Annotated in this window: 115 protein-coding genes, 2 tRNA genes and 3 pseudogenes (2 of these 120 running past the window's edge); 69 read left to right on the forward strand and 51 right to left on the reverse strand. The window is 69.0% G+C overall.

The features are described 5' to 3' along the window. From ABQ271_RS04355 to ABQ271_RS04380, 6 genes are all read right to left on the reverse strand, one after another. Nucleotides 1-45, reverse strand: partial view of a glycoside hydrolase family 3 N-terminal domain-containing protein gene (locus tag ABQ271_RS04355; RefSeq protein ID WP_349310299.1) — the 5' portion only. 2199 nt of this gene lie to the left of the window's left edge; the window shows 45 of its 2244 coding nt (coding positions 1-45); the start codon lies at nt 43-45; its stop codon lies beyond the left edge, outside the window. Next, nucleotides 42-1055 (reverse strand): ABC transporter permease, encoded by a 1014-nt coding sequence (locus ABQ271_RS04360; protein ID WP_349310300.1) that lies wholly within the window; start codon nt 1053-1055, stop codon nt 42-44. Before ABQ271_RS04360 ends, ABQ271_RS04355 begins: the two co-directional genes overlap by 4 nt. A 2-nt stretch (nt 1056-1057) precedes the next feature. Continuing rightward, on the reverse strand, nt 1058-2137 hold the full coding sequence (locus tag ABQ271_RS04365) for an ABC transporter permease (RefSeq protein ID WP_349310301.1): 1080 nt from the start codon (nt 2135-2137) through the stop codon (nt 1058-1060). Next, entirely contained in the window at nt 2134-2943 is an 810-nt protein-coding gene (locus tag ABQ271_RS04370; RefSeq protein ID WP_349310302.1) for an ATP-binding cassette domain-containing protein, read from the reverse strand. Before ABQ271_RS04370 ends, ABQ271_RS04365 begins: the two co-directional genes overlap by 4 nt. Next, complete coding sequence (locus ABQ271_RS04375) at nt 2940-3764, reverse strand: ABC transporter ATP-binding protein (protein ID WP_349310303.1); 825 nt, start codon at nt 3762-3764, stop codon at nt 2940-2942. Before ABQ271_RS04375 ends, ABQ271_RS04370 begins: the two co-directional genes overlap by 4 nt. 87 nt (nt 3765-3851) lie before the next feature. Next, nucleotides 3852-5513 carry an ABC transporter substrate-binding protein gene (locus ABQ271_RS04380; protein WP_349310304.1) on the reverse strand — a complete coding sequence of 554 codons (1662 nt, stop codon included), beginning with the start codon at nt 5511-5513 and terminating at the stop codon, nt 3852-3854. 180 nt (nt 5514-5693) lie between these two features. On the opposite strand from ABQ271_RS04380, the gene ABQ271_RS04385 reads away from it, so the two are divergent. The 3 genes from ABQ271_RS04385 to ABQ271_RS04395 all read left to right on the forward strand — a co-directional run bounded on the left by ABQ271_RS04385 (nt 5694) and on the right by ABQ271_RS04395 (nt 8098). Continuing rightward, a complete protein-coding gene (locus ABQ271_RS04385; RefSeq protein WP_349310305.1) occupies nt 5694-6335 on the forward strand; it encodes a TetR/AcrR family transcriptional regulator in 642 nt (213 codons plus the stop codon). Nucleotides 6336-6426: 91 nt separating this feature from the next. Beyond that, the gene (locus ABQ271_RS04390) at nt 6427-6843 is read left to right on the forward strand and encodes a YciI family protein (protein ID WP_349310306.1); all 417 of its coding nucleotides are present in this window, start codon (nt 6427-6429) and stop codon (nt 6841-6843) included. 4 nt (nt 6844-6847) lie between these two features. Further along, complete coding sequence (locus ABQ271_RS04395) at nt 6848-8098, forward strand: sigma-70 family RNA polymerase sigma factor (protein ID WP_349310307.1); 1251 nt, start codon at nt 6848-6850, stop codon at nt 8096-8098. 266 nt (nt 8099-8364) lie between these two features. On the opposite strand, the gene ABQ271_RS04400 is transcribed toward ABQ271_RS04395, so the two are convergent. Next, on the reverse strand, nt 8365-9690 hold the full coding sequence (locus tag ABQ271_RS04400) for a DUF222 domain-containing protein (RefSeq protein ID WP_349310308.1): 1326 nt from the start codon (nt 9688-9690) through the stop codon (nt 8365-8367). A 357-nt stretch (nt 9691-10047) separates the two neighbouring features. Here ABQ271_RS04400 and ABQ271_RS04405 point away from each other — a divergent pair, with 357 nt between their 5' ends. Next, complete coding sequence (locus ABQ271_RS04405) at nt 10048-11229, forward strand: NAD(P)/FAD-dependent oxidoreductase (RefSeq protein WP_349310309.1); 1182 nt, start codon at nt 10048-10050, stop codon at nt 11227-11229. A 46-nt stretch (nt 11230-11275) separates the two neighbouring features. Beyond that, the gene (locus tag ABQ271_RS04410) at nt 11276-12232 is read left to right on the forward strand and encodes an alpha/beta fold hydrolase (protein ID WP_349310310.1); all 957 of its coding nucleotides are present in this window, start codon (nt 11276-11278) and stop codon (nt 12230-12232) included. Here the strand turns inward: ABQ271_RS04410 and ABQ271_RS04415 are convergent. After that, entirely contained in the window at nt 12216-12461 is a 246-nt protein-coding gene (locus tag ABQ271_RS04415; RefSeq protein ID WP_349310845.1) for an ATP-binding protein, read from the reverse strand. The genes ABQ271_RS04410 and ABQ271_RS04415 overlap by 17 nt on opposite strands. After that, a pseudogene (locus ABQ271_RS04420) lies at nt 12392-12712 on the reverse strand (ATP-binding protein); the annotation flags it as partial. The gene ABQ271_RS04415 and the pseudogene ABQ271_RS04420, both read right to left, overlap by 70 nt. A 9-nt stretch (nt 12713-12721) precedes the next feature. On the opposite strand from ABQ271_RS04420, the gene ABQ271_RS04425 reads away from it, so the two are divergent. Continuing rightward, nucleotides 12722-12853, forward strand: coding sequence for a hypothetical protein (locus ABQ271_RS04425; RefSeq protein ID WP_349310311.1), 132 nt, complete (start codon nt 12722-12724; stop codon nt 12851-12853). 75 nt (nt 12854-12928) lie between these two features. On the opposite strand, the pseudogene ABQ271_RS04430 reads toward ABQ271_RS04425, so the two are convergent. Continuing rightward, nucleotides 12929-13240, reverse strand: a pseudogene (locus ABQ271_RS04430) (PAS domain-containing protein); the annotation flags it as partial. 145 nt (nt 13241-13385) lie between these two features. Here ABQ271_RS04430 and ABQ271_RS04435 point away from each other — a divergent pair. Genes ABQ271_RS04435 through ABQ271_RS04450 form a run of 4 tightly spaced genes read left to right on the forward strand, consistent with a single transcriptional unit; the run spans nt 13386 to nt 16979 of the window. After that, nucleotides 13386-14309 (forward strand): ABC transporter ATP-binding protein, encoded by a 924-nt coding sequence (locus ABQ271_RS04435; protein WP_349310312.1) that lies wholly within the window; start codon nt 13386-13388, stop codon nt 14307-14309. Then, complete coding sequence (locus tag ABQ271_RS04440) at nt 14306-15139, forward strand: ABC transporter permease (RefSeq protein WP_349310313.1); 834 nt, start codon at nt 14306-14308, stop codon at nt 15137-15139. Before ABQ271_RS04435 ends, ABQ271_RS04440 begins: the two co-directional genes overlap by 4 nt. A 23-nt stretch (nt 15140-15162) precedes the next feature. Then, complete coding sequence (locus ABQ271_RS04445; protein ID WP_349310314.1) at nt 15163-16356, forward strand: sensor histidine kinase; 1194 nt, start codon at nt 15163-15165, stop codon at nt 16354-16356. Continuing rightward, the gene (locus ABQ271_RS04450) at nt 16353-16979 is read left to right on the forward strand and encodes a response regulator transcription factor (protein ID WP_349310315.1); all 627 of its coding nucleotides are present in this window, start codon (nt 16353-16355) and stop codon (nt 16977-16979) included. Before ABQ271_RS04445 ends, ABQ271_RS04450 begins: the two co-directional genes overlap by 4 nt. Nucleotides 16980-16987: 8 nt before the next feature. Here ABQ271_RS04450 and ABQ271_RS04455 read toward each other — a convergent pair whose 3' ends face one another. Next, a complete protein-coding gene (locus ABQ271_RS04455) occupies nt 16988-18037 on the reverse strand; it encodes a hypothetical protein (RefSeq protein WP_349310316.1) in 1050 nt (349 codons plus the stop codon). A 62-nt stretch (nt 18038-18099) separates the two neighbouring features. Further along, nucleotides 18100-19110, reverse strand: a complete 1011-nt coding sequence (locus ABQ271_RS04460) for an endonuclease/exonuclease/phosphatase family protein (protein ID WP_349310317.1) — start codon at nt 19108-19110, stop codon at nt 18100-18102. Between the two features lie 97 nt (nt 19111-19207). On the opposite strand from ABQ271_RS04460, the gene ABQ271_RS04465 reads away from it, so the two are divergent. From ABQ271_RS04465 to ABQ271_RS04480, 4 genes are all read left to right on the forward strand, one after another. Beyond that, complete coding sequence (locus tag ABQ271_RS04465; RefSeq protein ID WP_349310318.1) at nt 19208-20035, forward strand: MerR family transcriptional regulator; 828 nt, start codon at nt 19208-19210, stop codon at nt 20033-20035. 150 nt (nt 20036-20185) lie between these two features. Then, nucleotides 20186-21742 (forward strand): molybdopterin-dependent oxidoreductase, encoded by a 1557-nt coding sequence (locus ABQ271_RS04470; RefSeq protein WP_349310319.1) that lies wholly within the window; start codon nt 20186-20188, stop codon nt 21740-21742. Between the two features lie 29 nt (nt 21743-21771). Beyond that, nucleotides 21772-22260, forward strand: a complete 489-nt coding sequence (locus ABQ271_RS04475; RefSeq protein ID WP_349310320.1) for a MogA/MoaB family molybdenum cofactor biosynthesis protein — start codon at nt 21772-21774, stop codon at nt 22258-22260. Then, complete coding sequence (locus ABQ271_RS04480; RefSeq protein ID WP_349310321.1) at nt 22257-22685, forward strand: molybdenum cofactor biosynthesis protein MoaE; 429 nt, start codon at nt 22257-22259, stop codon at nt 22683-22685. Before ABQ271_RS04475 ends, ABQ271_RS04480 begins: the two co-directional genes overlap by 4 nt. Nucleotides 22686-22700: 15 nt before the next feature. Here ABQ271_RS04480 and ABQ271_RS04485 read toward each other — a convergent pair whose 3' ends face one another. The 4 genes from ABQ271_RS04485 to ABQ271_RS04500 are packed head-to-tail and all read right to left on the reverse strand — an operon-like array spanning nt 22701 to nt 25421. Continuing rightward, the gene (locus ABQ271_RS04485) at nt 22701-22934 is read right to left on the reverse strand and encodes a MoaD/ThiS family protein (RefSeq protein WP_349310322.1); all 234 of its coding nucleotides are present in this window, start codon (nt 22932-22934) and stop codon (nt 22701-22703) included. After that, nucleotides 22931-23416: a cyclic pyranopterin monophosphate synthase MoaC gene (moaC, locus tag ABQ271_RS04490; protein ID WP_349310323.1), complete on the reverse strand. Its 486-nt coding sequence runs from the start codon at nt 23414-23416 to the stop codon at nt 22931-22933. Before moaC ends, ABQ271_RS04485 begins: the two co-directional genes overlap by 4 nt. Continuing rightward, nucleotides 23413-24645, reverse strand: coding sequence for a gephyrin-like molybdotransferase Glp (gene glp / locus ABQ271_RS04495; protein ID WP_349310324.1), 1233 nt, complete (start codon nt 24643-24645; stop codon nt 23413-23415). Before glp ends, moaC begins: the two co-directional genes overlap by 4 nt. Then, nucleotides 24642-25421 (reverse strand): HesA/MoeB/ThiF family protein, encoded by a 780-nt coding sequence (locus tag ABQ271_RS04500; protein WP_349310325.1) that lies wholly within the window; start codon nt 25419-25421, stop codon nt 24642-24644. The genes glp and ABQ271_RS04500 overlap by 4 nt, the downstream gene beginning before the upstream one ends. A gap of 125 nt (nt 25422-25546) precedes the next feature. Between ABQ271_RS04500 and ABQ271_RS04505 the strand changes: the two genes are divergently transcribed. The 5 genes from ABQ271_RS04505 (at nt 25547) to moaA (ending at nt 29685) form a co-directional block, all read left to right on the forward strand. Beyond that, entirely contained in the window at nt 25547-25939 is a 393-nt protein-coding gene (locus ABQ271_RS04505) for a TOBE domain-containing protein (RefSeq protein WP_349310326.1), read from the forward strand. Between the two features lies 1 nt (nt 25940). After that, a complete protein-coding gene (gene modA / locus ABQ271_RS04510) occupies nt 25941-26690 on the forward strand; it encodes a molybdate ABC transporter substrate-binding protein (protein ID WP_349310327.1) in 750 nt (249 codons plus the stop codon). After that, a complete protein-coding gene (gene modB, locus ABQ271_RS04515) occupies nt 26687-27475 on the forward strand; it encodes a molybdate ABC transporter permease subunit (RefSeq protein ID WP_349310328.1) in 789 nt (262 codons plus the stop codon). Before modA ends, modB begins: the two co-directional genes overlap by 4 nt. After that, nucleotides 27472-28521 carry an ABC transporter ATP-binding protein gene (locus tag ABQ271_RS04520; RefSeq protein ID WP_349310329.1) on the forward strand — a complete coding sequence of 350 codons (1050 nt, stop codon included), beginning with the start codon at nt 27472-27474 and terminating at the stop codon, nt 28519-28521. The genes modB and ABQ271_RS04520 overlap by 4 nt, the downstream gene beginning before the upstream one ends. Nucleotides 28522-28596: 75 nt before the next feature. Then, entirely contained in the window at nt 28597-29685 is a 1089-nt protein-coding gene (moaA, locus tag ABQ271_RS04525) for a GTP 3',8-cyclase MoaA (protein ID WP_349310846.1), read from the forward strand. A 242-nt stretch (nt 29686-29927) separates the two neighbouring features. On the opposite strand, the gene ABQ271_RS04530 is transcribed toward moaA, so the two are convergent. The 4 genes from ABQ271_RS04530 to ABQ271_RS04545 all read right to left on the reverse strand — a co-directional run bounded on the left by ABQ271_RS04530 (nt 29928) and on the right by ABQ271_RS04545 (nt 31896). After that, nucleotides 29928-30521 carry a 1-acyl-sn-glycerol-3-phosphate acyltransferase gene (locus ABQ271_RS04530; RefSeq protein WP_349310330.1) on the reverse strand — a complete coding sequence of 198 codons (594 nt, stop codon included), beginning with the start codon at nt 30519-30521 and terminating at the stop codon, nt 29928-29930. A gap of 304 nt (nt 30522-30825) precedes the next feature. Next, nucleotides 30826-30898: transfer RNA gene (locus ABQ271_RS04535), tRNA-Lys, on the reverse strand. A 39-nt stretch (nt 30899-30937) separates the two neighbouring features. Beyond that, on the reverse strand, nt 30938-31099 hold the full coding sequence (locus tag ABQ271_RS04540; RefSeq protein WP_349310331.1) for a hypothetical protein: 162 nt from the start codon (nt 31097-31099) through the stop codon (nt 30938-30940). Between the two features lie 119 nt (nt 31100-31218). Then, nucleotides 31219-31896 (reverse strand): fasciclin domain-containing protein, encoded by a 678-nt coding sequence (locus ABQ271_RS04545; RefSeq protein WP_349310332.1) that lies wholly within the window; start codon nt 31894-31896, stop codon nt 31219-31221. Nucleotides 31897-32125: 229 nt separating this feature from the next. Here ABQ271_RS04545 and sigK point away from each other — a divergent pair, with 229 nt between their 5' ends. The 4 genes from sigK to ABQ271_RS04565 all read left to right on the forward strand — a co-directional run bounded on the left by sigK (nt 32126) and on the right by ABQ271_RS04565 (nt 35395). Continuing rightward, the gene (sigK, locus tag ABQ271_RS04550) at nt 32126-32713 is read left to right on the forward strand and encodes an ECF RNA polymerase sigma factor SigK (RefSeq protein ID WP_349310333.1); all 588 of its coding nucleotides are present in this window, start codon (nt 32126-32128) and stop codon (nt 32711-32713) included. Continuing rightward, nucleotides 32710-33492: an anti-sigma factor gene (locus ABQ271_RS04555; protein WP_349310334.1), complete on the forward strand. Its 783-nt coding sequence runs from the start codon at nt 32710-32712 to the stop codon at nt 33490-33492. Before sigK ends, ABQ271_RS04555 begins: the two co-directional genes overlap by 4 nt. Before the next feature lie 71 nt (nt 33493-33563). Next, nucleotides 33564-34202 carry a DNA-directed RNA polymerase subunit beta gene (locus tag ABQ271_RS04560; protein WP_349310335.1) on the forward strand — a complete coding sequence of 213 codons (639 nt, stop codon included), beginning with the start codon at nt 33564-33566 and terminating at the stop codon, nt 34200-34202. Nucleotides 34203-34510: 308 nt separating this feature from the next. Next, complete coding sequence (locus ABQ271_RS04565; protein ID WP_349310336.1) at nt 34511-35395, forward strand: aminodeoxychorismate lyase; 885 nt, start codon at nt 34511-34513, stop codon at nt 35393-35395. Nucleotides 35396-35566: 171 nt separating this feature from the next. Here the strand turns inward: ABQ271_RS04565 and ABQ271_RS04570 are convergent, their stop codons facing one another. The 8 genes from ABQ271_RS04570 to ABQ271_RS04605 form a co-directional block, all read right to left on the reverse strand. Then, nucleotides 35567-36376, reverse strand: a complete 810-nt coding sequence (locus ABQ271_RS04570; protein ID WP_349310337.1) for a DUF559 domain-containing protein — start codon at nt 36374-36376, stop codon at nt 35567-35569. A 248-nt stretch (nt 36377-36624) separates the two neighbouring features. Then, nucleotides 36625-37404: a phosphate ABC transporter ATP-binding protein PstB gene (gene pstB, locus ABQ271_RS04575; RefSeq protein WP_091352209.1), complete on the reverse strand. Its 780-nt coding sequence runs from the start codon at nt 37402-37404 to the stop codon at nt 36625-36627. A gap of 29 nt (nt 37405-37433) precedes the next feature. After that, the gene (gene pstA / locus ABQ271_RS04580) at nt 37434-38525 is read right to left on the reverse strand and encodes a phosphate ABC transporter permease PstA (RefSeq protein WP_349310338.1); all 1092 of its coding nucleotides are present in this window, start codon (nt 38523-38525) and stop codon (nt 37434-37436) included. Next, the gene (gene pstC, locus ABQ271_RS04585; protein WP_349310339.1) at nt 38525-39487 is read right to left on the reverse strand and encodes a phosphate ABC transporter permease subunit PstC; all 963 of its coding nucleotides are present in this window, start codon (nt 39485-39487) and stop codon (nt 38525-38527) included. The genes pstA and pstC overlap by 1 nt, the downstream gene beginning before the upstream one ends. 77 nt (nt 39488-39564) lie before the next feature. Next, a complete protein-coding gene (locus ABQ271_RS04590) occupies nt 39565-40680 on the reverse strand; it encodes a phosphate ABC transporter substrate-binding protein PstS (protein WP_349310340.1) in 1116 nt (371 codons plus the stop codon). Nucleotides 40681-40815: 135 nt separating this feature from the next. After that, nucleotides 40816-41754 carry an NUDIX domain-containing protein gene (locus ABQ271_RS04595; protein ID WP_349310341.1) on the reverse strand — a complete coding sequence of 313 codons (939 nt, stop codon included), beginning with the start codon at nt 41752-41754 and terminating at the stop codon, nt 40816-40818. Continuing rightward, nucleotides 41751-43919: an RNA degradosome polyphosphate kinase gene (locus ABQ271_RS04600; RefSeq protein ID WP_349310342.1), complete on the reverse strand. Its 2169-nt coding sequence runs from the start codon at nt 43917-43919 to the stop codon at nt 41751-41753. The genes ABQ271_RS04595 and ABQ271_RS04600 overlap by 4 nt, the downstream gene beginning before the upstream one ends. Before the next feature lie 67 nt (nt 43920-43986). Further along, on the reverse strand, nt 43987-44673 hold the full coding sequence (locus ABQ271_RS04605) for a response regulator transcription factor (protein ID WP_349310343.1): 687 nt from the start codon (nt 44671-44673) through the stop codon (nt 43987-43989). 109 nt (nt 44674-44782) lie between these two features. On the opposite strand from ABQ271_RS04605, the gene ABQ271_RS04610 reads away from it, so the two are divergent. The 4 genes from ABQ271_RS04610 to ABQ271_RS04625 all read left to right on the forward strand — a co-directional run bounded on the left by ABQ271_RS04610 (nt 44783) and on the right by ABQ271_RS04625 (nt 48026). Then, nucleotides 44783-45073 (forward strand): hypothetical protein, encoded by a 291-nt coding sequence (locus ABQ271_RS04610; protein WP_349310344.1) that lies wholly within the window; start codon nt 44783-44785, stop codon nt 45071-45073. A 171-nt stretch (nt 45074-45244) separates the two neighbouring features. Then, complete coding sequence (locus tag ABQ271_RS04615; RefSeq protein WP_349310345.1) at nt 45245-45850, forward strand: FABP family protein; 606 nt, start codon at nt 45245-45247, stop codon at nt 45848-45850. 2 nt (nt 45851-45852) lie between these two features. Next, nucleotides 45853-46929: a glycine cleavage T C-terminal barrel domain-containing protein gene (locus tag ABQ271_RS04620; RefSeq protein WP_349310346.1), complete on the forward strand. Its 1077-nt coding sequence runs from the start codon at nt 45853-45855 to the stop codon at nt 46927-46929. Between the two features lie 2 nt (nt 46930-46931). Further along, nucleotides 46932-48026 carry an FUSC family protein gene (locus tag ABQ271_RS04625; protein ID WP_349310347.1) on the forward strand — a complete coding sequence of 365 codons (1095 nt, stop codon included), beginning with the start codon at nt 46932-46934 and terminating at the stop codon, nt 48024-48026. A gap of 15 nt (nt 48027-48041) precedes the next feature. On the opposite strand, the gene ABQ271_RS04630 is transcribed toward ABQ271_RS04625, so the two are convergent. After that, nucleotides 48042-48866, reverse strand: coding sequence for a class I SAM-dependent methyltransferase (locus tag ABQ271_RS04630; RefSeq protein ID WP_349310348.1), 825 nt, complete (start codon nt 48864-48866; stop codon nt 48042-48044). A 41-nt stretch (nt 48867-48907) separates the two neighbouring features. Here ABQ271_RS04630 and ABQ271_RS04635 point away from each other — a divergent pair, with 41 nt between their 5' ends. Further along, nucleotides 48908-49657 (forward strand): phosphoglyceromutase, encoded by a 750-nt coding sequence (locus ABQ271_RS04635; RefSeq protein WP_349310349.1) that lies wholly within the window; start codon nt 48908-48910, stop codon nt 49655-49657. Between the two features lie 78 nt (nt 49658-49735). Here the strand turns inward: ABQ271_RS04635 and phoU are convergent, their stop codons facing one another. After that, nucleotides 49736-50407 carry a phosphate signaling complex protein PhoU gene (gene phoU / locus ABQ271_RS04640; protein ID WP_349310350.1) on the reverse strand — a complete coding sequence of 224 codons (672 nt, stop codon included), beginning with the start codon at nt 50405-50407 and terminating at the stop codon, nt 49736-49738. A 176-nt stretch (nt 50408-50583) separates the two neighbouring features. Here phoU and ABQ271_RS04645 point away from each other — a divergent pair, with 176 nt between their 5' ends. After that, a complete protein-coding gene (locus ABQ271_RS04645; RefSeq protein ID WP_349310351.1) occupies nt 50584-51774 on the forward strand; it encodes an ATP-binding protein in 1191 nt (396 codons plus the stop codon). Beyond that, the gene (locus ABQ271_RS04650) at nt 51771-52454 is read left to right on the forward strand and encodes a response regulator transcription factor (protein WP_349310352.1); all 684 of its coding nucleotides are present in this window, start codon (nt 51771-51773) and stop codon (nt 52452-52454) included. The genes ABQ271_RS04645 and ABQ271_RS04650 overlap by 4 nt, the downstream gene beginning before the upstream one ends. Before the next feature lie 66 nt (nt 52455-52520). On the opposite strand, the gene ABQ271_RS04655 is transcribed toward ABQ271_RS04650, so the two are convergent. Continuing rightward, nucleotides 52521-53006: a DNA modification methylase gene (locus ABQ271_RS04655; protein WP_349310353.1), complete on the reverse strand. Its 486-nt coding sequence runs from the start codon at nt 53004-53006 to the stop codon at nt 52521-52523. Between the two features lie 135 nt (nt 53007-53141). Between ABQ271_RS04655 and ABQ271_RS04660 the strand changes: the two genes are divergently transcribed. The 3 genes from ABQ271_RS04660 to ispD all read left to right on the forward strand — a co-directional run bounded on the left by ABQ271_RS04660 (nt 53142) and on the right by ispD (nt 56169). Beyond that, complete coding sequence (locus tag ABQ271_RS04660; RefSeq protein ID WP_065571227.1) at nt 53142-53624, forward strand: CarD family transcriptional regulator; 483 nt, start codon at nt 53142-53144, stop codon at nt 53622-53624. A gap of 95 nt (nt 53625-53719) precedes the next feature. Next, a complete protein-coding gene (locus tag ABQ271_RS04665) occupies nt 53720-54997 on the forward strand; it encodes an acyltransferase (protein WP_349310354.1) in 1278 nt (425 codons plus the stop codon). After that, the gene (ispD, locus tag ABQ271_RS04670) at nt 54994-56169 is read left to right on the forward strand and encodes a 2-C-methyl-D-erythritol 4-phosphate cytidylyltransferase (protein WP_349310355.1); all 1176 of its coding nucleotides are present in this window, start codon (nt 54994-54996) and stop codon (nt 56167-56169) included. Before ABQ271_RS04665 ends, ispD begins: the two co-directional genes overlap by 4 nt. Nucleotides 56170-56178: 9 nt before the next feature. Here the strand turns inward: ispD and ABQ271_RS04675 are convergent, their stop codons facing one another. Continuing rightward, nucleotides 56179-56649 (reverse strand): GNAT family N-acetyltransferase, encoded by a 471-nt coding sequence (locus ABQ271_RS04675; protein WP_349310356.1) that lies wholly within the window; start codon nt 56647-56649, stop codon nt 56179-56181. A 1-nt stretch (nt 56650) separates the two neighbouring features. Further along, complete coding sequence (locus ABQ271_RS04680; RefSeq protein ID WP_349310357.1) at nt 56651-57577, reverse strand: DMT family transporter; 927 nt, start codon at nt 57575-57577, stop codon at nt 56651-56653. A 58-nt stretch (nt 57578-57635) separates the two neighbouring features. On the opposite strand from ABQ271_RS04680, the gene cysS reads away from it, so the two are divergent. From cysS to ABQ271_RS04695, 3 genes are all read left to right on the forward strand, one after another. Then, nucleotides 57636-59042, forward strand: a complete 1407-nt coding sequence (gene cysS / locus ABQ271_RS04685) for a cysteine--tRNA ligase (RefSeq protein ID WP_349310358.1) — start codon at nt 57636-57638, stop codon at nt 59040-59042. Beyond that, nucleotides 59035-60021, forward strand: a complete 987-nt coding sequence (gene rlmB / locus ABQ271_RS04690) for a 23S rRNA (guanosine(2251)-2'-O)-methyltransferase RlmB (protein WP_349310359.1) — start codon at nt 59035-59037, stop codon at nt 60019-60021. The genes cysS and rlmB overlap by 8 nt, the downstream gene beginning before the upstream one ends. Before the next feature lie 78 nt (nt 60022-60099). Then, nucleotides 60100-60738 carry an NAD(P)H-binding protein gene (locus ABQ271_RS04695; protein ID WP_349310360.1) on the forward strand — a complete coding sequence of 213 codons (639 nt, stop codon included), beginning with the start codon at nt 60100-60102 and terminating at the stop codon, nt 60736-60738. Between the two features lie 9 nt (nt 60739-60747). On the opposite strand, the gene ABQ271_RS04700 is transcribed toward ABQ271_RS04695, so the two are convergent. Both ABQ271_RS04700 and ugpC read right to left on the reverse strand, forming a co-directional pair. Next, complete coding sequence (locus ABQ271_RS04700) at nt 60748-62055, reverse strand: DUF4032 domain-containing protein (protein ID WP_349310361.1); 1308 nt, start codon at nt 62053-62055, stop codon at nt 60748-60750. A gap of 79 nt (nt 62056-62134) precedes the next feature. Then, nucleotides 62135-63238 (reverse strand): sn-glycerol-3-phosphate ABC transporter ATP-binding protein UgpC, encoded by a 1104-nt coding sequence (gene ugpC / locus ABQ271_RS04705; protein WP_349310362.1) that lies wholly within the window; start codon nt 63236-63238, stop codon nt 62135-62137. A 228-nt stretch (nt 63239-63466) separates the two neighbouring features. On the opposite strand from ugpC, the gene ABQ271_RS04710 reads away from it, so the two are divergent. After that, complete coding sequence (locus tag ABQ271_RS04710; protein WP_349310363.1) at nt 63467-64435, forward strand: thioredoxin domain-containing protein; 969 nt, start codon at nt 63467-63469, stop codon at nt 64433-64435. 30 nt (nt 64436-64465) lie between these two features. Further along, nucleotides 64466-64541: transfer RNA gene (locus ABQ271_RS04715), tRNA-Thr, on the forward strand. A 396-nt stretch (nt 64542-64937) separates the two neighbouring features. Here the strand turns inward: ABQ271_RS04715 and ABQ271_RS04720 are convergent. The 4 genes from ABQ271_RS04720 to ABQ271_RS04735 all read right to left on the reverse strand — a co-directional run bounded on the left by ABQ271_RS04720 (nt 64938) and on the right by ABQ271_RS04735 (nt 70566). Continuing rightward, a complete protein-coding gene (locus ABQ271_RS04720; protein WP_349310364.1) occupies nt 64938-66221 on the reverse strand; it encodes a hemolysin family protein in 1284 nt (427 codons plus the stop codon). A 62-nt stretch (nt 66222-66283) separates the two neighbouring features. Further along, entirely contained in the window at nt 66284-67315 is a 1032-nt protein-coding gene (locus ABQ271_RS04725) for a TerC family protein (protein WP_349310365.1), read from the reverse strand. A 195-nt stretch (nt 67316-67510) separates the two neighbouring features. Continuing rightward, nucleotides 67511-68413 (reverse strand): hypothetical protein, encoded by a 903-nt coding sequence (locus ABQ271_RS04730; protein WP_349310366.1) that lies wholly within the window; start codon nt 68411-68413, stop codon nt 67511-67513. Between the two features lie 38 nt (nt 68414-68451). Then, entirely contained in the window at nt 68452-70566 is a 2115-nt protein-coding gene (locus tag ABQ271_RS04735; RefSeq protein ID WP_349310367.1) for a S9 family peptidase, read from the reverse strand. Nucleotides 70567-70736: 170 nt separating this feature from the next. On the opposite strand from ABQ271_RS04735, the gene ABQ271_RS04740 reads away from it, so the two are divergent. The 7 genes from ABQ271_RS04740 to ABQ271_RS04770 all read left to right on the forward strand — a co-directional run bounded on the left by ABQ271_RS04740 (nt 70737) and on the right by ABQ271_RS04770 (nt 76721). Then, complete coding sequence (locus tag ABQ271_RS04740; RefSeq protein WP_349310368.1) at nt 70737-71987, forward strand: inorganic phosphate transporter; 1251 nt, start codon at nt 70737-70739, stop codon at nt 71985-71987. Beyond that, nucleotides 71984-72319 carry a peptidase gene (locus tag ABQ271_RS04745; RefSeq protein ID WP_349310369.1) on the forward strand — a complete coding sequence of 112 codons (336 nt, stop codon included), beginning with the start codon at nt 71984-71986 and terminating at the stop codon, nt 72317-72319. Before ABQ271_RS04740 ends, ABQ271_RS04745 begins: the two co-directional genes overlap by 4 nt. A 36-nt stretch (nt 72320-72355) precedes the next feature. After that, nucleotides 72356-73258, forward strand: coding sequence for a phosphodiesterase (locus ABQ271_RS04750; protein ID WP_349310370.1), 903 nt, complete (start codon nt 72356-72358; stop codon nt 73256-73258). 45 nt (nt 73259-73303) lie between these two features. Then, nucleotides 73304-73693 (forward strand): MerR family transcriptional regulator, encoded by a 390-nt coding sequence (locus tag ABQ271_RS04755; protein ID WP_349310371.1) that lies wholly within the window; start codon nt 73304-73306, stop codon nt 73691-73693. Further along, a complete protein-coding gene (locus ABQ271_RS04760; protein WP_349310372.1) occupies nt 73690-74670 on the forward strand; it encodes an aldo/keto reductase in 981 nt (326 codons plus the stop codon). Before ABQ271_RS04755 ends, ABQ271_RS04760 begins: the two co-directional genes overlap by 4 nt. Before the next feature lie 66 nt (nt 74671-74736). Then, nucleotides 74737-76194, forward strand: coding sequence for an aspartate ammonia-lyase (locus ABQ271_RS04765; RefSeq protein WP_349310373.1), 1458 nt, complete (start codon nt 74737-74739; stop codon nt 76192-76194). Between the two features lie 80 nt (nt 76195-76274). Continuing rightward, nucleotides 76275-76721 (forward strand): DUF4190 domain-containing protein, encoded by a 447-nt coding sequence (locus tag ABQ271_RS04770; protein WP_349310374.1) that lies wholly within the window; start codon nt 76275-76277, stop codon nt 76719-76721. A 67-nt stretch (nt 76722-76788) separates the two neighbouring features. Here the strand turns inward: ABQ271_RS04770 and ABQ271_RS04775 are convergent, their stop codons facing one another. Beyond that, nucleotides 76789-77652 carry a fumarylacetoacetate hydrolase family protein gene (locus ABQ271_RS04775; protein WP_349310375.1) on the reverse strand — a complete coding sequence of 288 codons (864 nt, stop codon included), beginning with the start codon at nt 77650-77652 and terminating at the stop codon, nt 76789-76791. A 63-nt stretch (nt 77653-77715) separates the two neighbouring features. On the opposite strand from ABQ271_RS04775, the gene ABQ271_RS04780 reads away from it, so the two are divergent. The 5 genes from ABQ271_RS04780 to rpsO all read left to right on the forward strand — a co-directional run bounded on the left by ABQ271_RS04780 (nt 77716) and on the right by rpsO (nt 82047). Further along, nucleotides 77716-78873, forward strand: coding sequence for a PrsW family intramembrane metalloprotease (locus ABQ271_RS04780; RefSeq protein ID WP_349310376.1), 1158 nt, complete (start codon nt 77716-77718; stop codon nt 78871-78873). A gap of 233 nt (nt 78874-79106) precedes the next feature. Then, nucleotides 79107-79670 carry a YceI family protein gene (locus ABQ271_RS04785; protein WP_349310377.1) on the forward strand — a complete coding sequence of 188 codons (564 nt, stop codon included), beginning with the start codon at nt 79107-79109 and terminating at the stop codon, nt 79668-79670. A gap of 41 nt (nt 79671-79711) precedes the next feature. Then, entirely contained in the window at nt 79712-80080 is a 369-nt protein-coding gene (locus tag ABQ271_RS04790) for an FKBP-type peptidyl-prolyl cis-trans isomerase (protein WP_091352309.1), read from the forward strand. 96 nt (nt 80081-80176) lie between these two features. Next, nucleotides 80177-81652: a M15 family metallopeptidase gene (locus ABQ271_RS04795; RefSeq protein ID WP_349310378.1), complete on the forward strand. Its 1476-nt coding sequence runs from the start codon at nt 80177-80179 to the stop codon at nt 81650-81652. Between the two features lie 125 nt (nt 81653-81777). Continuing rightward, nucleotides 81778-82047: a 30S ribosomal protein S15 gene (rpsO, locus tag ABQ271_RS04800; RefSeq protein ID WP_018187174.1), complete on the forward strand. Its 270-nt coding sequence runs from the start codon at nt 81778-81780 to the stop codon at nt 82045-82047. Nucleotides 82048-82137: 90 nt separating this feature from the next. Here the strand turns inward: rpsO and ABQ271_RS04805 are convergent, their stop codons facing one another. Then, entirely contained in the window at nt 82138-83148 is a 1011-nt protein-coding gene (locus ABQ271_RS04805; protein ID WP_349310379.1) for a 2-oxoglutarate and iron-dependent oxygenase domain-containing protein, read from the reverse strand. 59 nt (nt 83149-83207) lie between these two features. Then, entirely contained in the window at nt 83208-83717 is a 510-nt protein-coding gene (locus tag ABQ271_RS04810) for an Lrp/AsnC family transcriptional regulator (RefSeq protein WP_349310380.1), read from the reverse strand. A 120-nt stretch (nt 83718-83837) separates the two neighbouring features. Between ABQ271_RS04810 and ald the strand changes: the two genes are divergently transcribed. Beyond that, nucleotides 83838-84935 carry an alanine dehydrogenase gene (ald, locus tag ABQ271_RS04815; RefSeq protein WP_349310847.1) on the forward strand — a complete coding sequence of 366 codons (1098 nt, stop codon included), beginning with the start codon at nt 83838-83840 and terminating at the stop codon, nt 84933-84935. A 1-nt stretch (nt 84936) separates the two neighbouring features. On the opposite strand, the gene ABQ271_RS04820 is transcribed toward ald, so the two are convergent. Next, nucleotides 84937-86064: an acyltransferase family protein gene (locus tag ABQ271_RS04820; protein WP_349310381.1), complete on the reverse strand. Its 1128-nt coding sequence runs from the start codon at nt 86062-86064 to the stop codon at nt 84937-84939. A 142-nt stretch (nt 86065-86206) separates the two neighbouring features. Here ABQ271_RS04820 and ABQ271_RS04825 point away from each other — a divergent pair, with 142 nt between their 5' ends. Continuing rightward, complete coding sequence (locus ABQ271_RS04825; protein WP_349310848.1) at nt 86207-87403, forward strand: LLM class flavin-dependent oxidoreductase; 1197 nt, start codon at nt 86207-86209, stop codon at nt 87401-87403. Beyond that, the gene (locus ABQ271_RS04830) at nt 87400-88044 is read left to right on the forward strand and encodes an FMN reductase (protein ID WP_349310382.1); all 645 of its coding nucleotides are present in this window, start codon (nt 87400-87402) and stop codon (nt 88042-88044) included. Before ABQ271_RS04825 ends, ABQ271_RS04830 begins: the two co-directional genes overlap by 4 nt. A gap of 5 nt (nt 88045-88049) precedes the next feature. Here the strand turns inward: ABQ271_RS04830 and ABQ271_RS04835 are convergent, their stop codons facing one another. Continuing rightward, nucleotides 88050-88646: a VTT domain-containing protein gene (locus ABQ271_RS04835; RefSeq protein WP_349310383.1), complete on the reverse strand. Its 597-nt coding sequence runs from the start codon at nt 88644-88646 to the stop codon at nt 88050-88052. A gap of 151 nt (nt 88647-88797) precedes the next feature. On the opposite strand from ABQ271_RS04835, the gene ABQ271_RS04840 reads away from it, so the two are divergent. Next, nucleotides 88798-90756, forward strand: a complete 1959-nt coding sequence (locus ABQ271_RS04840) for a GDSL-type esterase/lipase family protein (protein ID WP_349310384.1) — start codon at nt 88798-88800, stop codon at nt 90754-90756. A 7-nt stretch (nt 90757-90763) separates the two neighbouring features. On the opposite strand, the gene ABQ271_RS04845 is transcribed toward ABQ271_RS04840, so the two are convergent. Both ABQ271_RS04845 and ABQ271_RS04850 read right to left on the reverse strand, forming a co-directional pair. Further along, on the reverse strand, nt 90764-91444 hold the full coding sequence (locus ABQ271_RS04845) for a response regulator (protein WP_349310385.1): 681 nt from the start codon (nt 91442-91444) through the stop codon (nt 90764-90766). Then, nucleotides 91441-92706 (reverse strand): ATP-binding protein, encoded by a 1266-nt coding sequence (locus ABQ271_RS04850; protein ID WP_349310386.1) that lies wholly within the window; start codon nt 92704-92706, stop codon nt 91441-91443. The genes ABQ271_RS04845 and ABQ271_RS04850 overlap by 4 nt, the downstream gene beginning before the upstream one ends. Before the next feature lie 126 nt (nt 92707-92832). On the opposite strand from ABQ271_RS04850, the gene ABQ271_RS04855 reads away from it, so the two are divergent. Then, complete coding sequence (locus tag ABQ271_RS04855) at nt 92833-94272, forward strand: cation:dicarboxylate symporter family transporter (RefSeq protein ID WP_349310387.1); 1440 nt, start codon at nt 92833-92835, stop codon at nt 94270-94272. Nucleotides 94273-94337: 65 nt separating this feature from the next. On the opposite strand, the gene ABQ271_RS04860 is transcribed toward ABQ271_RS04855, so the two are convergent. Further along, nucleotides 94338-94520, reverse strand: a complete 183-nt coding sequence (locus tag ABQ271_RS04860; RefSeq protein WP_018187186.1) for a DUF5302 domain-containing protein — start codon at nt 94518-94520, stop codon at nt 94338-94340. 296 nt (nt 94521-94816) lie between these two features. Here ABQ271_RS04860 and ABQ271_RS04865 point away from each other — a divergent pair, with 296 nt between their 5' ends. The 6 genes from ABQ271_RS04865 (at nt 94817) to ABQ271_RS04890 (ending at nt 101074) form a co-directional block, all read left to right on the forward strand. Further along, complete coding sequence (locus ABQ271_RS04865; RefSeq protein ID WP_349310388.1) at nt 94817-97081, forward strand: polyribonucleotide nucleotidyltransferase; 2265 nt, start codon at nt 94817-94819, stop codon at nt 97079-97081. A gap of 215 nt (nt 97082-97296) precedes the next feature. Next, entirely contained in the window at nt 97297-98316 is a 1020-nt protein-coding gene (locus tag ABQ271_RS04870) for an aldo/keto reductase (protein ID WP_349310389.1), read from the forward strand. A 67-nt stretch (nt 98317-98383) separates the two neighbouring features. Continuing rightward, nucleotides 98384-98983 (forward strand): histidine phosphatase family protein, encoded by a 600-nt coding sequence (locus ABQ271_RS04875; protein ID WP_349310390.1) that lies wholly within the window; start codon nt 98384-98386, stop codon nt 98981-98983. 1 nt (nt 98984) lies between these two features. Beyond that, nucleotides 98985-99806 (forward strand): TSUP family transporter, encoded by an 822-nt coding sequence (locus tag ABQ271_RS04880; RefSeq protein WP_349310391.1) that lies wholly within the window; start codon nt 98985-98987, stop codon nt 99804-99806. A gap of 9 nt (nt 99807-99815) precedes the next feature. Then, nucleotides 99816-100628, forward strand: coding sequence for a 4-hydroxy-tetrahydrodipicolinate reductase (dapB, locus tag ABQ271_RS04885; RefSeq protein WP_349310392.1), 813 nt, complete (start codon nt 99816-99818; stop codon nt 100626-100628). Then, the gene (locus ABQ271_RS04890) at nt 100625-101074 is read left to right on the forward strand and encodes a tetratricopeptide repeat protein (RefSeq protein ID WP_349310393.1); all 450 of its coding nucleotides are present in this window, start codon (nt 100625-100627) and stop codon (nt 101072-101074) included. The genes dapB and ABQ271_RS04890 overlap by 4 nt, the downstream gene beginning before the upstream one ends. 15 nt (nt 101075-101089) lie before the next feature. On the opposite strand, the gene ABQ271_RS04895 is transcribed toward ABQ271_RS04890, so the two are convergent. The 4 genes from ABQ271_RS04895 to ABQ271_RS04910 all read right to left on the reverse strand — a co-directional run bounded on the left by ABQ271_RS04895 (nt 101090) and on the right by ABQ271_RS04910 (nt 103489). After that, entirely contained in the window at nt 101090-101980 is an 891-nt protein-coding gene (locus ABQ271_RS04895; protein WP_349310394.1) for a TIGR01777 family oxidoreductase, read from the reverse strand. Then, entirely contained in the window at nt 101973-102398 is a 426-nt protein-coding gene (locus ABQ271_RS04900) for an OsmC family peroxiredoxin (protein ID WP_349310395.1), read from the reverse strand. The genes ABQ271_RS04895 and ABQ271_RS04900 overlap by 8 nt, the downstream gene beginning before the upstream one ends. 94 nt (nt 102399-102492) lie before the next feature. Then, on the reverse strand, nt 102493-103059 hold the full coding sequence (locus ABQ271_RS04905; RefSeq protein ID WP_349310396.1) for a DUF4395 domain-containing protein: 567 nt from the start codon (nt 103057-103059) through the stop codon (nt 102493-102495). Further along, entirely contained in the window at nt 103052-103489 is a 438-nt protein-coding gene (locus ABQ271_RS04910; protein WP_349310397.1) for a thioredoxin family protein, read from the reverse strand. The genes ABQ271_RS04905 and ABQ271_RS04910 overlap by 8 nt, the downstream gene beginning before the upstream one ends. 82 nt (nt 103490-103571) lie before the next feature. Between ABQ271_RS04910 and thyX the strand changes: the two genes are divergently transcribed. The 8 genes and pseudogenes from thyX to ABQ271_RS04950 form a co-directional block, all read left to right on the forward strand. Further along, the gene (thyX, locus tag ABQ271_RS04915; RefSeq protein WP_349310398.1) at nt 103572-104315 is read left to right on the forward strand and encodes an FAD-dependent thymidylate synthase; all 744 of its coding nucleotides are present in this window, start codon (nt 103572-103574) and stop codon (nt 104313-104315) included. Nucleotides 104316-104342: 27 nt separating this feature from the next. Then, nucleotides 104343-105095, forward strand: a complete 753-nt coding sequence (locus ABQ271_RS04920) for an SDR family NAD(P)-dependent oxidoreductase (protein ID WP_349310399.1) — start codon at nt 104343-104345, stop codon at nt 105093-105095. A 221-nt stretch (nt 105096-105316) separates the two neighbouring features. Then, nucleotides 105317-105460, forward strand: a pseudogene (locus ABQ271_RS04925) (type IV toxin-antitoxin system AbiEi family antitoxin domain-containing protein); the annotation flags it as partial. Nucleotides 105461-105634: 174 nt separating this feature from the next. Further along, nucleotides 105635-106150 (forward strand): DUF559 domain-containing protein, encoded by a 516-nt coding sequence (locus tag ABQ271_RS04930; RefSeq protein ID WP_349310849.1) that lies wholly within the window; start codon nt 105635-105637, stop codon nt 106148-106150. Nucleotides 106151-106285: 135 nt separating this feature from the next. Continuing rightward, nucleotides 106286-107263: a 4-hydroxy-tetrahydrodipicolinate synthase gene (gene dapA, locus ABQ271_RS04935; protein WP_036313684.1), complete on the forward strand. Its 978-nt coding sequence runs from the start codon at nt 106286-106288 to the stop codon at nt 107261-107263. Then, nucleotides 107260-108936, forward strand: a complete 1677-nt coding sequence (locus ABQ271_RS04940) for a ribonuclease J (RefSeq protein WP_349310400.1) — start codon at nt 107260-107262, stop codon at nt 108934-108936. The genes dapA and ABQ271_RS04940 overlap by 4 nt, the downstream gene beginning before the upstream one ends. 21 nt (nt 108937-108957) lie before the next feature. Beyond that, nucleotides 108958-109449, forward strand: a complete 492-nt coding sequence (locus tag ABQ271_RS04945) for a GNAT family N-acetyltransferase (protein ID WP_349310401.1) — start codon at nt 108958-108960, stop codon at nt 109447-109449. Between the two features lie 70 nt (nt 109450-109519). Further along, a protein-coding gene (locus ABQ271_RS04950) for a DNA translocase FtsK (protein WP_349310402.1) crosses the window boundary here: on the forward strand, nt 109520-110584 show its 5' portion. It continues 1656 nt past the right edge of the window; 1065 of the gene's 2721 nt are visible here — the first part of the coding sequence; the start codon lies at nt 109520-109522; its stop codon lies off the right edge, out of view.

Consider the following 110584-nt stretch of genomic DNA (forward strand, 5'->3'; position numbering starts at 1 on the left):
GAGCGACGCGTCGAGGTAGGCGTCGGCGATGTCGACACTCGTCATTCGCGGGCCTCCCGGCGAGTGGTGGGGACCTCGACGGTACGGACGGCGGTGACGGCGTCGTTGACGTTCAGGCCCTTCTTCTTCATCGCGCGGGCGCGCTCGCCGGCGGAACGCAGGCGCGGGTTGACGTACTCGTCGATGCCGAAGTTGATGAGCGACAGCGCCACCCCGATGGCGGCGATGCAGAGCCCCGGGGGCAGGTACCACCACCACTGGTTCTGGCGGAACGCGCCCTGCGCGCTCGCCCAGTTGAGGATCGTGCCCCAGTTGTACGTGTTCACCGGGATGACGCCGATGTACGACAGCGTCGTGAGGCCGAGGATGGCGGCGGTCACCGTGCCGACGAAGCTCGCCGCGATGAGCGCCATGAGGTTCGGCAGCATCTCGACGGTGATGATGCGGCGGAGCGGCTCGCCGTTCGCGCGGGCGGCCTGGATGAAGTCGCGGTTGCGCAGCGACATGGTCTGCGCACGGAGGACGCGCGCGCCCCAGGCCCAGCCGGTGATGCCGAGGACGGCGGCGATGAGGATGAGCGGCGGCTCCTCGAACATCGACGCGACGATGATGATGAGCGGCAACCCCGGGATGACGAGGAACACGTTCGTCAGCGCCGAGAGGCCCTCGCTCTTCCACCCGCGGACGTAGCCGGAGACGACCCCGACGACGATGGCGATGAAGGTCGCGAGGATCGCGGCGAGGAAGCCGACGACGATGACGCCGCGTGTGCCGAAGATGACCTGGCTGAGGACGTCCTCACCGATATGGGTGGTGCCGAGCCAGTGCTCGGCGGACGGCGGTTGGAACCGCGCCGTGTTGTCGACCTGAGTGGGCGAGAACGGTGCGAGCACGTCGGCGAAGATCGCGATGAGGACGAAGAAGCCGAGGATGACGAGGCCCGTGATGGACTTGGCGTTGCGGAACATCGCGAACGCCGATCCGAGGCGGGCCCAGAACGTGTTCGGCGTCGGGTCCTCGGTGCTGGCCATGCGGATCGTGGCGGTGGTGGTCATGTTCAGGCCTCCGTCTGGCGGGTGCGCGGGTCGAGGAACGCGTAAGCGATGTCGGCGAGGATGTTCGCCACCAGCACCGACAGCGTGATGACCAGGAAGACGCCCTGCATGAGCGCGTAGTCCTTGCCGTTGGTGGCATCCAGCAGCAGCTTTCCGACGCCGGGGTAGCTGAAGACCATCTCCATGACGATCGTTCCGCCGACGATGAAGCCGATCGACAGTGCGAAGCTCTGGATCTGGGGGAGGACCGCGTTGCGGGCGGCGTAGCGCCACAGCACGCGCGAGTTCGGCATGCCTTTGGCCTGCGCGACCGTGATGTAGTCCTCGTCGAGGACCGTGAGCATCATGTTGCGCATGCCGAGCATCCAGCCGCCGAGGGAGGCGATGATGATCGTCACTGCGGGGAGCGTCCCGTGGTGGATCACCTGCCCGATGAACTCGGGGGTGAGCTCGGGCGAGTAGCCGACGCCGTACGCCTTGCCGATCGGGAACCACTTGAGGTTGACCGAGAAGAGGGCGATGGCGAGCAGCCCCAGCCAGAAGTACGGGATGGTGCTGAGGAAGGTCGTGATCGGGATCATGACCTCGGAGCGGCTGCCGCGGCGCCACCCGATGACGGCGCCTCCGATCGTGCCGATGAGGAACGAGATGATCGTGGCGAAACCGACGAGTCCCACCGTCCACGGGAGGGCCTGGCTGATGACCTCGCCGACGGGGCGGAGGCCGTGCAGGAGCGAGACGCCGAGGTCGCCGCGGAGCATGAGGGCCCAATAGTCGATGTACTGCTGCCACATCGACTTGTCGGTGTCGATGCCGAGCAGGGCGCGGAGCGCGTCGGCCGCCTCGGGCGTGACGTTGCGGTTGCGGGCCAGGTACTGGTCGACCGCGTCGCCCTTCATGAGGCGGGGCAGGAAGAAGTTGATCGTGATCGCGGCCCACAGCGTGAAGAGGTAGAACAGGGCGCGGCTGCCGAGGAAGCGCCACGGGATGCGGGAGCGTCCTTTGACGGCGGTGGTCGCGGTCGTGCCGACCTCGAGCGCGTCGGGCGTCTCGACGGGCAGTTGGGGTTCGACGGCGGTCATCGGGCACCTCCGGGCAGTCCCGGAGCCGACGCGAAGTGGCTCTCGGGATCGGGGGACGCAGCGCGGAGCTCCTGCGTGTAGGGGTTCTGGGGACGCAGGATCACGTCGTCGGCGGTGCCGCTCTCGACGACCTTGCCCTGGTTGAGCACGAGGATCTCGTCGCTGAAGTGCCGCGCGGTCGCGAGGTCGTGGGTGATGTAGAGCACCCCGAGTCCCTCTTCGCGCTGCAGGTCGGCGAGGAGGTTGAGGACGCCCATGCGGATCGACACGTCGAGCATCGACACCGGTTCGTCGGCGACGAGCAGGCGGGGGCGGGATGCCAGGGCTCGGGCGATCGCGACGCGTTGCCGCTGCCCGCCGGAGAGTTCGTGAGGGCGGCGGTCGATGACCGTGTCGGGCTCGAGCCGCACACGCTCGAGCAGCCGGCGCACCTCGCCTTCGACATCCTTCTTCGGGACCACGTTGTCGAGGCGCAGCGGCCGTTCGACGTGGTGACGGATGGAGTGGTACGGGTTCAGCGACGCGAACGGGTCCTGGAACACCATCCGGAGCTGCTGCCGGTAGTCGCGCAGGCCCTTGCCGCGGCGGGGGATGGGCTTCCCGTCGAGACGGACCTCGCCGCTCGTGGGTGTCTCGAGCTGGGTGAGGATCTTGGCGATCGTGGACTTGCCGCTGCCGGACTGGCCGACGAGGCCGATCGTCTGACCGGACGAGAGGGTGAACGAGACGTCGTCGAGGGCCTTCATCTGGCCGGCTCCGCGGACGTGGTACACCTTCGTGACGCTGTCGAACTCGAGTGTGGTCATCGGACGACGACCCCCCTTTCACCGGTCAGCCGCGGGAACGAGGACAACAGCGTGCGCGTGTACTCGTGCTGCGGGGCGGTCCAGATGCGCTCGGCGGTGTCGATCTCGACGATCTCGCCCTTGCGCATGATGGCGATGCGGTCGCTGATCTCCAGAAGCAGCGGCAGGTCGTGGGTGATGAAGATGACGGAGAAGCCGAACTCGTGTCGCAACTGCGAGATCTGCTTGAGGATCTCGCGCTGGACGAGGACGTCGAGCGCGGTGGTGGGCTCGTCCATGATCATCAGCTGCGGTCGGAGGGCGAGCGCCATGGCGATCATGACGCGCTGGCGCATCCCGCCGGAGAGTTCGTGCGGGTACGAACGGCTGCGGGCGGCACCGACCTTGACGATCTCGAGCAGCTCCTTCACCGCGTCGCGGCGCGCGGCCCGGCTCATGTCGGGGCGGTGCACCTCGAAAACGTCGGCGAGCTGCGAGCCGATCGTGGCGACCGGGTTGAGGGCGTTCATCGCTCCCTGGAAGACCATCGAGATCTTGTCCCAGCGGAAACGGCGCATCTCTTCCGGATCGAGCGAGTTGACGTCGATGTCCTCGCCGGAGACATCGCGGAAGGTGACGGAACCGCTGGAGATGACGGCGGGCGCCTTCAACAGGCGCTGCACACCGTAGGCGAGAGTGGTCTTTCCGCATCCGCTTTCGCCGGCGAGGCCGAGGATCTCGCCGCGGCGCAGTTCGAGGCTGACGTGGGTGACGGCTTCGACCGGGGGGTCGACGTCGTAGACGACCGAGAAGTCGTCGACGGACAGTAACGAATCGCGCATCAGTGCGTGCTCGCTTTCGTGGAGATGAGCAGGAGTGGCGGGACGGATGCCGCGGGCCATGCGGCATCCGTCCCACCGTCGGTCGGATTACTCTTTGGGCTTCAGCTTCGTCAGGATCTGAACGACGCCGACCTGCGTCGGGTCACCCGCGGCGTACTGGTCGTCCTCCGAGGGCCAGCCGACGTAGTTGCGCGTGTTGAACTCGCCGAGGAGCGGGTGAGCACCCAGCGGGATGGCGGGGACGTTCTCGACGAACGCCTTCTGCAGGACGGCGCCGGCCTCGGCGCGCTCCGCATCGGATGCCGCGTTGGCGTACGTGTTCAGCGCCTCGGTGACTGTCGGGTCGTCGAAACGCCCGAAGTTGAAGGACGCCTTGTCGTCGACGATCCACTTGGGGTCCATGGTCGACGTGTACAGGCCGTACGCGTTGCCGGTGTCCTCGAGCCAGTGGATGATCGCGTCGAAGTTGCCTTCCTGCTTGCTGGCGTCCCAGCCGCCGAAGTCGGGCTGGTCGACGTTCACCTTGATGCCGAGCGCCTTCTCGAGCTCCTCGGACATGAGGGCCTGCTCGGTGTTCCAGTCGCTCCAGCCGGCGGGGACCGAGACCGAGAACTCGACGGCCTCACCGTCGGGGTCGGTCAGCGCGCCGCTCTTCCAGGTGTAGCCGGCGTCGGTCAGGACCTCCTTGGCTTTGTCGACGTCGACCGAGTAGTTGTCGTCCTTGTACTCGTCGATGATCTCGCTCTCGAGCACGGAGCTGAGGCCGGTCTTGTTCCAGATCGCCTCGCTCGCACCCTCGCGGGCGATGTCGACGTAGGCCTGCCGGTCGATCGTCCACGCGAGCGCTTCGCGGAGGGCGGGGTCGTTGAAGGGCTTCTTCTGCAGGTTCATGAAGAGCGTGCCGGCACCCGGGGTGGGCGAGACCAGGAACACGTTGTCCGGGTCGGCGGCGAGGTAGCTCTCCTCGACCTGCGGGATGAAGGCCTGCGCCCAGTCGGCGTCGCCCGAGACGAGCGCGGTGGTGAGAGCGGCGTTGTCACCGTAGGAGACGTAGTTCAGCTGCGGGACGGCGAGGTCGCCACCCCAGTAGTCGGGGTTCGCCTTGAGGGAGACGGACTCGGTCGACCAGTTGGACATGACGTACGGGCCGGTGCCGACGAGCTTGCCCTCATCGGTGAGGGGGTCGGTGTTCGGGTCCTCGATGTCCTTCCAGATGTGCTCCGGGACGATCGGGGTGTGCAGGACGCGGCCCTGCGAGGTGAACTTCGAGCTCGAGAAGGTCAGCACGACCGTGTCGCCGTCGGCCTTGACGTCGGTGACGCCGAGAGCGCCGGTGTCGGTCAGCTTGCCGCTGAGGTACTGGGTGAAGGTGAAAACGACGTCGTCGGCGGTGAAGTCCTCACCGTCGCTCCACTTCACGCCGCTGCGAGGCGTGACGGTGAGCTGCGTGTAATCGGCGTTCCATTGCACCTTCTCGGCGAGCCACGGGGTCGTCTTGAGGTCGCCGGTCGGGTTGACGAGGGCGAGGGGCTCGAAGATGACCTTGGCGTAGCCGTAGCGCTGGCCGGCCGAGTCTCCGAGGTAGGGGTTGTGGGATTCGGTGGTGATCGCGCCGTCGGGCTTCGCGATCGTCAGGGCGGCCCCGGAGCCGTTGCTTCCGGATTCGTCGTTTCCTCCGCCGGCGGCGCAGCCGGTGAGGATGAGTGCCGCGGTGAGACCGGCGGCGGCGAGGGAGGTTTTCAGCCTCATTGCTTCTCCTTCATGTGTGGTCCCGGCGCCGCGAAAAGACCTCCGAAGGAGTGCCACTCGGCGCTGAGTGTGATTGCATGGGAAAACTTACAATCAAGTAAGTAAGTTCACAACCTCCAATGATGCGGGCTGCGGGGATCTGCGTAATATCTGACCTGCATCTGGGGAAGAAGGCGGATCATGGTCGACAGTCGACACCAGACGAAGTCGCGTCCTGCGACGCTCGTCCGTCGCCGCGAGATACTCGACGCGGCGCAGGAGATCTTCGGGTCCAAGGGGTTCGCGAACGGGACTCTGCAAGACATCGCCGAGCAGGTCGGGATGACGCATGCCGGCATCCTGCATCACTTCGGTTCGAAGGATCAGCTGCTGCTCGAAGTGCTCGAGCACCGCGACCAGACGGACGTCGTCGACCTCGATGGGGGACGCATCCCCGGTGGGATGGAACTGTTCCGTCACCTCGTCCACACGGCGATCGTGAATATGCAGCGCGCGGGGATCGTGCAGGCCTACGCGGTGCTGTCGGCGGAGTCCGTCACCGACGACCACCCCGGCCGGGCCTACTTCGAGCACCGCTACACCGTGCTCCGCAAGGACCTCCGCGAAGCGTTCGAGCGGGTGTGCGAGGAGCGGAAGATCACAGACCCCGGATCGATCGCGCACGGCTCCGCGGCGATCCTCGCCGTGATGGACGGGCTGCAGGTGCAGTGGCTGCTCGATCCGTCCGCGGTGGACCTCGGCCGGGCGTCCGAGTTCGCGATCGAGGCGATCGTCGCGGCCGTCGTGGAGCCGCGCGGGTCGGTGCTCGCGGAACCCGCCTGAGATCTTCTCCGCCGATGTCGATTCCACGCGGGCCCGTTCGACGCGATAGTGAGTGGGACGAGAAACGTCCCCCGGAACTGAGGAGACACCCATGAAGCACATGCTGATCATGCGGAGCACGCCGGCTGCGACCGAGACTTTCGCCGAGACGGACTTCGAGGCCGTCATCAACGCGATGGGCGCCTACAACGAGTCGATGATCAACGCCGGCGTGCTGGTCGGCGGCGACGGTCTCGCCCCCGAGCCCGGGTACGTCGTCGACTTCGACGGTGAGACGCCGGTCGTCAGCGACGGCCCGTACGGCGAGATCCACGAACTGTTCAACGGGTTCTGGATCGTGCAGACGGCGACCGCCGAAGAAGCGCTCGAGTGGGCGAAGCGTGCCCCGCTCACACGCGGCAGCAAGCTCGAAGTCCGCCGCGTGACCGACGAGAGCGACTTCGCGGACTTCGCCGACAACGAGTACATCGAGAAGGAGAAGGGCTGGCGCGCGGACCAGGCCCAGTGACCCGATGGGTGACGTCCGGCGCGAGATCGAGGCCGTCTGGCGCATCGAGGGCCCGCGGATCGTGGCATCCCTCGCCAAGGTCACGAGGGACCTCGGGCTCGCGGAGGACGTCGCTCAGGAAGCACTCGTCGAGGCACTGTCGACCTGGCCGCGGGACGGCGTGCCGCGCAATGCGGGCGCCTGGCTGACCACGGTCGCGAAGCGTCGTGTGATCGACGCGTGGCGTCGGCGGACGAATCTCGACGAACGGTACGCGGGAATCGCTCACGATCTGCCCGAGGTGAGGGATGCCGAGTGGGAACCGATCGACGACGACGTGCTCCGGCTCGTGTTCACTGCGTGCCACCCCGCGTTGTCGCGCGAGTCGCAGATCGCACTGACGCTGCGGGTCGTCGCGGGACTCACGACGGAGGAGATCGCGCGGATGCTGCTGGCCACCGTGCCGGCCGTTCAGGCGCGCATCACCCGGGCGAAGAAGACGCTGGCGGCTGCCGGCATCCCGTTCGAGACGCCGGACCCGGCGGAGTGGAAGGACCGGCTCGGCGCGGTGCTGAGCGTCGTCTACATGGTCTTCACCGAGGGGTATGCCGCGACGGCAGGTGATCGGTGGGTGCGACCCGATCTGGCGGATGAGGCGATCCGGCTGGGGCGCGTCGTCGCGAGTCTGCTGCCGCGGGAGCCCGAGGCGTTGGCTCTGGTTGCGCTCATGGACTTCCAGCGCTCGCGGTTCGCGGCGCGTGAGACTGCGGCGGGTGCGCCCGTGCTGCTCGGTGACCAGGATCGCTCGCGCTGGGACCATGGTCAGATCGCCCGCGCGTCGGGGGCGTTGCGTCGAGCGGATGCCGCGGCCGCCGCGCGCGGCGTGGGCCGGGGACCGTACGCGCTGCAGGCGGCGATCGCGCAGTGTCATGCGGTGGCGCCGAGCCTGGCGGAGACCGACTGGGAGCGGATCGTCGTGCTGTACGAGGTGCTGGGGCGTGTGGCGCCGAGCCCGATGGTGGAGCTGAACCGGGCTGCGGCGGTGTCGATGGCGGTCGGTCCGGCGGAGGCGCTGGTGATCGTCGATGACCTGGAGCGGTCGGGGGCGCTGAGCGGATCGCACGTCATCCCGAGTGTGCGGGGCGAGTTGCTTGCGCGCCTGGGGTGCGACGCCGAAGCGCGGGCGGAATTGCTGCGGGCGGCAGGGTTGACCGCGAACGCTGTGCAGCAGGGTGTGCTGCATGCGAAGGCTGCGGCGCTCGGAAGCGCGGGGTAGCTGGGCGTCGGGCTCTCCGCTCTCGGCGCGTTCCGGGTGCCCGGATCATGTGTGGTTTTCCGCGCTGTGCTGTGGGCCGTGCCAGGCCAGGTCACGGCGTGCCGGTGCCGTGTCAGGTCATGCCGTGCCGTGCCGTGCCGTGCCAGGGTCACGCCGTGCCGGCTCATGTCGTGCCGGGCCGAACCGGACCCGCCGGCCGGTCCCTGTCTCGCGCCGTCCCGTGTCCCGGCAGGACGTGCCGCCGTCGTGCGCACGCACAGTCCTCCCTAGAACGGTGCGGATTCTCCGGGAACCGGTGGTGCGGCAGGGGCGAACGCGACGGCCGGGGTCGGTGCGTCTTCGCGGTAGGTTCTGCCGAGGGGTGAAGTCCATTCGAGGACACCACCCTGGAGTTGTCGGACTCTCCACCTCGTGAATTGCTTCATCGAGTGGTGTCGTTGGCACAGGTGGGCGAGGTTCGAGAGTTCGGTGGCGCCGCCGAGGGCGTGGTCGTGGGTGTGGTCGATCTCGCAGCGGATCGCGGCGACGCGGCATCCGGGGAACCGGCAGTGCTGATCGCGTGCTTGTAGGAACCGCCGCATCCCGGACGGGACACGGTACGAGTCGGTTGCGACGGTGACGCCTGTGGTCGGGTCGTGGAACAGGCGCTCCCAGATCCCGGTGCCGCCGGCAAGGGTGCGCGCGGTGGCGGGGTCGATGGGGGAGCGGCCGCCGAGGTCGCACGGCCCGTCATCGTCGCCGGTCAGCGTCGCTGCGGGCACGAGCACCTGCACCCGCGCACGGATCGCGCCGAGCGGCCCCGCGGACGTGTCTCGCGTGTCGTCGAGCGCCGGGGTTGCGGCGAGGAGCAGGTCGGCGAACACGTCGGCCCGCACCTGGTCGGTCGTCCGCGCATCAGTCGCGACGACGTTCGTGTCGTCGCCCACCGCACGTTCCTCGCGGGTGTCGACGATCGCCCGTGCCTGCTGCGTCAGCCGGTCGTGAATCCCTTCCGCGATGACGGTCGGCAGGGTCGCGATGAGATCCGACATCCCGTCCCGGCCCGGAACTAGCCTCACGCACCGTCCTGCAGCGGCTTCTTCGTGTCGTTCGGCGAAGGATCGCGGGTGCATTCGGAGGGCGAGGATCTCCAACTCACCGCGCACCCGATTGGGGGTGTCCTGCTCGCATCGTTCGATCGCGATCGCTTCGAACTCAGCCCACATCTCTGCAGGCAGTGTCGTCCCGGCATCCACGATCGCCCGTACGTGTTCCCGCACGATCCGCCCCGCTTCCCACGCCACCACCGCGGCGGGGAATCCTTCGATGATCGTTCGCGCCTCGCCGATCCGGCGTTGCACGGTCCGATCCGTCGCCCGGAGAACCCCGCCGACCTCCGCGGCGATCGATCGAAGGGCCATGTCGTGGAGCCGTACTTTCGCGTTCCTCGGTGCGGTCTGTTCCTCGGCGAGCCGACCCGCCGCGGCCAGCACTCGAAGCTCGCGGACCTGCACCCGGGCCATCTCGACCGCGACGTCGCCGACATCCGCGACGATGCCCGCGAGAGCGGCGAGATAGTCCTCGCCACCCGGGGTTTCCGCCGCATCCGTCATACCTGCACTCTTGCAGCAACCTCCGACATTCAGACCCCGAAAATCACCGAGACCACCCGTTATGAACAACCCCGAGATGAGAAACCGCTCATCTCCCGAATCGGCTCATCACCGTGGCATCCAGCCCGCGCGTACGAGCACCTCACGGCGAATTCTGCCACCGTGGGCCCGTCCGTCGCGACGCGCACCAGCGGGATGCCCCGCCAGTGCCCGCGCCGCACCTGGCCGATGAAGATCACGTCCGTCCGCACCCGGCCTTCCTGCCGGACTAACCCGCGCCACCGCATCCCGCAACCCCGCCCCGCATTCACGGAGGTCCGCATACCGTGGCCGGCAACCAATCGAGCGGAGTGTGTGATGCGGACGTACGACTATCTGATCGTCGGTGGCGGAATGGTGGCGGATGCGGCGGCCCGCGGCATCCGGGAACTGGATCCCGACGGCACCATCGGCATCCTCAGCGCGGACGTCGACCCGCCGTACACTCGGCCGGCGCTGACGAAGAAGCTCTGGACCGATCCCGACTTCACGTGGGACCAGGTGCCGCTCGGTACTGAAGAGGCAACCGGAGCGGAGATCCGCCTCGAGACCTACGTCAGCGCGATCGACCGCGAGGCGAAGACGGTCACGATCGCGGAAGGGAACGAGCTCGCCTACCGGCGACTGCTCCTCGCGACGGGGTCGAAGCCGCGCGAGGTTCCGGTGCCGGAGGACGACCGCATCCTCTTCTTCCGCTCCGCCGAGGACTACCGGCAGTTGCGCGACCTCGCCGCGAACGGCGGCCGGGCGGTTGTGATCGGCGGTGGGTACATCGGCGCCGAGATCGCCGCAGCGCTCGTGCAGAACGGCGTCGAGACCGAGCTCGTCTTCCCGTCCGAGGTGCTGGGCGACGGCACGTTCCCGCCTGAGCTGGCGAAGCGATACGACCAGCTGTTCCGAGACGGCGGTGTCGAGCTCGTTCCCGGTGCTCGGGTCGAAGAGGTGCGCACCGAGGGCAACCGCCTCCACGTCGTGCTCGAGGGCGGCGAAGAGCGTCCGGCCGACATCGTCGTGCTGGGTCTCGGCGTCGATCCGGTCACCGACCTGGCCGAGCAGGCCGGTCTGCAGGTGGATGACGGCGTTCTCGTCGACGAGAACCTCGTCACGAGCGATGACGCGATCTGGGCAGCGGGCGACATCGCGTCGTACCCCGACCCGATTCTCGGCCGCTCGCGCGTCGAGCACGTCGACAACGCGAACGAGATGGGCGCGGCGGTCGGCCGTTCGATGGCGGGGGAGCGGCTGCCGTACTCGCACACCCCGTACTTCTACTCCGCCGTCTTCGGCGTCCGGTGGGAGGCCGTCGGGACGCTCGACCCCGAGAAGGACCCGCTCGTCGTCGACCTCGACGAGGACCGCACGGTCGTCTACTACCGCGATGAGTCGGGTGCCCCGGTCGGCGTCCTGCTCTGGAACGTCGAGGATGCTCGCGATCTCGCCCGCGCGGTGCTCGTCGACGGCGAGACGGATGCCGAGGCCCTCCGCACGCGCATCGGCTGAATCGTGGGCCGGGCATCCGATGTCCGGCCGGCGACGAACAACAGTCATGTCGCCCCTTCCTCGCGTCGCGGCGCGTGACCGCTCCCGGCTCGACACCAGCGGGCGCGCGCTCGGGCTTCGACGCGAGGTCGTGGCGACGCCCGAGGGCGAGATCGTCGTCCATGCCTCCGAGCCCGAGAGCGGTGTGGCCGTCGTTCTCCTGCACGGGGCTGCGGGATCGTGGACGACGTGGACGCCGCTCCTCTGGGCGGCGCGACGGGCCGGTCGTCCGCTCCGCGACGTCGTCGCCGTCGACCTGCCCGGATGGGGTGAAAGCCCCCTGCCCGCGTCCGGCCTGGACATCCCACGGCTCAGCGCGGCAGTCGTCGGCGCCCTGCGGTCGCGGGGTTACGACCGGTGGATGCTCGTCGGGCACTCGCTGGGCGGCGCGCTCGCGCTCGACATCGCCGCGCGCTTTCCGGACGAGACCGGGTCCGTCTTCCTCGTCTCGCCGTCAGGTCCCGCCGTCCTCGACGCCGTCCGCCGCCCGATCCGCGGCGGCCTCAGGCTGCCGGGCTTCGCCGGGATGCTGCTCGCGATGCGCGTCCTCGCGATGCTGGGGTCGGCATCTGCTCCGCTCCTGCGCTGGCTCGACCGCGTCGGGATGCTGCGCGGCCTCAGCTCTCCGCTGTTCGCTCGTCCCGCCGAGGTCGACGACTCGGTGCTGAGCGCGCTGGCGGAGGAGATTCGGCCGCTGTCCTTCGTCGCGGCGGCCCGCGCGGCTGCGGCCTACGACGAGTCGGCGTGGCGCGGCCTCCGCTGTCCGGTTCGTTCGGTGCGAGGCGCGCGCGACGTTTTCGTCGGAGCGGATGACGGCTCGTTCTTGGCGTCGACCATTCCCGACTTTCGCGAGACCGTGCTGGATGCCGCGGGCCACTTCGCCGCCATCGAGCAGTCCGACGCCGTGGCGGCGATGCTGCGGGAGCTCGTGGCGGCAGCCGCCCCGCTCACTCCGCCGCGCTGAGCTGAAGCGTGATGGTGATCGTCGTCCCGACGCCCACCTCGCTGTCGATGTCGAGGGTTCCGCCGAGCCCGGCGATCGCCGTGGCCGCGCTGGCGAGCCCGAGCCCGTGCCGCCGTCGTCGGCGTCGGCGAGCCGACCGCGCTCGCCGGAACGCGTGATCGTCTGGACATCGTCGGGGTGGATGCCTCGCCCGCTGTCGCGGACCGACACCGCCACGCGGTCGTCTGATCGGATGACGTCGACGTGGATCTCGTCGTCTGAGTAGCGGGCGGCGTTCTCGAGCACGTTGGCGAATGCTCGACGGAGCGCGAGGACGTCACCGCGAACCTCGGCCGCGTCGATCCGGTCGAAGCGGATCCGCTCTTCCGCGCCCGCACGGAGCACGACGCTGGCGGCGCCCCGGACCACGAGCGACACGTCGAACATGCGTCCTTCCTCGTCGGCACCAAGGAGTGCGTCCGCCATCAGCGCGCCCGCCATCGCCACCAGGTGTTCGCCGGTCTCCTGAGCGAGGCGGAGGTATCGGTGGTCCCCGCCGATCTCCTCCTCGAGCAGTTCGAGGTACCCGCGGAGCGCGGTCACGGGCGAGATGAGGTCGTGGGCGAAGGTTCGCTGCAGTGAAACCTGCTCGTCGGTGGCGTGCCTCTCCGCGCTCAGGTCGCGCACGATCTTCACGAACCCGCGGATGCCGCTCTCGTCGTGGATGGCTGTGATCGTCACGTGGGCCCAGAACTCGGAACCGTCCTTGCGGACACGCCAGCCGCGGTCCTCCGTGCTGCCGTGGGTCCTCGCCTCCCCGAGGAGGGCCTCGGGGAGGCCGCGAACGACGTCAGCGGGGCGATAGAACCGCGAGAAATGCTCCCCGATGATCTCCTCGGGGGAGTAGCCCTTGAGCGCCTCGGCTCCGGCGTTCCAGCCCCGCACGACGCCGTCGGCGTCCAGCTTCACGATCGCGAAAAGGGTGACCTGCTCATCCCACGCAGCGAGAGCGTCAGCTCGTGTACTCATGGTCCCCCATCGGTGGAGCAACGGTCATCTGTCGTCAGCCTGGAAGCATCAGAGACGAGACATGGACATGACCGTGACGATTGTCACGGTCATGTCGTGACGTATCGCAGCGGAGCGAAGACACGAACGGCGAGACAGTGAATCCATGAACACGACAGGCGACTCCGACGGCGCGGTCATCGAGCTGCGCAACCTGCACAAGCGCTTCGGCGCGGTCACGGCGGTCGACGGCGTCGACCTCACGATCCATCGCGGCGAGGTCGTCGCGCTCCTCGGGCCGAATGGTGCCGGTAAGACCACGACGGTCGACCTCGCGCTCGGACTCGCGACCCCCACCTCCGGCGACACTCGGCTCTTCGGCGACGACCCGCGCCGCGCGGTCGTCGACGGGCGCGTCGGCGCGATGCTGCAGGGCGGCGCCCTCCTCCCCGATATGACAGTCAGGGACGTCGTCTCTCTCGTCGGCGCCGCCCACCGCACTCCAATGCCGGTCGACGAAGCGCTCCGCCGCGCACGCTGCCTCGAGATCGCCGGCCGCCGGGTCGCGAAGCTGTCGGGCGGTGAGCTGCAGCGGGCGCGCTTCGCGGTCGCCGTGATCTCGGATCCGGAACTGCTCGTGCTCGACGAGCCCACGGCGGCGATGGATGTCGAGGCGAGGCACACCTTCTGGTCGTCGATGCGCGAGTTCACCGACACCGGTCGCACGGTCGTCTTCGCGACCCATTACCTCGATGAAGCCGACACGTTCGCCGATCGCATCGTCATCCTCCGCGCGGGTCGCGTCGTCGCCGACGGCACGCCTGCCCAGATCAAGGCGATCAGCTCCACCCGAACGGTTCGCTTCGCCGGGGCGAGCCCGGCGGATCACGATGCGCTGCGCGCGCTGCCCGGCGTCGTCGCTCTCGAGGCTCGGCATGACACCGTGACGCTTCGCACCGACCGCAGCGACGACACCCTGCGTGCTCTTCTCGCGTCGTTCCCGCAGGCTCACGACCTCCAGGTGGTCGCCTCCACTATGGACGACGCCTTCCTCGCCCTCACCTCGGCTCCTCAGGAGGTCTCCGCATGACCAGCACGACCGTCGCCTCGGCGGCATCCGTTCCCTCCGTCGTCCGTCCCGCCGTCGGCACCGCTGTTCGCGGACGGATTCCGATCCGCTACGTGGCGCTCGAGACGAAGCGTCTGCTTCGCAACGTGCGGGCGATGGTGTTCACGTTCGCCATCCCCGTGATCATGCTCCTCGTCTTCGGTGCGGCTTACGGCTCGTACCAGGACCCGACGACGGGACTGCAGTTCCTCACCGTGACCACGCTGCAGATGGCGGCCTACGGCGCGATGATGGCGTCGCTCAGCCAGGCGTTCGTCATCGTGACGGAACGATCGATCGGGTGGAACCGTCAGCTTCGCGTGACGCCGTTGTCCGGCTCGGCGTTCATGGTGTCGAAGGTCATCGCGGCCATGGCGTTCGCTGCGTTCTCGATCGGCATCACGGTTGCCGTGTCGGTGGCCTTCCTGCACGCGAACCTCGATGCAGGCCACTGGTTTGCGGCGGCCTTGGGAATCTGGTGCGGTGTCGTTCCGTTCGCCCTGATCGCGATCCTCGTTGGGCAGTTCGCGAAGCCCGCGTTCGCGCAGCCGCTCTTCATGGTGATCTTCATGGGCCTCGCCATCCTCGGCGGGCTGTGGGTGCCGCTGTCGATCATGCCGAGTTGGATGAGAATCGTCGCGCAGTTCCTGCCGTCGTACTGGCTGAACCGTATCGGTCAGGTGGGGGCGGGCGCCACGGGCGCCACGGGCGCAACCGGCCTGATCGAGCCCGCCCTCGTCCTCGCAGGCTGGACGGTCGTCCTCGCGGCGGTCATCGTTTGGCGCTACCGCCGCGACGCGGCGCGACAGTGACGAGTGGGCCTACGCTCGTCGACGTGACCGATTCCCGTACCCGACCCGTCGCCGCGCGCGCCGGGTCGGGCACGTCCCGGTCGGTTCCCTGGGCGGTCGCTCCCGGTGCGACCGACGACGTCATCCGTGTGCGGCGGCGCCGCTGGTACGGCGGTGCGATTTTCGCGCTGCTGTGGCAAGTGCTCGAGATCGCCGCCGTGTGGAGCGATGGCCGCTCGTTTGATGCCCACGTCTGGTCGACCGTCGCGCTGTTCGTGCTGTACGCCGTGTATCTCGTCGTGCCGGAGCTGATGTGGCGCCGGACGCTCAGGCGGCGACTGGTCGTGCTCGGCGGTGTGGCGCTGCTCGCGGGGCTCATGCTGTTCATCGTCGGACCACTCGCGGTGTGGTCCTGGATTCTCGTCGTCACCCTCGCGGGTTTCGTCGCACAGAGGCGGTGGATCGCCGTCGCGTCGGTCGCCGTGATCGTCGGCGCCCAGTTCCTCGTCGCCGCGGTCTCCGGCTGGGAGCATGCGGTGCAACACGGCCTGCTGTTCGCTCCCGTGGTCACGCTCTCGGTCGGCGCGTCGATGCTCTTCTTCGGTCGGCAGCGTGAGGCGGAGGATCGACTGGGCGTCGCGCACGACGAACTCACCCGCCTCGCCGTGGTGGAGGAGCGTGCCCGGTTCTCGCGCGACCTGCACGACGTGCTCGGGCATTCCCTGACCGTCGTCGCGATCAAGTCCGAACTCGCCTCGCGCCTCGTGGACCTCGATCCGGAACGTGCGAAGGCAGAGATGCGCGAGGTCGAGCAGCTCTCCCGTGATGCGCTTCAGGGCCTGCGTCAGGCGGTCAGCGGGTATCGCGAGGCGGATCTCGACGCGGAGCTCGTCGCGGCGCGCGCTGCACTCGCGGCGGCCGGGATCGACGCCGACCTGCCCGTCGACGGTGCCGCCCCCGCGAGCGACGTGCGGAGTCTCTTCGCGTGGGTCGTGCGCGAGGGCACCACGAACGTGATCCGGCACGCCTCCGCCACGAGGGTGCGCATCACCCTCCATCGCACCGCCGTGACGATCGAGGATGACGGCACCGGTGTGAGCGCGTCCGGCGCTGCTGTGGCGGGCAACGGGCTCCGCGGGCTGCGTGAGCGCGCCGACGCGCTCGGTGCGACCGTCACCACGGGGACCAGCGACCTCGGCGGTTTCCTGCTGCGGGTCGAGAGGGGCGGCAGACGATGACCGACTCGATTCGGGTGCTCCTCGCCGACGATCAAGCCCTCGTCCGCGGCGCGCTTGCGTCGCTGTTGTCCCTCGAACCCGACATCGAGGTCGTCGCCCAGGTGGCGCGGGGCGACGAGGTCGTCGAGGTCGCGAGAGTCACGCGAGCCACGGTCGCGCTCCTCGACGTCGAGATGCCCGGCGCGGACGGTCTCACCGCTGCCGCCGCGCTCGCGCGGGAGGTGCCGACGTGCCGCTCGCTGATCGTGACCACCTTCGGGCGTCCGGGCTACCTGCGTCGCGCGCTCGAGTCCGGTGCCGCCGGGTTCCTTGTCAAGGACACTCCGGCGGAGCAGCTCGCCGACGCCGTGCGCCGGGTCGCCGGGGGGTTCCGTGTCGTCGATCCGGTGCTCGCGGCGGAATCCCTCGCCGCTGGCCCGTCGCCGCTCACGCCGCGTGAGACGGACGTCCTCATCGCGTTCCGCACGAGCCCGACCGTCGCCGGTGTCGCCGCGGCTCTGCACCTGTCCGAGGGGACTGTGCGCAACCACCTGTCGGCCGCGATCGGCAAGACGGCCGCCCGCAACGCCACCGAAGCGCTGAGGGTCGCGGCCGACAACGGCTGGCTGCTCGGCACGGCGTGATGCGTCTGTCAGAACTCGTGGACCTCGCGTTCGCCCGTCGGCGGCAGCGGCGAGTGCGTGTCGAGGTCCTCCATCAGGTGGATCGCCGCGTACGGATGCATCAGGATGCGGCCGGCTTCGTCGAACACGCGCAGGGTCCGTCGCAGGCGGCCGCTCGGGAGGATCGGATGCCGGAAGGTCACCTCCACTCGGGTGTCCGGCCATTCGCCGACGACGTCGATGCGCGGCTCCGTGAGCCCGATGCTGAGGGGCACGGTGACGCCGTCCGTCCCTCGCCAGTAGTGCGCGAGGTCGCCGAACTCGTCGACGAGCGCCGCGACGGCGGCATCCCGTCGATCCGCGGGCAGATCTATGCGCTCCCACGGGATGCCGACCGAGGGTTCCTCGCGGTAGCGGGGTCGCATCCCCGTGAGCTCGTCGAGCAGCGCTTCGTCGGTGAGGTCTGTCGCCGCGGTGGCCGGCGAAAGGTGATCGGGCAGAGCGCCGACGGGGAGTGATGCGGTCGCGTAGCGGTACGAGTAGGCCGTCCCCGCGCCGTCTGTGTCGGCGTCCGGCGCGCCTCGCGAGAAGGTGAGGAGAGGGACGGAACCGGATTCGTGGACGAACAGGATGCGTCGGTCGACCGTGAGCGAGATGCTCGTGCCGTCGTGGTTGACGACCACGACCCGGGTGTCGGCCAGCCACGCGTCGCGGTCGTCGGGGCCCGGGTCGTGCTCCGTGCGAAACCACAGCCCGTGCCGGGTCGCGCCGAGCGAATCCATCACCCTCGGAAGTCGGATTCGACGAGCAGTCCCGTCGGGGCCGACGTGGACCGCTGCCACGGGGGCGGACGAGTCGCCGTCGTCTGCGTCCTGCGGCTGGTACACGACCCACACACCGTCGGGCGCGGCATGGACGATCGCGTCCGCGCTGATGACGCCGATGTCGAGGTCAGCCCACGAGGCGACACGGTCGGCCTGGCCGGGATGACGGACGACGGCTGTCGGCTGCCGGGGGCTGACGAGGATCTCGGCGTCACCGATCGTCGTGACGCGCCAGGCGCTTGCGGGGGTGGACACGAGCCGATTCTGCCCCAGCATCCGATGTCACCGGTGTGAGGTGAGCCGGACGGCATGACCGGTCAGGGCGATTCCACGGATGCTGAGGGTTGCTTCTCCAGGTCGGCGACGATCGGTCGGTGGTCGGACACGATTCCCGGGATGTCGAGCGTGGCGACTCGGGCGGCATCCCACTCAGCCGTGGCGAGCACGTTGTCGATCGCGGCTCCGAACAGCGGCGGGACCGACGACGGCCAGGACGGCGCGAAAGTCCCGACAGCGCGGCACTGCCCGAGCGTGCCGTTGGGCATGTTGGCGGGGACGGAGTTGAAGTCGCCGAGGGCGATCGTGTTCGTCGAGTCGCAGCTGTCGGCCGCCCAGTCGAGTGCGGCGTTCCGGTCCGCGTCGTCGCCCCGCACGGAGAGGCGGCTGAGGTGTACCGCGACGATTCTCGGAGCATCACCGGCATCCTCGGGTTCCATGACGTAGCCCGAGGTGCGTCCGGACTCGTCCGCGGAGACCACGCGGTAGGCGGGCAGGGTGTCGGCGACGAAGACCGTCACCGCGATGCCGCGCACTCCGTAGCTGGTGTACCCCGCCGGAACGTCGCCCGGCTGCAGGTTGCCGTCGTAGAGCTCGCCGAACACGACGACGTCGGGCTGCATCCGCTCGATGAGCTGGTTGCGGGATGCCGCATCTTCCGCGCCCTGCACGACGTTCCATCCGAGGACTCGGAGCTGACCTTCCTCGCGCTCGGCGACGGCGTCGGGCTTCAGCGGCACGGGCATCGTGAACGCGGTCACGAGGAACGCGACGAGGAGTGCACCGGTGACGCCTCCGACGCTGAACAGGACGATCCGAGAGCGCATCCGGGAGGCCAGGGCGAGGACACCGAGCCCGAGGGAGGCCGCGAGCAGGCCCGCGAACACGACGCCCGGGAACGCGAGCGCCCCGCTGAACAGACCCCACCGCGCCCACAGCCCGAGGTGCAGACCGGCGAGGTAAACGAGGGTGATGACGGCGAGCGCTGCCGCGAGCCCGAGGACCAACCGTCGCGGCCCGGCCCCTCGGACAGGTTGGTCGTCGGTGTTCATGTGATGCGCCCCCACGCTCTGCCGAAACGACGGTTTGTCGCAGACTCACGCTATCGGTGCTTGACCTCGCCCCAGGGGCAGGGTCGATGCTGATGCTGTGACCGCGAACGATGAGGATCTGATGACCGCCGGCAGGTTCGGCGCGTCCACCCTGCTGTCGGCGAAGGCGCTCCGGATCTACGCCGATCGGGGGCTGCTGGCGCCGCGTCGCGTGGATGCCGACACCGGCTACCGCTACTACTCGGCGGAGCAGGTGCAGACCGGCTGGCTGATCGCGCTCCTGCGGTCGGCCGAGCTCTCGCTCGACCAGATCGCGGAGATCGTCGAGCTCGCGGAACGCGATCCGGATGCCGCGGTGAATCTCCTCGACGAGGCGATCGCCGCGATGGACCGCCGCACCCAGGCTCACCATGTCGTGCTCGCTCGAGCGCGACTTCATCTCACCAAGGAGGAACCCATGTCCATTGTCGAAACCGCGATCGAGGTCGATCGTCCCGTGCTGAGCGTGATGCGTCGGATGGCGCCGCAGGAGATGGATCAGCTGATCCATGAAGAGGTCGGGCGCCTGCACGATGTGGCTGCCGCCGCAGGGCTCCGCGCCACGGGCGACCCGTTCGGCGTCTTCCACGGCCCCGTGACCGACGACTCCGACGGTCCGTTGGAGATCGTCCTGCCTGTCGACGCACTGACGGACGGCACGGACGATGTGCGCAGCTACCGCATGACCGGGGGGCAGGTTGCTCTCCGTCACGCGGAGGGCCGCGAGACTGACTTCCCCGAGATCCTCGCGCTGTACGACGAGGTGCACGCCTGGATCACGGATGCCGGTCGCACCCCGATCGGGCCGGCCCGGGAGATCTGGCACAACTCGCCCAGGGATGACGAGCCCCTGCGGCTGACCGTAGTGTGGCCGTACGCGGGCTGAGGCCTGCGCATCCGCGCGACATCCGCAAGTGGGAGATTCCTCCCACCCCGGGGTTCATAGTGGGACGGGCAAGCCCGTCACGCATGTCATCGCCGCAGCCCAGGTGCATCCGATTCGGTGTTCGCTACGAACAAGCCCTGAAGGGATGACATGAGCACTCACACCACCACAGGCAAGCGCTTCATCTTCTGGGCGGCCCTCTCGGGCCTCGTCGGAGGTGCCGCTTTCCTCGCGATCGCCGAGTTGGCGGCGTTGATCTTCGCGAGCACCGCCAGCCCGATCCTCGCCGTCGGTTCCTTCGTGATCGACATCGTTCCGAGGCCGCTGAAAGAGTTCGCGATCACCACCTTCGGGGAGTACGACAAGATCGCGCTCCTCGCCGGGCTCGGTATCGCTGTCGTCGTGGCATCCGCCATCGCCGGGATCCTCGAGTACCTGCGGCCCCCGGTCGGGGTGATCGCTTTGTTCATCGCGGGCATCCTCTCGGGTGCGGCCATCGTCACCCGCGCCGAGGCGACCACCCTCGCCTTCGTCCCGCCGCTCCTGGGAACGCTGGCCGGCGCCGCCGTCCTGTTCCTCCTGGGCCGACGTCTCCGCGTCTGGCGTGATGCGCGGAAGTCAGGCGACGAGAGCGTGGGCCTCGATCGGCGTCGCTTCCTCGTCCTGACCGGCCTCGCCGGGGCATCCGCTGTCATCGTCGGAGTCGCATCCCGCGCCGTCAGCGCAGCCACCTCGTCGGCTGACGCGATCCGCCGCGCGCTGAAGCTGCCCGCGCCGAAGTCGACGGTGCCCATCCCGGCGGGCGCTGAGCTCGACGTCCCCGGGATCAGCCCGCTGTTCACCCCGAACGCCGATTTCTATCGCGTCGACACGGCGCTCACCGTGCCGAACATCGACCCATCGACCTGGAAGCTCGTCATCGACGGCATGGTCGACAAGCGCGTCGAACTGTCGTTCCAGGACCTGCTCGACATGGGCCTCGACGAGTACGCGATCACCCTCACCTGCGTCTCCAACGAAGTCGGCGGCGAGCTCGTCGGCACCGCGAAGTGGCAGGGTGTGCCTCTCCGCGACGTCCTCAAGATGGCCGGCCCCAAGGACGGCGCCGACATGATCCTGTCGCGGAGTGTCGACGGCTACACCGCGAGCACGCCGCTCTCGGCCGGCACCGACGAGAACCTCGACGCGATCCTCGCCGTCGCGATGAACGGCGAGCCGCTCCCGCCCGAGCACGGCTTCCCCGTCCGCATGGTGATCCCCGGTCTCTACGGCTACGTCTCGGCGACGAAGTGGGTCACCGAGCTCAAGATCACGACGTTCGCCGACGACGAGGCCTACTGGACTCCGCGCGGCTACAGCGCCGAGGCTCCCATCAAGTTCTCGTCGCGCGTCGACACCCCGAAGAGCGGCACCCCCGTCAAGGCCGGCAAAGTTCCCATCGCGGGCGTCGCATGGGCGCAAACCGTGGGCATCGAACGCGTCGAGGTCAGCATCGACAACGGTGACTGGATGCCGGCGAAGCTGTCGAACCCCGTCAACAACGACACCTGGGTGCAGTGGCTCGTCGAATGGGATGCCACACCCGGCACCCACTACGTGGCGGTCCGCGCGATCAACAAGGACGGCGACACCCAGATCGAAGAGCGTGCCGCGATCGCTCCCAACGGATCGTCCGGCTGGCAGCGTTCGCTCATCTCCGTCTCATGAGCGGCGACTGCCGGGCCTAGGGTGAGCACGTGACGTCCCTTCTCGCGTTCGTGATTACCGTCTCCGACCGCTCCGCCTCGGGGGAGCGAGCGGACCGCGGCGGCCCGCTCGCCGTGTCGCTGCTCGAAGAATCGGGTATCGAGCGCGTCGCCAGCGAGATCGTGCCCGACGGTGCCGATTCCGTCGAGCAGGCCCTGCGTCGCGCTCTCGCGACGGGCGCGCGGCTCATCGTCACCACGGGTGGAACCGGCGTCGGTCCCCGGGATCAGACGCCCGAGGGCACGCAGCGCGTCGTGACCCGGCCGCTCCCCGGCATCGCGGAGGAACTGCGCCGCGTCGGCCTCGCCGACACCCCGCTGTCGGTGCTCTCCCGCGGGATCGCGGGCGTCGCCGACCCCGAGGGCGCCCTCATCGTCAACCTGCCGGGATCGCCGCGCGCGGTGAGCTCCGGCATCCCTGTGATCGTGTCGGTCGCCACGCACGTGGTCGATCAGGTGAAGGGCGGAGACCACTCATGAACACCGTACGAATCGCCCGGCTCGAAGAGACCGCCCTCGACCTCGACGCCCACCTGCGCGCCGTCGAGGATCCGAAGTACGGCGCCGTGACGACGTTCGTCGGCCGGGTCCGCGACAACGATCCGGATGCCGCGACCACCGTCGTCGGGCTGGAGTACAGCGCCCACCCCGACGCCGAAGCGACGCTGCACCGCATCGCGGAGCAGGCGGGAGACGCATCCGGAGCCGTCGTGGCGGTCAGCCACCGCGTCGGCAACCTCGCCGTCGGTGATGCCGCGGTCGTCATCGCCGTCGCGTCGGAGCACCGCGCCGAGGCGTTCGAGGTCTGCCGCGCCGTCATCGAGACGATCAAGACCGACCTGCCCGTCTGGAAGCGTCAGCTCGAGACGGACGGCACCACTGCGTGGAAGGGCATCGGGGGCTGAGGTTCAGCCGCCCTCTCAGCCGCCTGCGAACGGCGGCAGCACGTCGATCAGGCGTGCCTCGGCGAGCGGGGTGTCGCCGTCCGTCCGCACGCCGTCGACGAGCACGGCGCAGTCGGGCAGAACGAGAAACAGCGACGGGTGCTCGTTGAGGATCGCGGTGCGGAGCTCGGCGAGGGTCGCCTCGGAGCGTTCCTCACTCTCGGTGCCGGCAGCCTCTGCAGCGGCGGCGAAGTAGCGCACGAGAGTCATGCCTGATCCTCTTCTCCGGGCCGCACCCAGTCGCCGGAGCGACCTCCCGACTTCGCGGTGATGCGGACGTTCTCGATCACGACCGAGCGGTCGAGGCCTTTGATCATGTCGACGATGGCGAGCGCGGCGACGGAGACGGCGGTGAGCGCCTCCATCTCGATGCCGGTGCGGTCTGCCGTCCCGACGGTCGCCTCGATCTCCACGCCGTCGTCGACGATGTCCAGTTCGACGGAAGCGCGGTGCACGCCGATGACGTGTGCCAGCGGCAGCAGTGTGGCGGTCGACTTCGCCGCCTGGATGCCGGCGATGCGGGCGACAGCCAGCACGTCGCCCTTCGGGGCGGTGCCGTCACGAAGGGCCGAGACGACCTCCGCGCCGCAGCGGACGAAGCCCCGGGCCGTCGCGGTGCGGACCGTCGGAGTCTTGCCCGTGACGTCGACCATGTGCGCGCGGCCGGCCGAGTCGAGATGAGGAAACGTCATCCGACCAGCATGACATCTAGCTCGTCGCCGACGGCCACCGCGGCGACCTCTGCCGGGACGATCGCGAAAGCGGATGCCTGTGCGAGCCCGCCGGCCAGGTGCGAGCCCGAGCCGCCCGCCGTGGCGGGGCGCACGGTACGCGCGGCGAGGTCGACCACGGCGGGCAGGTACTGCCGCCGTCCGGGCGGCGTCTTCCAGGACTCCGCCGCGGTCAGCGTCAGGTGGGCGCGGTGGATGACCGACCGGCCCTGCAGGGCCAGGAGAGCAGGACGCACGAACACCTCGAACGACACCGCGACGCTGACCGGGTTGCCGGGAAGGCCGAACACCAGGCATCCGTCACCCACCGTTCCGAAGGCCTGGGGCTTGCCGGGTTGCATCGACACCTTCGCGAACTCGACTTCGCCATGGCCGTCGAAGGCGGCGCGCACCGGCTCGTAGGCGCCGGCGCTCACCCCGCCGGTGAAGACGATGACGTCGGCACCGGCGGCGCGGGCGTCGGCGGTGACCTGTGCCACGGCCGCGCCGTCGTCCGAGACGCGGGCGATCAGAACGACCTCGGCGTCGGCGCCCGTGACGAGCTGCGCGAGCAGCGGACCGTTCGAGTCGGGGATGAGGCCCCGGCGCACGGTCTCACCGGGGGCGATGAGCTCGCTGCCGGTGGAGACGACCGCGACGCGGGGCGCGCGGGTGACCGTGACCTGGTCGGCGCCGGCGGCGACTGCCGCGGCGACCTGGAACGCACCCATCCGCTGACCGGCGTCGACAACGACGTCCCCGGCGCGGAGGTCGGCGCCACGACGGCGGATGAACGCCCCGGGGGCAGGGGCTTCGAGCACCTGGACGACGTCGAGCGAGTCCGCCAGCCCGCCCGCGGTGGCCTCGAACGGCACGATGGCGTCGGCTGCCGTCGGTGTCGGCGAGCCCGTCATGATGCGGGCCGCTTCGCCCGCGGCGAGCGGGGGATCGGCCGAGACGCCCGCGGGCAGGTCGGCGACGACGCGCAGGGCGACCGGGTTCTCCGGGCCCGCCGACGCGACGTCGGCTGCGCGCACGGCGAATCCGTCCATCGCGGAGTTGTCGAAGAGGGGGATGTCGTGGGCGGCGACGGCCGGCGCGGCGAGTGTGCGGCCGGCTGACTCGTGCGTCGGCATGGTCTCACCCGGGAGGACGGAGACGGCAGCAAGCACGCGGGCGAGCTGCTCCTCGACGCTGCGCAGGTCGCTCATGCGGATGCCGCTGCCGTCGCGGCCGACCGAAGGGGGATCTCGCGCTGGCGGCCCGACAGCGAGTCGAGCACGAGGAGACGTCCGAGCAGCGGTTCGCCGACACCGATCGCGAGCTTGACGACCTCAGTCGACAGGAGCCCGCCGACCTGCACGCACAGCGCGCCGAGCACGCCGACCTGCGCGCACGTGGGCGGGTCGCCCTCGGTGCCGACGGCGAAGAGGTCATTGAGGACGACGGGGTCGGCGTCGGTCGGGTTCGACCAGAAGACGGTGACCTGCGCGTACCACTCGCGCACGGCTCCCCAGACGAGAGGGATGCCGAGCGCTTCTGTGGCGGCGGCGACGGCTCGACGTGTCGCGAACGAGTCGCTCGTGTCGATGACGACGTCGGCGTCGGCGAAGAACTCCTGCGCGTTCGCCTCGTCGAGCCGGGCGGTCACGGGCCTGACGACGGTGACGGGAGACAGGGCCGCGACCGCGCGCACCGCGCTCTCGGTCTTATGGACGCCGATGTCTTCGATGCGGTGCGCGATCTGGCGCTGCAGGTTGTGGAGCTCGACGATGTCGTCGTCGATCACCGTGATCGCGCCGACGCCCGCGGCGGCGAGGGCGAGGATCGCCGGCGAGCCGATCCCGCCGGCCCCGACGACGGCGACGCGCGTGGCAGCGAGCCGGCGCTGTCCTTCGTCGCCGATGCCTTTGAGTACTGTGTGGCGCGCGGTTCGCTTGCGCTCGTCGGGATCCAACTCGGACACGGGATCGACCAGGGGGCGCATGACCCGAGTTTACGCGTCGGTGGGCCGTGAAGGCTTGCCGCGGGATCGGATTCTTCGCCGGTCCTGAACCCGCAGATGCGGTGTGAAATATCTCGAATGACCCGCACATGCGGCATCATCGAAGGATGACGACGTACCGTGTGGCTCGCGCCGCTCGACTGCTGGGCGTGAGCGACGATTCCGTCCGGCGATGGATCGACCAGGGGCTGCTCCCGGTGACGGATGCCGTCCCTGCTGAGATCCCCGGCGAGGCTCTCGCGGCTTTCGCGGTGTCGATGGCGAACGAGCCCGGCGACGGATACGAGCACCGCTCCAGCGCGCGCAACAGCTTCGTGGGGATCGTGACGCGCGTGCAGGTCGACGGCGTCATGGCGCAGGTCGACATCCAGTCCGGTCCGCACCGCGTCGTGTCGCTCCTTTCCGCCGAGGCGGTGCGTGAACTGCAGCTCGAGGTCGGCACACTGGCACGGGCATCGGTGAAAGCCACGAACGTCGTCGTCGAGATCGCGGGGGAGTGACGTGCGTCGCTGGCTGCTCCGCCCCGTGGCGCTCGGCGCGCTCGCGCTGTTGCTGACGGGATGCGCCGCGTCGGTGCGCTCGGATGATGGGGTCTCGGGATCGCTCACCGTCTACGCCGCCGCGTCGCTGAAGACCTCGTTCGACGAGGTGGCCGAGGCGTTCACGGCGCAGCATCCCGGCATCGAGATCAGTCCCGTCTATGACGGCTCGTCGACGCTCGCGACGCAGATCGAGGCGGGAGCGCCGGCGGATGTGTTCGCGTCGGCCGATGAGGCGACCATGGCGAAGGTGTCGACGTTCGTCCGCAGTCCCGAGGTGTTCGCCTCGAACACGCTCGTGATCGTCGTCCCCGCGGGCAACCCGAAGAAGGTCGCGACGCTCGCCGACCTGTCGCGCGTCGTGACGGTGCTGTGTGCGCCCGAGGTGCCGTGCGGCGCGGCATCCGCGAAGCTGCTCGCCGCCGCCGACGTCACGGTCGACGCCGCCAGCCTGGAGCAGAACGTGACGGCCGTGCTCACGAAGGTGGCGGCGGGCGAGGCGGATGCGGGTCTTGTCTACGCGACCGATGTGGTCGGCCGCGACGACGTCGCCTCGATCGTTCCCGACGGCAGTGACAAGGTCGTCAACGAGTATCCGATCGCCGCGCTGAAGGATGCCGCGAATCCGCAGGCGGCGAAGGCGTTCGTCGACTTCGTGCTGTCGGACGCCGGGCAGAAGATCCTCCACGACCGCGGCTTCGGAGCGCCGTGAGTGGGGTGGCTGATCGCGGGTACGTTCCCCGGGCCCTGGCGTTCCCCGCGCTCCTCGGGCTGTGCTTCCTGATCCTTCCCCTCGTCGCCCTGATCGCCCGTGTGGAGTGGGCCACGTTCGTCGCCGACGTCACGTCGCCGGCGGCGCTGGCCGCCCTCGGTCTCTCCTTCGGTACGGGAATCGCCGCGACGGCGATCTGCGTCGTCATCGGTGTGCCGCTGGCCCTGTTGATCGCCCGGTCGGGTCCCCGGCTTGCCGCCGTGCTGCGTGCCGCGGTGACGGTGCCGCTCGTGCTGCCCCCGATGGTCGGCGGCATCGCGCTGCTGTACCTGTTCGGCCGCGCCGGGTGGCTCGGAGGACTCGGGCTGTCGTTCACGACGCCGGCGGTCGTGCTCGCGCAGACGTTCGTGGCACTGCCGTTCCTCGTGCTGGCCGTCGAGGGCGCGGTGCGGTCGACGGGAGTGGACTTCGAGCGCACGGCGGCGGCGCTGGGAGCCGGCCGCTGGACGATCCTCCGGCGCATCACGCTCCCTCTGGCAGCGCCCGGGATCGTCGCGGGAACCGTGCTGTGCTTCGCACGGGCGATCGGCGAGTTCGGCGCGACGGCCCTCTTCGCCGGCAACCGTCCCGGCGTCACGCAGACGATGCCCCTCGCCATCTACACGGCGTTCAACGGTGCCGGGGTGGCGCAGGGGACCGCGGTCGCCCTCGCGCTGCTGCTGCTTGCGGCCGCCGTCATCGTCCTGATGCTCGTGCGCGGCTGGCGACCCGGAGCGGTGCGATGAGCGGCCTGCAGGCGCACGTCGTCGTCGACCGGTCCCGCTTCCGCGTGGATGTCATGATCGACGCCGCGGCGGGGGAGACGGTCGCGGTGATGGGTCCGAGCGGCGCCGGCAAGTCGACGCTGCTGTCGGCGCTCGCCGGCCTGGTGTCGCTCGACGGCGGGGAGATCACCGTCGCGGGCCGCACGGTCGAGCGCGTGACCGCACCTCGGGTGAGCACGGCGCCGATGCATCGCGGAGTGGTGCTCCTCGGGCAGGATCCGCGCCTGTTCCCCCACCTCAGCGCACGGGAGAACGTCGCGTTCGGCCCCCGTGCCGCGGGAACGCCTGCGGCACGGGCGCGCGCCGACGCCGATGAGTGGCTCGAACGCGTCGGCCTGGGTGGCCTCGGAGCCCGCATGCCCCGCGAGCTGTCGGGTGGCGAGCAGCAGCGGGTCGCGATCGCGCGGGCGCTGTCGGCGTCGCCTCGGGTGGTGCTGCTCGATGAGCCCCTCGTCGCGCTCGATCCGGTCACGGCCTCGTCGATCCGCGGGATGCTGCGCGATCAGCTCGCCGGCATGACGACGGTCGCCGTGACGCACGACGCCGGCGACGCGGTCGCGTTGGCCGAGCGACTGTTCGTGATCGACGCGGGAGCTGTGGTGCAGACCGGTCCCGTGCGCGAGGTCTTGCGGGCACCGGCATCCGCCTTCGTCGCCTCGATCGCCGACATGAATCGGATGCCCGGAGTCGCTGCGCGAGGAGGGTGGACGGACTCGGACGGCCACCTGCTGACAAGCTCGGATGTCGCTTCGACCGCGCTTGCCACCGCGGACGGGACGGCGCTCGCCGCCGTGTTCCGCCCGAGTGATGCGAGGGTCGTGGCGGGGGAAGGCGCGAACACCTGGAAGGCGACCGTTCTGCGCGTCGAGCCGACGCTGTCGGGCTCGCGGATCTACACGTCCGCGGGCGCGGTGGATGTCGGCGACACGCGCGACGCTTGGTCATCCGGCGACACGGTGTGGCTGCACGTCGACCTGTCGCGCGTGCGGTTCGTGCCGCTGCCGTGAAGGTGCCCTGATCAGCCCAGATCCAGGCGGCGGCGATTAGGCTCTGATGATGGGATGCCACTGGGGGACGACGCGATGACGGCCATCCCGATCACGCTCGGTCGGTCGCCCCAGATTCCGTCTCACTCCGGCGCGGCTCCCGACCCGGCCGCCGGCCTCGTCGACACCCACGGACGCGTTCACCGCGACCTGCGGATCTCGCTCACCGACCGCTGCTCCCTGCGCTGCACGTACTGCATGCCCGAGCAGGGCAACGAGTGGTTGGCGCGCACGAGCATCCTGACGACCGACGAGATCGTCGAGATCGCTGAGGTCGCGGCGAGCCTCGGCATCCGCACATTCCGGCTCACCGGTGGCGAGCCGCTGCTCCGCACCGACATCGTCGACGTGGTGCGCCGCGTCGCCGCGATCTCGGGCCCCGACGGGCCGGTCGAGGTCGCGATGACGACCAACGGCATCCGTCTCGCCGAGGTGCTGCCCGATCTGATCGAGGCGGGTCTGACGCGACTCAACATCAGCATCGACACGATCGATCGCGAGCGGTTCGCCGCGCTCACCCGTCGTGATCGGCTCGACGACGTGCTCGAGGGGATCGCGGCAGCCGCGGCATCCGATCTGAAGCCCTTGAAGCTGAACGCCGTGGCGATGCGGGGCGTGAACGACGACCAGCTTGCCGACCTCGTCGCCTTCGCGATGGAGGTGGGCGCGCAGTTGCGGTTCATCGAGCAGATGCCGCTGGATTCCGGGCACACGTGGGATCGGAGCTCGATGGTGACGCGCGAGGAGATCCTCGAGGCGCTGTCGGAGCGCTGGTCGCTCGAGCCGGTTCCCGGCCGTGGCGGGGCGCCCGCCGAGAAGTGGCGCATTGACGGCGGCCCGCACGAGGTCGGCGTGATCGCGTCGGTGACCGCGCCCTTCTGCGGAGCGTGCGACCGCCTGCGCCTGACGGCGGACGGTCAGTTCCGCAACTGCCTCTTCTCGCTGACCGAGTACGACGTGACGACCGCGGTACGGGGGATGCCGGTGGGCGCCGCGCCGGGAGATCGTCGGAGAGTCATCGCCGAGATTTTGCACGCGTGTGTGCTGGGGAAGCTGCCCGGCCATGCGATCAACGACCCGTCGTTCCTGCAGCCCGCACGGGGCATGAACGCCATCGGGGGCTGAGGAGCGCGCTCGTCTCTTGGCACGTGGGGCGCGTTGGTCGACGAGGTGGATTGGCTGGAAGGCTTCGGGATCGACGTTGCTGCCACGCTCGCATAGGCGGCGAGCTGAGTACAACGACGGCCCCTCGACCGAGCCATGGATCGGCCACGACGCCATCTTCGCGGGCCGGCTCGGTCAGAAGGATGACCTTGGCACATGGTTGTTCGAACACGTGCTCACCGCGGTAGACGGCGACATCGCGATCATCCGCGGTCGAACCTTGCCGGCCGAGGATCGCCCTCTTCGCGCAAGCGAGGCTCGACGCGTAGCGCGGGACGCAGTCCCGACTTGTCGGCGTAGAACGCTCGGATGGCATCCATGTCCTTGCCGACGTCGCCGGTGAGCGTGAGCGTCGGTCCCAGCCCGGTCGTCATGGTGGTGCGATCCACGTACCCGAGCGTGACATCAAGGCCGGTCTCGCGAGCGATGCGATAAAAGCCCGACTTCCAGTTCCCCACGCTGCCGCGCGTGCCTTCCGGCGTCACCACGAGGCCGAAGACCTCGCCGTCGCGGATGCGGCGGACGAGGGCGTCGACCACCCCGGCGGGGTTCGCTCTATCGACCGGGATGCCGCCGATCGAGCGCATCAGCGGGCCCCGCCAGCCGCGAAAGAGACTCTCCTTGCCCAGCCAACGGAAGCGCATCTTCAGGCGCCACGCGATCGCCAGCATGAGCACGAAGTCCCAGTTCGAGGTGTGCGGCGCCCCGAGGACGACGGTGGGGCGGGTCGGCGCGGGCTCGGTTGCGAGCGTCCATCTGCTGAACGTCCAATAGACCCGGGCGACGAGGCGGAGCATTCCGCAACCGTAACGCTCTCGCGTGCTCCCCGGACCCGAGGGGGCGCCAGGTCAGCTCCCAGGTTCCCGAGGTATCCTGATACCGATAGGCGGACTTCTCATTCGTCTCGCCCCGGCTGTGTGGTAACAGTCGGGGCTTTTTTATTGCTCGAACGGCCCACGGCGACGAGCGCAATCGGCCGCCCGTCTCTCACCGGGCGAGCGCTTGGTCGACGTCACGGTGATGGTGACCGCCCGGTCGTCTTCCCCGACGCGACTGGGTGCGTTCGCTCGCCACGCCATGTCGATCGATGTCCCACAGAGGTGGGCCCCGTGGGGCTCGAACCCACGACCCGCGGATTAAAAGTCCGATGCTCTACCGACTGAGCTAGAGGCCCTCAGCGATCCAGCCTAATAGGCGAGGGCCGCGGCATCCGTCACTTGGTGCTCTTCTCTGAGCTGAAGAGGATGCCGAACATGATCCCGAACGACAGGCCGAAGGCGGCGCCGAGGCCGATGTTGTCGAGGAACAGCATCCCGGCGATCGCGCCGCCGAGCATCCCGAACGCAATCCACAGCCCGAACGTCATTCCTCGCATGCTTCGACGCTACGGAGAGCGGTCCGCCCGCGGCATCCCCCGAAAGGAGTAAACACAAAGAGGCGGCGCCGCCGAAGCCCGCAGAGCTTCGACGACGCCGCCGGTCAAGAAGACCGTGATTACATCGGGGGCATCAGCACCGAGTCGATGAGGTACACGGTCGCGTTCGCGGTCTGGACGCCACCGCAGATGACCTTGGCGTCGTTGACCATGAGCTCGTCGCCCGAGCCGGTGACCTTGAGGTCCTGGCCCTCGACGGTCTTGTGGGTGCCGTCGATCTCGTCAGGCGCGATCTGGCCGGGGACCACGTGGTACGTGAGGATCTTCGTCAGCGTCTTCGAGTCGGTCTTCAGACCGTCGATCGTGGCGGCGGGGATCTTGGCGAACGCCTCGTCAACGGGGGCGAAGACGGTGAACTGGTCGCCGTTGAGCGTGTCGACCAGGTTGACGTCCTTGTTCAGCTGGCCGCTGACAGCAGCGGTGAGCGTCTTGAGCAGCGGGTTGTTGGATGCCGCGACCGCCACCGGGTCCTTGGCCATGCCGGCAACCGAGCCGTCGCCGTCCGGAACAGCGGAGGCGTAGTCAGCGCAGCCGGGGCCGACGAGGTTGGCAGCGGGGTCCATCGAGGGCGACGAGGCTTCGGGCGATGCGGACTCCATGGGAGCCTGGGACTGCGTGCCGCCCTCGCTCATGTTGCCACCCTCGGGTGCAGCGCTCGACGAGCAACCGGCGAGAGCGAAAGCTCCGGCCAGAGTCAGAGAGAGTGCTGCGGTCATCTTCTTCTTCGTGCTGAGCATGATTTCCTCCATGTGTTGGTTCCGCCCTCTGCGGCGGCGATAACAGGTCTTCGGAGTCGCTAGGCAAACGGATTGCACATCTCCCGAGATTTCTTCCGACCGGCCTCGTCGGGGCCAGCTCCCGAGAGAAGTCGCGATGTCACGAATGGCTCTCGATCTCCTCTTCTCACCAGGGATTCCCGCCCCGTCATCCAGGTTCCGAGGGGCAGGGGTGGCATGCTGGGGAGCAATGGTTATCGACGGTGTAGAAGTCCCCGAGGACGGGCAGACGGCAGATCATGCCGGCGAGCTCCTCCTCCGCATCGCCGACGGCGATCAGGCGGCCTTCGCAGAGCTCTACGACATGTTGTCCTCCCGCGTGTTCGGGCTGATCAGACGGGTCCTCGTCGACCCCTCTCAGAGCGAAGAGGTGTTGCAGGAGGTCTTCTTGGAGATCTGGCAATCCGCTTCGGGCTTCGCTCCGAAGAAGGGGCAAGGAAGAAGTTGGATCCTGACGATGGCTCATCGTCGGGCTGTCGACCGGGTTCGCGCCTCGCAGTCCAGCGCAGACCGGGACGTGCGTGTCGGAGTTCGCGATGCGTATACACAACAAGAAGGCATCGCAGAGCAGGTCGAGCTGAAGATCGAAGGACGTCGCGTCGTGCGGGCGCTTCGGACTCTCCCCGACCCGCAGCGTGAAGCACTCACCCTCGCGTATTTCGGGGGGTATAGCCAAAGTGAGATCGCGGCGCTCCTCGGAGCTCCGCTCGGAACGATCAAGACACGCATGCGTGACGGATTGAACCGCCTACGACAGGAGATGGGGGTGACACTGTGAACGAGAACGAGTTCGCCGAACTCTCGGCAGGACACGCCCTTGATGCGTTGTCCGTCGAGGACGAACAGGCCTACCAGCAGGCGCTCGCCGCTCACCCCGAATGGGAAGAGCTCGTCGACGCCGACGCGCAGGTCGCCGGGTTCCTAGCCGAAGGCACGGGAGAAGAAGCGCCGCCCGTCGAGGTGCGCGCACGACTCCTCGCCCAGATCAGTGCCATGCCGCAGCGGATGCCGGACCCCGCCGACGCTGCTCCCGAATCCACCCCTGAGCCCGAGCTCGCTGTGGCCGGTCCGCCGACCGAAGCCGTTCAGGCGGTGCAGCGACGCAACTGGACCCGCGGCCTGTTCGCCCTCGTTGCGTCTGCCGCCCTCCTGGTCGGCATCGGATGGGGCGTCGGCTCGCTCGTCGAGCAGGCGCGCACGCCTATCTCTGTGCAGGCTCTCGAGCAGATCCAGTCTGCTCCTGACGCTCAGACAGTGACCGGCCAGTTCACCGACGGAGGAGAGGCGGTCCTGCACTGGTCGCAGGAGCTCGGAAAGGTCGTCCTGACGACCGACGAGGCTCCCACGCTCGCCGCCGACCGCACGTACGAACTGTGGCTCATCCGAGGCGACAAGCCCATCCCGGCTGGCACGTTCGACGATTCCGGTGACGTCACCGCCCTCGTCGACGGCACCTTCGAGCCCGGCGATGTCGTCGCGGTCACGGTGGAGCAGGCGGGCGGTTCTCCCAACGGCCAACCGACCACCAAGCCGATCATCGCGATCCCCACGGCCTGACACGCGTCGCTCACCACCCTGCCTCGGCCTCGGCCGGGCAGGGTGTTGTCGTGCGGGGGTAGCCTGGAACGATGTCCGACGCGTCCCGCGACTTCCACAAGCCGGTCCGTCGCTCACCCGATTCGTTCGACCGCAACTTCGCCGCCGACGATCCCGCCGAAGCCAGCCGCGTCGCTCACGCCACGGCATCCGCTCTGCTCTCCCGGGTGCGCGAGCACCCGCATGACGAGGTCATCGACCGGCTCGTGACCTTCACCGACGCGCACGGCATCGCGACGATCGCGGAGCTCTGGGCGCAGTCGCCCGCGCGGTCGCTCCCCGGTGCACTGTGGCGGTTGTACCTGCTGCAGCTGATGATCCACGACGATGCGACGACCGCGGCCCTGCTCTACGAGCGGGGACGCACTCGGCTGTCGTCGGCGGATGTCGTCATCGCGGGCGCTCCCGCTCCGGCGAGCCCCGATGAGCTCGTCTCGCTCATCGACCTGATTCTTCGCGGCGTGTTCGCGGGGGACTTCGCGCTGGCCCTCGAGCGTGCGGCGGCGTTCTCGCGCGTCGTGTCGGCCGGGGCGACCGACCTGGCCGACGACTACGACATGAGCGAGCCGACGCGAGCCTCGCAGTTCACGACGCGGGCGCTGCGCCTCGACACGTATGCGGGCGACCTCGTGGCGGCAGCGGCGCTGTGGCGACGCGACGGTCTGACCTGATCCGCTGAGCGGGCATGAAAGTGCCGGGCCGCAGAACGCCTCTCGGCGCGTGGCCGCTCGTAGCGGCTGAAGATGGAGCCCGGGGTTACTGCGGCCCGGCTAGAAAAGTGTAACGGAGCTGCTCCCGGGGTATTCCGGTCGGCAGGAGATTTCGGCGCGGCCGGGCGTGTCGGGGTGTGCCCGCGTGCGCCGATGCAATGGATCTGTGGCGACACCCCGGCGTCCGACGGTCTAGGGCGGCGTGTCGCGTGTGATCCATTGCATCGAGCGACGGGGGCGACGCGGGATGCCGCGCGTAGGCTCAGGGCATGGCCTGGCTCTTCGCGCTGATGATCGACCCCGCGGCATCCGACGATGTCCGCACCGATTTCGCCGACACGTTCGCCGAGATCGATCCGTCCGCTCCGGCACTCACCGTCGGGGAGCTCAGCACCCAGCGCGGGGATGGGATCTTCGAGTCGATCGGCGTCGTCGACGGCCACGCTCAGGAGGTCGAGCCGCACCTCGCCCGTCTCGCCCACTCGGCCGAGATCTGCGAGCTGCCAGCCCCGAACCTCGCGCAGTGGCGCGAGGCGATCCGTCGCGCGCAGGCCGCCTCGGGGCAGGGGGAGGCCGTCATCAAGCTGATCCTGAGCCGCGGCGTCGAGCACGGACCGACCCCGACCGCGTGGGTCACGGTCGCGCCGGCGGCGGACTTCACGAAGCCCCGCACCGAGGGAATCGCCGTCGCCGTCCTCGATCGCGGTTACAGCATCGACCTGCCGGGGCGTGCGCCGTGGCTCCTGCTGGGAGCCAAGACGCTCTCGTACGCGGTCAACATGGCCGCGATCCGTGAGGCGAAGCGCCGCGGCGCCGACGATGCGGTCTTCGTCAGCTCGGACGGGTTCGTCCTCGAGGCGCCGACCGCGTCGCTCATCATCCGGCGCGGAGACACGTTCGTCACCCCGGCGCCGAACGGCGGCATCCTTCACGGCACGACGCAGCTGAGCCTGTTCGACCACCTCGCCGAGCAGGGCTTCGAGACCGCCTACGAGACTCTGCCCATCTCGGCCCTGCACGACGCGGATGCCGCCTGGCTCGTCTCCAGCGTCCGCCTCGCCGCCCCGATCACCGCCGTCGACGAGCGCCCCCTCCCGCTCGACGCGGAGCTCACGGCATCCTTCACCCGGTACCTGCTCAGCCCGCGCGACTGACCCCGCCGCGTCCGTCGCCGGCTACTCAGCCCGCACGACTGCCCCGTCGGCATCCGTCGCCGGATGCAATGGATCGTGGCCGACACGCCGTGCAGTCGGCTCGGGATGCCGTGTGTCGCCAGGAATCCATTGCATCCGCGCACGCCCGCCCCACACCCGCACCCGCGCACCTCACAGCGACGCGAGCGCCCCGAGGATCGCCCCCTCGACGAGGTCCCAGTCGTGCATGATCATCGCGTAGTCGAAGCGAAGGGTTCGGTAGCCCCACATCGCGGCCCCGGCGTCGCGCACGAGGTCCTTGTGCCGCAGTGACGGTCCGTCGTGATTCTCGCGTCCGTCGACCTCGATGATCAACCGGTCGCCGATCAGCGCGTCCACGACGCCGACTCCGACGATCCGCACCTGCGTCTGCACACGCAGCCCGAGGCTCCGCAGCCGCCATCGCAGCAGGGACTCGAGTCCGCTGTCGGCATCGTCGCGGCTGAGGGCGAGCGCCTCGCGCCCCGCGGCGTTCGCGTGCTGGCTGAGCCACCGCATCCCGTCGCCGTCCAGCAGGTCCCGCCGTCGCGCGGACTCCAGCGCGACGAAGAACGCCTCCCCGCCGTAGCAGGTGAGGATCTGGCGGAGGACCCGGGCCACCGAAGGGTCGCGGCGGTGCTCACCCGGACCGGGGGCGTCCCAGTGTTCCGTGCAGGCGCAGGCGTCGTCGTGCGAACGGCGTCCCGGCCGCATCCAGACGTGCGGCGCCCGATCGTCGTCCATCACCCACAGGCCGAGGTGGCGTGCGGCCGTCACGCACGCCATCGCTCCACCGTGCCGGGCGGCCGTCCGCGCCTCGTCGCACGCCTCGGGCCACGCGTAGACCCCGATCCGCATGTGGATCAGCTCCCCGGACCGCAGCGCCCGCTGCACCCGTCGCTGCGACCACCCATCATCGAGCAGCTGTCGCAGACGGACGATGGGATGCCGCAGCTCGCACATACGGCGAGTGTCAGCCCACCTCACCCCTCACGCGGCGGCACCGGGCGCGATGGGGGACAGCCGGCATCCGTCCCTCGCGGGGGAGGAGGCCCTCAGCGGATGCAACGGATCCGAGCCGACACGCCGTCGACCAGCGCCGGGATGCCGCGCGTCGCCGCACATCCGTTGCAACCGCGCACGCGCACCAACACAGAACGCGCCGCCGCGGAACCCGAATCCGCGGCGGCGCGTCAACCTGCACCCGAGGCTTATCCGAAGCGACCCGAGACGTAGTCCTCGGTGGCCTGCACGGACGGCTTGGTGAAGATGGTGCCGGTCTCGTCGTACTCGATGAGCTTGCCGGGCTTGCCGGTGCCGGCGATGTTGAAGAAAGCGGTCTTGTCCGAGACACGCGATGCCTGCTGCATGTTGTGCGTGACGATGACGATTGTGTACTGGCTCTTGAGCTCCTGGATGAGCTCCTCGATCGCGAAGGTCGAGATCGGGTCCAGGGCCGAGCACGGCTCGTCCATCAGCAGGACGTCGGGCGAGACGGCGATCGCGCGGGCGATGCAGAGGCGCTGCTGCTGACCTCCGGAGAGGCCGGACCCGGGCTTCTCGAGCCGGTCCTTGACCTCGTTCCAGAGGTTCGCACCGCGCAGCGACTTCTCGACGAGGGCGTCGGCGTCGGACTTCGAGATGCGCGAGTTGTTGAGCTTCACGCCCGCGAGCACGTTGTCGCGGATCGACATCGTCGGGAACGGGTTCGGGCGCTGGAAGACCATGCCGATCTGGCGGCGCACGAGCACCGGGTCGACGCCCTGGCCGTACAGGTCCTCGCCGTCGAGGAGGACCTCACCCTCGACGCGCGCGCCGGGGATGACCTCGTGCATGCGGTTGAGGGTGCGGAGGAAGGTGGACTTGCCGCAGCCGGACGGGCCGATGAAGGCCGTCACACTGCGGGGTTCGATGTCGAGGGACACGCCCTCCACGGCGAGGAAGTCGCTGTAGTAGACGTTGAGGTCGTTGACTTCGATGCTCTTGGACACGTCGGGTGCTTTCTGTCGGATGCCGCGGCTCAGCGGCCGAACTTGGGGGCGAACTTCTTGGCGACGAAGCGCGCGATGAGGTTCAGGGCCATGACGATGATGATGAGGGTCAGCGCTCCGGCCCAGGCGCGCTCGAGAGCGGCCGGGATGTTCGTGCCGGGGTTCTGGAACTGGTCGTAGACGAAGACCGGCAGGGTCATCATCGGGTTGTCGAATCCGTTGACGTTGAGCGACTGGGTGAACCCGGCGGTCAGCAGCAGCGGAGCGGTCTCGCCGATGACGCGGGAGATCGACAGCATGATGCCTGTCGTGATGCCCGCGATGGATGTCGGGAGCACCACCTTGACGATCGTCAGCCACTTCGGCACGCCGAGCGCGTAGGCCGCTTCGCGCAGCTCGTTTGGGACGAGGCGGAGCATCTCCTCGCTCGAGCGCACGACGACCGGGATCATCAGCACCGAGAGCGCGAGCGACCCCATGAAGCCCGTGTTGAGGCCGGGGCCGAACAGCAGCGCGCAGACCGCGACGATGAACAGACCGGCGACGATCGACGGGATGCCGGTCATCACGTCCACGAAGAAGGTGATCGCCTTGGCGACACGGCCGCGGCCGTACTCGACGAGGTAGATGGAGGTCATGAGGCCGATCGGCACGGAGATGACCGTCGCCCAGCCGGTGACGATGAGCGTGCCGTAGATGGCGTGGACGGCGCCGCCGCCCTCACCGACCACGTTGCGCATCGAGTTCGAGAAGAACATCGGGTCGAAGCGGGCGATGCCGTTGACGACGACGGTGAACAGCAGCGAGATGAGCGGCAGCAGCGCGATCGTGAAGGCGATCGACACGAGGACAGTCGCCAGGCGGTCGGCGGCACGTCGCCGCGTCTCGACGACGCTCGACAGGATCACGAGCGCGATCGCGAACAGCACGACGCCGATGAAGACGGTTCCGGCGATGTTGAAGTCCGCGACGTCTCCGCCGCTGTTCATGATCGCGAAGACGATTCCCGAGAGGACGAGCGCGCCGGCGAGCAGGGTCCACGGCATCCACTTGGGCAGCTGCCCTGCGGTGAGCGAGTTGCCGACGGGCGTGCGGGTCTCGGAGCGGGTGAGGGTGGTCATCAGTTCGCTCCAGAGAACTCGGCGCGGCGGTTGACGACCCACCGGGCGATCGCATTGACCGCGAAGGTCACGATGAAGAGGATGAGGCCGGTCGCGATGAGGACGTTGACGCCGTCGCCGTAGGCCTCACCGAAGTTGAGGGCGATGTTCGCGGGGATGGGCGTCGGGTTGCTGGAGTTCAGCACCTGGAAGGTGACGGCTCCCGTGGCCGACAGCACCATGGTGACGGCCATCGTCTCGCCGAGGGCGCGGCCGAGACCGAGCATCGCTCCCGAGACCATGCCGCCGCGGGCGAACGGGAAGACCGCCATGCGGATCATCTCCCAGCGCGTCGCGCCGAGCGCGAGAGCCGCCTCCTCGTGGAGGACGGGCGTCTGCAGGAAGACCTCGCGGGTGATGGCGGTCATGATCGGGAGGATCATCACCGCGAGGACGAGGGATGCCGTCAGGATCGTGCGACCGCCGGGGGAGACCGCGCCGGCGAAGAAGGGGATCCAGCCGAAGTTCTCGTTCAGCCAGACGTAGAACGGCTGCAGGATCTGCGAGAAGACGAGTGCGCCCCAGAGGCCGTAGACGACGGAGGGGATGGCCGCCAGCAGATCGATCACGTAGCCGAGCGCGGACGCGAGTCGGCGGGGTGCGTAGTGGGAGATGAAGAGGGCGATGCCGATCGCGAGCGGCGTCGCGACGACGAGCGCGATGACCGAGGCCCAGAGCGTGCCGAAGACGAACGGCCACACGTACTGCCAGAACGGCTCGCCGTTGAGGAACTGCGTCTCTTCCGGGTTCGCCGTGAATGCCGGGATGCTCTCCACGATGAGGAAGAGCGTGACCGCGGCGAGAACGATCAGGATGATGATGCCCGCGCCCAGCGCGGTGCTCGAGAAAACGAGGTCGCCGCGTCGCCGCATCGGCCGTGGGGCGGTGTCCTGGTCGGCGACCAGGTCGGGGGTGGGGGGCATCGCAGTCCTCGGGTTGGAAGCGGGGCGGACGTGAGTGCTGCTGGTGACCCCCGAAGGGGCCACCAGCAGCGAGGGTCTTACTTCTTGGCGCTGATCATGTCGATCGCGGTCTGAGCCTTCTCGGCGACCTCGGTCGACAGGGGAGCGGAGCCGGCAGCCTCGTTGGCGGCCTTCTGGCCCTCTTCGCTGACGATGTACGAGAAGTACGCCTTCACGATGTCGGCAGTGGCGGCATCCTCGTACTGCGCGCAACCGATGAGGTAGCTCACGAGAGCGATCGGGTACGAACCGGCCGGCGCCTTGGCGGGGTCGACGTTGAAGACGAGGTCGCCCTCGCCGCGACCCTCTTCGAGGGGCGACGATGCAACGAGCTCGGCCGCGGCCTCCGAGGAGAACGGCACGAAGTCGTCGCCGACCTGGACGGCGGCGGAGCCGAGGTCACCGACGCGGGAAGCGTCGATGTAACCGATCGTGCCCTTGCCACCGGTGACCGTCGCCTCGACACCCGAGGTCTGCTGGGCAGCCTCGGAGCGCGTGGTCTTGACGGGCCAGGCGTCGTCGTCCTCGTACGGCCACGCGTCGGGCGCGACGGAGGCGAGGTAGGCGGTGAAGGTTCCGGTGGTGCCGGACTCGTCGCCGCGGAAGACGGGCGTGATGGCCAGGTCGGGAAGCGTGGCGTCCTTGTTGAGATCAGCGATCTCGGGGTCGTTCCACTTCTCGATCTTCTCGTTGAAGATGTCGGCGATGACCTTGGGGGTCAGGTTCAGCTTGGTGATGCCGTCGAGGTTGAAGACGACCGCGACGGGGGAGATGTACGCGGGGACCTCGATGATGTCGGGGGTCGCGCAGGCGCCGAACTTGCCGGCGGCGATCTCGTCGGACGTGTACGCGCGGTCCGAGCCGATGAAGTTGCTGGAACCGGCGATGAAGTTGTCGCGGCCCGTGCCCGATCCGGTCGGCTGGTAGTTGATCGTGACGTCCGGGTTCGCCTGCTGGAAGGCCGCGGTCCATGCCTGCTGAGCGGCGCCCTGCGAGGAGGCGCCGGTCGCCTTGACGGTGCCCGACAAAGCGCTGCCGCCGTCGGAGGGCTGGCCGCTGCCAGCGGGGGTTCCTTCGTTGGCCGCGCAAGCGGAGAGCGACAGAACAGCGACGGCTGCGACAGCGCCCACGCGGGCGATGCGGTTGAGCTTCACGTGTGTTTTCCTTCGGGTGATCGGGACACCCCGGTGCGGGGCTGGCTCGACGCTAGGAGCCGCCGGTGACCAGGTTCCGCTCCGGAGGTGAACGACAGGTGAACGAACCTGGTCCGATCGGCTTCGCCCGCAGGATCACACGGCCGGCGGGTGCGTTTCGATCGCGATGATCCCGGAACCGGGGTTGGTCGCCGACAGGTGGACGACCGAGAAAGCCCCCGGCTCGAGGGCAGAAGCGTCGCCGAGGTACGAGCCCTTCACCGTTCCCGTCGCGAGGGCGATCTCGTGCATCACGTCGGGAAGCACGGGGCGGTGCGAACACAGCACGGCGGGCTTGCCCGCTCGCACCCGCTTGCCGATCAGCATCCGAGCATCCGCTGTCCCCGCGTCCCAGGCATCCTGCGAGATCGACGAAGTCGTGTGGATGTCGCGGTTCAGCGCCGTCGCCAGGGGCGTGACGGTCTCGACGCACCGCGTCGCGTCGCTCGAGAACACCCGGCGCACACCGAACGCACGAAGCGGCCCCACGATCGCCGCAGCCTGCTTGCGCCCGCGTGCGGCGAGGGGGCGCTCGGCGTCGGCGCCTTTCCACTCCTCCCGCGGCGTCGCCTTGGCGTGGCGGAGCACGACCAGGGGGAACGTCTCGAGGACGCCGTCGTCGACCAGCTTCAGGAAGCTCTCCACGATCTCGACGTCGACCGGGTAGCTCATCTTCGTGAGCGCCTTGCGCGCCGGCATCCATTCGATCGCGGCGATCTCGCGGTTCGGGAGGAACACCGACTCACGGATCGCCTTCTCGGTCGCCTGGGCGCTCCAGTAATGCACGATCTTCGTCCGCTTGCTCGGCAGGCGGTAGTTCGAGATCCCGACGGGCACGCCGAGGTGCACACGGATGCCGGTCTCCTCGTGGATCTCGCGCACCGCCGTTTCGGCAAGCGTCTCGCCGGGCTCGACCTTGCCTTTGGGCAGCGTGACGTCGCGGTACTTGGTGCGGTGGATGGCGAGGACGAGAAGTTTCCCGTCCCGCATCCGCCACACCACGCCGCCGGCGGCGTAAACCGCGGTTTCCGTCATCGCACCGTCCGCGTCCGGCGTCGGCGGAGGACGCTCGCCATGGTCTTCTCCTGCAGGTCGACGAGCGGCGTGCCGTCGGCGTCCAGGTTGTGGCGCGTCCACTCGCCCTCGGCGCCGAGGCGCCACGAGCTCGTCGAGTCGTCCATGGCGAGGTCGAACAGGGCCGTCAGCTCGGCGACGTGCGCCGGCTCCATGACGCGCACGAGCGCCTCTACGCGGCGGTCGAGGTTGCGGTGCATCATGTCGGCGCTGCCGATGAACACCTGCGGTTCGCCGCCGTGCGCGAACGCGAAGATGCGCGAGTGCTCGAGGTAGCGGCCGAGGATCGAGCGGACCGTGATGTTGTCGCTCACGCCGGGCAGATCGCTGCGGAGCGAGCAGATGCCACGGACCCACACGTCGACCTTCACACCCGCCTGGCTCGCCCGATACAGCGCGTCGATGATCTGCTCGTCGACCATCGAGTTCACCTTGATGCGGACGTACGCGGGCTTACCGGCCAGCGCGTTTCGCCGCTCGGTGTCGATCAGGCGCAGCAGCCCCTTGCGCAGGTGCAGGGGCGCCACGAGCAGTCGCTTGAACTTCTTCTCGATCGCGTAGCCGCTGAGCTCGTTGAACAGCCGGGTGAGGTCTCGACCGACCTGTTCGTTGGCCGTGAAGAGCCCGTAGTCCTCGTAGATGCGGCTCGTCTTCGGGTTGTAGTTGCCCGTTCCGATGTGGCTGTAGCTGCGGAGCGCGCCGTCTTCCTCCCGGATGACGTGTAGCAGCTTGCAGTGCGTCTTCAGCCCGACGAGGCCGTAGACGACGTGCACGCCGGCCTTCTCGAGCGTGCGCGCCCAGCCGATGTTCGCCGCCTCGTCGAAGCGCGCCTTCACCTCGACCAGCGCGAGCACCTGCTTGCCGTTCTCGGCGGCGTTGATGAGCGCCTCGACGATCGGGCTGTCGCCCGAGGTCCGGTAAAGGGTCTGCTTGATGGCGAGCACGTGCGGGTCGCGCGCCGCCTGCTGCAGGAACGAGACGACGCTCGTCGTGAACGACTCGTACGGGTGGTGGACGAGGATGTCCTCCTTGCGGATGGCCGCGAACAGGTCGGCGCGACCGTTCTGCTCGGCCGGCTGGAAGGGCGTCGCCGTCTTCGGGACGTGCGCGGGGTAGCGGAGATCCGGTCGCTCGATCTGCGACAGGGAGAACAGGCCGCGGAGGTCCAGAGGGGCGGGCAGCCGGTAGACGTCGTTGTCGCTGATGTCGAGCTCGTCGAGCAGGAGCGACAGCGTGACGTCATCCATGTCCTCGGTGATCTCGAGTCGGATCGGCGGGCCGAACCGGCGGCGCAGCAGCTCCGCCTCGAGGGCCTGGATGAGGTTCTCGGTCTCATCCTCTTCGATCACCACGTCCTCGTTGCGGGTGAGGCGGAACGTGTGGTGCTCGAGGATCTCCATCCCGGGGAAGAGATCGCCGAGGTTCTCGGAGATCAGCTCCTCGAGCGGGAGGTATCGGACGCTGTTGCCGTCCTTCTTCACCTCGACGAGGCGCGGCATCATCGGCGGCACCTTGAGGCGCGCGAACTCCTGGCGGCCGGTGCGGGCATTGCGGATGCGGATCGCGAGGTTGAGCGAGAGGCCCGAGATGTAGGGGAACGGGTGGGCCGGGTCGACCGCGAGCGGCATCAGGACCGGGAACACCTGCGACGAGAAGTAGTCGTAGAGGATGCCGCGTTCCTCGTCGGACAGGTCGGCCCACGAGACGACCTCGATACCGGCGTCGGCGAGGGCGGGACGGACCTGATCGGACCAGACGGCGGCGTGACGCTCTTGCAGGGCGTGCGCGGAGGTCGCGAGGTCGGTGAGCACGTCGAGCGGCGCGCGGCCGACGTTCGTGGGAAGCGCGAGACCCGTGAGGATGCGCCGCTTGAGGCCGGCGACGCGCACCATGAAGAACTCGTCGAGGTTGCTGGCGAAGATCGCGAGGAAGTTCGCCCGCTCGAGCGTCGGGAGGTGGGGGTCCTCTGCCAACTCCAGCACGCGCTGGTTGAAGGCGAGCCAGCTGAGCTCGCGGTCGAGGTAGCGGTTGTCGGGCAGCTGCGAGTCGTACGCTTCGACGACGTCGTCGAAGTCGTCGTCGTCCGCGTCGCCCAGTCCGGAGTCGTGAACCTGGGTGTCGATCATTCCCACATCATTGCAGGGCGACGTGGCCGCTGCGTGAACACGACGGACGGATGCCGCTGTGTCGCCCTCAGGAGGGGGAACCGGGGAGCTGCTCGTCCTCGTAGACGTTGAAGCGATAGCCGACGTTGCGGACGGTGCCGATGAGCTGCTCGAGGTCGCCGAGCTTGGCGCGGAGACGTCGAACGTGCACGTCGACCGTGCGGGTTCCGCCGAAGTAGTCGTAGCCCCACACCTCGCTCAGCAGCTGCTCGCGGGTGAAGACGCGCGAGGGGTGCGTGGCGAAGAAGTGGAGGAGCTGGAACTCCTTGTAGGTGAGATCGAGCGGTCGCCCATGCACCTTGGCCGAGTAGGACGACTCGTCGATGCTGATTCCGGAGGTCTGGATGCGGGTCGAGACCTGCTCCTTCGACATCCGTCCGATGGCGAGCCGGATGCGGGCGTCGACTTCGGCCGGTCCGGCGCTGACGAGGATGACGTCGTCGATTCCCCAGTCGGGGGAGACGGCGGTCAGGCCCCCCTCGGTGACGACGAGCACCAGCGGAGCGTCGAGGCCCGTGGTCGTGAGGATCTTGCACAGCGATTTCGCGCCGACGAGGTCCCGCCGCGCGTCGATGAAGACGACGTCGGCGTTCGGAGCGTTGACCAGTTGGGCGGCCTCGGCAGGGATCTGCCGGACGCGGTGGCTGAGCAGCTCGAGGGCGGGCAGGACGGAGTCGCCGCCGGCGGCGGAGCTCAAGACGAGCAGCTGTGCCAAGGGAGACCCTCCGGTGCGGACTCGGAACCGCGTCTCATCTTAGGGGTAGCCCCGGCACGAGCCGCGCCACCGCTGAGCGTCTGCGCAGGACGTGCGCAACAATGGGGGGATGACCGCGCCCGAGATCCTTCCCCGACGTCGGGCCGCCGGTGTCATCGCGGTCTGGGTGGCCGCCGCTCTCGTGGCCCTGGCCGTCGGCATCTTCGTCGACCCGGACTGGCGCGGCGCCTGGCTGCTCGTCGGCCTCGGTCTCTGCTTCTTCCTCGCTTTCGCGGTGCAGCTCGCGTCGGGCCGCTCGCAGGGATTCATCGTCCGCATCTCGGCGAGCATCCTCGGTGCGCTGCTGGTCATGGGACTCCTCGGCACGGGCTTCGCACTCGCCGAGCTCCTCGCCCTCTGACCCGGGCGTCATCCCCGACCGCATCGCCGCGTCCGGCCGCTAAAGTGGGGGACATGGATCTCGTCGCACTCGAACTCTTCTTCGTCGGGCTGCTCGGCCTCGCATCGCTCGCGATCGCGTTCGTGTCCGGCGTCGTCGTCTGGAACCTCTACCGCGGTCAGCGCTGAGACCGTGATCGATCTGCCGACAGACCTTCCGGCTGATCTGGTCCCGCTCTCCTGGCTGCTGGGTCTCTGGGAAGGCACCGGCGTCCTCGAATACGACGCGCAGGGCCGGACGATGTCCGGTGAGTTCTCGCACCGCGTGAGCTTCAGCCACGACGGCGGGAACGCCCTCAACTACTCCGCGACCGCCTGGTTCACGGATGCCGACGGCACCCGCAACGACCTCGTCGCCGAGACGGGCTACTGGCGGTTGTCACGTCCCGCGACCGACGCGGATGCCGGCCCCGCACTTTTGCCGGCCCTCGCGCCCCGCACGGAGCCGCGCACCGTTCACGACGTCGAAGAGCTCCGCACCGCGGAGGGCGGATTCGAGATCGAGGCCGCCCTCGTCCACTCCGACGGGATCAGCGAGCTTTACCTCGGGCAGGTCCGCGGCCCCCGCATCGACATCGCGACCGACGCCATCGTCCGTCCGGCCGGGGCGAAGGAGTACGCCTCCGCGACCCGGATGTATGGGCTCGTCGACGGCCAGCTGCTCTGGGCATGGGATGTCGCGGCGCTGGGGTCCGCGCTCTCGTCGCACGCGTCCGCACGGTTGGTGAAGGTTCAGTGAGCATGGAAGCGTTCGCCGCTGTCCCCGGCGCGGTCATGGATGAGCGAGGGCTCTCGCATCTCGGCAACCCGGTCCGCGAACAGCGAGAGCTCGCCGCAGGGTCGGCGGTCGCGCCCCTCGCCGATCGAGCCGTCCTCACCGTCGCGGGCGAGGACCGTCTCTCGTGGCTGGACTCGATCACCTCCCAGGCGCTGACCTCCCTCGCACCCGGAGTGGGCACCGAACTGCTCGTCCTCGACCCGCAGGGGCACGTCGAGCACGCGGCATCCGTCGTCGACGACGGAGAGCGCACGTGGCTCATCGTCGACGGCGACCGGGCCGCCGGCCTCCTCACCTGGCTGACGCGTATGCGGTTCCGCCTCCGCGTCGATCCGCAGGATGTGTCCGCGCAGTTCGCCGTCGTCGGAGGAACGTCCGACGCGGTCGGTGCCCTCGGCGCTGCGGTCGTCTGGCGCGACCCGTGGCCCCACGTCGGAATCGGCGGATGGGGATACGCGGCGACCGAGCCGCATCCCGGTGCTGATCGGGATTGGGCCGAGGCTGTCGTGGCACGCTCCACGCTCGACGACCTCGCGGGTGCCGCTGCGCGCGGTGAGGCCCGCCTCGCCGGTTACCTCGCCGTGGATGCCCTCCGGGTCGCCGCATGGCGCCCCCGCGCGAGTGCCGAGGCCGACGGCCGCACCCTGCCGCACGAGGTCGATTGGCTTCGCACGGCCGTCCACCTCGACAAGGGCTGCTATCGCGGGCAGGAGACGGTCGCCAAGGTCCACAATCTCGGACACCCGCCCCGGCGCCTGGTCTCCCTCCAGCTCGACGGGTCGGATGCCGAGCTGCCCGCTCCGGGCGCGGCCGTCCGGCTCGACGGCGCCGACGTCGGCGCGATCACCTCGGTCGCCCGCCATCACGAGGAGGGCCCCATCGCGCTCGCCATCATGAAGCGGTCAGTGCCCGTCGACGCTGCTCTGACGGTCGAGGTCGCCGACGGCGAGGTCGCCGCCGCGCAAGAGGTCGTCGTGCCGCCGGATGCGGGGCGCGCGGCATCCATCCCGCGGATGCCGCGGCTCTCCCAGCGCCGCTGACGATGACGGGCGAACCGACGGCCACGGCGCCGGTGCCCACCGCCCGGCGGTATCCGCGCGAGGGTTGGGCGCGCCTGCGGGGCTCCGCGATCGCGATCCTGCAGCTCGTCGTCGCCGCCAGCGCCGCCTTCTCGATCGCCCACTACGGACTGGGTCATCCCGCCCCGCTGATCGCGGCCACCGTGACGATCTCGAGCCTGGGACTGGTCCGTGACGCGCGGCCGTGGCGCGTCCTCGAGACGGTGATCGGGATGACGCTGGGCGTCTTCGTCGCCGAACTCGTCGTGGTGGCGGCAGGCAGCGGCTGGTGGCAGCTCGCTCTCACCCTCGCCGTCAGCCTGTCGATCGCGCGCTTCTTGTCCCCGCAGGCGGGATTCGCGATCGCGGCGGCGATCCAGTCGATCATCGTGGTCGTGGTGCCGGCGCAGGTGCCCTTCCTCCGCCTCCTCGACGCCCTGATCGGCGGCGCGATGGCGCTGCTGGTGACCGCCCTCATCCCGCGCAGCCCTCTCCGCACCGCGATGCGCGATGCCGGGCGGCTGTTCGCCGCGTTCCAGGGCGCCGCCGGCACCGTCGCGCAGGGTCTGCGGCGCGGGAGTCGCGTGCGCGCAGAGCGCGGCCTCGAGAAGGCTCGCGGCCTGCAGAGCCTCGTCGACGACTGGCGGACCTCCGTCGAATCCGGCGTCGCGATCGCCCGCATTTCGCCGTTCCTCCGCCGTCAGCGGTTCGAGCTCGCCCGGTACGACCGGATGCGGGTCAGCATGGACCTCGCCGTCCGAAACCTCCGCGTCGTCGCCCGCCGCGCCGTCTACCTCGTCGACGACGGACGGGAGCGCGATGTGGCCGCAGACCTCCTCACCGAGCTCGTCCGAGGTGCGGACCTCGTCGAGGCCTCGCTCACCGACATCTCCTACGAGCCGGCGGCGCGCGAGGTGCTGACGGCGGTCGCCGCGCGGCTCGACCCGGTGGCCCTTGTCCCCGACGGCTCGCTGGGCGACCAGACGCTCATCACGGCGCTCCGTCCGCTCGCGACGGACCTCCTGTGCGCCACGGGACTGAGCCCCGAAGACGCCCGCGCGATGCTGCCACGCGTCTGACGTCCCTCCTGCCGGTCACTTCGGCGCGACGGCATTCCACGGGACCGTGAACTCGCCCAGCCGCCAGCGCGAGCGTGAGCCGACCGGCCACCCCGCAGCGACGAGTGCCTCGAGTGTCGCCCGCCACCGCTGCACGGGCCCGAAGGACGACGCCGCGACGGCGCGCGTCCACTCCCGATCGAGGGCATCGATGACGTCATGCACGCGTTCGCCGTCGACGTTCCGGTGGATGAGGGCCTTCGGCAGGCGTTCCGCGGCGATCGCGGGGGAGTCGAGCTCCGCGAGCCGCAACGAGATCGTGAGGCTGCGGGGCGCGGCATCCGGACCCACCTCGATCCACGTCGACACCCGCCCGAGCTCGTCGCAGGTCCCCTCGACGAGCATGCCGTCGGGGCGGAGCCGGGAGGCCATCCGCTCCCATGCGGCGGGGACGTCCTGCTCGTCGTACTGCCGCAGCACGTTGAACGCGCGGATCACGGCGGGTCGGCGGTCGCCGGGCACCGGCACCTCGAATCCGCCCCGCGCGAACGACACCCGTGCGTCCGGGGCGAAGGACCCAGAGCCTTCGCGCACCTGTTCGAGCTGCATGCGGGCACGAGCCACGCGCGCCGGTTCGATCTCGAGGCCCAGGACCTCGACGTCGGGACGTGCCCGCCGAAGCCGCGCTTCGAGCTCGAACGCCGTGACGCCGCTCGCACCGTAGCCGAGGTCGACCACGAGCGGGTCGGCCGTCCGTCGGAGGATCGGATGCCGCGCGATCCACCGGTCCACACGGCGGAGCCGGTTGGTGTTCGTCGTCCCCCGGGTCACCTGCCCCACGACCGGATCGGAACGCGTCATGACCCCATGATCCCATCGACCGCGCCGGTAGGATTGCGACCATGACAGCCCCCTACACGTTGATCCTCCTTCGGCACGGTCAGAGCGAGTGGAACAAGTCCAACCAGTTCACCGGCTGGGTGGATGTCCGTCTCACCGACCAGGGCAAGGCGGAGGCCCAGCGCGGCGGCGAGCTGCTGAAGGAGGCCGGGCTGCTCCCCGAAATCCTGCACACGTCGCTGCTGTCCCGTGCCATCCAGACCGCGAACATCGCCCTCGATGCGGCCGACCGCCTCTGGGTGCCGGTCAAGCGCTCCTGGCGTCTGAACGAGCGCCACTACGGTGCGCTCCAGGGCAAGGACAAGGCGCAGACCCTCGACGAGTTCGGCGAGGAGCAGTTCATGCTGTGGCGTCGCTCGTTCGACGTGCCGCCGCCGGACATCTCGGACAGCGACCCGTACACGCAGGTCGGTGACGTCCGCTACGCCGACATCGACGGCGACGTGCCCCGCACGGAGTCCCTGAAGATCGTCATCGACCGTCTGCTGCCCTACTGGGATGCCGAGATCGTGCCCGATCTGAAGACCGGCAAGACCGTCATGGTCACCGCCCACGGCAACTCGCTCCGCGCGCTCGTGAAGCACCTCGACGGCATCAGCGACGACGACATCGCCGAACTGAACATCCCCACCGGCATCCCGCTGGTCTACCGCCTCGACGAGAACCTGGTCCCCCTCGGACCGGGCGAATACCTCGATCCCGACGCCGCCGCCGCGGGCGCTGCCGCCGTCGCGTCGCAGGGCAAGAAGTAACCGGCACACACCGGGAACACGAAGAGCGGATGCCGACGGGCATCCGCTCTTCGTCGTCCGGGCGCCCCCGAAGTCAGGTCAGACCTCGGCGTCGACACCCTCGGTGTCGGCGGACCAGGTGCCGGTCGCCAGGTACGAGACCTTCTTCGCGACCGAGAGGGCGTGGTCGCCGAAACGCTCGTGGTAGCGCGAAGCGAGCGTGGCGTCGACCGTGGCGGATGCCTCGCCCTGCCAGTTGTCGCTGAGGACCTTCTCGAACACGGCGAGGTGCAGCGCGTCGAGTTCGTCGTCGAGTTCGTGCAGACGGCTCACGAGCGAGAGGTCCTCGGTACGGAGCAGGTCGGCGAGCGTGCGCGCGACCTCGGTGTCGATTTCGCCCATCTTGGTGAACGTGTTCTTCAGGCCCTTGGGAACGGCACGTTCCGGGAATCGCATACGGGTCAGCTGAGCGATGTGCTCGGCGATGTCGCCCATGCGCTCGAGCGACGCACTGACGCGCAGCGCGGCGACGACGATGCGCAGGTCGCGGGCGACCGGCTGCTGGCGGGCGAGGATCTCGATGGCGAGCTCATCGAGCTCGATGGCCTTCTCATCGATGACCTTGTCGTTGTCGATGACATCCTCGGCGAGGGCGACATCGCTCGTCGCGAACGCGCGGGTGGCCCGCTCGATCGCGACGGTGACGAGGTCGGAGATCTCGACGAGACGGGTCTGCACGTCCTCGAGGGACTGGTGGAAAACTTCGCGCATGGAGCACCTTCTCTTCGTGCGGGCGGGTGAGGGGCGCGAACTGTCGCGCAGAGCCTCGGCGATCCTCCCGCGCTCAGGTTAACGGTCGGTGCCGACACGGTGAACAGTCGGCGGTCCTCGGCGCACCGGCCGATATCCGTCCGATTGCGGGGGTGCGACCACCTTACGCTGGGGGCATGGATTCGACGCAGCTCGAGCTGCTGGCGCTCGTCGTGGGGCTCCTCGTCGGCGCAGGTGCCGTCGGACTCGTGGTCTACGCCGTGCAGGCGCGGGAGCGCACCCGACTGGTGACGTCGACGGACCTTCCCGAGGGCACCGCATCCGTCCTTCAGGGAATGGACGACGCCGCCGTCGTGGTCGACCCGTCGATGCTCATCCTCGCCGCCTCGGCGACGGCGGAGGTCTTCTCGCTCACGGTCAACGACAGCCTCGACTCCGACCGCCTGCGCCTCCTCGTGCGCAACGCCCGGCAGACCGGCGTGCCGGCGACCGAGAGCATGACCCTGAAGCGGGGCGTGGAACCGCGCGTGGTCGCCGCCCGGGCGAGCGTCATCACTCCGCGGCTGACTCTCATCGTGATCCGCGACATCACCGAGCGCGAGCGCGTCGAGCAGATGCGCCGCGACTTCGTCTCGAATACGTCCCACGAGCTGAAGACCCCGGTCGGAGCCGTCACCCTCCTCGCCGAGGCCATCGAGTCCGCCGCCGACGACCCCGATCAGGTACGCCACTTCGTGCGCCGGCTGAGCGCCGAGGCGGCGCGCCTCGGACAGCTCACCTCACGCATCATGAACCTCTCGCGCCTGCAGTCCGCGGATGAGATCGCCGAGATGCGTGACGTGTCCGTCGACGAGGTCATCCGATCCGCCATCGACTCGCAGGCCATCGCCGCGGAGTCCGCGGAAATCACGGTCGCCCGCGGCGGCGAGAAGGGGCTCTTCGTCCGGGGGGACCCGCAGATCCTCACCGAAGCCGTGAGCAACCTTCTGGCGAACGCAATCGCGTACTCGCCCGCCGGAGCGCAGGTGGGCGTGGGCGTCCGCGAGGCGGGCGGTGCGGTGGAGATCGCCGTGGCCGATCACGGGATCGGAATCCCCGAGGACGATCAGCAGCGGGTCTTCGAGCGGTTCTACCGCGCCGATCAGGCACGCTCCCGCCGCACCGGGGGCACCGGGCTCGGGCTCGCCATCGTGAAGCACGCCGTGCAGCGCCACGGTGGCTCCGTCGAACTGTGGTCGCGTCCCGGCAGAGGATCGACGTTCACCATCCGATTGCCCCTCGTCGCCTCCGACCTCGCTGTTCCCCGCAAGCAGAAGAAACCCAAGAAGACCGGCGCGAAGGCGCCCTCCAGAAGGAACACACCATGACTCGAGTCCTGATCGTCGAAGACGAACCCGACCTCGCCGACCCGTTGGCCTACCTCCTTCGCCGGGAGGGGTTCGAGGTGGAGATCGCCGAAGACGGCGGCCTCGCCCTCGACGCATTCACCTCGCGGGGCGCTGACATCGTCCTCCTCGATCTCATGTTGCCCGGGATGCCGGGAACCGAGGTGTGCCGCGTGATCCGGTCGACGTCGAAGGTCCCGATCATCATGCTCACCGCGAAGGACAGCGAAGTCGACATCGTGGTCGGGCTCGAACTCGGCGCAGACGACTACATCACCAAGCCGTACTCGTCTCGAGAGCTGCTGGCTCGCATGCGGGCGGTCCTCCGACGCAGCGAGAGCGATGAGCTCGGCGTCGACGAGCGCGTCATCGAAGGGGGGCGCGTGACCCTCGACATCGACCGTCACACCGTCTCCGTGGACGGCAAGGAGATCTCCATGCCGCTCAAGGAGTTCGAGCTCCTCGAATTGCTCATGCGCAACGCCGGTCGAGTCCTCACGCGCGGTCAGCTCATCGACCGGGTGTGGGGGAGCGACTACTTCGGTGACACGAAGACGCTCGACGTCCACATCAAGCGCATCCGCTCCCGAATCGAGAAGAGCCCGAGCGATCCGGTCATGCTGCTCACCGTGCGAGGCCTCGGCTACCGTTTCGAGGCCTGACCGCCGAAGATGACAAAGGCCCCCACCTCGCGGGTGGGGGCCTTTGTCGTGAGTCCGGGTGCGACGTCAGCCGACCGGCGTCGCCGTGGCAGCCGGGGTCGGGACGAACTGCGTGTAGTAGGGGAGAGTCCCGTCGAGGATCGGGACGTCGACACGGACGCCCTCGCCCTCGCCGGACTGGAACGAGACCGCCACGGTTGCGCCGGGCTTGCCCACGTTGTCGAAGAGCATCGGCGCGGAGTCGACACCGAGGGAAACCGTGGTGTTGGCGGACACCTGGAGGGTCTGCGGCTGCCCGTCGACCGACACGTTGAGCGACAGGTCGTCATCCGTGCTGTTCACGACCGCGGCGACGAGGTTGCCGAGGGTGCCGTCTTCGTTGGCGATGATGAGGGCGTTGCGCACCTTCAGGGGGCCGGAGTCCGGGACGTTGATGCCGTCCGACGCCGAGTACTGGATCGTGGTCGCCTGCGGGGCCAGCATGTTGCAGCCGGTGGTGCCCAGAACGACAGCGGCGCCCAGGGCCAGGGACGCGATGAGACGCGATTTCACGGATCCTCCAGATGACACGAACGGCGACCCTCTCATCCTATGGGGTCACGGCGTCCGGGTCGGGGCGGGGAGGGTGGCGAACTCTAGCGTATGTCCCCTGTGGTATTCTGGAGGTTGCCGAAAGGACACAACTGCATGCTTTTTGAGGTTGGCGAAACCGTCGTTTACCCGCACCATGGCGCTGCGACCATCATCGAGGTCAAGGATCGCGTCATCAAGGGCGAGACGAAGAAATACCTGAAGCTCAACGTCACCCAGGGAGACCTCATCATCGAGGTTCCTGCTGACAACGTCGACCTTGTCGGCGTCCGAGACGTGATCGGCAAGGACGGGCTCGAGAAGGTCTTCGACGTCCTGCGGGCTCCCTTCACCGAGGAACCGACCAACTGGTCGCGCCGCTACAAGGCGAACCTCGAGAAGCTCGCTTCGGGTGATGTGATCAAGGTCAGCGAGGTCGTTCGAGACCTGTGGCGTCGCGATCAGGACCGCGGCCTGTCCGCGGGGGAGAAGCGAATGCTCGCGAAGGCGCGGCAGATCCTCATCTCCGAGATCGCCCTGGCCCTCAAGGCCGACGAGGAGAAGGCTTCGACCGTCCTCGACGAGGTCCTCGCCTCCTGAGACGTCGACAGAACGGCCGGCTCATCAGCCGGCCGTTCTTCGTTGCGCAGGCGCGGTAGGACGAGGATGCGCTGCGATCACGGCATGATGAGCCCGTGACCACCCGCGCCGCCACGACCGCCGTCGACCTTTCGCGCCGAGATCTCACCCTCGACCTCGCACGGGTCGTCTGCGTTCTCTTCGTCATCGTGGTCCACCTCGTGCAAGTGGGGATCGGACCGGGCGCCGACGGCGCCCTCGTGGCGTCGCGCCCCGCCGAGGCGCAGCCGTGGTTCAACGCGGCCACCTGGGTCGGTCAGATCATGCCGCTCTTCTTCGTCGTCGGCGGGTTCGCCGCCGCGACCGGGTGGCGGTCCTGGACCGCGAAGGGCGGGGATGCCGCGGGCTTCGTCCGCACCCGCACGCTCCGACTCGCGCAGCCCGCCCTGCCGCTGTTCATCTTCTTCGCGGTGGTCTTGGGCGTTGCGACAGCGGCCGGACTTCCCGAGCAACTGGTGTCGGATGCCGCCGTCGGCGCCGGATCGCCGCTGTGGTTCCTCGCGGCGTACCTGCTTTGCCAGGCCGCCGTGCCGTTCCTCGCTTCGTGCCACGCTCGTCGACCCGTGCTGACGCTCGCCCTGCTCGCGATGGGTGTCGTCCTGGTCGACATCGCGCGGTTCTCGATCGGGATCCAGGAGATCGGGTTGCTCAACCTGCTCTTCGTCTGGCCTCTCGTTCAGCAGTTCGGGTTCTGGTACGCCGACGGATGGTTCGATCGGCGGCATCCGCTCGTCCTCATCGGGATCGCGGCGGCCTGCTACCTCCTGCTGTGGCCGCTCACCGCTGTCGGACCGTATTCGCTGAGCATGCTCGGCAACCTCAACCCGCCGACAGTGCCGCTCGTTCTCCTCGGGATTGCGCAGGCCTGCCTCCTGCGGCTGCTCAAGCCGGTGCTTGCGCGGCTCATGGCGTTGCGGGTCATGCAGGGTGTCGTGTTCGTCCTCGGGTCCCGGCTCATGACGATCTACCTGTGGCACCTCCCGGTCCTCCTCGCGCTCACCGGCGTCAGCCTGCTGATCCCGGGGGCCGCACCCACGCCGGCGTCGCCCGCGTGGTGGTGGTCACGGCCGATCATGTTCGTCGTGGTGCTCGGGATGCTCCTCGCGCTGTCGCTCGTCATCGCGAAGTGGGAAGCCCTCGGAACGCTGGGGAGAACGCCGCCGGCTGCCGTCGTGGCGATCGCGTGGGTGTGCGCCTTCCTGCCGCCGTTCGCGGTCATGGAGTGGTTCCTCGACCTCCCGATCGCGGTGGTCGGCGCGATCCTCCTCGGCCTCGCGGTCCTGCTCCTCCGTCGCAGCCCCGCGGCCGACGGCTCGGTACGCTCGGTGGCATGAGCATCATCGCCGTCCCGCGTGTCGCCGTCATCGTCGTCGCGGCCGGATCGGGGACACGGCTCGGCGCTGCCGAACCCAAGGCGTTCGTAGGCATCGACGCGCGCACGATCCTCCGCCACGCGCTCCGGTCCGTGTTCGAGGCACCCGAGGCGCAGGTCGTCGTGGTCGCCCCGAGCGACCGCGTCGGAGACGCCGAGACCGAGGCCTTCGAAGCCGCCGGCAGTCGCCGCGACCTGGTCTCGGTGGTGGCGGGCGGTGCCACGCGGCAGGCCTCCGTCGCCGCGGGACTCGCCGCGGTCTGGGCGGACGTCGAGATCGTGCTGGTCCACGACGCGGCTCGCGCCCTCACGCCGCCCGAGGTCTTCGCGCGCGTGATCGATGCGGTGTCGCAGGGCTCCGACGCGGTGATCCCCGTGCTTCCGGTCGTCGATACGCTCAAGCGCGTCGACGCGGACGCCGTCGTCGAGCCCGTCGACCGCTCGGTGCTCGCTGCCGCCCAGACCCCGCAGGGGTTCCGACGAGCTGTTCTCGAAGACGCTTATCGGGATGCCGCGGCCGACCACACCGACGACGCCGCCCTTCTGCAGGCTGCGGGCACGGTCGTGCGGACCGTCCCGGGGGATGAGCGGGCGTTCAAGATCACGACATCCGCCGATCTCGACCGGGCGCGCGCGCTCGTCGCGCCTGCTCCGGCCGCCACGGTGATCCCGCGGGTCGGGATGGGCACCGACGTCCACGCCTTCGGCGGCGACGACACGCTGTGGCTCGCCGGTCTGGAGTGGCCGGGGCAGCCCGGCTTGAAGGGACACTCCGATGGGGATGCCGTCGCCCACGCGATCGTGGACGCGGTCCTCGCAGCCGCGGGCCTCGGCGACATCGGCACGCATTTCGGCACCGACCAGCCCGAGTACGCCGGTGCGCACGCAGATGCCTTCCTCGCGCGGACCCGCACGCTCGCCGCAGAGGCCGGCTGGGTGATCGGCAACGTCAGCGTTCAGGTGCAGGCGAACCGTCCTCGCTTCGCAGCGCGACGGGTCGAGGCTGAACGCGTCCTCTCGGAGGCGCTGGGTGCGCCGGTGTCGGTCTCGGCGACGACGACCGACGGGCTCGGCTTCACGGGCACCGGTGACGGCGTGGCGGCCTTCGCGGTCGCCGTCGTGATCCCCGCCTGACCAGCGAGCTCAGACGGCGCGGGTCATGAAGGTCGAGGCGGGATCGGGCGCGTAGTCGCCGAACGGCTCGCACTCGGTGAACCCCTCGCTCGCGTACAGGGTGCGCGCGGCCAGGAAACCGGCATCCGAGCCCGTCTCGAGCGACACTCGGGACAGGCCTTCCGCCCGCGCAGCGGCCAGGATGTGGCGGAGGATCGTGCGGCCCACTCCGGTGCCGAGGTGCGTCTCGGTGACCCGCATCGACTTCAGTTCGCCCTGGGTGGAGTCGAGCCGTGCGAGCGCGCCGATCCCGGCGAGTTCGCCGTGCCGCCACGCGGACCAGACGGTGATCGACGGATGCCGGAGGGCCGAGACGTCGAGCGCGTGAACGCTCTCCGCGGGGCTGAGGTCGTGCATGCCGGCGAGGTGCCGCTGCACGAGCGCGATGCTGGCTGCGCTCGTGAGGTCATCGATGCGGATGTCCAGATCGTCTGCGGTCATCTCAGGCCTCCACGGCGAAGGGGCGCGGATCGCGGGGACGTCGCGAGCCCCACGCGAGCGTGACGAGCCCGCTAGCCAGGACGCAGAGTCCGATCACGGCGAGGGGGGATAGGGTCTCGCCCAGGGCGCTGACGCCGAGAACGGTGGCGGTGAGGGGTTCGCCGAGGGTGAGAGTCGCCGCCGTCGCTGCGGTCAGGCCCTGGAGGCCCCAGGTGAAGAGCACGTAGGCCAGGGAGATCGTCGCGAGACCGAGCCAGAGCGCCATGGTGAGCCCCGCCGGCGTCGTCGCCCAGGTGAGATCCACGAACGGGATCGCCGCCGCGCAGATCACCGCGGACCCGACGCCCATCGCCCCGACGACCGTGAACGGATCCCAGCCGCCGTCGAGCAGCCGACGCTGCGCGTTCGCGATGACGGCGAAGCACGCTCCGGCGCCGACGGCGGCGGCGAGTCCGACAGCGTCGACGCCACCGGTGCCGGAGCCGCCTCCGAATCCGAGCAGGACGACCCCGGCCGCGGCGAGGGCGGTCGCCCCGATCCAGAGGAGGGACGGCACCCGACGCGAGACGACCCATTCCAGGATGCCGGCGAGGACCGGTGCCGAGCCGAGGGCGATCACCGTGCTCACGGCCACCCCGTTCGTCTGCGTGCCCAGGAAGAAGAGCGGCTGGTACAGGCTGATCGCGACGCCCGTCGTCGCCATCAGTGCGAGCGGCCGCCACGACAGCGCCGGGCGCGGGCGGTCCGGCGCGCGTCGGCGGTGCCGACCGGCGAGCGTGAATGCGAGCAGCGCCAGTCCGGTTCCGCCGACGACCATGCGGGCCACGCCGACCGACAACGTCGATGCCTCCGCGGGGCCGAGCGCACGAGCGGTCCCGGTCGTACCGAACAGGAGGGCGGCGGCGAGGACAGCGAACACGGGCAGCACCTCTCCTTTCTATCGTCTCCGCGCGGGCGCTGATGCCGCCCGCCGGTAGCATGGACCGGTGACGGTTAGGCTTTACGACTCCCAGGCGCAGGCGCTGCGCGATTTCGCGCCCGCCGACCCGGAGAACGTCACCATGTACGTCTGCGGGCCGACCGTCCAATCCGGCCCGCACATCGGCCATGTCCGGGCCGCGCTGAGCTTCGACATCCTCCGCCGGTGGCTCGCGCATCGCTTCGGACGGGTGACGTTCGTCCGCAACGTCACCGACATCGATGACAAGGTGCTCGCGAACGCGACGGCCGAGGAGCCGTGGTGGGCTCTGGCCTACCGCATGGAGCTCGAGTTCTCGCAGGCGTATGCCGCGGTCGGCATCCTGCCCCCGACGTACGAGCCGCGCGCGACGGCATCCATCCCGCAGATGCAAGAGCTGATCGAGCGCCTCATCGAGGCGGGGCACGCGTATGCGGCTGCCGGCGATGTGTACTTCGACGTGCGCTCGTGGCCGTCCTATGGCGCGCTCACCCGCCAGTCCGTCGATGCGATGGAGTCTGCCGCCGACGCCGACCCGCGCGGCAAGCGCGACCCGCGCGACTTCGCCCTGTGGAAGGGGGCGAAGGAGGGTGAGCCCGCCGATGCCGTGTGGGATTCGCCGTGGGGTCCGGGTCGCCCGGGCTGGCACATCGAGTGCTCCGCCATGAGCCGGCGCTACCTCGGCCCCGAGTTTGACATTCACGGCGGCGGGATCGACCTCCGCTTCCCGCACCACGAGAACGAGCTTGCGCAGTCCACCGCGGCGGGCGACGGTTTCGCGCGGTACTGGGTGCACAACGGCCTCGTCACCGTCGGCGACCAGAAGATGTCGAAGTCGCTCGGCAACTTCCTCCTCGCCGCCGACCTCCTGCGTCGCACCGACCCGCTCGTGGTCCGCTATGCACTCATTTCGGCCCACTACCGGTCGAACCTCGACATCGGCGAGTCGACGTTCACCGAGGCGGATGCCGCCCTCGGCCGCATCCGCTCGTTCCTGCAGCGCGCGATCCGGGCTTCGGGCGAGTCCTACGGATGGTTCGCCGGTGCCGATCTGCCAGAGGATTTCACTGCGGCGATGGACGACGACCTGGGCGTTCCGCAGGCACTTGCTGTCCTGCACGAGACAGTGCGCGCGGGCAATGCGGCTCTGGATGCAAGCGACAGCGCCGCAGCCGACACCGCGCTCCGACAGGTGAGCGCGATGACGTCGCTTGTGGACATCAACCCGCTAGACGAGAAGTGGGGTGCATCGAGGGCGAACTCGATGGCCACGGCGCTCCACCGCCTCGTCACCACCATGATCGATCAGCGCGCGGATGCCCGCGCGGACAAAGACTGGACGGCAGCCGACCGCATCCGCGACGCAATCGCGGCGGCCGGCATCGTCCTCGAAGACGGTCCCGAAGGGACCCATTGGAGTCTGAACAATGGCTAAGCCAGGTAACCCGTCCGCAGGCCGCGGCAAGAAGGGCCCCACGAAGGGCACCGGCGGCAAGAACAAGCGCTCGCTCGAAGGACGCGGCCCGACCCCCAAGGCCGAGGACCGCGCCTGGCACCCCGCCGGCAAGCGCAAGGCCGCCAAGGAGCGCTTCGTCGCCGCCGGTGGCAAGCCGCAGCTGCGCCAGACGACCGGCGGGCGCGCCCCGAAGGCGAAGTCCGGTGACGACACCGAGACCGTGACCGGCCGCAACAGCGTGCTCGAGGCGCTCCGCGCAAAGATCCCCGCCACGGCGTTCTACATCGCGCAGCGCGTCGAGATGGACGACCGCGTCAAGGAGATGCTCTCTCTCGCGACGAACCGGAACATCCCCGTGCTCGAGGTCACCCGCCAGGAGCTCGACCGCATGGCGGGCTTCGACGGCGTCCACCAGGGCGTCGCGCTGAAGGTGCCGCCGTACGAGTACGCGCATCCGCAGGACCTGCTCGAGAAGGTCATCGACCGCGGCGCTCTGCCGCTGTTCGTCGCGCTCGACGGTGTCACCGACCCGCGCAACCTCGGCGCCATCATCCGCTCGACCGCTGCGTTCGGCGGTCAGGCCATCATCATCCCGCAGCGCCGCTCGGCGGGCGTCAACTCCGCCGCCTGGAAGACGAGCGCCGGCGCGGCCGCACGCATCCCCGTCGCAATCGCACCGAACCTGACGTCGACGCTCAAGGAGTTCAAGAAGCAGGGCGTCTTCATCCTCGGCCTCGACGGCGGTGGCGACGTCTCCCTGCCCGCCCTCGAGCTCGCCGACCGCCCGGTCGTCATCGTGGTCGGGTCCGAGGGTAAGGGACTGTCGCGCCTCGTGACCGAGACGTGCGATCAGATCGTCTCGATCCCGATCAATGCAGCGACCGAATCGCTCAACGCCGGGATCGCGGCATCCGTCGCGCTCTACCAGGTCTCGACCCTCCGCGCCTCGATGGAGTGATCGACCGCACCTCGCGCTGATAGGCACCGCACAGACTGCAGGACCAGACTGGACCCACCCCTAGGGAGAGGAACCCTCATGACCCGCATCGCTGTCATCGGCGGCACCGGATACACCGGCAGCCACATCGTCACGGAAGGCGTCCGCCGCGGCCACACGGTCGTCTCGGTCGCCCGCAAGGTTCCGGCGGAACGCATCGAGGGTGCGACGTACATCGAAGGGTCGATCCTCGAGGCGCCGGCTCTCGCCGCAGAGCTCGAGGGAGTCGATGTCGTCGTCTTCGCCACCTCGCCCCGCGGCGACATGGTCGGAAAGATGCGGGATGCCGTGGCTGACGTCATCGCGGCGCTGCCGCTATCGGTCCGTGTGGGCGTCATCGGAGGCGCCGGGGGGAGCCTCGTCGCCCCCGGGGGTCCCCGCGTCATCGACAGCGGGTTCCCCGACGAGATCAAGCCGGAGGCCGAGGAGGCCATCGGCATCCTCGAGGACCTGGAAGCCGACCGCAGCGGACGGGACTGGTTCTACGTCCACCCCGCCGGTGGCTTCGGCGCCTGGGCTCCGGGGGAGCGCACCGGCTCGTACCGCACCGGCGGCGACGTCATCGTCACCGACGAGAAGGGCGAATCCTTCATCTCGGGCGCCGACTTCGCCGTCGCCGTCCTCGACGAGATCGAGTCGCCCGCGCACGTGCGCCGGCGCTTCACCGTCGGCTACTGACGACAGGCGTCAGACGAGGTCGCGCCAGTCGACTTCGTCCTCATCGTCGTCGCTCACCGGCACCTCCGACGTGACGACGGGGATGGCGGTCGTCTCCGTCGGCGGCCCCATCACCGTCGCCTCGTCACGGCGGTGACGGAGGACCTCGTCGATGTACGACGACAGGACCTCGGCGATGGGAATCGAACGGCCACGGGCCTGCGACATGTACCAGCGGTGCTCGAGCACCTGGTGGAAGACCTCAGCGGGCTCGAGTTTGCTCCGGAGCTCCCACGGGATCGCCTTCACGACCGGCTCGAACACACGGGTCAGCCACTCGTGAGCGACCATCTCCTCGTCGCTGCCGAGGCGTGACACGCGTGCGGCGAACTCGTCCATGTCGTTGAGGAGGCGGCGCGCCTGGTTCTCCTCGACATCGAGTCCGGTGAGGCGGAGCAGTCGACGCTGGTGGTGGCCGGCATCCACCACCTTCGGCTGGATGAGGACCTTCGTGCCGTCCGCCGTCTCGTCGATCGACATCTCACCGATGTCGAAGCCGAGGCCGTTCAGGCGCTGCACGCGCTCGGTGATGCGCCAGGTCTCGTTGGCCGCGAACGTCTCGGTCTCGGTGAGCGCGCTCCAGAGCGAGCGGTACGACGACATGATGCCGTCGGCGATCGCCACCGCGTCGACACCGCCCTCGAGGCGGCCACCGGCCTCGAGGTCCATGATCTCGCCCGCGATGTTCGTGCGGGCGACGTCGAGATCGTGCTCGCGCTGGCCGCGGGTGAGGCCGCTCTCGTGCAGTTCGCCCGTCTCGGCGTCGACGAGGTACGCCGCGAACGCCCCGGCATCCCGTCGGAACAGTGTGTTCGACAGCGAGACGTCACCCCAGAAGAAGCCGACGTTGTGCAGGCGGACCAGGAGCGCTGCGAGGGCGTCGACGAGGCGGGTGGCGGTGTCGGGGCGGAGCACCTGCGTGAACAGGGCGCGGTAGGGGAGCGAGAAGCGCAGGTGCGCCGTCACCAGCGCGGCAGGGAGCGGTTCCCCTTTCGGGGTGCGGCGGCCGTCGATGACGGCGACACGACTCACGCAGGGGACGTCGAGCCTCCCGAGCGAACCGAGCATCTCGTACTCGCGGCGAGCCATCTCTGCAGTCGTCTCCTTGACGGCGACCACGCGACCCGACAGGTGGGCGAAGCGGACCAGATGGCGGGACAGCCCTTTGGGGAGCGAGACGATCGCATCGCTCGGCCATTCGCCGAGTGGCGTCGACCACGGCAGGGCCAACAGCCCGGCGTCGACGCTGCTTGCGGTGATGCTCAGGGAATGGACCACGCAGGAACCTCCGACTCACGCACCGCGGCGCGGGAGGTCCGGAGACCTGCCCGCGCCGCGGTCCTGCTGATGATGACGATCAGGCCGAGACGACCGGCTTGTCGTTGAGGCGCTCGCCCGACTCCATGTCGAACGCGTGCACGTGGCCCGGCTTGGCGGCCAGGGTGACCGTCTCGCCCGCGTTCGGGTGGCTGCGGCCGTCGACGCGCGCGACGATGTCGGTGCGCTTGCCGTTGATGTCCACGTGGCCGTAGAGGTAACCGTCGGCGCCGAGCTCCTCGACCAGGTCGACCTGGACCGCGAGGCCCTTGCCGTCTGCGGGGCCGACCTCGATGTCCTCGGGGCGGACGCCCACCGTGACCTGGCTGCCGTTGGCGCGGCCGACCGTGTCGCGGTCGAGGGGGACGACCTCGGTGCCGAAGCGGATGCCGCCCTCGGCCAGGTCGGCCGGGAACAGATTCATGGCGGGCGAGCCGATGAAGCCGGCGACGAACACGTTGTTCGGCTTCTCGTAGAGGTCGCGGGGCGTGCCGACCTGCTGCAGGAGGCCGTCCTTCAGCACGGCGATGCGGTCGCCCATGGTGAGGGCCTCGGTCTGGTCGTGGGTGACGTAGACCGTGGTGACACCGAGGCGGCGCTGGAGCGACGCGATCTGGGTGCGCGTCTGGACGCGGAGCTTGGCGTCGAGGTTCGACAGCGGCTCGTCCATGAGGAAGACCTGGGGCTGACGGACGATTGCACGGCCCATCGCGACACGCTGACGCTGACCACCCGACAGCGCCTTCGGCTTGCGGGTCAGGTACTCCTCGAGGTCGAGGAGCTTCGCGGCCTCGAGAACGCGGGAGGCGCGCTCTTCCTTGCCGACACCGGCGATCTTGAGCGCGAAGCCCATGTTCTCGGCGACGGTCATGTGGGGGTACAGCGCGTAGTTCTGGAACACCATCGCGATGTCGCGGTCCTTCGGCGGCACGTCGGTGACGTCACGGTCACCGATGCGGATGGAGCCGGAGTTGACCTCTTCGAGGCCGGCGAGCATGCGGAGCGAGGTGGACTTACCGCAACCGGAGGGTCCGACCAGGACGAGGAATTCGCCGTCGGCGACCTCGAGGTTGAGCTTGTCGACCGCCGGGCGGGTGCCACCGGGGTACAGACGGGTTGCGTTGTCGAATGTGACGGACGCCATCGTTTCTTCTCCTTCACCGGCAGGTACGTGCCGGACGATCCGTTGTGAAGCGAGCGGGGGGACACCCCGCACACCCGCCATCGGGTGCGTGTTCAGTATGGCACGGCGGGGCCGGGCGAGGGGATGCGGCCTCGTCAGCCTTTTTCCAGCGCGTCTGGCTAACATCGGACCGTGCGCCACACCCGGGCGCCGGGCCGCTCGGCCGCACCACAGATCTCCCGAGGTTTCATGTCCACCGATTCCGGCGACACTTCGTCATCCGCGACCGACCGTCGCGAGGCGGTGCGCGAGAAGGCGCAGCGCGTCCACGTTCGTCAGTCGCGCGCACGTCTTGCGCGCCGCATCTCGCTCGGCGTCCTCGCCACCGGAGCGGTGGCCGCCGTCGCAGCCGTCGTCGTCTGGTCGGTCACCTCGACGGTGGGCGGGCGGGACTTGACGCCCGAAACGGCCACGTCCGACGGCTTCGCCGTCAGCGACGTCACCGGGGTCGCCTCCGAGCAGGGGGCGATCGACGACAGCGCGGTCGAAGCCACGCCAGAGGCAGACAAGGCGGCGCCGGCACCCACGGCATCCGCCACCGCTCCGGTGGACATTCGTGTCTATGTCGACTACCTGTCCCCGGGCGCCCGCGAATGGCAGCTCGCCAACGTCGACCAGTTGACGACCTGGGTGGATCAGGGCGCAGCGACCCTCAGCTACCACCCGGTCTCGATGCTGACGGCGAAGTCCAACGGGACGAAGTACTCCCTGCGCGCGGCTGCCGCTGCGGCCTGCGTCGCGACGCACGACGAGAGCGTCTTCTTCGCCTACAACACCGAGCTGCTCACGCGTCAGCCCGCGATGGACACCGACGGGTTCTCGGATGTCGAGCTCGCCGACCTTGCGCAGGCCGTCGGCGCCAAGGACCCCGAGACCCTGCGGTCGTGCATCGAAGACGGCGACTACATCGAGTGGACGAAGGACGCGACGGAACGTGCGATCGCCGGCATCCCGGACACTGACAACCTCCAGCTGACCGGCACCCCGATGATCCTCGTCAACGGGCAGCCCTACATGGGCGCTCTGAAGGATGCCGCCGAGTTCTCGCAGTTCGTGCTGACCAGCGCCAGCGACGCGTTCTTCACCGATCAGACCCCCACGCCGACGCCCTCCGCCCCGGCACCCTCCACCCCGGCACCCTCTGCGCCGGCGGAGTGACCCGGTCGGCCCCGATAGACTGGGGCACCTGCCGGCTTGGCGCAATTGGTAGCGCACCGTACTTGTAATACGGGGGTTGCAGGTTCAAGTCCTGTAGCCGGCACCACAGCTGCACCTCCACACACCTCGGCTGGCGCTCAGGTGAGGGCTATCGCGCGGCTCTATGCGTATGCAATGATTCCACGGTGTAGTCGCCGGGCCCCCGCCTCTACGCCTGGGGTGCCGACTGCGCCGAGGATTCTTCGATGGTCCTCGCTTCGCGATCTGTCGGCCGATTCCGGCGGACTCAATCGGGGCTGGTCGCACAGGAATCGCGTCTCCAGGACGGGATCCTCTTGCGCCTCTCTGGGGGCGGGTCGCAAGAGGATCCCGGCACCCCATCGCGCGACACGTGGGAGCGGCCTACTGTCGGGCGTGTGGGAGCCTCGTCCTCTGGGCTAGCGCAACCCCCAGTGCGCACGCCGGCGGGGTTCCCACCTCGATCCGGCGTGACAGGTGATCGTCACTGAGTAGCGGGTGAGCCTTCGCGCGCGGTGACGCGGACCTCGGCGATCCGTCGGCGGTCGAGGGCGGTCACCTCGATGGTCGCGCCGTCGACCTCCACAATGTCGCCCACGACCGCGAGGCGTCCGAGCCGCTCGGTGACGAGGCCTGCGACGGTGTCGGACGCACCGCGGGGGAGGACGATCCCCGTCGCCTCAGAGAAGTCCTGCAGGTTCAGACGGCCCTCGATGAGCTCGCGATCCGCATCCGGCGCGGTCGCTGTGTCGTACTCGTCGAAGATCTCGCCCACCACCTCTTCCACGAGGTCCTCCAGCGTCACGATGCCGTCTGTGCCGCCGTACTCGTCGACGACGACGGCGATCTGGTGACCATCCGCCCGCATCTTCGTCAGAGTCGGGAGGACACGGGCGGTGGAGGGGAAATACGGGATCGAGCGCACTATGTCGGACAGCGCGGCATCCCGACCCTCGGCAATCGCCTCGAACAGGTCGCGAACGTGCACGAAGCCGATGATGTCGTCGATGGAGGTGTCGGCGACCGGGTAGCGCGAGAACGGAAGCTCCCGCACCTGGGCGATCGCGTCGCCGATCGTCGCCGTGTCGTCGAGAGCGGTCACCTCGGGGCGAGGGCGCATCACCTCGCTGAGCTGCCGTCCTCGAAGGGAGAGGACGTCTTCGAGGATGCGTCGCTCGTCCTCCGGCAGCCCCTCGTGGCTCGCGACGATGTCGCGGACCTCCTCGTCGGTCATCTCCTCGCCGCTCTTGTGGGGATCTCCACCCAGGAGGCGAACGAGGGCGTTCGTCGACACCGAGAGGAGCCAGATGACAGGCCGCATGACCTTCGCGAACCCGTCCAGGACGGGCGCGACGGCGTACGCGAACTGCGCGTTCCGCTGGATGGCCAGTCGCTTGGGCACGAGCTCGCCGAGCACGAGCGACAGGTAGGCGATCACCAGGGTCAGCGCGAGCGTTGCGACCGTGAGCGCGAGTGCTGGGTCCGCACCGAGGGATTCGATGAGCGGCGCGACCGACGGGGCGATCGAGGTGGCGCCGTACGCGGCGGACGCGAAGCCCGCCACCGTGACGCCGATCTGGACAGCGGAGAGGAAGGTGTTCGGGTTGCGGGCGAGGCCTGCGACCTTCGCACCCCTCTTGCCGCGTGCGGCGATCGCGTTGATCTGGCTCTCGCGGAGGGTCACTAGGGCCATTTCGGTCGCCGCGAAGACGCCGCCCACGAGGACGAACACGAACACGAGAGCGATGTTCAGGACCAGATCGGTCACCGGATCACCTCGAATGCGGTGTCGTCAGTGGACGGCGTCTGCGTATGGTGACAGTCCATCGGTCAGCTGCGGTCCGCGGACTGATCGTTCGGGGCAGCAGCCGTCGCATCCGCGAGTTCCCGGGCGTCGTCCCGTCGCGTCTTGGCGAGGCTCGCGACCGTCGCGACGACGATCGTGCCTGCGATGAACAGCAGCGAGAACCAGATGGGGATCTCCGGCGCCCAGAGCATGGGCTCTCCGCCGTTGATGAAGGGCAGCTCGTTGACGTGCATCGCGTGCAGGACGAGCTTCACGCCGATGAAGGCGAGGATGACGGCAAGTCCCTGCGCAAGGTACACGAGACGCTCGAGGAGCCCGCCGATGAGGAAGTAGAGCTGGCGCAGACCCATGAGCGCGAACGCGTTGGCGGTGAAGACGATGTACGCCTCGTTCGTCAGGCCGTAGATTGCCGGGATCGAGTCGACGGCGAAGATGAGGTCGACGAAGCCGATCGCGACGATCACGAGGAGCATCGGGGTGACGAACCGCTTGCCGGCCTTCTTCACCGTGAGCTTGTCGCCGTTGTACTCGTCGCTGACGGGAAGGATGCGGCGGACGAACTGCATGAACTTGCCGTTGGCCGGGTCGGACTCGCCGTGCGAGAACGCCTGGCGGTAGGCGAGGAACAGCAGGAGCGCGCCGAAGACGTAGAAGATCCAGGAGAAGTTCTCGATGAGAGCGGCGCCGACGGCGATGAACGCACCGCGCATGATCAGCGCGATGACGATGCCGATCATCAGCACCTTCTGCTGGTAGATCTTCGGCACGGCGAACCCGGTCATGACGATCAGGAACACGAACAGGTTGTCGATCGAGAGGGCCTTCTCGGTCAAGTAGCCGGCGAAGTACTCACCCGAGAACACCCAGCCCCAGCCGGGGATCAGGCCGATCGCCACGCCGAACAGGAGGGCGAGACCGATGTAGAACGCTGACCAGCGAGCGGACTCACCGATCGACGGCTCGTGCGGCTTTCGCACGTGCGCGAAGAATTCATAGACGAAGAAGGCGATCGTGACAGCGATCGTGATGCCCCAGACAAGCGGCGTGATTTCCACAGGAGTCTCCTCAATGGCGTGAACAAAAGACGCCAGAGTCTTCTCCATCTCGATTGCTCGAGACCGGTGGTCCGGGATGCGCCGTCACATCCGTAATGACGAACCGACCGTAGCGGAGTACTCCCCCTGGGGACTACCGATTTTACGGGATGCCGGGACCGCAAACTGACAATTGCCCCGGCGCGGCCGTTCGTGTTACCGGCGAACGGGCTCTTTGATGTCGTCGCTCGCGTAGGGCGCGGGCGCCGGCGCGTGCGCGTAGGGGATGAACCAGCTCGCGAAATCCAGCGGCGGGGTCGCGGCTGCGGCATCCCTCTTCGTCGTGGCGTCCTGGTCGACGAACAGCGATTCGACGTCGAGGTCCTGGAACAGCACGGCGTCGAGATGGCCGCGCCAGCCGTCGGGAAGTTCACCGCTCAAACGCTCGGCACTGCGCTCCGCCTCGTCCAGCACCAGCTTCAGAGCGAGCTCGTGGGCGACGGTCGGCGGATAGACGGGCGAGGCGCTCAATCGCGACGTCACCTCGATCGTCGCGGCGAGGAACTTCTGCGCGAATGCGCGGTCGTAGTGGGTCGCGTACTGCGGCGGGAGCTGCGAGATGACGTGAGTGTCCCGCCAGGCGGAACGGTCCTCGGCGGCATCCGCCAAGTGCACGACGTCATCGAAGAGGCAGTCCACGACCATCACGGAGGCGTTCCAGACGAGGCCCTTGATCACCGTGCGCTGACGGAGCTCGGATGCGGTCGCGTCGCCGGTCGCGCCCCCGAAGAGCTCGTTCAGCGCCCAGTCGATTCCGGCCAGTCGGGCTCCGGCACGGGCGACGCGGGCCGTGTCGGAGGACCCGGCGGGAACGCTTCCCGACGTCCCTTCCCACTCCGAATCCACGATCGCTGTGCTGGCGGATTCGATGTGGACGAGGTCGTCGGATCCGGGGGCGACGGAAACCCGGATCAGTGAGAGCAGGGCGTCTTCCGCGGTCGGCGAGGAGGCGGACATCCGTGATGCGTCGTCGATTCCGGACAGCAACTCGTCGGGGTTCGCACAGACGAGGTCGAGATCGATGCGCACCGCAGCGCGGTAGCGAGGATCAGAGGCCATGGCGGCATCGTACCCAGCGGGTGGCAGGACGGCGACGTTCAGCTCTCCTCGGCGAGCCCGAACACGTCGAGGAGCCACGCGAGCTCGAAGGCTCGCTCACGCCACGAGTTGTACCGTCCGCTGACGCCGCCGTGCCCCGCGACCATTTCGCACTTCAGTAGGGCGTCAGCGCCCACCTCCCGCAGTCGCGCCACCCACTTCGCCGGCTCCACGTAGAGCACGCGGGTGTCGTTGAGCGAGGTGACGGCCAGGATGCGGGGGTAACGGACGCTGCCCTGCACGTTCTCGTACGGGGTGTACGACTTCATGTACGCGTAGACGTCGGCGTCGTGCAGCGGGTCGCCCCACTCGTCCCACTCGATGACGGTGAGGGGGAGCGAGGGGTCGAGGATCGTCGTCAGCGCGTCGACGAACGGCACTCCCGCGAGGATGCCCGCGAAGAGGTCGGGCGCGAGGTTCGCGACGGCGCCCATGAGGAGCCCACCGGCGGATCCGCCCTCCGCGACGAGACGGTCCGGTGAGGTGAACCCTTCGGCGACCAGGTGGCGCCCCACCGCCACGAAGTCGGTGAACGTGTTGCGCTTGTGGAGGAGCTTGCCCTCCTCGTACCACTGGCGTCCCATTTCACCGCCGCCCCGCACGTGGGCGATGGCGAAGATCACGCCGCGGTCGAGCATCGACAGGCGCGCGACCGAGAAGCCGGGCTCGATCGAGTGCTCGTACGAGCCATACCCGTAGAGGTGCACGGGACGGGGCGAGGCGCCGGGTTCGCCGAAGGACCGCTTCCACACGATCGAGACCGGGATGCGCGTGCCGTCATCGGCGACCGCCCACACCCGCTCCTGCCCGTAGTCCTCGGGGTCGTAGCCGCCGAGGACGGGCTGGCTCTTACGGAGAAGGAGATCACCCGTGGCGACCTCGTAGTCGAACACCGTGCCCGGCGTGACGAACGACGCGTACCCGAGACGGATGACGGGCGGAGCCCACTCCGACGATCCGCTCGCGCCGACCGCGTAGAGCGGTTCGTCGAAGCCGATCTCCGTCACGTCGTCGGTCGCGTAGTCCAGGATGCCGACGCGGGCGAGTCCGTCGCGGCGGTACTCGACCACGGCCCAGTCGCGGTAGGCGGAGGCGTCCAGCAGACGCCTGCCGGGAAGGTGCGGCAGGACGACGCGGCGTTCTCCCGTCGGGTCGGATGCCGGGACCCGGACGAGCTCGAAGTCCAGGGCGCCGTCGTTGTGGAGGATGTACAGGACGTCCTCGCCGTCGACGACGGCGTGTGTGAGCGAGTACTCGACTCCCTCGCGGCGCGGCCACACCGAGCGAGGCTCCGCGGTCAGGTCGTCGGCGGGGACGAGGAACTCCTCGGACGTGATCGACGACCCGACCCCGATCACGAGGTAGCGGTCGCTGCGGGTGAAGCCGGCGCCCACCCAGTACCGCTCGTCGGGTTCGGTGAAGAGGATGCGGTCGGACGCGGCATCCGTCCCCACTTCGTGCAGCCAGACGGTGTCGGGACGCCATGCGTCGTCGACGGTCGTGTAGATCACGTGGCGACCGTCGGGCGAGAACACGGCGCCTGACGAGGTGTTCTCGACGACGTCGGGGAGGTCCTCGCCGGTGGCGAGATCACGGATGCGGAGGGCGTACCGCTCGTCGCCGGCGAGGTCCACGCCGTAAAGGAGGCGGGTGCCGTCGGTCGAGACGTCGAGGCTGCCGAGCGAGAAGAAGTCGTGACCGTCTGCCTCGGCATTGCCGTCCAGGAGCACCTGCTCGCCGGGGACATCGGTATCGGGGGAGAGGACCGGCGGGGTCCAGTCGGCGACATCGGCGATGGGGGCGCGGCAGTTGATGCCGTACTGCTTCCCCTCGACGGTGCGCCCGTAGTACCACCATCCACCGCGACGCGAGGGGACCGACAGGTCCGTCTCGAGCGTGCGCCCCTTGATCTCGTCGAAGATCCGCTCGCGAAGTCCCTCGAGGTGAGCGGTGCGCTCGTCCGTGTACGCGTTCTCGGCTTCGAGGTGGGCGATGACCGCCTCATCCTCTTTCGCGCGCAGCCATTCGTAGGGATCCGAGACGGCATCGCCGTGGTGGGTTCGGGTGAAGGGGCGGCGGTCGGCGACGGGCGGTGTCACGGCTTCGGAAGTCACTCGACCACGCTAACCGACCCTCGCGAACGCGCGCGGGTTATGCCACGGAGCAACGTGTGCGAGGATTTTCCAGGCCCGACTGAACAGCTGTTGACGTTTGGGTGAACTTTTCGTTCGCACCGCCGATCGCCGCGGCACCCGTTCCCCCGATTCCCGACGGAAAGCGAACTGTGGAGACCGCAGCATTCATCGTCGTCCTGGTCATCGCCCTGGCACTGTTCTTCGACTTCACCAACGGGTTCCACGACACCGCGAATGCGATGGCGACGCCGATCGCGACCGGAGCCCTCAAGCCCAAGGTCGCCGTCCTCCTGGCAGCATCCCTCAATCTGGTCGGCGCTTTCCTGTCGACCGAGGTCGCGAAGACGATCTCCGGAGGCATGATCCGCGAGGAACAGCTGTCAGCGTCGATTTTCCCTGCCATCATCTTCGCCGGGCTCATCGGAGCCATCACCTGGAACATGCTCACGTGGCTCCTGGGTCTGCCCTCGAGCTCGTCGCACGCGCTCTTCGGCGGCCTCATCGGCGCGACCATCGTCGGTGCGTCCATCAGCGCGATCGACATGGGGGTCGTGCTCTCCAAGGTCGTCCTCCCGGCACTCATCGCGCCGCTCACGGCCGGTGTCATCGCGTTCGTCGCCACCAAGATCGCGTACGTCGTGACCCGCCGCTACGACAACAAGCCCGACGGCCGGGACGGATTCCGCTGGGGACAGATCTTCACCTCCTCGCTCGTCGCGCTCGCGCACGGCACGAACGACGCGCAGAAGACGATGGGTGTCATCACCCTGGCCCTCATCACGGTCGGCTGGCAGAGCCAGTCCGACCCGCAGCTCTGGGTGATCTTCGCGTGTGCGATCACGATCGCCCTCGGCACCTACATGGGTGGCTGGCGCATCATCCGCACCCTCGGCAAGGGACTCACGGACGTGAAGCCCGCGCAGGGCTTCTCGGCCGAGGCATCCACCGCGTCGACGATCCTCGCCTCGAGCGCGCTCGGCTTCGCCCTGTCCACGACCCAGGTTGCGTCGGGCTCGGTCATCGGGTCGGGTCTCGGCCGTCGTGGGGCGACCGTCCGCTGGGGGACAGTGGGTCGGATCGCGATCGGCTGGGTGCTGACCCTCCCCGCGGCGGGCATCGTCGGTGCGCTCGCCGCCTTCCTGATCGTCGGGTTCGAGAACCTCTTCGGCCAGGGCGTTGGTGAGCTCATCGGCGTCATCATCGGTGCCGTCATCGCCGTCGCCATCGTGCTGGCCATCTTCCTGCGCTCCCGCCGCAACGAGGTGAACGCGGCGAACGCGATGAGCGAGGTGGCCGACTCCGGTGCGGCCATCGACCTCACCGAGGAGCCGCCGCCCACCCGTCGTCAGCAGCGCGTCGCGCAGTCGGCAGCCGAGTCCGATGAGGAGGCCGCACGATGACCGTCGGTATCGATTGGTTCGCTTTCGTCCAGGTCTTCATCGCCGCGATCGTCGCCGCGTCGACTGTCGTCACCTTCTACGCCATCGGCCTTCGGCTCCTGGTTCGCGCCGGTCGTGTGCCGGTCGTGGTTCCGGCGACCTTCACCGATGCGCTGACCATCATGACGCCGAAAGAGCAGAAGCGGGCCGCGAAAGCGGCGAAGAAGGCGGCAAAGAAGAACCCCCTCAGCCCGGCCCAGAAACGGGTCGCGCTCGTCGGCGCCTACCTCTCCTTCGGAGTGTGCGGACTCGTCGTTCTGGGCGGGCTCCTGCTCATCCTCTTCAACCACTGATCGCGAGCCGTCCGGACCGGTCAATAGGCTGACGGCATGCAGTCCGTCTCCTTCGGCCGGCACGCGCCCGCCCTTCGCACGATCGTCCACCTGAGCGACACCCACCTGCTCGCGGGCGACCGTCGCCTCGGAGGGGCGTACGACTCGACCGGTGGCGCGATCGCCGCTCTCGCCGCCGTGGAGCGCACCGGCATCCGTCCCGATGCGATCGTCGTGACGGGTGACCTCACCGACCTCGGCGAGCCCGACGCGTACCGACGCCTGCGCGAGATCGCCGAGCCGGTCGCGGACAGGTTGCAGGCGCCACTCGTCTGGGTGGCGGGCAACCACGACGAGCGTCCCGCGATGCGCGAGGGTCTGTTCGATGAACCCGGGTCGCTCGCGCCGCTCACCTCCGTCCACGATCTCGACGGACTGCGCCTCGTCGTCCTGGATTCCACCGTGCCCGGATGGCACCACGGCGACATCGACGTCGCGCAGCGGGAGTGGTTGCGGGAGATCCTCGCCGAACCGGCGCCGCTCGGGACGATCCTCGCCCTCCACCACCCACCGCTGCCCAGCCACATCCCGTTCTTCGACATCCTCGAACTCCGCGATCAGGACGCCCTGGCCGAGGTCGTCGCCGGAACCGACGTGCGCGGCATCCTCGCCGGGCACCTGCACTATTCGACGAGCGGTACCTTCGCGGGCATCCCCGTGAGCGTGGCCTCGGCCACGTGCTACACGATGAACCTGCAGCGTCCCGCGACCGAGGTGAACGGGATGGATGCCGGGCAGTCCTTCCACCTCGTGCACGTCTACGACGACACGGTCACCCACACGGTCGTCCCGGTGGTCGAGGCGCCGACAGGCGACTACTTCTCGGCCGAGTGGGTCGAGCGGATGTCGCGGCTCACCCCAGAAGAGCGTCTCGAAGCGTTCTCGCGCAAGCCCGCCTGAGAGACCGCTTGACTTCGAGCGCGCTCGAAGTTCTACCGTGAGGGCATGTCCCTTCTCTCCACACCCGCAGGAGCGTCCATCGCCGAGGCGGCCGACGCCACCGGCGTCAGTGCGCACACGCTGCGCTACTACGAGCGCGCCGGTCTGATGCTGCACCCGGTCGACCGGGCCTCGTCATCCCATCGGCGCTACTCCGACGCGGATATCGCCTGGATCCGCTTCCTCGCGCGGCTGCGCTGGACCGGGATGCCGATCGCCACCATGCGGCGCTACACCGAGCTCGTTCGCGAGGGGGACGCGACGATCGCCGAGCGACGCCGGCTGCTCGTGGAGCACCGCGAGGTCGTCCGCCACCAACTCGACGAGGTCACCCTGAGCCTCGCCGCCATCGACTACAAGATCGACATCTACGACAAGGAGATCACCCCATCATGAAGACCACCACACTCGGCACGAACGGCCCCGAGGTCGGCCGTATCGGCCTCGGACTCATGGGAATCAGCGCCTTCTACACGGGCGCCGGGCAGGATGACGCCGGCGGCGCGGAGACGATCCTCGGAGCGCTCGATCGCGGCGTCACCCTCCTCGACACCGCGGAGATGTACGGGCCGCACACCAACGAGGAACTGCTCGGGAAAACCCTCGCCGAATCGGGACGCCGCGACGAGGTCGTCCTCGCCACGAAGTTCGGCATCGTCCGGGGCCGGGAGGACGGCCGGGGGCTCGACGGCAGCCCCGAGAACGTGCGCCGATCGGTCGAGGGGTCGCTGCGCCGGTTGCAGACCGACCGCATCGACGTCTACTACCAGCACCGGATGGACCCCGCCGTCCCGATCGAGGAGACCGTCGGCGCGCTCGCGGACCTCGTCGAGCAGGGGAAGATCCGCGGGTACGGGCTGTCCGAGGCATCCGTCGCGACCATCCGACGTGCCCACGCCGTCCACCCGGTGACGGCCGTCCAGACCGAGTATTCGCTGTGGACCCGAGACCCGGAAGTCGAGCTCCTTCCCGCCCTCCGCGAACTGGGGATCGGGTTCGTCCCCTATTCGCCGCTCGGTCGCGGCTTCCTCACCGGCAAGATCCGCTCGGTCGACCAGCTCGACGAGGATGACTTCCGCCGCAGCAATCCCCGGTTCGAGGATGAGGCGCTCGCCGCCAACCTGAAGATCGTGGACGTCATCGAAGCCGTCGCCGCCGAGGCGGGCGCGACGTCGGCGCAGATCGCACTCGCGTGGATCGTCGCGCAGGGAGAGGGCATCGTCCCGATCCCCGGTACGCGCAAACTGGAACGGTTGGAAGAGAACATCGTCGCTGCGGACATCGCCCTGACGGACGACCAGCTGCGACGCCTCACCGCGGTCGCTCCCGCGGTCGGGGATCGTTACGCAGACATGTCCAGCGTGAACCGCTGAGGTCGAGGGTGCGGGGATAGGCTCGAATCATCCCCGCACCCCCCGTGACCCATGAGGACACCGCACATGGCATCTGACGCGACGACGCGCACCGAGACCGACTCCCTGGGATCGATGGAGATCCCCGCCGACGCCTACTGGGGTATCCATACGGCGAGAGCCCTGGAGAACTTCCCCATCTCGATGCGACCGATCTCGGTCTATCGCGACCTGGTCGTCGCCCTCGCGATGGTCAAGCAGGCCTCTGCTCGGGCGAACAAGGAGATCGGGGTGATCGACGCATCCCGCGCCGATCTCATCGACCAGGCCGCGCAGCGCGTGATCGACGGCGAGTTCCACGACCAGTTCGTCGTCGGTGTCATCCAGGGCGGGGCGGGAACCTCGACCAACATGAACGCGAACGAGGTCATCACCAACATCGCCCTCGAGATGGCAGGCCGTGAAAAGGGCGACTACGCGTTCCTGTCTCCGATCGACCACACGAACCGCAGCCAGTCGACCAACGACGTCTACCCGACCGCCATCAAAGTCGGCCTGGGCCTCGACCTGCAGTCGCTCCTGGAGGAACTCGACCTGCTGCGCCAGTCGTTCCTCACGAAGGCCGACGAGTTCCACGACGTCCTCAAGGTGGGTCGAACCCAGCTGCAGGATGCCGTGCCGATGACCCTCGGCCAGGAGTTCCACGGCTTCGCCACGACGCTGGGGGAGGACTACCACCGCCTCCGCGAGAACGCTCATCTTCTCTATGAGATCAACATGGGCGCGACGGCGATCGGGACCGGCATCACGACGCACCCCGACTACTCCCGCGCCGTCCTTCGACACTTGCGCGAGATCAGTGAGCTCGACCTGGACACCGCCGTCGACCTCGTCGAGTCCACGAGCGACACGGGTGCGTTCATGTCGTTCTCCTCGACGCTCAAGCGCAACGCCATCAAGCTCTCCAAGATCAGCAACGACCTCCGTCTCCTTTCGAGCGGTCCCCAGGCGGGCTTCGGCGAAATCAACCTGCCGCCTCGGCAGGCCGGGTCGAGCATCATGCCCGGCAAGGTGAACCCCGTCATCCCCGAGGTGGTCAACCAGGTCGCGTTCGCCGTCGCCGGCGCGGACCTGACCGTCACGATGGCCGTCGAGGGCGGCCAGCTGCAGCTGAACGCGTTCGAACCTGTCATCGCGCACTCGATCTTCCAGTCGATCACCTGGATGCGGCGCGGCATGCGCACCCTCCGCGTCAACTGCGTGGACGGCATCACCGCCAACCGGGAGCGTCTCGGCACGATGGTGGGGTCGTCGGTCGGCGTGATCACGGCACTGACGCCGTTCATCGGCTACACCGCGGCGGCTGCTCTTGCCAAGACCGCGCTGCTGACCAAGCGCAACGTCGGCGACCTCGTCGTCGAGGCCGGGTTGATGTCACGCGAGGACGTCGACAAGCAACTCTCTCCCGCACGGCTGTCCGGGCTTCAGGCCGTCACGCGCGCGATCCCGGTTATCACAAAATCAGGAGCCGTGGAGGGCGCTTAATTGCGGGTTGTCTGAGAGAACCATGAACGCTAGCGTCAGGGTCGTATATCTCGGCCGATCAGCGACCTGAAGGACTTCTCATGACCGACCCCAACCAGCCGAACTCCCAGAACATCCCGCCCGCGCCGCCCGCATACGAGGCGCCCGCGTACGGCAACGCCCCGCAGTACTCCGGAGCACCTGCCGCAGGCGGATCCGCCCCCGGCCGGACGATGGCGATCGTCGCGCTCATCCTCGCGATCGTCCCGGGCACGCAGCTCATCGGTCTGATCCTCGGCATCATCGCCCTCGTGCAGAGCCGCAAGGCCGGCGCGAAGAACGGTCTGGCGATCGCTGCGATCATCGTGAGCATCGTGCTGACGATCATCGCGATCATCATCATCGTGGCCTTGGTTTCCGCCCTCGCCAGTGCCGGTGGCGATCTCGTGTCCCAGGTGAACGCCTGCATGGACGACCCCTCCGGAACTGTCACGTGGCAGGGTGTCACCATGACTTGCCAGGAGCTGCTGGAAAGCAACGGCTACTGAGCTTGACCTGAACGACGAAGCGGCGACCACCCGAGGGCGGTCGCCGCTTCGTCGTTCCATGCCGTGGTCAGTCGGTGATGCGGCAGAAGGTCGTGAGCTCGCCGATGCCGTCGACGCCGACCGTCACCGTCGAGCGGTCGCGGAGGAAGATCTGCGGATCGCGGGAGTATCCGGCGCCGCCGGGGGATCCGGTGGAGATGAGGGTTCCGGGAAGGAGCGTCGCGGACTGCGACAGGAACGCCACGAGCTTGGCGACGGGATGGATCATCTGGTTCGTCGAGGCATCCTGCACCATCTTTCCGTCGACGACCGCCCAGATGTGCAGGTCCTGCGGGTCGGGGATCTCGTCCGCCGTGACGACGAACGGTCCGGTGGGGGTGAACCCGTCGAAGGACTTGCAACGCGACCACTGCGCTTCGGAGAACTGGATGTCGCGCGCCGTGATGTCGTTCACGACGGTGTAGCCCCAGACGTGGTCGAGTGCGTTCTCGAGCGACACGTCGCGAGCAGCCGGCCCGACGATGACGCCCAGCTCGGCCTCGTAGTCGACGGACTGGCTGAGTGAGCGGGGCCACGAGGTCGTCTGTCGATGGCCCGACAGAGACCCGGGCCACAGGATGAAGACGGTGGGGGCCGCGTCGGCTTTGAGTCCGAGTTCGCTGGAGTGCGCCGAGTAGTTCAGGCCGATCGCGATCGTGATCGGCGTGTCGATGATCGCCGACGCGAACACGGGCGTGCCGAGCGGCATCCATTCGGCCGTCGTCGCGCTCTGTCGGACGCGGTCGAGGAGAGCGTCGCCGCCTTCGATGAGCGGCTGCAGACGCGAAGGTGCTCCGTCGAACAGCTGCGATACGAACGTGGCGCGGTCCTCTTCGACCAGAACCAGCTGCGGTTCGTCTACTCCGTCAGGGACAACGTGGGCGAAGCGCATTGCTCCAGGGTATCGCCCCGCCGCTTTCCCCGGCACGCTCGACGGCGCCCCTAGGCTGAGCGCATGTCGTTCCCGTCGCCCCTTGCACAGCCGGCGCACGCGACGCCCGTGTCTCCGCCGCCGGCTCCGCCGCAGCGAGAGCTCCCCGTCCCGGCCCCGACGGGCGGACGCGTCGTCCTCTGGATCGTCGCGATCCTCCTCGTCGTCGTCGCGCTGGGCTTGGCGGTGTACTTCCTCGCGTTCCTCGGGCCCGTGGCCTCGATCGTCTCCGGGGTTCTGGCGCTCGTCCCGCTCGCGCTCGTCCTCACCGCGACCCGGATCATCGACCGGTGGGAGCCGGAGCCGCGAGGTCTCGTGATCTTCGCGCTCGCGTGGGGGGCCGTGGCATCCGTCGCCCTCGCCCTCGGCGTCGATCTGGTGATCTCGCTTATCACGCCGGGAATGTCGGAGACCTTCTCGGCCGTCGTGCAGGCGCCCGTCGTCGAGGAGATCGCCAAGGGGCTCGGCGTCCTCCTCATCTTCGTCGCCGCGCGCCGTGCGTTCGACGGGCCCGTCGACGGCGTCGTGTACGGAGCCCTCGTGGGGGCAGGGTTCGCCTTCACGGAGAACGTCCTCTACTTCGCCGACAGCCTCATCACCGGGGGCGCCGAGAGTGCCGCTTTCACGTTCTTCCTGCGCGGCATCCTCTCGCCCTTCGCGCACGTGATGTTCACCGCCGTCACCGGGTACGCACTGGGACGGCTGGCGCGGACGGGCGGCCGAGGCGCCGCCGCACTCGGGCCGTGGGCGCTCGGGCTGGTCGGTGCGATCGGACTGCACGCCCTCTGGAACGGGTCCACCGTCTTCGCCGACTTCTTCGTCCTCTACGCGACGCTCCAGGTTCCGCTGTTCGTCGCATTCGTCGCCGGCGTCGTCGTCCTCCGGCGGGAGGAGGCCCGGCTGACCCGTGCACGCCTGTCCGACTACGCCGTGGCGGGATGGTTCTCACCCGCGGAAGTGGACATGCTCGCGACCGGGCGGGGCCGGTCTCGAGCGATGACCTGGGCCCGATCGCTCCCGGGCGATCGCGCGTCGGCGATGCGGCGGTTCATCGCCGAGGCGACGGCGCTCGCGGCCGCACGCCAGCGGGTGATCAGCGGGCGTGACCCGCACGCCGCCGCCGACGAACGGGTATTCCTCGAGCGGGCCACCAGGGCGCGCCGCGACGTTCTGGCCGGCTGACGCCGCGAGCGGGCGTCGGATCCAGGAAAAGACTCAGCGCCCGGAGCTGCGGCGATGCCTGCGAGTCTTCCGAGCGCTGAGTTGGTCTGAGGAAATGATCCCGCTGCCTCCGTGCGCTGTCAAGAGGGTGCCGCGACGGGGTCAGGTGCATTCACGGGAATAGGATCGGATGCGGCGGCGTTACGCCCCCTTGACCACCGGTGCACGCCGGAACCCCTCCACGAAGGACGATCATGACCGACTCCACCAGCACCCTCGACATCCCCGGCTACAAGGCGGGAACCTGGATTCTCGACGCGTCGCACAGCGAGGTGGGCTTCAGCGTTCGCCACATGATGATCTCGAAGGTCCGCGGCCACTTCAACGTGAAGGAGGCGACCCTCATCGCCCCCGAGAACCCGCTCGAGGCCAAGCTCGACGCCAAGGTCGACGCCGCGTCCCTCGACACGAAGGACGAGGGCCGTGACGGTCACCTCCGCAGCGCCGACTTCTTCGACGTCGAGACCTACCCCGAGATCACGTTCGCCTCGACCGGCGTCCGCATCGAGAAGGGCGACTTCCTCGTCGACGGAAACCTGACCATCAAGGACGTCACGAAGCCCGTCACCTTCGAGGTCGACTTCGGCGGCTTCGGCACCGACCCGTGGGGCAACTACAAGGCGGGCGCGACGGCGAAGACCGTCATCAACCGTGAGGACTTCGGCCTGACCTGGAACGCCGCGCTCGAGACCGGTGGCGTGCTCGTCGGCAAGGACGTCACCATCGAGCTCGACCTCCAGGGCTCCGTCCAGGCCTGATCCGCTTTGACCGCTCGGCGAGCCTGGGCTTGGATGGACTCATGACTGCAGACCGCACCAAGCCCGAGATCGATGCTCCCCAGGGCGCCGCTCCCTCCGACCTCGTCGTCCGCGACCTGATCGAGGGTGACGGCGCCGAGGCGAAGCCCGGCGACACCGTCACCGTCCACTACGTCGGTGTCGAATACGTCTCCGGCGAGGAGTTCGATTCGTCGTGGAACCGCGGCGAGAGCATCCAGTTCCCGCTTCGCGGCCTCATCCAGGGATGGCAGGACGGCATCCCTGGGATGAAGGTCGGTGGGCGCCGCGAGCTGGTCATCCCCCCGCACCTGGCTTACGGCCCGGCGGGTGGGCACTTCCTCGGCGGCAAGACGCTCATCTTCATCATCGATCTGCTCGCCGTCGGCTGAGCTCGACGCATCGAAAGGCCCGACCGGACTCCGGTCGGGCCTTTCTCGTTCCGTGCGGTGCCGTATGGTGCTCCCATGGGGAAGGCGGATCGGCGCATGCGGTGGATAGCCGCGCTCGGTGCTGTCGTCCTCGGCGCGACGCTGATACAGGCTCCCGGCCCCGCGTTCGCGGAGACCCCCGCAAGCGCTCCCTCCGCTTCGGCGGCTCCCACCCCGCCGGCCGTCACGGTGTACGGCCACTACCGGACTCCGTGGAAGAACGACCTCAGGATCTATCGGGTCTTGAGCGATGACACGGTCATCCCGCTCTCCCGTGAGCAGTGGAAGGCCGCGGGAAGCCCCGGCGTCGATGTCCTCCCCGTCACGTATGCGCGGACGTCGTGGTCCACCCAGGTCTACGCCCTCATCACGTGGCCGAACTCCGACGGGGACCGCGCCGTCGACAAGGTCGCGACCCTCACGAGTGCGTCGCTGAAAACCATCGGATCTCCCCGAGGTCGGACCGTCGGTCATGTGCCGACCACTCGCTATTTCCGCTACCAGTCGGGACCGCAGGATCTGTACGCGCGCACGCCGGACGGAGCCACCCACAAGCTGACGACAGCCGAGCGGAGGGCTGCCGGTTCACCGCGCGGCAGTTCCGTCGTCGGGGGCGGGTGGTATCGCGCGGCGTGGTCGCCCGTCGTCCGATTCGTTCGACCGGATGGCTCGCACCGCACGGTCACCGCCGCCGAGTACCGGCGCGCCGGCAGGCCCCACGTCGCGCGTCCGCCGACCGTCTTCGCCAAGACCGCCTGGTCACCTGTCGTCTACGGTCTCGTCACCTGGCCGACGTCGCCCTCCGACCGGAGTGTCGACACCGTCGCCGCCCTCACCAAGGCCGAGTTCGACCGCGCCGGCCGACCTCGCACGACCCTCCGCCACCGCATTCCCGGCGATTCCTTCGTCCGCCTGTCCACCGGACCCACCGTCTTCCACCGGATGCGCGGCGTGCTGACACCGGTGACGAAATCCCAGTGGCGCGCCGCCGGCTCGCCCAAGGCCCGCGTGGTCGCCCCGGCGAAGCCCACCTATATCCGCGGCATCCTGGTCGTGAACAAGTCGCACCCGCTCCCGTCCTCCTTCGGCAACGGGCTGCGGCCCGAGCTCACGAAGGCCTGGTCCGCGATGCGAGCGGACGCCCGCAAGGACGGCGTGTCCCTGTCGATCATCTCGGGCTTCCGGTCGTACGCATCTCAGCAGAGTGTCTTCGCCGGCAAAGTCCGTCAGCATGGCAGGAAGGATGCCGAGCGCCGCTCGGCGCGGCCGGGTTACAGCGAGCATCAGACCGGGCTTGCCATCGACGTGAACTCGATCTCACAGTCGTGGGGCAACACGCGCGCGGGGAAGTGGGTCGCGGCGAACGCTCACCGATACGGCTTCATCGTGCGCTACCCCCGGGGCAAGGAGAGCATCACGGGGTACCGGTGGGAGCCGTGGCACCTGCGGTACGTGGGAGCGCCCACGGCGACGCACCTGAAGAAGACGGGCCTGACGCTGGATCAGTACCTCGGCGTGACATCGCGCTACTGACCGCTCGCCGAGGTCGGCATCCGCGTCATGTAGACTCGTGTGGTTGCCGTTCGATCGGCCGCGGATAAAGAGAGCCCACACATCAGGTGCTGGGCGCCGCGCAACGAAGAGGAAGGGGATCACCTATGGCACTGGAAGCAGACGTCAAGAAGGCGATCATCGAAGAGTACGCGACGCACCCCGGTGACACCGGATCCCCCGAGGTGCAGGTCGCGATGCTGACGCAGCGCATCAAGGACCTCACCGAGCACCTCAAGGAGCACAAGCACGACCACCACTCGCGTCGTGGGCTGTTCCTGCTCGTCGGTCAGCGCCGCCGTCTCCTGGGCTACCTCCAGGACGTCGACATCAACCGTTACCGCTCGCTCATCGAGCGCCTCGGTCTCCGTCGATAAGGCACCGCACCCAGCGTTCAATCGCGCAAAACGTTCTTGAGAAAGCCGCCCCACGGTGTGGGGCGGCTTTCGTCTTTCCGGGCGTTCGGTTCAGGAGCGCGCCGCGACCAGGTCCGCGTGCCAGATGGCCGCGACGTCCGGGTGCGCACGGAGCCGCGACTTCAGCGCGTTCTCGCCGTGCAGCCCATGGATCGGGTTGCGCGGGTCCTGGGAGATTCCGCGCGCTTCGGACGCGAGTTCCGCCGGGAGCTCGATGGCGGGCAGCTCGGCGTCGAGAGACGGGTTGAAGAAGAAGGGCACCGAGATCCGGTCTTCGGGCGCCCGCGGCGACACGACCCGGTGGTTCGTCGCCGTCAGGTAGCCGCCCGTCGCATGCTCCAGGAGCTCGCCGATGTTGACCACGAAGGAGCCGGGAACGGCGGGCGCGTCGATCCACTCGCCGTCCTTCTCGACCTGCAGGCCGCCCTTACCCGGCTCGACCCACAGCAACGTGAGAACGCCGGCGTCCTTGTGTGCCCCTACGCCCTGCTGCGGCTCGGGCACCCTCGATCCCGGGTAGCGGACGATCTTCAGCAGTGTCTGCGCCTCCCCGAAGTGGTCGTCGAAGTAGGTCGGAGCGGCGCCCAGTGCTTCGGCCCACGCGCGGAGGAGCTTCCGGCCGACCGCCGACAGGATGGTCGTCCACTCCTCGGCGATCTCGCGCAGTTCCGGCTGCGCGCTCGGCCAGAGGTTCGGTCCGACGAGCGCGGCATAAGCGGGGGCGTCCGGGTCGTCGATCGCCGGGCGCTCCGGTCCGATGTCGATCTGCTCACGCCAGTCCACGAGCCCCTGCGTGCGCTCGCCGCCGATGCGGGTGTACCCGCGGAAGTGCGGGCTCTTGATGTTCTCGATCTCGAGCTTCGCCTCATCGGGGAGCTCGAAGAAGGTGCGCGCGGCGCGGTGGAGACGGCCCTCGAGCTCGGGGGAGACCCCGGTGCCGACGAGGTAGAAGAAGCCGACCTCGTGCGTCGCGCGGCGCAGCTCGGCGCGGAACGCCTCTGCGGCATCCGGTCCCTGATCGAGGAGGGAGAGGTCGAGGACGGGGAGGCTTCGCACGGACATGGTCCGAGGATAAGCACGCTTGTGAGGGGTCCCGGCCTATGTTTCAGCCGGTTACCGCCTCAGTGAAACGGCGCGGCGATCCGGTTGCGGTGGTAGTCGAAGATGATGCTCGTGCGGGTGTTGGCGACGCTCCGCTGAGCCGAGAGGTGTTCGACGACGAACGCCCGCACGTCGCTCGAATCGGCGACGGCGATGTGGATGAGGAAGTCTTCGGATCCCCCGAGGAAGAACATCTGGATGACCTGGGGGAGTCCGCGCACTTCGTGGGCGAACTCCGTGATGCTCTCGTGGCGGGAACCGGGCCGGAGGGTCACGTGCACCATGGCCTGCAGCCCCGCGCCGACGACACGCTGATCCACGCTCGCGTGGAATCCGGTGAGGACGCCGCGCTCGACGAGCGCGCGGGTACGCGCATGGGCAGTGGATGCCGCCACCCCCACGCGGGCGGCGATCTCGGCGTTCGTCAACCTGGCGTCGGTTGACAGGGCGGCCACGATCGCGCGGTCGACATCGTCGAGGTGCGCCGGCGGTCGACTATTCTTCGTCGGATCGAGCTCGGAAGCAGCCATTCATCCTCGTTCTGGGGCCTTTCGTCCATTCTTGCTGAAGGATCTTCGGCTGTCACCTGCGTGTAACGAATCATCTGCAGGATGAATCCCACATCACTCGCAGACGAGGAGCGTCACGCCATGCGTATCGGGATTCCCACTGAGATCAAGAACAACGAGAACCGCGTAGCCATCACCCCGGCCGGTGTCGATGCCCTCGTCTCCCGCGGACACGAGGTGTTCGTCCAGTCCGGAGCGGGAGCAGGATCGCGCATCACCGACGATGCGTTCGCGGCCGCGGGGGCGGTCATCACCCCCGACGCGGAGTCGACCTGGGCGAAGGCGGAACTGCTCATCAAGGTGAAGGAGCCGATCGCAGCCGAATACCCGTACCTCCGCGACGACCTCACGCTGTTCACGTACCTGCACCTCGCTGCAGACCGTCCCCTGACCGACGCGCTGCTCGCAGCGGGCACGACGGCGGTCGCGTACGAGACGGTACAGACAGCGGATCGCGCGCTGCCGCTCCTGACGCCGATGAGCGAGGTGGCGGGCCGGATCTCCATCACCGTGGGAGCGCACACCCTCATGAGTGCGGCGGGCGGCCGAGGCACCCTCCTCGGCGGCGTTGCCGGGACCCCCAAGGCGAAGGTGGTGGTCATCGGCGGCGGCGTCGCCGGCGAGCACGCGGCGGCCAATGCGCTCGGCATGGGCGCGGACGTCACCGTCCTCGATGTCTCCCTGCCGCGTCTGCGCGAGCTCGAGAAGCGCTACCCGGGCCTCCACACCCGCGCGTCCAGCCGCTACGAGATCGCCGAACAGGTGGCATCCGCCGACCTCGTCATCGGATCGGTGCTCATCCCGGGTGCGGCCGCCCCGAAGCTCGTGACGCTCGACATGGTGGCGGGGATGAAGGCGGGCGCCGTCCTCGTCGACATCGCCATCGATCAGGGCGGGTGCTTCGAAGGGTCGCATCCCACGACGCACGACGCACCGACCTTCGTTGTCCACGAGGCGGTGTACTACTGCGTCGCGAACATGCCCGGTGCCGTCCCCGAGACCTCCACGCGGGCTCTCACGAACGCCACGCTCCCGTACGTCGTCGCGCTCGCCGACAGGGGGTGGGATGCCGCGGCCGCCGCCGATCCCGCTCTCGCCAAGGGCTTGAACGTGCGTGCCGGACGCGTGACCAACGAAGGGGTTGCGGCAGCCTTCGGTCTGCCGTTCGACGCAGCCTGACTCACGGCGCGACCGGCCCCGGCGATGCGGGTGGGGCCGGCGGTGTGAGGCGACGTGAGCCGGTGGGGTCCCGGTGGGAGCTCCGCTGCAGGAGGTCGGGGTCCGCGAGGAGCCACCCCGGACGAGGTTCGACGAGCGGGCGGAAGAGCCGCCGGATCGGCCGCGAGGCGAGAGCCACCGTGATGGCGATCGACAGGAAGCCGACGAGAGGAAGCCACAGCCAGGTCGGGTCGAGGCCGCGGAGTATCCCGGACTCGCGGAGCGGGTAGAGGACGAACGAGTGCAGGAGGTACACGTACATCGTGTACTGCCCGATCGCCGTCCAGCGGTACTCGCCGCGAGGGACGAGGGCGAAGAACGAGACGCTGAGGACGAGTGCCGCCGCCATGAGGAGGAGGCGGACACCGCCCGCCCACCACTGGGTGCCGCCGAGGTCCGCATAGTTGTCCTCGTAGAACAGCCACTGGCCGAGGTGCATGTCCTTGAAGCGGTCGACGAACAGCCACGCACCGAGGCCCGCACCCGTGAGGATCGCTGCAGCGGCGATCCTGAGGGGCACCCGCCGTCGCTGCAGGAGCCCGTGACGCTCCAAGATCCGATGGTGGCTCAGCCACCACCCGAGCGTGAAGAAGGGGAGCAGGCCGAGCGTCCGCGACAGCGAGAGCGTCGTGTCGACGTTCGGGAGGTAGCCGACGGAGATCGAGATGACCACGCTCCAGAGGAGCGGCATCCGGAGGAGCGCCAGGTACGGCAGCACGAGTCGGAAGATCGCGAGAGCGAGGAGGAACCACAGGGTCCACGACGGCTGCGTGAGGTTGGGGTCCGCGTGCCCCTCGACGAGGAGTTTCGTGAGGGTCCACAGGCCGTCGAAGAGGACGTAGGGCAGGACGATGTCGGTGAGGATGCGGGCCATCCGTCGACGGCTCGGCGGATCGGATCGCGAGAAGTAGCCCGAGATCAGTGCGAACGCCGGCATATGGAACGCGTAGATCAGGTAGTAGAGGCTCTGCGCGATGTCGGAGTCGTAGGTCAGGCGCTGGATCGCGTGGCCCAGAACGACCAGGAGGATGCATGCGGCCCGGGCGTTGTCCCAGATGGGCACGCGGCGGGTGTGGCCGGTGGTGCTCATTCGGGCCAGCGTACCCGCGGGAATAACGTGGACTCTGAGGCGTTGACTCGGGTACATTCACTTGCATGGATCGGACGCAGACCGTCCGGGAATCGAGAGGGACATCGTGAGCGACACCAACAGCACCACCAGCTGGCCCGGGGTGCAGTTCGGCATCTTCACCGTCACCGACATCACGCAGGACCCGACCACGGGTCGCACGCCTAGCGAGCGCGAGCGCATCTCGGCGACCGTCGAGATCGCGAAGCACGCGGAAGAGGTCGGTCTCGATGTCTTCGCGATCGGCGAGCACCACAACCCGCCGTTCTGGTCGTCTTCGCCGACGACGACGCTGGCGTACATCGCCGCGCAGACCGAGCGCCTCATCCTCTCCACCTCGACGACCCTCATCACGACCAACGACCCGGTCAAGATCGCGGAAGACTACGCGATGCTGCAGCACCTGTCGGGTGGCCGCATGGACCTCATGCTCGGACGCGGCAACACCGGTCCGGTCTACCCCTGGTTCGGCAAGGACATCCGTCAAGGAGTGCCGCTCGCCATCGAGAACTACGCGCTGCTGCACAAGCTGTGGCGGGAGGACGTCGTCGACTGGGACGGCAAGTTCCGCACTCCGCTGCAGGGCTTCACGTCGACGCCGCGGCCCCTCGACGGCGTCGCGCCCTTCGTGTGGCACGGCTCGATCCGTACGCCCGAGATCGCCGAGCAGGCGGCCTACTACGGTGACGGGTTCTTCGCGAACAACATCTTCTGGCCCGCCGAGCACTACCAGCGCCTGATCGGTCTGTACCGCCAGCGCTGGGAGCACTACGGGCACGGCACACCCGAGACGGCCATCGTCGGGATCGGCGGACAGACCTTCATGGCGAAGAACTCTCAGGATGCCGTGTCGCAGTTCCGTCCCTACTTCGACAACGCGCCGGTCTACGGCCACGGTCCGTCGATGGAGGACTTCGCCGAGATGACGCCGCTGACCGTCGGATCTCCCCAGCAGGTGATCGACCGTTACGCCGGCATGCGCGACCTGTTCGGCGACTTCCAGCGTCAGCTGTTCCTCGTCGATCATGCCGGCCTCCCGCTGAAGACCGTGCTCGAGCAGCTCGACTTCCTGGGTGGCGAGGTCGTCCCCGTGCTCCGCAGAGAGCTCGCGAAGGACCGTCCCGCGACCGTCCCCGACGCACCGACGCACGCGGCGCGCGTCGCCGCCGTCTACGGCGACGGACCCGTGCGCGACGCACGTCCCCGCGCGAACCGCGGTGACAATCTCTCCGGCCCGAGCCCCTACCAGGACGCGCCGGCTCCCGTGGGCGCCGCGTTCGGTCTGGGTGGTGCACGATGACCGCCCGCCGCATCGCCGTCGTCTCGGCGGGACTGTCGAATCCCTCCTCGACGCGGATGCTCGCCGACAAGCTCGCGGTCGCCGTCGTGGCGGATCTGCGGGAGAGGGGAGTGGAGGCATCCGTCGACACCTTCGAGCTGCGCGAGTACGCGCACGACATCACGAACAACCTGCTGACGGGGTTCGCCCCGCCCGCCCTTGAGACGATGATCAACACGGTCGTCTCGGCCGATGCGTTGATCGTTGCGACGCCCATCTTCTCGACCAGCTACTCGGGACTGTTCAAGTCGTTCATCGACGTCCTGGACCCCGACGCCCTGCAGGGAAAGCCCGTTCTCATCGGAGCGAACGCGGGAACGGCGCGCCACTCTCTCGCGATCGACTACGCCATCCGTCCGCTGTTCGCCTATCTGCACGCAGAAGCCGTGTCGACCGGCGTCTTCGCGGCGTCATCGGACTGGGGCGCTCGCGCCGACGACGTGACCCCGCTGTCGTCGCGCATCGAGCGCGGCGCGCGAGAACTGGCGGATGCTGTCACCCGGCGTCCCGCTGACGAGGCACTCGACCCGTTCGACCCCGAGTCCTATCTCGGCAAGGGCGGATCGTTCGGCCACCTTCTGGGCGGTGTGACCGGCGAGTGATCCGATCAGCGCGCGCGGCGGCCCGACAATCGAGCCGCCGCGGCGTCGATCACCAGACCCAGCGCGACGGCGACGACGATCGAGATGATGACGGCGACGACGGGGCTGCCCGGGAGGAGCGACCCGATCGCCGCACCCACCACCGCCTGGTAGACGGCCCACACGCTCGCGGCCACCGCGACGGCGGTGAAGTACCGGCCGGCGGGGACCAGGGTCGCCCCGGCGGTGAGGTTGACCGCGAGTCTGGCGAAGGGGATGAACCGTGCCGTGAAGACGACGGTCGCCGTGCCGCGCGTGAGGCGGCCGCCGGCCCACGTGAACGCCGCCTGTATGCGGGGATGCCGCATCCACCGCCATCTGTCCACGCCGGCGAACCGTCCCACGCCGTAGCAGAGCGCGTCGCCGCAGAACGCTGCGAGAGCGGCGACGGCGATGACGGCGAGGAGGGGAGGAGTGCCCGTCGCCGCGGCGAGGGCGCCGGTCGCCGTGACGGCGACCTCCCCCGGGATGACGACGAGGACAGCGTCGGCCAACACGAGCGCGAACAGGGCAGGCAGGGCCCACGGGCTCGTGGCCACGCTCGTGAGGAGATCGGTGGTCACGCGCCCTGAGTACACCGCCCCCATGAACGCCGGGCGAACACGGGGCCGGATCGGAACACCCCGGTGACCGGGCGGGGAGGAGTGGATGAACACTCCGCGATCCCGGGGTCTTCGGCCGGTTTTCACGCCCGGGCGCGGGCACCCTGGTCCTGTGAGAGTCGCGGTCGTCACCGAGTCCTTCCTCCCGCACATGAACGGGGTCACCGGGTCTGTCCTGCAGATCCGGGAGCACCTCCAGCGTCGCGGGCACGACGTGTTCGTCGTCGCGCCGGGCGTCCGCCGTCACGAGCTCGGGATGCCGGGGCGCGCCGTCGCCTCCGTGCCGCTGCCGACGTACCCCGCCGTCCGTCTCGCGGTGCCGCCGGCTGCATCCATCTCCCGCGACCTCGCGCGCTTCGGCGCCGACGTGGTCCATCTCGCCTCGCCCTTCCTGCTCGGCTGGCAGGGGCTCCTCGCGGCGGAATCGAGCCGCGTGCCGAGCGTCGCGGTCTACCAGACCGACGTCGTCGCCTACACCGGCCGCTACGGGCTGCCGCAGGCGACGGCGCTCGCCGAAGCGCACGTGCGTCGCCTGCACCGACGCGCGACCCTCACCCTCGCTCCGTCGGTGGCGGCGCGCGCACAGCTCGAGGGCATGGGCGTCGATCGGATCGCGCTGTGGGGGCGCGGCGTCGACGGGCTCCGTTTCACCCCCGAACGCCGCGACGACGCCTGGCGCGCACGCGTCGCCCCGGGCGAGGTCATCGTCGGCTACGTGGGTCGGCTCGCCCCCGAGAAGCAGGTCGAGGATCTCGTCGCCCTTCGGGGGGCACCCGGCATCCGCCTCGTCATCGTCGGCGACGGCCCGTCCCGGCCGCTTCTCGAACAGCTCCTCCCCGAAGCGGTGTTCCTCGGGCATCTCGACGGTGACGCGCTCGCGACGGCTCTCGCGTCCTTTGACGTCTTCGTCCACCCGGGCGAGAGCGAGACGTTCGGCCAGACGATCCAGGAGGCGCAGGCGAGCGGCGTGCCCGTCGTCGCCACCGGGACGGGCGGCCCCGTCGACCTCGTTCGCAGCAGCGTGGACGGTTGGCTCTACCGTCCCGGCGACGCCGCCGATCTCCGTGGCCGTGTGACCGACCTCGCCGGCGACGCCGCGAAACGCCGGGCGTTCGCGGAAGCCGCGCGCACCGCGGTGGCGGGACGCACATGGGAGGCCCTGGCCGACCGTCTCGTCGAGCACTACGAGCGCGCCGCGACCCTCCACCGGATGGATGCCGGGCGCCGAGTGCTCGCCTGGCCGCGACCGGACGGGGCCGACCCGGCGGCGTCGGGCCCTCGGACGTGGTCGCGATACGTGGCGCTGGGGGATTCGATCACCGAAGGACTCTGCGACACCTCGCGGATGCCGGCGGGCGCGTTCCGCGGTTGGGCCGACCGACTGGCTCACCTTCTCGCCCTCAGCGGCGACCGGCGTCGGCCCTTCCGCTACGCGAACCTGGCCGTCCGGAGCCAGCGCGTGGCGCACCTGATCGACCAGCAGGTGCCGCGATGCCTGGAGATGCGTCCCGACCTCGTCTCGGTCCTGATCGGTGCGAACGACCTCGTGCAGGTGCGGTGCGACCCCGTCGCGCTCGCCGCCCAGGTGGAGGATGCCGTTACCCGTCTCCGCGAGGCCGGGTGCGACGTTCTGCTGGGGACCGTCTTCCTTCCCGATCGCGCAGCCGCCGGTGTCCTTTCCCGGCGCTTCGCGATCTACAACGCCCGGCTCCGCCAGGTCGCGGCGCGGACGGGGGCGGTGCTCCTGGACCTCGGCGCCCACACGGAGCTCACGCGGGTCGAGCTGTGGTCCGACGACAGGGTGCACCTCCGGTCCCGGGGCCACCGCTTCGTCGCCTATCGCGCCGCAGAGGCGCTCGGGGTGCCCCACGCCGACGTGCTCGCAGATCTCGACGAGGCGTTCCACGTCGACGAGGACCCGCCGTCGGCGGGGACGTGGCTGCGGCGCGACGCCCTCCCGTGGATGTGGCGGCGGCTCCGCGGTCGCACGGCGGGCGATGGGCGGACGGCGAAGATCCCCGACTACGTGGTCGTCGGCCGGCCGACCGGGCGCGCCGACATCCGGCGATGAAGGCCTCTCACCGCGACCAGCGGTACTCCGTCTCGGGTCGCCCGGGCGTCCCGTAGCGCTGGGCGCGTGCCGCTCGACCGGCATCCGCCAGATGCTCGAGGTAGCGGCGCGCTGCCACCCGCGACATCCCGAGCCGGTCGGCCGCCTCCCGGGCTGACACCGCCTGCGAACGGAGGAGCGTGCTCACGCGGTCGAGGGTGTCGGCCGAAAGGCCCTTGGGGAGAGTGGGCGCGGGGGAGGTGCGGAGCGCCCCGAGCATCGCATCGATCTCGGCTTGTGTCGCGGAGCCGGCCGCCCGGGTGACCTGCTCGCGGAAGCGGAGGTACTGCCGCATCCGCTCCTGGAAATCGCCGAACGTGAACGGCTTCACAAGGTACTGCGCGGCGCCGAGAGCGATGGCCTGACGAACGACCTCAGCGTCGCGGACGGAGGTGATCGCGATGACATCGACCGTGCCGGTGTGCGCCCGCAGGTGGCGGAGGACATCGAGCCCCGAGCCGTCGGGCATGGTCATGTCGAGCAGGACGAGGTCGATGTCGGCGGCTCGCGGACTGTCGAGGAGGGCGGCGATCGCGGCTCGCGCGCCGGTGGCTTCTGCGACGACGTCGAATCCGTCGAGCCGCTCCACGTAGTGCCGGTGAAGTTCGAGGGTGAGGGCGTCGTCGTCGACGACGAGCACCCCGATCATGCGTCCCGCCGAGGCAGGATGACCCGGAAGGTCGTGGGATCGGCGTGCAGCGAGAGCGTCCCCTCGGCCTCATCGACGATCGAGCGCACCAGGGCGAGTCCCACGCCGCGTCCGCCGCTGTCCGACGGCTTCGTCGAGAAGCCGTGCTCGAAGATCCGGTCGGCGATCTCCGGCGCCACACCCTCGCCGCTGTCGGCGACCTGGACGGCCAGTTCGTCCTCGTCGGTTCGGGTCATGCGTACGTCGACCCACCGCGGCGCAGGGCCGGCGGCCGCGGCATCCAGTGCGTTGTCGATCAGGTTCCCGACCACGGAGACGGCGTCGACGGGGGAGAGGACCGAGCGCGGCGCGTCCGCGTCGATGCGCGCACGCCATTCGACGCCGCGCTCGCTCGCCTGCGACGCCTTGCCGAGCAGCAGTGCGCCCACCGTCGGATCGCCGTCGCGTCGCGCGGTCACCTGGTCGACGAGGATCTGGCTCTGCCGGGCGTCTTCGGAGAGCAGATCGATCGCCTCGCCCGTGCGTCCGAGCTCGAGAAGCGCGATCGCGGTATGGAGGCGGTTCCCGTGCTCATGCGTCTGAGAGCGGAGCGCCTCGCCGAGGGTGCGCATCGACTCGTAGGACGAGACCGCGTCCCGGACCGCGCCCGCGGGCAGGTCACCGGTGACCCGCCGCGTCGCGCGGCGGGCGAGGAGAGCGCCGGCGAGTCCGGCCGCGGCGAGGACGACGGCGATCGCGACCGCGACGATGATGCGCGGCCCCAGCGCGTCGCTGATCGATCCGATCGTGACGCCCACGGACACTCGGCCGACGACGACGCCGTCCGAGATGACCGGCACGATGGTGCGCACCGATCGGCCGAGGGTGCCGGTGAACTCCTCCGTGAGGGTGCCGGTGCCGGCGGGGATCGTCCCGATGTAGGGCTCGCCGATCCGTGCCGGGTCGGGGTGGGTGACGCGGATGCCGGCAGGGTCCATGATCGTGACGAAGTCGACGTCGGCATCGGCGACGACCGCCTCGATCTCGGGCTGAAGCAGGCGGGTCGCGGTGGCGCGGTCCCCGTCGGCGAGGGCGTCGGCGACACCGGCGCTGTCGGCGATCGTCTCGGCCACGGCCCGGGTCACCCGCTCCGCCTCCGCGCGGGCAGCCCGCTGGCCCTCCCAGAGGAGAATGCCCGCGATCGCCAGGGCGAGCACGACGACGGCGACGGCGACGGCGACGAAGACGCGGGATGCCGCGCTCGCTGCGCGTGACTGTGCCACGATGCACTCCTCTCGAGGGTCTGCGACCAATACGACCACAACTGCCGTCCCGGCCGTGCCACGGGCACGCTGAGGCACGCCGACACTGCAGTCGGCTCCGACAACGACTGTCACCCAGGAGAGATCATGGCCCTCACATCCTCATTCCGGCTCCCCGGATACAACCCGCGCCGTGGCAAGCAAGCGTGGGACAAGCACACCTGGCTGTACGTCTCGGTGATCATCGCCGTCGTCCTCGGTTGCATCGTCGGGCTGGTCTGGCCGGCATTCGCCGTCGAGCTCGAGCCGATCGGCAAGGCGTTCGTCAACCTCATCAAGATGATGATCGCGCCGATCATCTTCTGCACGATCGTCGTCGGCGTCGGTTCCATCGCCAAGGCGGCCACCGTGGGCCGCATCGGCGGTCTCGCCCTGCTCTACTTCATGGCGATGTCGACGTTCGCCCTGGCGATCGGCCTCGTGGTCGGCAACATCATCCACCCGGGTGAGGGCCTGAACATGCAGAACGCGCAGTACGACACCGGCTCGCTGCCCGAGGCCAAATCGACCACCGAGTTCCTCCTCGGCATCATCCCCACGACGTTCTTCGGCGCGTTCACCGGGGAGAGCGTGCTCCAGGTCCTCTTCATCGCTCTGCTGGTCGGATTCGCCCTGCAGAAGATGGGCGCCACGGGCGAGCCCATCATGAACGCCGTCAAGAACCTGCAGGCTCTCGTCTTCCGCATCCTCGGCATGATCCTCTGGCTCGCGCCGGTCGGTGCCTTCGGAGCCATCGCCGCGGTCGTCGGCAAGACCGGCGTCGCCGCCATCCTGAGCCTCGGGCTACTGATGATCGCGTTCTACATCACCTGCATCGTGTTCATCGTCGGCGTCCTCGGCACGCTCCTCTACGCCGTCGCCCGGATCAACATCTTCCTGGTGATGAAGTACCTCGCCCGCGAGTACCTGCTCATCGTCGGCACGTCCTCGAGCGAATCGGCCCTGCCCCGCCTCATCGCCAAGATGGAGCATCTCGGAGTCTCGAAGCCCGTCGTGGGCATCACGGTCCCCACCGGCTACTCCTTCAACCTCGACGGCACCGCGATCTACCTGACGATGGCGTCGCTGTTCATCGCCGCCGGCATGGGAGCGCCCATGTCGATCCCCGAGCAGATCGGTCTCCTCGTCTTCATGATCATCGCCTCGAAGGGTGCCGCCGGTGTCACCGGCGCCGGACTGGCGACCCTTGCGGGCGGTCTGCAGGCCTACCGTCCCGACCTCGTCAACGGCGTCGGCGTCATCGTCGGCATCGACCGGTTCATGTCCGAGGGCCGCGCGCTCACCAACTTCACCGGCAACGCCGTGGCGACCCTGCTGATCGGCACCTGGACGAAGCAGATCGACCGCGAGCAGGTCACGGCGGTCCTGACGGGACAGCGCCCCTTCGACGAGGCGACGCTCACCGGTCACGGTGTCTCCGACGACACCGGCGCCGTCGACACGTCCGGGCTGCACGAGGCCGCCCTCACCGAGGCTGAGGCGAAGGAGGAGCGCGCCCGCGCTCGCCGCGCCGACCTGAACGGCTGAGCGAGGCACGGACACGACGAAGGCCCGGACGCCACTCGGCATCCGGGCCTTCCTCGTGTCGGGGGTCAGCCGCTCTTGCGTCGGAACTCGCGCTTGGTGACGGCACCGTGCGTGCCGTGCACGGACGAGTCGCCGTCCAAGTGCGCCTCACCCTGCCTGCTCCGCGAGTTCTTCTTCTCGAGCGCCTCGCGGAACTTCCGCTTCATGTCATCGGATGCCGCATCCGCGGTCTTCTCGTCGTCGCTCATCCCGCCACGATACGCACTGAACGGGGTGCGCTGATAGGCTGGGCCGGGTTGCCCGCGGTTCTCATCGCGGCATCCGCTCAACTTCACAGTGAGCTCATGGAGCAGGCCCGGCAGGAAGCTGGTCCCCTGTGGTGGATTCCCATCCCGATTCCGGTGGATGGTGGTCTTCGACTGGTGGCCAGCGCAGGCGGTCTTCGCGGACAGATCCGCGCGCCCATATCTGCCTGTTCCCGCTCCTTCGCATGATCTCGTGCGCGAAACGCGCGTGCGAGTTTAAACAAAGAAGGAGAGACCTCTTGGAAGGTCCAGAAATCACCGCCGCCGAAGCCGTTCTCGACAACGGCCGATTCGGCACCCGCACGATCCGGTTCGAGACCGGACGACTGGCACAGCAGGCGCAGGGCGCCGTTGCCGCTTATCTCGATGAAGAAACCATGCTCCTGTCGGCCACCAGCGCCGGCAAGCACCCGCGTGAGGGCTTCGACTTCTTCCCGCTGACCGTCGACGTCGAAGAGCGTTCATACGCCGCGGGCAAGATCCCCGGCTCGTTCTTCCGCCGTGAGGGACGCCCCTCCACCGAGGCGATCCTCGTCTGCCGCCTCATCGACCGGCCGCTGCGCCCGTCGTTCGTCGACGGCCTCCGCAACGAGGTCCAGATCGTCGTGACGGTGCTCTCCATCGCGCCCGGCGAGTACTACGACGCTCTGGCGATCAACGCGGCCTCCGCGTCGACGCAGATCTCCGGTCTGCCGTTCTCCGGTCCGATCGCCGGTGTGCGCCTCGCGCTCATCCCCGGTCACGGCGAGCACGCCGACCAGTGGGTCGCGTTCCCGAACCAGGCTCAGGTCGACGAGGCCGTCTTCGACCTCATGGTCGCCGGTCGCGTTCTTCCCGATGGCGACGTCGCGATCATGATGGTCGAGGCCGAAGCCACCGAGAACAGCTGGAACCTCATCAAGGGCGGCGCCGTCAAGCCGAGCGAAGAGATCGTCGCCGGTGGCCTCGAGGCCGCCAAGCCGTTCCTCAAGCAGCTCGTCGAGGCACAGGCCCAGATGGCTGCGTCGTCGTCGCGTGAGCCCGGCGTCTACCCGGTCTTCGCGCCGTACAGCTCCGAGGTCTACGACTTCGTCGCCGGCCGCGCGTACGACGACCTGGTGAACGTGTACCAGATCGCCGACAAGCAGGACCGTCAGGCCGCCGATGACAAGGTCAAGGACCGCGTCAAGGCCGAGCTCATCGCCGCCGTCGAGGCGGAGGAGCTGCCCGCCGGTGCGCCGATCGAGTTCTCCGCCGCCTACAAGTCGGTGACGAAGGTGGTCGTCCGCGGCCGTATCCTCGCCGAGGGCGTCCGCATGGACGGTCGTGGCCTCGCCGACATCCGTCCGCTCGACGCCGAGGTGCAGGTCATCCCGCGCGTCCACGGCTCGGCGATCTTCCAGCGCGGCGAGACCCAGATCATGGGCGTCACCACGCTGAACATGCTCAAGATGGAGCAGCAGATCGACTCGCTGTCGCCCACGACGAGCAAGCGCTACATGCACCACTACAACTTCCCGCCTTACTCGACCGGTGAGACCGGCCGTGTCGGCAGCCCGAAGCGTCGTGAGATCGGGCACGGCTTCCTCGCCGAGCGCGCCCTCATGCCGGTGTTGCCCAGCCGCGAGGAGTTCCCGTACGCGATCCGTCAGGTCTCCGAGGCGCTGAGCTCCAACGGCTCGACCTCGATGGGTTCCGTCTGCGCGTCGACCCTGTCGCTGCTGAACGCGGGTGTGCCGCTGCGCGCTCCCGTCGCCGGTATCGCCATGGGCCTCGTGTCCGACCAGGTCGACGGCCAGACGCGGTACGCCGCGCTGACCGACATCCTCGGCGCCGAAGACGCGCTCGGTGACATGGACTTCAAGGTCGCCGGCACGAGCGAGTTCATCACGGCGATCCAGCTCGACACGAAGCTCGACGGCATCCCGTCGTCGGTGCTCGCCGCTGCGCTGACCCAGGCTAAGGATGCTCGTCTGACCATCCTCAACGTCCTGAACTCCGCGATCGACGCCCCCGACGAGATGGCGCCCACCGCGCCCCGCGTCATCAGCGTGCAGATCCCGGTCGACAAGATCGGCGAGCTGATCGGCCCCAAGGGCAAGACGATCAACTCGATCCAGGACGAGACCGGCGCTCAGATCTCGATCGAGGACGACGGCACCGTGTACATCGGTGCTGTCGACGGTCCCTCTGCAGAGGCTGCGCGTGCGCAGGTCAACGCCATCGCCAACCCGACCAACCCCGAGGTCGGCGAGCAGTTCCTGGGCACGGTCGTCAAGATCGCGACCTTCGGTGCGTTCGTCTCGCTCCTCCCGGGTAAGGACGGCCTGCTGCACGTCAGCGAGGTCCGCAAGCTCGCGGGTGGCAAGCGTGTCGAGAACGTCGAAGACGTGCTCGGTGTCGGCCAGAAGATCCTCGTGCGCATCACGAAGATCGACGACCGCGGAAAGCTGTCGCTGGAGCCCGTCGTCGAGGAGTCGGCTGCGGCCGTCGACGCGCCGACTGAGGCATCCGCAGACGCCTGACCCGCGCTCTGAACGAACGCCCGTCCTCTTCGGAGGGCGGGCGTTCGTCGTTCGGCTGAGGGTGCCCCCGCCCGGCATGCTCCAACCGTTATGGAAACGTCATGCGCCAGCCGCCGGGCGTGCACGCGGCGTCCGAGGGCTGCCCTACCCTCGGAGTGAGCGCATCCGGGGTGCGTGGACACACGCCGCCTCGAGCGCTCCGCAAGGAGACGAGTATGGCAGCGTTCGAGACGGCGAATCAGACGTCGCCGACCGTCACGCCTGTCACCCACCCCTCCGGCCCGCTTCCGGTCCACACGGCCCCGCTCGGGCGTGCCGTGAGGGTTCCGCTGGGAGAGACCGGCGCCTCCGTCTTCCCTCTCATCCTCGGCGGGGCCGAGTTCGGCTGGCACGTCGACCTCGCCGCCGCGCACGCCATCCTCGACCGCTATGTGGAGCGCGGCGGTAACGCGATCCACACGTCCGACAGCTATGCCGCCGGCCGGAGCGAACACGTCATCGGTCAGTGGATGGCCGCGCGACGCAACCGTGACGACGTCGTCGTCACGGTGCGCGTCGGTCGCGGGGCGGAGAACCCCGGACTCGGTTCCGTCAACCTCGTGCGCGCGGTCGAGGCATCCCTCACCCGTCTCGGGACGGACCGGATCGACGTCCTGTCGTTGGACGGCACCGCCGACCGGACCACGATCCTCGAGGACACCCTCGCCACCGCGGAGTGGCTGGTGGAGTCCGGCAAGGTGCGAGCGGTCGGTGCCGCGGGGTATCGGGCGGCGCAGCTCGTCGAAGCCCGGATCCTCTCCGCGGCCGGCTACCCGCGCTTCACGGTGCTCGACGTCCCCTACAACGTGCTCCGCCGCGACGAGTTCGACGGTGATCTCAAGCTGGTCGCCGGGGCTCAGGGCATCGCGGTGACGCCGTCGCAGGCCCTCGAGCACGGGTACCTCTCAGGGGTGCATCGGGATCGCGATCGTGTCGGTGGCTCGGTGCGGGGACGCCAGCTCGCGGCCAGCATGAACCGTCGCGGTGCGCGCACCCTCCGGGCCCTCGACCGCATCGCGGGGGAGCTGACCGTCCCCCCGGCAGCGATCGCGATCGCCTGGCTTCTCGCGCAGCGCATCGTCGTCGCGCCGATCGTCAACGCCTACGCCGTCGCGCACGTGGACGAGCTCGTCCAGGGTGTCGGCGTGCATCTCAGCCGTGCGCACCTGGCCGAGATCGCACGGGCCACCGACTGAGGCTGGTTTAGGGTGTAAGTGGGCCGGGGGGACCCCTCCGGTGCATTTCGACGAAGCGAGCAACCACGTGACGCACTATCTGTACCTGGTGCGGCACGGCGAACACCTCGACGCGGAACACGGCCTCGCCGACGGTCCGTTGTCGCCGCGAGGTCGTCGTCAGGCCGAACTCCTCGCCGACCGGCTATCGGGCGTTCCGCTCACCGCGGTCTGGCACTCTCCGCTGCTCCGCGCGACCGAGACTGCGCGGGCCGTCGCCGAACGCCTGCCGGCGGTCGACCCCGAGCCGACTGCGCTGTTGTTCGACTGCGTCCCGAGCGGTATGACGCCCGGCACCCCGCACGTCTACGAACCGTTCTTCGGCGGCGTCACCGAGGCCGAGGCGGACGCAGGGGCGGCGCAGATGGCGGATGCCGGGGCGGAGTTCCTCGCGCACCGTCCGAACGCGCATGAGCTTCTCATCACGCACAACTTCGTCATCGCCTGGTTCGTGCGCGAGGTGCTGCAGGCACCGGAGTGGCGCTGGCTGACGATCAATCAGGCGCACTGCGGTCTGACCGTGCTCGCGCAGCGTCCGGGACGGCCGTGGTCCCTCGTCTCCCACAACGACCTCGCTCACCTGCCGGTGGAGCTCCGGACGGGTCTCCCCGACATCCTCTCGGTGTGAGGTGCTGACCGGCTCCCTCCTCGCCGACTGGCTTCCCGTTTCCGCGAGCGCGCTCCTGTTCCTCGTCGTCGCGGCCGGGGTCGCCGGGTGGGTGGATGCCGTCGTCGGCGGCGGCGGTCTCATCCAGCTTCCGGCGCTCGTCATCGGCGTCCCGAAGGATGTCGCGACCCCCTTCATCCTCGGCACGAACAAGCTCTCGTCGTTCTTCGGCACGCTCTCGGCCAGCTGGGTCTACCTGCGCCGCGTGAAAGTGCACCTCACTCTCCTGATCCCGCTCGTGCTCGGCGCCTTCGCGGGGTCGGCGGTCGGCGCCGCGCTGTCGAGGTACGTGCCCCGAGAGGTGCTGACGCCGGTCGTCCTCGTCGCGGTCGTCGCCGTCGGCGTCTACACGCTCCTCCGACCCAAGATGGGCCTCCACCACGAACCGCGCCACACCGAACGCCGGGCGATCGTCTGGCGCTCGGGTGTCATCGGCGCGGGCGTCGGCTTCTACGACGGCATCCTCGGACCGGGTACCGGGTCGTTCTTCGTCATCCTCCTCGTCGGGGTCCTCGGTTTCGGGTTCCTCCAGGCGAGCGTCAATGCGAAGATCGCCAACCTCACCACCAACCTCGCCGCCCTCATCGTCTACGGCGTCCACGGCGAGATCATCCTGATCCTCGGACTCCTGATGGCCTGTGCGAACATCGCCGGCGGGTTCATCGGGGCACGGATGGCGACGCGCGGTGGCAACGGATTCGTCCGGGTCGTCTTCCTCGTCGTCCTCGGTCTGCTGGTCGTCAAGCTCGCGTGGGACACGATCGCGACCGTCCTGCCCGCCTAGGCTGGGAGCATGACGACGCGCGTGGCCCTGGTGGGCGGGACCGGCAAACTCGGGAGCATCATCGCCGAGGTCATCGCGGCGACCGAGGGCTTCGAGACGGTTGCCGTCCTCGGCTCCTCGAGTGATCTCGCCGAGCTCGATGCCGCCGATCTCGTCGTCGACGCCTCGACGCCGGCCGTGTCGATCGACATCGTCCGCGCCGCGATCGAACGGGGCAAGAACGTCCTCGTGGGCACGTCCGGGTGGTCCGTGGAGCGCGTCGCTCTCGTGCGACCGCTGGTGGATGCCGCGGGCACCGGTGCCGTCTTCATCCCGAACTTCTCGCTGGGTTCCGTCATCGGATCCGCTCTGGCTGCGGCATCCGCACCGTTCTTCCCCTCGATCGAGATCGTCGAAACGCACCGGGAGACGAAGGTCGACTCGCCGAGCGGTACGGCGGTCCGAACCGCGGAGCTGATCGCGGCGACCCGCTCCGAGGCCGGCCCGGTCGAGGCTCCGTACGTCGACCAGCGTGCGCGCGGGCAGCAGATCGCGAGCATTCCGGTCCATTCGCTCCGCCGTCCGGGCGTCGTGGCTAGGCAGGAGACGATCCTGTCGGGGCCGGGGGAGTCGCTGAGCATCGTCCACGACACGATCGACCCGGCTGCGGCCTATGCCCCCGGCATCCGTGTCGCCCTCGAGGCTGCGCGGGACGCGTCCGGCGTCATCGTGGGACTCGACTCGATGATCGACATCGGGATCCGGATGCCGAAGCCCGCCCCCGTGGCCCCGGTCGCCGATGGCGACGCGGCGGACCAGGCGGCTGCGGCGACCGCCCGATGAGGACTCGCATCGGGGTCGGCGTCGTCGCTCTCACCCTCGCGCTGTACATCTTCCTCGTCGGGCAGCGCGCGGTGCTGCTCGTCGCCAGCGGGGACCCCGTCGGCATCGCGATGGGCGTCGCCCTGGTCCTGCTTCCCGTCGTCGCGGTCTGGGCGCTGTGGCGCGAACTGAGTTTCGGACTGGGCGCCCAGCGCCTGGGCCGGCAGCTCGAGGCCGAAGGCGCCCTCCCGGCGGAGGAGCTCACGCTTCGCCCCAGCGGCCGCCCCGTGCAGGCAGAGGCGGACGCGCTCTTCCCCGTGTACCGCGACGCGGTGGAAGCCGATCCGACCGACTGGCGGGCGTGGTACCGCATGGGTCTGCTCTACGACGGCGCCGGCGATCGCAAACGCGCGCGCGGCGCCATCCGCACGGCGATCTCGCGCGAGCGCGCCCAGCGTCGAGGCTGAGCGCGCCCGGCAGGATCAGACGGCTGCGGCGACGGCATCCTCGACAGTCGGATGCCGGAACGTGAACCCCGACTCCAGGAGCACTGCCGGCAGGACATGCGTGTCGTTGGCGAGGAGCGCGTCGACGGCATCCTTCCCGAGGACCAGCCGGATCGCCCACAGCGGAGCGCGCAGCAGGTACGGGCGGTTCAGGCGCCGCGCGAGTGCGAAGCCCAGATCGTTCGCGGTGGCGCGCTCGGGTCCGGTGAGGTTGACCGGTCCCGTGATTCCGTGGTCGATGACGTGGCGGATGGCGCGGATCTCGTCATCGAGGGAGATCCACGGCCACACCTGGGTACCGCGTCCGAGTGGCCCCGAGAGCCCGGCCTTCGTCAGGAGGAGGAGCGGCTTGAGGACGCCGTCGCGGTGCACGACGGGCGCTGTGCGAAGGAGTGCGGTGGGCGCACCGGACGCCACGGCCGACGCCTCCCATTCGCCGCACAGGTCGGAGAGGAACGCGTCACCCTGCGGGCCGGATTCATCGAAGGTGCGACCGCGAGCATCGGGTGGGTAGTACCCCGTCGCCGACGAACTGACGAAGAGCGGAGCGTTGTCGCCGAGCTCCCGGAGCGCGCGCGCGAGGGTGCGGGTCGGGTGGAGACGCGACCACACGAGCTGCTTCTTGTATCCGGCGGTCCACGGAAAGCGACCGATGGTGGCGCCGTTGAAGTTGACCACGGCTTCGGCGCCGGCGAGGACCCCGGGGTCGAGCGGCTCCTCACCCGGTGCCCAGGTGACCTCTTCCGGACCGTGGGCCGGGTGACGGACGAGCCGCGTCACGGTGTAGCCGTCCGCGGTGAGCGAGTCGATGAGGGCGCGGCCGATGAGACCCGACGCGCCGGAGACGACGACGCGCCTGTCAGGCAAGTGTCGCCTCGAGCGTGATCTCGATGCCGGAGAGGGCTGCCGAGACGGGGCATCCCGCTTTGGCTTCGTTCGCGATGCGGTCGAAGTCCTCCGCCGACAGGCCGGGCACGGACGCGCTCACGTTCAGGTGCGAGCCGGTGATGCCGGTGCCGGGGATGAAGGTGACGGATGCCGTCGTCTCGACGCTCTCGGGAGGGGTACCGTTCTCGGCCAGCGCGTTCGAAAGCGCCATGCTGAAGCACGAGGAGTGTGCGGCGGCGATGAGCTCCTCGGGGGTCGTCACCGAGGTGGAGCCCTCGCTGCGCGCCTTCCAGTTCACCGCGAACGGTCCCTGGTTCGAGCTCTCGAGGGCGACGGATCCGGACCCTTCGAACAGGGTTCCGTTCCAGCTGGTGGTGGCTTCGCTCGTGACGCTCATGGTGTCTCCTCGGTCGGGGTCGTGACGGATCGCTGCCGAGCCTAAACCTCGTGGATATGCACGCGATATGACTTGACGCGGGCTCGCGGAAGGCTCAGGCGGTGCGTCCAACGAGCCCGACGCGCTGCAGGAGCAGCCACAACTGGCATCCGAGGCACAGTCCGAACACGGCGTTGAGGAAGGCCGCCATGAACGCGAGGGCGGCGGCGACCGGGAGAGCGAGAGGCACGCCGACGACGTGCAAGATGAGGCCGATCGAGGTCACGACGAGCCCGACGCCCTGCGCGAACCGCGGCGGGCGGGGGTCTTCGAGGTCCGTCGGGGGAGCGAGCCGTGGCTGGATCGCCCGACGGTAGAGGACACCCCACGGCGCGGTGCGGGGTGAGAGGACGCTCCAGAGGAAGAGAAGCGCGATGACCAGGACGGTGAGGAAGCCGAGGTCGAGGACGCGCATCGAGATTGGGGTGAACGGAAGCACCCATCCCTGAACCGGAACAATGAACATCCCGCCACCCAGCGGACTCAGCCAACCGAACCCTGCATCGGTACGAGCGGTCGAACTCCCCAGCAGAGCCAGCAACGTGGCGACCAGCAGCAGCACCGACGTGATGGATGCCGCGAACCGCGGTCCGCGCGGATCGATTCCCCGCGCCTCAGCCACGGCCGGCCCCTGCGGTGACGCGGTCGAGTTCCATCTCGACGACCTGGCGGCCCGGGGTACCGCCGAAGCGCGAGCGCACGACGCCGTGCTGGTCGATGATGAGGGTCGTCGGAGTCTGCAGCACGCGGAAGTGCTGCGCGATGTCGACGCGGTGGGTGAGGTCGACGTTCAGGTGGAGAACACCCTCGCGGTCGTCGGCGATCTCGCGGAGCGTTCGGTGGACGCCCGGGCACCTGCTGCACATCTCCGTGCTGAACTGCAGGAGGGTGGCGGTCTCGCCCAGGCGCTCGGCGCCCAAACGCGTCGGTTCGATGACTTCGCGGGGGTCGACGGCGCGTGGACGGTTCTGCCGCCAGCCCAGCGCGAGGCCGACGCCGACGGTCAGCGCGAGAAGCGCGCTGAGCACGACGATGGCGGGGAGGAGTTCCATGACCGCTCCACAGTAGTCCTGCCCGCTATGGTGCGGATCGCGCAGCGTCGTTCCGCGTCATGCGCCGGGTAGGGTGAGAGCCGTGAGTGAGCGCCCCGAAGCACCCGAGATCGAGTTCCGCAGCGATGTCACGGTCGAGCTGGTCCGCTCGTCCGCCGCCGACAGCGATGTCCTCTTCGCCGCACGCGTGTCGACGCAGGGAGAGCAGACGCTCGAATCGGCCGCCGACGGCTCCGAAGCGACGGGTCGCGACCGCGGCCTCATCAACTACCTCATGCGCGACCGTCATGGTTCGCCCTTCGAGCACAACTCGATGACGTTCTACGTGCAGGCGCCGATCTTCGTCTTCCGCGAGTTCATGCGGCACCGGATGGCGTCGTACAACGAGGAGTCGGGCCGTTACCGCGAGCTCCGTCCCGTCTTCTACGTGCCGTCCCCCGAGCGCAACCTCGTGCAGGTCGGAAAGCCCGGCGCCTACCAGTTCCTTCCCGGCTCCGCCGAGCAGGTCGAGCTCGTGGCCCGCGAGACGCGCGAGGCATCCGTGGCCGCCTTCGAGAGCTACCAGCGGATGCTGGACGCCGGAGTCGCTCGCGAGGTCGCCCGCATCGTCCTGCCGCTGAACATCATGTCGTCGATGTACGTCACCGTGAACGCGCGCTCGCTCATGAACTTCCTGTCGCTGCGCACGATGCGCGAGGGCACGCACTTCCCCTCTTTCCCGCAGCGCGAGATCGAGATGTGCGCCGAGAAGATGGAGAACGTGTGGCGTGAGCTCATGCCGCTCACGTACGCCGCCTTCAACGCGAACGGTCGCGTCGCTCCCTGATCGCCCGCGCGTCTTAGGCTGACGCGCATGAACCGCACCGCACTCATCACGGGCGCGAGCTCCGGCATCGGGGCCGAATACGCCCGGCAGCTGTCCGCGAAGGGTGCGGACGTCGTTCTCGTCGCCCGCGACGAGAAGGCACTCCGTGCGCTGGCCGACGAGATCGGGGGTCGCGGCGGCCGCGCCGAGATCCTCGTCGCGGATCTGCTCGACGACGGCCAGCGTCGTCGGGTCGAGGAACGCCTGGAGCAGGGCATCGACCTCCTGGTGAACAGCGCCGGGTACGGGCTCCCACTCGGGTTCGAGGCCAACGACATCGAGGTCGAGGCCCGTCACCTCGAGCTGCACGTCGAGGTGACCATGCGGCTGACGCGTGCGGCGCTTCCCGCGATGCTCGCGCGCGGCAGCGGCCGCATCCTCAACATCGCTTCCGTCGCCGGGCTCATCCCACGGGGGACGTACGGCGCGGCCAAGGCGTGGGTCGTGAGTTTCAGCCGCTGGGCGAACGCGGTCTACAGCCCGAAGGGTGTGACGGTCACGGCGGTCTGCCCCGGCTACGTCCATACGAACTTCCACGAGCGCCTCGGCCTCCCGCCGGGGGAGGAGGGCGTGCCCGGCGGGATGTGGTTGAACGCCGCGCAAGTGGTGCGCGGATCGCTCCGGGATGCCGCACGCGGCCGGGCCGTCAGCATCCCGTCGCTCCGCTACAAGGCGCTGACGTCGCTCGCCCGCATCCTGCCCGATCGCGTCGTCGTCGCCGTCGCCTCGCGCGGCCGCTGACGGAGACGCACGTCGGACGCGTGCGGCCCGATGCTCTTCGGGTGCGCGTTGCACGATCGCCGGTGCGGGAGTGGCGATCAGACGTGCGGGAGCCACCGTCCGCACCGCCGATCGTGCATTCGTCACATGACGCTCTCTCCTCAGGGCGCCTCGGCGGCCGCGTCGCTCACAGAGCCCGCCACACCGACGCCCGCCGACGCGGTGTGGGGCACGCTCGAGCAATGGATTCCGCCACAGTCGTGCAGCACATCCGTGTCCTCGGGGGGATCGCGAGGTCCTCGCAACTCCGTCGGCGAGGAGCGACGCGGGCCCAGCTCGCTCGGGCTGTCGACCGCGGCACGATCGCCCGCCTACGTAACGGCGTTTACTCCGTCCCCGGGGTGAGTCCCCATGTTCGGGATGCCGCGGCGCACGGCGGCGAGCTCTGTTGCGCTTCTGCACTCCGTCACCACGGCGTGTGGGTCCTCGAGCACCGGGAACGCGTTCACGTGTGGCTCGGTCCTGATGCCCGGGCTCACGCGCATGAGGGATGTCGCTGCGTGGCACATCGGGACGACGGAGTCGCGGCCTTCGGCGTCGTCCCGGTCGTGCACGCGCTCATCCAGTCGGCTCGATGCCTCGGGCCGGAGGGATTCTTCGCCGCATTCGAGTCGGCGTGGAACCTGGGGTTGCTCTCGCGTTCGGATCGCGCGCTCATCCGCCAAGGGCTCCCCGCGCGCTTCCGTTGGCTCGTGGACATCGCTCGCCCCGATGCGGAGAGCGGGATCGAGTCGCTCCTGCGCCTCCGTCTGCTGCGACTCGGCATCGCGCTGGACTGCCAGGTCCTCATCTCGGGCGTCGGCCGCGTGGACTTCCTCTTGGCCGACCGGATCATCCTCGAAGTCGACGGCCGCCTCAACCACGACGGACCCTCACGTCGTCATCACGACCTGGTCCGGGATGCCGAGGCCGCCGCAGCCGGATACGAGGCGCTCCGCTTCGATTACGCGCTCGTCGTGCACGACTGGCCGCGCGTGCAGCGCGCAATTCTGGCTGTTCTCGGTCGCACCCGGTGACGATTGCACGATCGCTGGCGCGGGAGTCGTGTTTCTGGCCGTAGGACGCAACCTGCGCCCCACCGATCGTGCATCCGTCGCGCCATCGACGACCCCGCACACGGGCGAGGGACCCTGACCGGTACCCTGGGAACCATGACGCACTCCGCCAATCCGTTCGGTCAGGTGCTCGTCGCGCTCGTCACTCCGATGACAGCCGACGGCGAGGTCGATTGGCCGGCCGTCGAGAAGCACATCGACGACGTCATCACGGGCGGTGCCGACGGCATCGTCGTGACCGGGACCACCGGTGAGACGAGCACGCTCACGGATGCCGAGAAGCTGAAGCTCGTTGAGGTCGGCAAGTCCGTCTCCTCCGGCCGCGCGAAGATCATCACGGGAGGCGGCTCGAACGAGACCGCCCACGCGATCGAGCTCTACCGTGCCAGCGAGAAGGCCGGTGCGGACGGCATCATGATCGTCACGCCGTACTACAACAAGCCGACACAGGCCGGCATCCTGACGCATTTCCGCCTCGTCGCGGACGCGACCGACCTCCCGGTGATCCTCTACGACATCCCCGGTCGCACCGGCGTGCCCATCAAGTACGAGACGATCCTCCGCCTCGCCAAGCACCCGAACATCCTCGCGGTGAAGGACGCCAAGGGCGACTTCAGCGAGGTCAGTCGGGTCCTCAACCAGACGGACCTGCTCTACTTCTCGGGCGACGACGCCAACGTCCTCCCGCACCTGTCGATCGGCGCAGCCGGTCTCATCGGCGTGACGGCGAACATCACGTCGGCCCCGTACCGAGTGATCGTGGATGCCGTCAACCGCGGTGACCTGCAGACCGCGACCGCCGCTCACAAGAAGCTCGAACCGCTCGTCCGTGCCGTCATGACGCACGTCCCGGGGACGGTCAGCGCGAAGTACATCCTGCACGGCCTGGGTCGCATCTCGAGCCCCCGCGTGCGTCTGCCGCTCGTCGGCCCCGAGGAATGGGAGGCCGCCCTCATCGAGGACGAACTCGACCTCGTGCGGGATGTCGACGGTGCTGACTTCTCCAACTTCCGACCAGACCGCAATGCCGCCGCGGGCGGCGCTCTTCCGAAGGTGCATGGAACAACTCGATGACCAATACCGTCTCCGCCCCTGAAAAACTCGCTCCCGGCACGCTCCGGGTGACGCCCGTGGGCGGACTCGGCGAGATCGGCCGGAACATGACCGTCTTCGAGTACGACGGCAAGCTGCTGATCGTCGACTGCGGTGTTCTCTTCCCCGAAGAGCACCAGCCCGGCGTCGACCTGATCCTCCCGGACTTCGAGGCCATCCGCGGGCGACTCGACGACATCGTCGGCGTCGTCCTCACCCACGGCCACGAGGACCACATCGGCGCGGTGCCGTACCTCCTCAAGCGCAAGGGCGACATCCCCCTCATCGGCTCGCAGCTGACGCTCGCTCTCGTCGAGGCGAAGCTCAAGGAGCACCGGATCAAGCCGTACACGCTGACGGTCAAGGAGGACCAGCGCGAGCAGGTCGGCCCCTTCGACCTCGAGTTCGTCGCGGTCAACCACTCCATCCCCGATGCGCTGGCCGTCGGCATCCGCACCCCCGCGGGTCTCGTCCTCGCCACCGGCGACTTCAAGATGGACCAGCTCCCGCTCGACGGTCGCCTGACCGACCTCCGCGCCTTCGCTCGCCTCGGCGAAGAGGGCGTCGACATGTTCCTGGTCGACTCCACGAATGCCGACGTCCCCGGGTTCACGCCGCTCGAGCGGGCGATCGGGCCCGTCCTCGATCAGATCATCGGCAAGGCTCCGCGCCGCGTCATCGTCGCCAGCTTCTCGAGCCACATCCACCGCGTGCAGCAGGTCATCGACGCCGCAGCCGCGCATGGCCGACGTGTGGCATTCCTCGGTCGCTCGATGGTCCGCAACATGACGATCGCCGAACAGCTCGGCTACCTGAAGGTGCCCGACGGCGTCCTCATCGACTACAAGAAGGCCAAGGACCTCCCCGACGACCGCATCGTCTACATGTCCACGGGATCCCAGGGCGAGCCGATGGCCGTGCTCTCTCGCATGGCGAACCTCGACCATGCGATCGAGCCGGGGGAGGGGGACACCGTCATCCTCGCCTCGAGCCTCATCCCGGGCAACGAGAACGCCGTCTACCGCGTGATCGACGGCCTCACCAAGCTCGGCGCCAACGTCGTCCACAAGGCGAATGCGAAGGTCCACGTCTCGGGCCACGCCGCCGCCGGCGAGCTGCTCTACTGCTACAACATCCTGAAGCCGAAGAACGTCCTGCCCGTCCACGGCGAGTACCGCCACCTGATGGCGAACGCGAAGCTGGCGCAGGACAGCGGCGTCCCGGCGGCGAACACGATCATCGCCGAGAACGGCACCGTCATCGACCTCAAGGACGGCGTCGCGAAGGTCGTCGGACAGCTCGACCTCGGGTTCGTCTACGTCGACGGCTCCTCGGTGGGCGAGATCACGGATGCCGACCTCAAGGACCGTCGGATCCTCGGTGAGGAGGGCTTCATCTCCGTCATCGTGGTGGTGGATGCCGCGACCGGCCGCATCATCACGGGCCCGGAGATCCATGCCCGCGGGTTCGCGGAGGACGACGCCGTGTTCGACTCGGTCAAGCCGAAGATCGCGCAGGCGCTCACGGAAGCCGCGAAGTCGGGCGTCCGCGACCCGCACGCCCTGCAGCAGGTGGTGCGACGGACCATCGGCCGCTGGGTCAACCAGTCGCTGCGTCGTCGACCGATGATCGTCCCGATGGTGATCGAGGCCTGAGCGGACCGCTACCATTCGGGCATGCCCGAGTCGTGGTCGCTGCGTCCCGCCGCCCAGGCGGACGGGGTGTTCCTCGGCGACATGGTCGTCGAGGCCGCCAATTGGCGTCCTGGCGCGCCGCGTCCTCGGCATGAGGTCCTCTCCGACCCGGACCACAGCCGATATCTCTCCGGGTGGGTGCGTCCCGGTGACGTCGGCTTCGTCGCCCTCGCCGGCGCGGAGCTCATCGGCGCTGCCTGGTACCGCACGTTGCCGCGCAGCGAGCCCGGGTTCGGGTACGTCGGAACCGGCGTGCCGGAGCTCATCATCGGCGTGAAGCCGATGTGGCGCTCGCACGGCGTCGGGCGTGGCCTGCTCCGTCAGCTGTGCGATGCGGCACGCACCGACGGGCGCGCGCGGATCTGCCTCTCCGTCGAGCGCGGAAACTTCGCGCAGGTCTTGTACCGCAGCGAGGGGTTCGCGGTCACCCGCAGCGGGATCGGTCGGGACACCATGGTGAAGGTCCTCGGCTGAGCAGCGGAATACCGCCGACGGGTCGCGTCAATCCGGGCACATGTCGGTGAGGCGGCTTACCGTGGAAGGTATGCCCAGGAGCAGCAGTCCGACCAGCAAACCCCGCGCGTCAGCGTCGGGCTCCTCGGCGCGTGCGAAGAAGGCCGAGCCGGCCCCGCGGCGCAAGGCCGAGCCAGCTCCGCGCCGCTACGTCGACGACGTCGAGCGTCCTCCGGTCGTCGTCCGCGCGTGGCTGGGGCTGGCACACATCGCCGGTGGAATGTTCCGCGCCTTCGGGTCTGAGGCGTTGGAGAAGGAGCAGCGACGCGACGGGTTCCCGTTCCTCCTGGTCCTCATGGCGATCGCCGGTGCCGTCGTGGAGTGGTTCCTCATCGGGACCGAGGTCGGCACGAACATCAGCGCCTACACCGTAGGCGCTCTGATCGGTCGCGAGGCATTCGTCTTCCCCGTCATCCTGTTGCTGCTGGCGGGGTGGCTGTTCCGGCATCCGCCGTCCGTGAACGACAACGGACGCATCGGCATCGGCGCGGGACTGTTCGTCCTCGCTGTGGCCGGGTTCTGCCACATCGTGGCGGACCGCCCGAAGCCCAGCGAAGGCCTGGCCGCGCTCAGCGCCTCCGGCGGACTCTTCGGGTGGGCCATCGGGGAACCCCTGACGGTTCTCACCGAGATCGGCGCCGGGATCGTCCTGGGTCTCCTGGCGTTCCTGAGCGTCCTCATCCTCACCAAGACGCCACCGAACCGCATCGGTCGCCGCCTCGGCGACCTCTACGCCTGGCTGTTCGGCGCGGAGCGCCCCGACCCCGACGTTGCGCCCGCGAAGGGTCAGACCGGACCGACGGTCGCCTTCGACGGCCCCGCGGAGGAGGGCGATTCGCTGCCCTGGTGGCGGCGCAACAAGTCCGGCCGTGAGGAGGACACCGACGGTGGCCTCGGTGCCGACGACCTCACCGCGCTCCTCGAGGCGAGCGGCGACGGCAGTTTCGACAACCCGGTCACGACTCCCGAGACGGCGCCTGACGTCATGCCCGACGCGGTCACCGAGATCATCGTGCCCGCGACCCCGCGGACCCCCGGACGCAAGCGCGATGCGGCGCCCGAGGCGCCCCCCGTTCCGCCGCTGCCGGATTTCGTC

This window comes from Microbacterium sp. MM2322, assembly GCF_964186585.1.
In the GTDB taxonomy this organism is placed as follows: Bacteria; Actinomycetota; Actinomycetes; order Actinomycetales; family Microbacteriaceae; genus Microbacterium.

What these genes read in the sequence shown, in the direction of transcription:
- ABQ271_RS04360 (WP_349310300.1), bottom strand. Translation starts at nt 1,055, where the DNA reads ATGACCACCACCGCCACGATCCGCATGGCCAGCACCGAGGACCCGACG.
- ABQ271_RS04365 (WP_349310301.1), bottom strand. Translation starts at nt 2,137, where the DNA reads ATGACCGCCGTCGAACCCCAACTGCCCGTCGAGACGCCCGACGCGCTC.
- ABQ271_RS04370 (WP_349310302.1), bottom strand. Translation starts at nt 2,943, where the DNA reads ATGACCACACTCGAGTTCGACAGCGTCACGAAGGTGTACCACGTCCGC.
- ABQ271_RS04375 (WP_349310303.1), bottom strand. Translation starts at nt 3,764, where the DNA reads ATGCGCGATTCGTTACTGTCCGTCGACGACTTCTCGGTCGTCTACGAC.
- ABQ271_RS04380 (WP_349310304.1), bottom strand. Translation starts at nt 5,513, where the DNA reads ATGAGGCTGAAAACCTCCCTCGCCGCCGCCGGTCTCACCGCGGCACTC.
- ABQ271_RS04385 (WP_349310305.1), top strand. Translation starts at nt 5,694, where the DNA reads ATGGTCGACAGTCGACACCAGACGAAGTCGCGTCCTGCGACGCTCGTC.
- ABQ271_RS04390 (WP_349310306.1), top strand. Translation starts at nt 6,427, where the DNA reads ATGAAGCACATGCTGATCATGCGGAGCACGCCGGCTGCGACCGAGACT.
- ABQ271_RS04395 (WP_349310307.1), top strand. Translation starts at nt 6,848, where the DNA reads ATGGGTGACGTCCGGCGCGAGATCGAGGCCGTCTGGCGCATCGAGGGC.
- ABQ271_RS04400 (WP_349310308.1), bottom strand. Translation starts at nt 9,690, where the DNA reads ATGACGGATGCGGCGGAAACCCCGGGTGGCGAGGACTATCTCGCCGCT.
- ABQ271_RS04405 (WP_349310309.1), top strand. Translation starts at nt 10,048, where the DNA reads ATGCGGACGTACGACTATCTGATCGTCGGTGGCGGAATGGTGGCGGAT.
- ABQ271_RS04410 (WP_349310310.1), top strand. Translation starts at nt 11,276, where the DNA reads ATGTCGCCCCTTCCTCGCGTCGCGGCGCGTGACCGCTCCCGGCTCGAC.
- ABQ271_RS04435 (WP_349310312.1), top strand. Translation starts at nt 13,386, where the DNA reads ATGAACACGACAGGCGACTCCGACGGCGCGGTCATCGAGCTGCGCAAC.
- ABQ271_RS04440 (WP_349310313.1), top strand. Translation starts at nt 14,306, where the DNA reads ATGACCAGCACGACCGTCGCCTCGGCGGCATCCGTTCCCTCCGTCGTC.
- ABQ271_RS04450 (WP_349310315.1), top strand. Translation starts at nt 16,353, where the DNA reads ATGACCGACTCGATTCGGGTGCTCCTCGCCGACGATCAAGCCCTCGTC.
- ABQ271_RS04460 (WP_349310317.1), bottom strand. Translation starts at nt 19,110, where the DNA reads ATGAACACCGACGACCAACCTGTCCGAGGGGCCGGGCCGCGACGGTTG.
- ABQ271_RS04470 (WP_349310319.1), top strand. Translation starts at nt 20,186, where the DNA reads ATGAGCACTCACACCACCACAGGCAAGCGCTTCATCTTCTGGGCGGCC.
- ABQ271_RS04480 (WP_349310321.1), top strand. Translation starts at nt 22,257, where the DNA reads ATGAACACCGTACGAATCGCCCGGCTCGAAGAGACCGCCCTCGACCTC.
- ABQ271_RS04485 (WP_349310322.1), bottom strand. Translation starts at nt 22,934, where the DNA reads ATGACTCTCGTGCGCTACTTCGCCGCCGCTGCAGAGGCTGCCGGCACC.
- moaC (WP_349310323.1), bottom strand. Translation starts at nt 23,416, where the DNA reads ATGACGTTTCCTCATCTCGACTCGGCCGGCCGCGCGCACATGGTCGAC.
- glp (WP_349310324.1), bottom strand. Translation starts at nt 24,645, where the DNA reads ATGAGCGACCTGCGCAGCGTCGAGGAGCAGCTCGCCCGCGTGCTTGCT.
- ABQ271_RS04500 (WP_349310325.1), bottom strand. Translation starts at nt 25,421, where the DNA reads ATGCGCCCCCTGGTCGATCCCGTGTCCGAGTTGGATCCCGACGAGCGC.
- ABQ271_RS04505 (WP_349310326.1), top strand. Translation starts at nt 25,547, where the DNA reads ATGACGACGTACCGTGTGGCTCGCGCCGCTCGACTGCTGGGCGTGAGC.
- ABQ271_RS04520 (WP_349310329.1), top strand. Translation starts at nt 27,472, where the DNA reads ATGAGCGGCCTGCAGGCGCACGTCGTCGTCGACCGGTCCCGCTTCCGC.
- moaA (WP_349310846.1), top strand. Translation starts at nt 28,597, where the DNA reads ATGACGGCCATCCCGATCACGCTCGGTCGGTCGCCCCAGATTCCGTCT.
- ABQ271_RS04530 (WP_349310330.1), bottom strand. Translation starts at nt 30,521, where the DNA reads ATGCTCCGCCTCGTCGCCCGGGTCTATTGGACGTTCAGCAGATGGACG.
- ABQ271_RS04540 (WP_349310331.1), bottom strand. Translation starts at nt 31,099, where the DNA reads ATGCGAGGAATGACGTTCGGGCTGTGGATTGCGTTCGGGATGCTCGGC.
- ABQ271_RS04545 (WP_349310332.1), bottom strand. Translation starts at nt 31,896, where the DNA reads ATGCTCAGCACGAAGAAGAAGATGACCGCAGCACTCTCTCTGACTCTG.
- sigK (WP_349310333.1), top strand. Translation starts at nt 32,126, where the DNA reads ATGGTTATCGACGGTGTAGAAGTCCCCGAGGACGGGCAGACGGCAGAT.
- ABQ271_RS04560 (WP_349310335.1), top strand. Translation starts at nt 33,564, where the DNA reads ATGTCCGACGCGTCCCGCGACTTCCACAAGCCGGTCCGTCGCTCACCC.
- ABQ271_RS04565 (WP_349310336.1), top strand. Translation starts at nt 34,511, where the DNA reads ATGGCCTGGCTCTTCGCGCTGATGATCGACCCCGCGGCATCCGACGAT.
- ABQ271_RS04570 (WP_349310337.1), bottom strand. Translation starts at nt 36,376, where the DNA reads ATGTGCGAGCTGCGGCATCCCATCGTCCGTCTGCGACAGCTGCTCGAT.
- pstA (WP_349310338.1), bottom strand. Translation starts at nt 38,525, where the DNA reads ATGACCACCCTCACCCGCTCCGAGACCCGCACGCCCGTCGGCAACTCG.
- pstC (WP_349310339.1), bottom strand. Translation starts at nt 39,487, where the DNA reads ATGCCCCCCACCCCCGACCTGGTCGCCGACCAGGACACCGCCCCACGG.
- ABQ271_RS04595 (WP_349310341.1), bottom strand. Translation starts at nt 41,754, where the DNA reads ATGACGGAAACCGCGGTTTACGCCGCCGGCGGCGTGGTGTGGCGGATG.
- ABQ271_RS04600 (WP_349310342.1), bottom strand. Translation starts at nt 43,919, where the DNA reads ATGATCGACACCCAGGTTCACGACTCCGGACTGGGCGACGCGGACGAC.
- ABQ271_RS04610 (WP_349310344.1), top strand. Translation starts at nt 44,783, where the DNA reads ATGACCGCGCCCGAGATCCTTCCCCGACGTCGGGCCGCCGGTGTCATC.
- ABQ271_RS04620 (WP_349310346.1), top strand. Translation starts at nt 45,853, where the DNA reads ATGGAAGCGTTCGCCGCTGTCCCCGGCGCGGTCATGGATGAGCGAGGG.
- ABQ271_RS04625 (WP_349310347.1), top strand. Translation starts at nt 46,932, where the DNA reads ATGACGGGCGAACCGACGGCCACGGCGCCGGTGCCCACCGCCCGGCGG.
- ABQ271_RS04630 (WP_349310348.1), bottom strand. Translation starts at nt 48,866, where the DNA reads ATGACGCGTTCCGATCCGGTCGTGGGGCAGGTGACCCGGGGGACGACG.
- ABQ271_RS04635 (WP_349310349.1), top strand. Translation starts at nt 48,908, where the DNA reads ATGACAGCCCCCTACACGTTGATCCTCCTTCGGCACGGTCAGAGCGAG.
- phoU (WP_349310350.1), bottom strand. Translation starts at nt 50,407, where the DNA reads ATGCGCGAAGTTTTCCACCAGTCCCTCGAGGACGTGCAGACCCGTCTC.
- ABQ271_RS04645 (WP_349310351.1), top strand. Translation starts at nt 50,584, where the DNA reads ATGGATTCGACGCAGCTCGAGCTGCTGGCGCTCGTCGTGGGGCTCCTC.
- ABQ271_RS04650 (WP_349310352.1), top strand. Translation starts at nt 51,771, where the DNA reads ATGACTCGAGTCCTGATCGTCGAAGACGAACCCGACCTCGCCGACCCG.
- ABQ271_RS04660 (WP_065571227.1), top strand. Translation starts at nt 53,142, where the DNA reads ATGCTTTTTGAGGTTGGCGAAACCGTCGTTTACCCGCACCATGGCGCT.
- ispD (WP_349310355.1), top strand. Translation starts at nt 54,994, where the DNA reads ATGAGCATCATCGCCGTCCCGCGTGTCGCCGTCATCGTCGTCGCGGCC.
- ABQ271_RS04675 (WP_349310356.1), bottom strand. Translation starts at nt 56,649, where the DNA reads ATGACCGCAGACGATCTGGACATCCGCATCGATGACCTCACGAGCGCA.
- rlmB (WP_349310359.1), top strand. Translation starts at nt 59,035, where the DNA reads ATGGCTAAGCCAGGTAACCCGTCCGCAGGCCGCGGCAAGAAGGGCCCC.
- ABQ271_RS04695 (WP_349310360.1), top strand. Translation starts at nt 60,100, where the DNA reads ATGACCCGCATCGCTGTCATCGGCGGCACCGGATACACCGGCAGCCAC.
- ugpC (WP_349310362.1), bottom strand. Translation starts at nt 63,238, where the DNA reads ATGGCGTCCGTCACATTCGACAACGCAACCCGTCTGTACCCCGGTGGC.
- ABQ271_RS04710 (WP_349310363.1), top strand. Translation starts at nt 63,467, where the DNA reads ATGTCCACCGATTCCGGCGACACTTCGTCATCCGCGACCGACCGTCGC.
- ABQ271_RS04730 (WP_349310366.1), bottom strand. Translation starts at nt 68,413, where the DNA reads ATGGCCTCTGATCCTCGCTACCGCGCTGCGGTGCGCATCGATCTCGAC.
- ABQ271_RS04745 (WP_349310369.1), top strand. Translation starts at nt 71,984, where the DNA reads ATGACCGTCGGTATCGATTGGTTCGCTTTCGTCCAGGTCTTCATCGCC.
- ABQ271_RS04750 (WP_349310370.1), top strand. Translation starts at nt 72,356, where the DNA reads ATGCAGTCCGTCTCCTTCGGCCGGCACGCGCCCGCCCTTCGCACGATC.
- ABQ271_RS04755 (WP_349310371.1), top strand. Translation starts at nt 73,304, where the DNA reads ATGTCCCTTCTCTCCACACCCGCAGGAGCGTCCATCGCCGAGGCGGCC.
- ABQ271_RS04760 (WP_349310372.1), top strand. Translation starts at nt 73,690, where the DNA reads ATGAAGACCACCACACTCGGCACGAACGGCCCCGAGGTCGGCCGTATC.
- ABQ271_RS04765 (WP_349310373.1), top strand. Translation starts at nt 74,737, where the DNA reads ATGGCATCTGACGCGACGACGCGCACCGAGACCGACTCCCTGGGATCG.
- ABQ271_RS04770 (WP_349310374.1), top strand. Translation starts at nt 76,275, where the DNA reads ATGACCGACCCCAACCAGCCGAACTCCCAGAACATCCCGCCCGCGCCG.
- ABQ271_RS04775 (WP_349310375.1), bottom strand. Translation starts at nt 77,652, where the DNA reads ATGCGCTTCGCCCACGTTGTCCCTGACGGAGTAGACGAACCGCAGCTG.
- ABQ271_RS04780 (WP_349310376.1), top strand. Translation starts at nt 77,716, where the DNA reads ATGTCGTTCCCGTCGCCCCTTGCACAGCCGGCGCACGCGACGCCCGTG.
- ABQ271_RS04785 (WP_349310377.1), top strand. Translation starts at nt 79,107, where the DNA reads ATGACCGACTCCACCAGCACCCTCGACATCCCCGGCTACAAGGCGGGA.
- ABQ271_RS04790 (WP_091352309.1), top strand. Translation starts at nt 79,712, where the DNA reads ATGACTGCAGACCGCACCAAGCCCGAGATCGATGCTCCCCAGGGCGCC.
- ABQ271_RS04795 (WP_349310378.1), top strand. Translation starts at nt 80,177, where the DNA reads ATGCGGTGGATAGCCGCGCTCGGTGCTGTCGTCCTCGGCGCGACGCTG.
- rpsO (WP_018187174.1), top strand. Translation starts at nt 81,778, where the DNA reads ATGGCACTGGAAGCAGACGTCAAGAAGGCGATCATCGAAGAGTACGCG.
- ABQ271_RS04805 (WP_349310379.1), bottom strand. Translation starts at nt 83,148, where the DNA reads ATGTCCGTGCGAAGCCTCCCCGTCCTCGACCTCTCCCTCCTCGATCAG.
- ABQ271_RS04810 (WP_349310380.1), bottom strand. Translation starts at nt 83,717, where the DNA reads ATGGCTGCTTCCGAGCTCGATCCGACGAAGAATAGTCGACCGCCGGCG.
- ald (WP_349310847.1), top strand. Translation starts at nt 83,838, where the DNA reads ATGCGTATCGGGATTCCCACTGAGATCAAGAACAACGAGAACCGCGTA.
- ABQ271_RS04820 (WP_349310381.1), bottom strand. Translation starts at nt 86,064, where the DNA reads ATGAGCACCACCGGCCACACCCGCCGCGTGCCCATCTGGGACAACGCC.
- ABQ271_RS04830 (WP_349310382.1), top strand. Translation starts at nt 87,400, where the DNA reads ATGACCGCCCGCCGCATCGCCGTCGTCTCGGCGGGACTGTCGAATCCC.
- ABQ271_RS04845 (WP_349310385.1), bottom strand. Translation starts at nt 91,444, where the DNA reads ATGATCGGGGTGCTCGTCGTCGACGACGACGCCCTCACCCTCGAACTT.
- ABQ271_RS04855 (WP_349310387.1), top strand. Translation starts at nt 92,833, where the DNA reads ATGGCCCTCACATCCTCATTCCGGCTCCCCGGATACAACCCGCGCCGT.
- ABQ271_RS04860 (WP_018187186.1), bottom strand. Translation starts at nt 94,520, where the DNA reads ATGAGCGACGACGAGAAGACCGCGGATGCGGCATCCGATGACATGAAG.
- ABQ271_RS04870 (WP_349310389.1), top strand. Translation starts at nt 97,297, where the DNA reads ATGGCAGCGTTCGAGACGGCGAATCAGACGTCGCCGACCGTCACGCCT.
- dapB (WP_349310392.1), top strand. Translation starts at nt 99,816, where the DNA reads ATGACGACGCGCGTGGCCCTGGTGGGCGGGACCGGCAAACTCGGGAGC.
- ABQ271_RS04890 (WP_349310393.1), top strand. Translation starts at nt 100,625, where the DNA reads ATGAGGACTCGCATCGGGGTCGGCGTCGTCGCTCTCACCCTCGCGCTG.
- ABQ271_RS04900 (WP_349310395.1), bottom strand. Translation starts at nt 102,398, where the DNA reads ATGAGCGTCACGAGCGAAGCCACCACCAGCTGGAACGGAACCCTGTTC.
- ABQ271_RS04910 (WP_349310397.1), bottom strand. Translation starts at nt 103,489, where the DNA reads ATGGAACTCCTCCCCGCCATCGTCGTGCTCAGCGCGCTTCTCGCGCTG.
- ABQ271_RS04920 (WP_349310399.1), top strand. Translation starts at nt 104,343, where the DNA reads ATGAACCGCACCGCACTCATCACGGGCGCGAGCTCCGGCATCGGGGCC.
- dapA (WP_036313684.1), top strand. Translation starts at nt 106,286, where the DNA reads ATGACGCACTCCGCCAATCCGTTCGGTCAGGTGCTCGTCGCGCTCGTC.
- ABQ271_RS04940 (WP_349310400.1), top strand. Translation starts at nt 107,260, where the DNA reads ATGACCAATACCGTCTCCGCCCCTGAAAAACTCGCTCCCGGCACGCTC.
- ABQ271_RS04945 (WP_349310401.1), top strand. Translation starts at nt 108,958, where the DNA reads ATGCCCGAGTCGTGGTCGCTGCGTCCCGCCGCCCAGGCGGACGGGGTG.